104 protein-coding genes (2 of these 104 running past the window's edge) are annotated in these 115,343 nt (G+C 53.2%); 66 read left to right on the forward strand and 38 right to left on the reverse strand.

Translation table 11 applies throughout. From position 1 onward, the window contains the following. On the forward strand, positions 1-1,117 hold the 3' portion of the coding sequence (locus P8H26_RS03150; protein ID WP_289631392.1) for a cystathionine beta-synthase. The gene continues 287 nt to the left of window position 1, outside the view; 1,117 of the gene's 1,404 nt are visible here — the last part of the coding sequence; its start codon lies beyond the left edge, outside the window; the stop codon is at positions 1,115-1,117. Between the two features lie 251 nt (positions 1,118-1,368). Here P8H26_RS03150 and P8H26_RS03155 read toward each other — a convergent pair whose 3' ends face one another. Beyond that, the gene (locus P8H26_RS03155) at positions 1,369-1,536 is read right to left on the reverse strand and encodes a hypothetical protein (protein WP_289631393.1); all 168 of its coding nucleotides are present in this window, start codon (positions 1,534-1,536) and stop codon (positions 1,369-1,371) included. A 921-nt stretch (positions 1,537-2,457) separates the two neighbouring features. On the opposite strand from P8H26_RS03155, the gene P8H26_RS03160 reads away from it, so the two are divergent. Next, positions 2,458-3,129, forward strand: coding sequence for an HAD family hydrolase (locus P8H26_RS03160; protein WP_289631394.1), 672 nt, complete (start codon positions 2,458-2,460; stop codon positions 3,127-3,129). An 11-nt stretch (positions 3,130-3,140) separates the two neighbouring features. On the opposite strand, the gene P8H26_RS03165 is transcribed toward P8H26_RS03160, so the two are convergent. Further along, positions 3,141-4,088, reverse strand: a complete 948-nt coding sequence (locus tag P8H26_RS03165) for an XdhC family protein (protein WP_289631395.1) — start codon at positions 4,086-4,088, stop codon at positions 3,141-3,143. Positions 4,089-4,119: 31 nt separating this feature from the next. Continuing rightward, the gene (locus P8H26_RS03170; protein WP_028233479.1) at positions 4,120-4,557 is read right to left on the reverse strand and encodes an Lrp/AsnC family transcriptional regulator; all 438 of its coding nucleotides are present in this window, start codon (positions 4,555-4,557) and stop codon (positions 4,120-4,122) included. 188 nt (positions 4,558-4,745) lie between these two features. Here P8H26_RS03170 and P8H26_RS03175 point away from each other — a divergent pair, with 188 nt between their 5' ends. Beyond that, positions 4,746-7,787 (forward strand): aminotransferase class III-fold pyridoxal phosphate-dependent enzyme, encoded by a 3,042-nt coding sequence (locus tag P8H26_RS03175; protein ID WP_289631396.1) that lies wholly within the window; start codon positions 4,746-4,748, stop codon positions 7,785-7,787. Between the two features lie 141 nt (positions 7,788-7,928). Here P8H26_RS03175 and P8H26_RS03180 read toward each other — a convergent pair whose 3' ends face one another. Further along, positions 7,929-8,324: a cytochrome c family protein gene (locus P8H26_RS03180; protein ID WP_289631397.1), complete on the reverse strand. Its 396-nt coding sequence runs from the start codon at positions 8,322-8,324 to the stop codon at positions 7,929-7,931. A gap of 124 nt (positions 8,325-8,448) precedes the next feature. Further along, positions 8,449-8,844 carry a VOC family protein gene (locus tag P8H26_RS03185; RefSeq protein ID WP_289631398.1) on the reverse strand — a complete coding sequence of 132 codons (396 nt, stop codon included), beginning with the start codon at positions 8,842-8,844 and terminating at the stop codon, positions 8,449-8,451. Positions 8,845-9,088: 244 nt separating this feature from the next. On the opposite strand from P8H26_RS03185, the gene P8H26_RS03190 reads away from it, so the two are divergent. The 4 genes from P8H26_RS03190 (at position 9,089) to P8H26_RS03205 (ending at position 15,786) form a co-directional block, all read left to right on the forward strand. Beyond that, positions 9,089-12,136 carry an FAD-binding and (Fe-S)-binding domain-containing protein gene (locus P8H26_RS03190; protein ID WP_289631399.1) on the forward strand — a complete coding sequence of 1,016 codons (3,048 nt, stop codon included), beginning with the start codon at positions 9,089-9,091 and terminating at the stop codon, positions 12,134-12,136. Positions 12,137-12,160: 24 nt separating this feature from the next. Next, complete coding sequence (locus tag P8H26_RS03195; RefSeq protein ID WP_289631400.1) at positions 12,161-12,721, forward strand: murein L,D-transpeptidase family protein; 561 nt, start codon at positions 12,161-12,163, stop codon at positions 12,719-12,721. A 424-nt stretch (positions 12,722-13,145) separates the two neighbouring features. After that, positions 13,146-14,234, forward strand: coding sequence for a DUF475 domain-containing protein (locus P8H26_RS03200; RefSeq protein ID WP_289631401.1), 1,089 nt, complete (start codon positions 13,146-13,148; stop codon positions 14,232-14,234). A 157-nt stretch (positions 14,235-14,391) separates the two neighbouring features. Continuing rightward, positions 14,392-15,786, forward strand: a complete 1,395-nt coding sequence (locus P8H26_RS03205) for an MATE family efflux transporter (RefSeq protein ID WP_289631402.1) — start codon at positions 14,392-14,394, stop codon at positions 15,784-15,786. Between the two features lie 131 nt (positions 15,787-15,917). Here P8H26_RS03205 and P8H26_RS03210 read toward each other — a convergent pair whose 3' ends face one another. The 6 genes from P8H26_RS03210 to P8H26_RS03235 form a co-directional block, all read right to left on the reverse strand. Then, complete coding sequence (locus tag P8H26_RS03210) at positions 15,918-16,739, reverse strand: M55 family metallopeptidase (RefSeq protein WP_289631403.1); 822 nt, start codon at positions 16,737-16,739, stop codon at positions 15,918-15,920. A 120-nt stretch (positions 16,740-16,859) separates the two neighbouring features. Then, on the reverse strand, positions 16,860-17,015 hold the full coding sequence (locus P8H26_RS03215) for a hypothetical protein (RefSeq protein ID WP_162994568.1): 156 nt from the start codon (positions 17,013-17,015) through the stop codon (positions 16,860-16,862). Between the two features lie 205 nt (positions 17,016-17,220). Continuing rightward, the gene (locus tag P8H26_RS03220) at positions 17,221-18,738 is read right to left on the reverse strand and encodes a tripartite tricarboxylate transporter permease (RefSeq protein WP_289631404.1); all 1,518 of its coding nucleotides are present in this window, start codon (positions 18,736-18,738) and stop codon (positions 17,221-17,223) included. 77 nt (positions 18,739-18,815) lie between these two features. Continuing rightward, the gene (locus P8H26_RS03225; RefSeq protein WP_289631405.1) at positions 18,816-19,301 is read right to left on the reverse strand and encodes a tripartite tricarboxylate transporter TctB family protein; all 486 of its coding nucleotides are present in this window, start codon (positions 19,299-19,301) and stop codon (positions 18,816-18,818) included. Continuing rightward, positions 19,298-20,242, reverse strand: a complete 945-nt coding sequence (locus P8H26_RS03230; protein ID WP_289631406.1) for a tripartite tricarboxylate transporter substrate binding protein — start codon at positions 20,240-20,242, stop codon at positions 19,298-19,300. Before P8H26_RS03230 ends, P8H26_RS03225 begins: the two co-directional genes overlap by 4 nt. Before the next feature lie 263 nt (positions 20,243-20,505). Continuing rightward, entirely contained in the window at positions 20,506-21,510 is a 1,005-nt protein-coding gene (locus tag P8H26_RS03235; RefSeq protein ID WP_289631549.1) for an ABC transporter substrate-binding protein, read from the reverse strand. Positions 21,511-21,814: 304 nt separating this feature from the next. Here P8H26_RS03235 and P8H26_RS03240 point away from each other — a divergent pair, with 304 nt between their 5' ends. The 6 genes from P8H26_RS03240 (at position 21,815) to P8H26_RS03265 (ending at position 27,981) form a co-directional block, all read left to right on the forward strand. Continuing rightward, positions 21,815-22,549, forward strand: a complete 735-nt coding sequence (locus tag P8H26_RS03240; protein ID WP_289631407.1) for a response regulator transcription factor — start codon at positions 21,815-21,817, stop codon at positions 22,547-22,549. Continuing rightward, the gene (locus P8H26_RS03245) at positions 22,549-23,949 is read left to right on the forward strand and encodes a sensor histidine kinase (RefSeq protein ID WP_289631408.1); all 1,401 of its coding nucleotides are present in this window, start codon (positions 22,549-22,551) and stop codon (positions 23,947-23,949) included. Before P8H26_RS03240 ends, P8H26_RS03245 begins: the two co-directional genes overlap by 1 nt. 168 nt (positions 23,950-24,117) lie before the next feature. Next, positions 24,118-25,851, forward strand: coding sequence for an ABC transporter ATP-binding protein (locus P8H26_RS03250; protein WP_289631409.1), 1,734 nt, complete (start codon positions 24,118-24,120; stop codon positions 25,849-25,851). 122 nt (positions 25,852-25,973) lie between these two features. Then, positions 25,974-26,876: a DMT family transporter gene (locus P8H26_RS03255; RefSeq protein ID WP_289631410.1), complete on the forward strand. Its 903-nt coding sequence runs from the start codon at positions 25,974-25,976 to the stop codon at positions 26,874-26,876. Next, complete coding sequence (locus tag P8H26_RS03260; protein ID WP_289631411.1) at positions 26,873-27,502, forward strand: TetR/AcrR family transcriptional regulator; 630 nt, start codon at positions 26,873-26,875, stop codon at positions 27,500-27,502. Before P8H26_RS03255 ends, P8H26_RS03260 begins: the two co-directional genes overlap by 4 nt. 56 nt (positions 27,503-27,558) lie before the next feature. Continuing rightward, positions 27,559-27,981 carry a DoxX family protein gene (locus P8H26_RS03265; RefSeq protein WP_289631412.1) on the forward strand — a complete coding sequence of 141 codons (423 nt, stop codon included), beginning with the start codon at positions 27,559-27,561 and terminating at the stop codon, positions 27,979-27,981. 9 nt (positions 27,982-27,990) lie between these two features. On the opposite strand, the gene P8H26_RS03270 is transcribed toward P8H26_RS03265, so the two are convergent. Together P8H26_RS03270 and P8H26_RS03275 are read right to left on the reverse strand one after the other, a co-directional pair. Further along, entirely contained in the window at positions 27,991-28,350 is a 360-nt protein-coding gene (locus P8H26_RS03270; protein WP_289631413.1) for a winged helix-turn-helix domain-containing protein, read from the reverse strand. Positions 28,351-28,390: 40 nt separating this feature from the next. Then, a complete protein-coding gene (locus tag P8H26_RS03275) occupies positions 28,391-28,945 on the reverse strand; it encodes a cupin domain-containing protein (RefSeq protein WP_289631414.1) in 555 nt (184 codons plus the stop codon). Positions 28,946-29,092: 147 nt separating this feature from the next. On the opposite strand from P8H26_RS03275, the gene P8H26_RS03280 reads away from it, so the two are divergent. Continuing rightward, positions 29,093-30,424 carry an aspartate aminotransferase family protein gene (locus P8H26_RS03280; RefSeq protein ID WP_289631415.1) on the forward strand — a complete coding sequence of 444 codons (1,332 nt, stop codon included), beginning with the start codon at positions 29,093-29,095 and terminating at the stop codon, positions 30,422-30,424. Between the two features lie 64 nt (positions 30,425-30,488). On the opposite strand, the gene P8H26_RS03285 is transcribed toward P8H26_RS03280, so the two are convergent. The 4 genes from P8H26_RS03285 to P8H26_RS03300 form a co-directional block, all read right to left on the reverse strand. After that, positions 30,489-31,532: a purine nucleoside permease gene (locus P8H26_RS03285; RefSeq protein ID WP_374708209.1), complete on the reverse strand. Its 1,044-nt coding sequence runs from the start codon at positions 31,530-31,532 to the stop codon at positions 30,489-30,491. 211 nt (positions 31,533-31,743) lie between these two features. Further along, complete coding sequence (locus P8H26_RS03290) at positions 31,744-34,530, reverse strand: TonB-dependent receptor (protein ID WP_289631416.1); 2,787 nt, start codon at positions 34,528-34,530, stop codon at positions 31,744-31,746. A gap of 114 nt (positions 34,531-34,644) precedes the next feature. Beyond that, a complete protein-coding gene (locus P8H26_RS03295; protein ID WP_289631417.1) occupies positions 34,645-35,616 on the reverse strand; it encodes a FecR family protein in 972 nt (323 codons plus the stop codon). A 99-nt stretch (positions 35,617-35,715) separates the two neighbouring features. Beyond that, entirely contained in the window at positions 35,716-36,264 is a 549-nt protein-coding gene (locus tag P8H26_RS03300; RefSeq protein WP_289631418.1) for an RNA polymerase sigma factor, read from the reverse strand. A 26-nt stretch (positions 36,265-36,290) separates the two neighbouring features. Here P8H26_RS03300 and P8H26_RS03305 point away from each other — a divergent pair, with 26 nt between their 5' ends. From P8H26_RS03305 to P8H26_RS03335, 7 genes are read left to right on the forward strand one after another with little or no spacing between them, the layout of a single operon-like run. After that, the gene (locus P8H26_RS03305) at positions 36,291-36,461 is read left to right on the forward strand and encodes a hypothetical protein (protein WP_289631419.1); all 171 of its coding nucleotides are present in this window, start codon (positions 36,291-36,293) and stop codon (positions 36,459-36,461) included. A gap of 55 nt (positions 36,462-36,516) precedes the next feature. Next, positions 36,517-37,662, forward strand: coding sequence for a pyridoxamine--pyruvate transaminase (ppaT, locus tag P8H26_RS03310; protein WP_289631420.1), 1,146 nt, complete (start codon positions 36,517-36,519; stop codon positions 37,660-37,662). Positions 37,663-37,686: 24 nt separating this feature from the next. Next, complete coding sequence (locus P8H26_RS03315) at positions 37,687-39,330, forward strand: ABC transporter substrate-binding protein (RefSeq protein ID WP_289631421.1); 1,644 nt, start codon at positions 37,687-37,689, stop codon at positions 39,328-39,330. Positions 39,331-39,336: 6 nt separating this feature from the next. After that, complete coding sequence (locus P8H26_RS03320) at positions 39,337-40,308, forward strand: ABC transporter permease (protein ID WP_289631422.1); 972 nt, start codon at positions 39,337-39,339, stop codon at positions 40,306-40,308. Continuing rightward, a complete protein-coding gene (locus P8H26_RS03325; protein ID WP_289631423.1) occupies positions 40,305-41,135 on the forward strand; it encodes an ABC transporter permease in 831 nt (276 codons plus the stop codon). Before P8H26_RS03320 ends, P8H26_RS03325 begins: the two co-directional genes overlap by 4 nt. Then, a complete protein-coding gene (locus P8H26_RS03330; protein ID WP_289631424.1) occupies positions 41,128-41,922 on the forward strand; it encodes an ABC transporter ATP-binding protein in 795 nt (264 codons plus the stop codon). The genes P8H26_RS03325 and P8H26_RS03330 overlap by 8 nt, the downstream gene beginning before the upstream one ends. Then, positions 41,919-42,692 (forward strand): ABC transporter ATP-binding protein, encoded by a 774-nt coding sequence (locus P8H26_RS03335; protein ID WP_289631425.1) that lies wholly within the window; start codon positions 41,919-41,921, stop codon positions 42,690-42,692. The genes P8H26_RS03330 and P8H26_RS03335 overlap by 4 nt, the downstream gene beginning before the upstream one ends. Here the strand turns inward: P8H26_RS03335 and xylB are convergent. Beyond that, positions 42,681-44,132, reverse strand: coding sequence for a xylulokinase (gene xylB / locus P8H26_RS03340; protein ID WP_289631426.1), 1,452 nt, complete (start codon positions 44,130-44,132; stop codon positions 42,681-42,683). The two genes, P8H26_RS03335 and xylB, sit on opposite strands and share 12 nt — an antisense overlap. Positions 44,133-44,204: 72 nt before the next feature. Further along, on the reverse strand, positions 44,205-44,963 hold the full coding sequence (phnF, locus tag P8H26_RS03345; protein ID WP_289631427.1) for a phosphonate metabolism transcriptional regulator PhnF: 759 nt from the start codon (positions 44,961-44,963) through the stop codon (positions 44,205-44,207). A 111-nt stretch (positions 44,964-45,074) separates the two neighbouring features. Here phnF and phnG point away from each other — a divergent pair, with 111 nt between their 5' ends. The 13 genes from phnG (at position 45,075) to phnN (ending at position 56,546) form a co-directional block, all read left to right on the forward strand. Then, entirely contained in the window at positions 45,075-45,551 is a 477-nt protein-coding gene (gene phnG, locus P8H26_RS03350) for a phosphonate C-P lyase system protein PhnG (protein WP_289631428.1), read from the forward strand. Next, positions 45,551-46,162, forward strand: coding sequence for a phosphonate C-P lyase system protein PhnH (gene phnH, locus P8H26_RS03355; RefSeq protein ID WP_289631429.1), 612 nt, complete (start codon positions 45,551-45,553; stop codon positions 46,160-46,162). Before phnG ends, phnH begins: the two co-directional genes overlap by 1 nt. A gap of 3 nt (positions 46,163-46,165) precedes the next feature. After that, complete coding sequence (locus tag P8H26_RS03360; protein WP_289631430.1) at positions 46,166-47,281, forward strand: carbon-phosphorus lyase complex subunit PhnI; 1,116 nt, start codon at positions 46,166-46,168, stop codon at positions 47,279-47,281. Beyond that, positions 47,278-48,186: an alpha-D-ribose 1-methylphosphonate 5-phosphate C-P-lyase PhnJ gene (locus tag P8H26_RS03365; protein ID WP_289631431.1), complete on the forward strand. Its 909-nt coding sequence runs from the start codon at positions 47,278-47,280 to the stop codon at positions 48,184-48,186. Before P8H26_RS03360 ends, P8H26_RS03365 begins: the two co-directional genes overlap by 4 nt. After that, on the forward strand, positions 48,183-48,971 hold the full coding sequence (gene phnK, locus P8H26_RS03370) for a phosphonate C-P lyase system protein PhnK (protein ID WP_122009038.1): 789 nt from the start codon (positions 48,183-48,185) through the stop codon (positions 48,969-48,971). Before P8H26_RS03365 ends, phnK begins: the two co-directional genes overlap by 4 nt. A 2-nt stretch (positions 48,972-48,973) precedes the next feature. After that, positions 48,974-49,693 (forward strand): phosphonate C-P lyase system protein PhnL, encoded by a 720-nt coding sequence (gene phnL, locus P8H26_RS03375; RefSeq protein ID WP_213596339.1) that lies wholly within the window; start codon positions 48,974-48,976, stop codon positions 49,691-49,693. After that, positions 49,690-50,304, forward strand: a complete 615-nt coding sequence (locus tag P8H26_RS03380; RefSeq protein ID WP_289631432.1) for a DapH/DapD/GlmU-related protein — start codon at positions 49,690-49,692, stop codon at positions 50,302-50,304. Before phnL ends, P8H26_RS03380 begins: the two co-directional genes overlap by 4 nt. Positions 50,305-50,466: 162 nt before the next feature. Next, the gene (gene phnC / locus P8H26_RS03385) at positions 50,467-51,321 is read left to right on the forward strand and encodes a phosphonate ABC transporter ATP-binding protein (protein ID WP_220158965.1); all 855 of its coding nucleotides are present in this window, start codon (positions 50,467-50,469) and stop codon (positions 51,319-51,321) included. Positions 51,322-51,367: 46 nt separating this feature from the next. Further along, positions 51,368-52,285, forward strand: a complete 918-nt coding sequence (gene phnD, locus P8H26_RS03390) for a phosphonate ABC transporter substrate-binding protein (protein WP_289631433.1) — start codon at positions 51,368-51,370, stop codon at positions 52,283-52,285. A gap of 68 nt (positions 52,286-52,353) precedes the next feature. Then, positions 52,354-53,331 carry a phosphonate ABC transporter, permease protein PhnE gene (phnE, locus tag P8H26_RS03395; RefSeq protein ID WP_289631434.1) on the forward strand — a complete coding sequence of 326 codons (978 nt, stop codon included), beginning with the start codon at positions 52,354-52,356 and terminating at the stop codon, positions 53,329-53,331. Positions 53,332-53,334: 3 nt separating this feature from the next. Further along, positions 53,335-54,690: a phosphonate ABC transporter, permease protein PhnE gene (gene phnE, locus P8H26_RS03400; RefSeq protein ID WP_289631435.1), complete on the forward strand. Its 1,356-nt coding sequence runs from the start codon at positions 53,335-53,337 to the stop codon at positions 54,688-54,690. Positions 54,691-54,804: 114 nt separating this feature from the next. Then, positions 54,805-55,959 (forward strand): alpha-D-ribose 1-methylphosphonate 5-triphosphate diphosphatase, encoded by a 1,155-nt coding sequence (locus tag P8H26_RS03405; RefSeq protein WP_289631436.1) that lies wholly within the window; start codon positions 54,805-54,807, stop codon positions 55,957-55,959. 35 nt (positions 55,960-55,994) lie between these two features. Beyond that, a complete protein-coding gene (gene phnN / locus P8H26_RS03410; RefSeq protein WP_289631438.1) occupies positions 55,995-56,546 on the forward strand; it encodes a phosphonate metabolism protein/1,5-bisphosphokinase (PRPP-forming) PhnN in 552 nt (183 codons plus the stop codon). A 66-nt stretch (positions 56,547-56,612) separates the two neighbouring features. On the opposite strand, the gene ccoS is transcribed toward phnN, so the two are convergent. From ccoS to ccoN, 8 genes are all read right to left on the reverse strand, one after another. Then, a complete protein-coding gene (gene ccoS, locus P8H26_RS03415) occupies positions 56,613-56,780 on the reverse strand; it encodes a cbb3-type cytochrome oxidase assembly protein CcoS (protein ID WP_075654168.1) in 168 nt (55 codons plus the stop codon). Positions 56,781-56,784: 4 nt separating this feature from the next. After that, positions 56,785-59,031, reverse strand: a complete 2,247-nt coding sequence (locus P8H26_RS03420; RefSeq protein WP_289631440.1) for a cation-translocating P-type ATPase — start codon at positions 59,029-59,031, stop codon at positions 56,785-56,787. After that, positions 59,028-59,579 (reverse strand): FixH family protein, encoded by a 552-nt coding sequence (locus P8H26_RS03425; RefSeq protein WP_289631441.1) that lies wholly within the window; start codon positions 59,577-59,579, stop codon positions 59,028-59,030. Before P8H26_RS03425 ends, P8H26_RS03420 begins: the two co-directional genes overlap by 4 nt. 16 nt (positions 59,580-59,595) lie before the next feature. Next, positions 59,596-61,152 (reverse strand): cytochrome c oxidase accessory protein CcoG, encoded by a 1,557-nt coding sequence (gene ccoG, locus P8H26_RS03430; protein WP_289631442.1) that lies wholly within the window; start codon positions 61,150-61,152, stop codon positions 59,596-59,598. A 356-nt stretch (positions 61,153-61,508) separates the two neighbouring features. Continuing rightward, a complete protein-coding gene (gene ccoP / locus P8H26_RS03435; RefSeq protein WP_289631443.1) occupies positions 61,509-62,372 on the reverse strand; it encodes a cytochrome-c oxidase, cbb3-type subunit III in 864 nt (287 codons plus the stop codon). Beyond that, positions 62,365-62,523, reverse strand: a complete 159-nt coding sequence (locus P8H26_RS03440; RefSeq protein ID WP_289631444.1) for a CcoQ/FixQ family Cbb3-type cytochrome c oxidase assembly chaperone — start codon at positions 62,521-62,523, stop codon at positions 62,365-62,367. The genes ccoP and P8H26_RS03440 overlap by 8 nt, the downstream gene beginning before the upstream one ends. 11 nt (positions 62,524-62,534) lie before the next feature. Next, positions 62,535-63,266: a cytochrome-c oxidase, cbb3-type subunit II gene (gene ccoO, locus P8H26_RS03445; RefSeq protein WP_289631445.1), complete on the reverse strand. Its 732-nt coding sequence runs from the start codon at positions 63,264-63,266 to the stop codon at positions 62,535-62,537. A gap of 14 nt (positions 63,267-63,280) precedes the next feature. Next, positions 63,281-64,948 carry a cytochrome-c oxidase, cbb3-type subunit I gene (gene ccoN, locus P8H26_RS03450; protein WP_289631446.1) on the reverse strand — a complete coding sequence of 556 codons (1,668 nt, stop codon included), beginning with the start codon at positions 64,946-64,948 and terminating at the stop codon, positions 63,281-63,283. 949 nt (positions 64,949-65,897) lie between these two features. Here ccoN and P8H26_RS03455 point away from each other — a divergent pair. The 7 genes from P8H26_RS03455 (at position 65,898) to P8H26_RS03485 (ending at position 74,696) form a co-directional block, all read left to right on the forward strand. After that, positions 65,898-67,523, forward strand: a complete 1,626-nt coding sequence (locus P8H26_RS03455) for an amidohydrolase (RefSeq protein WP_289631447.1) — start codon at positions 65,898-65,900, stop codon at positions 67,521-67,523. Between the two features lie 59 nt (positions 67,524-67,582). Beyond that, complete coding sequence (locus tag P8H26_RS03460; protein ID WP_121993838.1) at positions 67,583-68,524, forward strand: ABC transporter permease; 942 nt, start codon at positions 67,583-67,585, stop codon at positions 68,522-68,524. Continuing rightward, the gene (locus tag P8H26_RS03465; protein ID WP_289631448.1) at positions 68,521-69,423 is read left to right on the forward strand and encodes an ABC transporter permease; all 903 of its coding nucleotides are present in this window, start codon (positions 68,521-68,523) and stop codon (positions 69,421-69,423) included. The genes P8H26_RS03460 and P8H26_RS03465 overlap by 4 nt, the downstream gene beginning before the upstream one ends. A 57-nt stretch (positions 69,424-69,480) precedes the next feature. Beyond that, complete coding sequence (locus P8H26_RS03470) at positions 69,481-71,073, forward strand: ABC transporter substrate-binding protein (RefSeq protein ID WP_289631449.1); 1,593 nt, start codon at positions 69,481-69,483, stop codon at positions 71,071-71,073. A gap of 72 nt (positions 71,074-71,145) precedes the next feature. After that, entirely contained in the window at positions 71,146-72,582 is a 1,437-nt protein-coding gene (locus P8H26_RS03475; protein ID WP_289631450.1) for an amidohydrolase family protein, read from the forward strand. A 57-nt stretch (positions 72,583-72,639) separates the two neighbouring features. After that, positions 72,640-73,620, forward strand: a complete 981-nt coding sequence (locus P8H26_RS03480) for an ABC transporter ATP-binding protein (protein WP_289631451.1) — start codon at positions 72,640-72,642, stop codon at positions 73,618-73,620. After that, positions 73,617-74,696, forward strand: a complete 1,080-nt coding sequence (locus P8H26_RS03485) for an ABC transporter ATP-binding protein (protein WP_289631452.1) — start codon at positions 73,617-73,619, stop codon at positions 74,694-74,696. The genes P8H26_RS03480 and P8H26_RS03485 overlap by 4 nt, the downstream gene beginning before the upstream one ends. A 66-nt stretch (positions 74,697-74,762) precedes the next feature. On the opposite strand, the gene P8H26_RS03490 is transcribed toward P8H26_RS03485, so the two are convergent. The 8 genes from P8H26_RS03490 to P8H26_RS03525 all read right to left on the reverse strand — a co-directional run bounded on the left by P8H26_RS03490 (position 74,763) and on the right by P8H26_RS03525 (position 83,692). After that, positions 74,763-76,160: a sodium:alanine symporter family protein gene (locus P8H26_RS03490; protein ID WP_289631453.1), complete on the reverse strand. Its 1,398-nt coding sequence runs from the start codon at positions 76,158-76,160 to the stop codon at positions 74,763-74,765. 228 nt (positions 76,161-76,388) lie between these two features. Then, positions 76,389-77,213 (reverse strand): bifunctional allantoicase/(S)-ureidoglycine aminohydrolase, encoded by an 825-nt coding sequence (locus P8H26_RS03495; protein ID WP_289631454.1) that lies wholly within the window; start codon positions 77,211-77,213, stop codon positions 76,389-76,391. Between the two features lie 159 nt (positions 77,214-77,372). Beyond that, entirely contained in the window at positions 77,373-78,089 is a 717-nt protein-coding gene (locus P8H26_RS03500; RefSeq protein WP_289631455.1) for a glycerophosphodiester phosphodiesterase family protein, read from the reverse strand. A 14-nt stretch (positions 78,090-78,103) separates the two neighbouring features. Beyond that, a complete protein-coding gene (locus tag P8H26_RS03505) occupies positions 78,104-78,979 on the reverse strand; it encodes an ABC transporter permease (RefSeq protein WP_289631456.1) in 876 nt (291 codons plus the stop codon). Positions 78,980-78,991: 12 nt separating this feature from the next. Then, positions 78,992-79,921: an ABC transporter permease gene (locus tag P8H26_RS03510; RefSeq protein ID WP_289631457.1), complete on the reverse strand. Its 930-nt coding sequence runs from the start codon at positions 79,919-79,921 to the stop codon at positions 78,992-78,994. A 12-nt stretch (positions 79,922-79,933) separates the two neighbouring features. After that, complete coding sequence (locus tag P8H26_RS03515) at positions 79,934-80,926, reverse strand: ABC transporter ATP-binding protein (protein ID WP_289631458.1); 993 nt, start codon at positions 80,924-80,926, stop codon at positions 79,934-79,936. Then, entirely contained in the window at positions 80,923-81,960 is a 1,038-nt protein-coding gene (locus P8H26_RS03520; protein WP_289631459.1) for an ABC transporter ATP-binding protein, read from the reverse strand. The genes P8H26_RS03515 and P8H26_RS03520 overlap by 4 nt, the downstream gene beginning before the upstream one ends. 97 nt (positions 81,961-82,057) lie before the next feature. Further along, positions 82,058-83,692 (reverse strand): ABC transporter substrate-binding protein, encoded by a 1,635-nt coding sequence (locus tag P8H26_RS03525; RefSeq protein ID WP_289631460.1) that lies wholly within the window; start codon positions 83,690-83,692, stop codon positions 82,058-82,060. Between the two features lie 401 nt (positions 83,693-84,093). On the opposite strand from P8H26_RS03525, the gene P8H26_RS03530 reads away from it, so the two are divergent. From P8H26_RS03530 to P8H26_RS03560, 7 genes are all read left to right on the forward strand, one after another. Continuing rightward, complete coding sequence (locus tag P8H26_RS03530) at positions 84,094-84,912, forward strand: sugar phosphate isomerase/epimerase (RefSeq protein ID WP_289631461.1); 819 nt, start codon at positions 84,094-84,096, stop codon at positions 84,910-84,912. 80 nt (positions 84,913-84,992) lie between these two features. Further along, positions 84,993-85,931, forward strand: coding sequence for a hypothetical protein (locus P8H26_RS03535; protein WP_289631462.1), 939 nt, complete (start codon positions 84,993-84,995; stop codon positions 85,929-85,931). Positions 85,932-86,125: 194 nt separating this feature from the next. Then, complete coding sequence (locus P8H26_RS03540; protein ID WP_289631463.1) at positions 86,126-86,824, forward strand: response regulator transcription factor; 699 nt, start codon at positions 86,126-86,128, stop codon at positions 86,822-86,824. Continuing rightward, a complete protein-coding gene (locus P8H26_RS03545) occupies positions 86,821-88,011 on the forward strand; it encodes an ATP-binding protein (protein ID WP_289631464.1) in 1,191 nt (396 codons plus the stop codon). Before P8H26_RS03540 ends, P8H26_RS03545 begins: the two co-directional genes overlap by 4 nt. 190 nt (positions 88,012-88,201) lie before the next feature. Next, positions 88,202-89,200 (forward strand): DUF535 family protein, encoded by a 999-nt coding sequence (locus P8H26_RS03550; RefSeq protein WP_289631465.1) that lies wholly within the window; start codon positions 88,202-88,204, stop codon positions 89,198-89,200. Between the two features lie 65 nt (positions 89,201-89,265). After that, on the forward strand, positions 89,266-90,054 hold the full coding sequence (locus P8H26_RS03555) for a phosphatase PAP2 family protein (RefSeq protein WP_289631466.1): 789 nt from the start codon (positions 89,266-89,268) through the stop codon (positions 90,052-90,054). A 106-nt stretch (positions 90,055-90,160) separates the two neighbouring features. Continuing rightward, positions 90,161-91,090, forward strand: coding sequence for a GntR family transcriptional regulator (locus P8H26_RS03560; RefSeq protein ID WP_289631468.1), 930 nt, complete (start codon positions 90,161-90,163; stop codon positions 91,088-91,090). Here the strand turns inward: P8H26_RS03560 and P8H26_RS03565 are convergent. Further along, complete coding sequence (locus P8H26_RS03565; RefSeq protein ID WP_289631469.1) at positions 91,057-92,058, reverse strand: AraC family transcriptional regulator; 1,002 nt, start codon at positions 92,056-92,058, stop codon at positions 91,057-91,059. The two genes, P8H26_RS03560 and P8H26_RS03565, sit on opposite strands and share 34 nt — an antisense overlap. 141 nt (positions 92,059-92,199) lie before the next feature. Between P8H26_RS03565 and P8H26_RS03570 the strand changes: the two genes are divergently transcribed. The 17 genes from P8H26_RS03570 to lpdA all read left to right on the forward strand — a co-directional run bounded on the left by P8H26_RS03570 (position 92,200) and on the right by lpdA (position 111,971). Then, positions 92,200-93,384 carry an acetyl-CoA C-acyltransferase gene (locus P8H26_RS03570; protein WP_289631470.1) on the forward strand — a complete coding sequence of 395 codons (1,185 nt, stop codon included), beginning with the start codon at positions 92,200-92,202 and terminating at the stop codon, positions 93,382-93,384. A 60-nt stretch (positions 93,385-93,444) separates the two neighbouring features. Beyond that, positions 93,445-95,196, forward strand: a complete 1,752-nt coding sequence (locus P8H26_RS03575; RefSeq protein WP_289631471.1) for an AMP-binding protein — start codon at positions 93,445-93,447, stop codon at positions 95,194-95,196. A gap of 17 nt (positions 95,197-95,213) precedes the next feature. Beyond that, positions 95,214-96,362 carry an isobutyryl-CoA dehydrogenase gene (locus P8H26_RS03580; protein WP_289631472.1) on the forward strand — a complete coding sequence of 383 codons (1,149 nt, stop codon included), beginning with the start codon at positions 95,214-95,216 and terminating at the stop codon, positions 96,360-96,362. Beyond that, on the forward strand, positions 96,359-97,255 hold the full coding sequence (gene mmsB, locus P8H26_RS03585; protein ID WP_289631473.1) for a 3-hydroxyisobutyrate dehydrogenase: 897 nt from the start codon (positions 96,359-96,361) through the stop codon (positions 97,253-97,255). The genes P8H26_RS03580 and mmsB overlap by 4 nt, the downstream gene beginning before the upstream one ends. Continuing rightward, entirely contained in the window at positions 97,252-98,025 is a 774-nt protein-coding gene (locus P8H26_RS03590) for an enoyl-CoA hydratase (protein ID WP_289631474.1), read from the forward strand. The genes mmsB and P8H26_RS03590 overlap by 4 nt, the downstream gene beginning before the upstream one ends. A gap of 37 nt (positions 98,026-98,062) precedes the next feature. After that, the gene (locus P8H26_RS03595) at positions 98,063-99,502 is read left to right on the forward strand and encodes an aldehyde dehydrogenase family protein (protein ID WP_289631476.1); all 1,440 of its coding nucleotides are present in this window, start codon (positions 98,063-98,065) and stop codon (positions 99,500-99,502) included. A gap of 42 nt (positions 99,503-99,544) precedes the next feature. Beyond that, the gene (locus P8H26_RS03600; protein ID WP_374708217.1) at positions 99,545-100,288 is read left to right on the forward strand and encodes a glucose 1-dehydrogenase; all 744 of its coding nucleotides are present in this window, start codon (positions 99,545-99,547) and stop codon (positions 100,286-100,288) included. A gap of 121 nt (positions 100,289-100,409) precedes the next feature. Continuing rightward, positions 100,410-101,876, forward strand: a complete 1,467-nt coding sequence (locus P8H26_RS03605; protein WP_289631551.1) for an ABC transporter substrate-binding protein — start codon at positions 100,410-100,412, stop codon at positions 101,874-101,876. 39 nt (positions 101,877-101,915) lie between these two features. Beyond that, positions 101,916-102,869 carry an ABC transporter permease gene (locus P8H26_RS03610; RefSeq protein WP_289631478.1) on the forward strand — a complete coding sequence of 318 codons (954 nt, stop codon included), beginning with the start codon at positions 101,916-101,918 and terminating at the stop codon, positions 102,867-102,869. A 53-nt stretch (positions 102,870-102,922) separates the two neighbouring features. Continuing rightward, positions 102,923-103,732 (forward strand): ABC transporter permease, encoded by an 810-nt coding sequence (locus tag P8H26_RS03615; protein WP_289631552.1) that lies wholly within the window; start codon positions 102,923-102,925, stop codon positions 103,730-103,732. Continuing rightward, a complete protein-coding gene (locus P8H26_RS03620) occupies positions 103,729-104,742 on the forward strand; it encodes an ABC transporter ATP-binding protein (RefSeq protein WP_289631480.1) in 1,014 nt (337 codons plus the stop codon). The genes P8H26_RS03615 and P8H26_RS03620 overlap by 4 nt, the downstream gene beginning before the upstream one ends. After that, complete coding sequence (locus tag P8H26_RS03625; RefSeq protein ID WP_289631481.1) at positions 104,739-105,590, forward strand: ATP-binding cassette domain-containing protein; 852 nt, start codon at positions 104,739-104,741, stop codon at positions 105,588-105,590. Before P8H26_RS03620 ends, P8H26_RS03625 begins: the two co-directional genes overlap by 4 nt. 63 nt (positions 105,591-105,653) lie before the next feature. Continuing rightward, the gene (locus P8H26_RS03630) at positions 105,654-107,039 is read left to right on the forward strand and encodes an amidase (protein WP_289631482.1); all 1,386 of its coding nucleotides are present in this window, start codon (positions 105,654-105,656) and stop codon (positions 107,037-107,039) included. Between the two features lie 51 nt (positions 107,040-107,090). Continuing rightward, positions 107,091-108,320 (forward strand): thiamine pyrophosphate-dependent enzyme, encoded by a 1,230-nt coding sequence (locus tag P8H26_RS03635; RefSeq protein ID WP_374708210.1) that lies wholly within the window; start codon positions 107,091-107,093, stop codon positions 108,318-108,320. A 2-nt stretch (positions 108,321-108,322) separates the two neighbouring features. Beyond that, a complete protein-coding gene (locus P8H26_RS03640; protein ID WP_289631483.1) occupies positions 108,323-109,336 on the forward strand; it encodes an alpha-ketoacid dehydrogenase subunit beta in 1,014 nt (337 codons plus the stop codon). Next, on the forward strand, positions 109,337-110,572 hold the full coding sequence (locus P8H26_RS03645; protein ID WP_289631484.1) for a dihydrolipoamide acetyltransferase family protein: 1,236 nt from the start codon (positions 109,337-109,339) through the stop codon (positions 110,570-110,572). It abuts the gene before it with no gap. A 1-nt stretch (position 110,573) separates the two neighbouring features. Then, on the forward strand, positions 110,574-111,971 hold the full coding sequence (gene lpdA / locus P8H26_RS03650) for a dihydrolipoyl dehydrogenase (protein WP_289631485.1): 1,398 nt from the start codon (positions 110,574-110,576) through the stop codon (positions 111,969-111,971). A 45-nt stretch (positions 111,972-112,016) separates the two neighbouring features. On the opposite strand, the gene P8H26_RS03655 is transcribed toward lpdA, so the two are convergent. Continuing rightward, on the reverse strand, positions 112,017-113,672 hold the full coding sequence (locus P8H26_RS03655) for an alpha/beta-hydrolase family protein (RefSeq protein ID WP_289631486.1): 1,656 nt from the start codon (positions 113,670-113,672) through the stop codon (positions 112,017-112,019). A 20-nt stretch (positions 113,673-113,692) separates the two neighbouring features. After that, positions 113,693-114,478, reverse strand: a complete 786-nt coding sequence (locus P8H26_RS03660) for a hypothetical protein (protein WP_289631487.1) — start codon at positions 114,476-114,478, stop codon at positions 113,693-113,695. Between the two features lie 282 nt (positions 114,479-114,760). Between P8H26_RS03660 and bioB the strand changes: the two genes are divergently transcribed. Then, positions 114,761-115,343 carry the 5' portion of a biotin synthase BioB gene (gene bioB / locus P8H26_RS03665; protein WP_289631488.1) on the forward strand. 410 nt of this gene lie beyond the right edge of the window, so only the first 583 of its 993 coding nucleotides appear in the window; it begins with the start codon at positions 114,761-114,763; its stop codon lies beyond the right edge, outside the window.

A 115,343-nucleotide genomic window follows, 5' to 3' on the forward strand; every position in this document is an offset into this window, starting at 1 on the left:
TCCTGATAAAATGGCTAAAGAAAAACTGCGCCATTTACGGGCTCTTGGTGCTGATGTGCGGCTTACGCGCTCGGATGTGGGCAAAGATCATCCGGAACATTATCAAAATCTGGCGCGGCGCATTGCAGAAGAAACTCCGGATGCGTTTTTTGCCGATCAGTTTTCAAATCCTGCCAATCCGCTGACCCATGAAACAACAACGGGACCGGAAATCTGGGAGCAGACAGGTCATCAGGTTGATGCAGTGGTTGTTGGTGTTGGTTCCGGCGGTACTTTGACTGGGTTGGGACGCTATTTCCGTGTTGCTGCACCGGACACACAGATTATTCTCGCCGATCCGGAAGGTTCGGTTCTCGCGCCGTTTATCGGGACGGGGCGGGTGGGTGATGCCGGGCAATGGTCGGTTGAAGGTATTGGCGGCGATCATATTCCTGAGAATGCCGATCTCTCTTTTGTTGCTCGCGCCTATACAATATCCGACCGGCAATCGATGCAGGCCGCGCGCGATTTATTATTGCGTGAAGGCATACTTGCGGGGGCATCATCAGGTACTTTGCTGGCGGCTGCACTGCAATATTGCCGTGAGCAAACGGAACCGAAAATTGTGGTGACGCTGATCTGTGATAGCGGCTCTCAATATTTGTCGAAAATGTTTGATGATAACTGGCTGCGTGACCGGCATCTGAGCGAGCGCATCGTGCATGGCAATCTGGAAGATCTGATCTCGCGGCGTCATCAGGATGGTGCGGTTGAGGTGACAGTGCCGGATGAAAACCTACTGGAGGCCTACGGGCGGATGCGGCGCAATGATGTATCGCAACTGCCGGTGTTGGATGGTGGCCGGCTGGTCGGAATTATTGATGAAAGCGATATTCTGAAAGCAGTGGAGGGGCCGTCTGAGGGGCGCTGGTCGCGCTTTGCAGCGGCGGTATCAACGGCCATGAGCCCGCAACCGCGTGTTTTGCAGGTGAATGCGCCGCTCAGCGCATTGCAGAGCTTTTTTGATCGTGATGAAGTGGCGCTGATTGTCGAGGGTGCTGAATTTATCGGGCTTATCACCCGCATCGATATGATCAATCATTTGCGTTATGCGGATCGTAATGGCGGGGAGGGCTGAAAACACTCTGCAACCGGCGTATCCTATGCAGGTCGTTTGGTGCATATAAAAAAACGGGCATATGCTGCAAGGCGCATATGCCCGTTTCAGTCTTTTCCGTGCAGTCTCAGCTTAAATGCAGGCCGCACAATTGTATCTGAAGGATACACGGGGCACATATAGGCTGGTCTTTATTAGCCGTTATTATGCAGAACTGACTGCCGGAAATGAATATTATGTATTCCCTCTGCTTTGATGTTTTTTAAAGTATATCAGCCGATGACTGCAATCAGACTTGTTGCGATTGCCCAGACGATAAATGCAGCAGGAACAGCCAGACCGGCCAGAAAAATCCCTAAGAAAACAAATGCTGCATCATTCGTGCTGTTTCGCGTGTGATCGGCAGGCTTTTGCCATTGAGCAGGTACACCATCATACATTGCCGGTCTCCTCCGATATGTCTTGATGGGTTTATTATGATCCGAATGAGAAATACTGCAATACTGAATATAAATAGATTTGAATTACACGAAAATGATGGTATTAGCTGTTTCGCTGGCCTTTTATATGTGAATTTTATTGATTTATCCGTGTTTGTAGATCTGCGTTTTGAGAGTTAACTGTATGATTTTAATAAATTTTACTTTTATACTGTAATTTATGAAGTATCTGTAATTTCAATAATTGCTGAATGTTTTGTTAAGTATGTGATTTCAGAACGAATAAACCTTCCGGAACGCGCATATTTTTTAGCAAACAGGTGCTGATTTGAGTCGGGTAAAACGAAGCGCTTTGCGCCTGTACTTCAGAGCATTTCGCATCCAAGGATTTCAGTTGTAGCGCGTGATAATGCAGTCACTCAAACAATCCGGACGGGCATAGCAATTGAATTTTGCGCGCGTGCACTACCTTCAAGAGCGATGCGCGGGGGCAATGCCTTGCAATGCTGCATGACTGTTATGCATTATTGTTTATTGTCGGTTTTTTCTCCTGCCGTTATAAGTGTGTCCATCGGGTTCGTTCTCCTCCTCCCAATTGAGCCCGATGACGGAATGCGGCACTCCTCCTCCCAGCCGCATCCATGATCAGGCCGCGCATCTCCTCCCCCGCGCGGCCTTTTTCTTTTTCCAGATTTATTAAATTCATTTCCGTATTCCGCGTTCGGGCTATATCGTCGGCGCGAAAATCACTATTCGTTATTTTGTTTTGATCGAAACATTATAAATGTTTGTTTTGTAACAATATGGTGTAATAGTGCGTTATCCGCTTTTGCAAAGCATGATTTTTGTAGAGGGCAGGAGTTCTAAGAGCTTTGTCTGTTTGTTTGCCCCGTTTATCCCTTGGCTATAAAGGACCTGAAAGTGAAGCAGCGCGATAATTCTGTATTTCTAAATTCCTATTCCGGTTTTCTGTTTGATATGGACGGAACCTTGGTCAATTCCATTCCTGTCGTTGAGCGGATCTGGTTGGAATGGGCAGCAGAACATGGGATTGACGGGCCGGAATTACTCAAAAAAGTACATGGCATCCGCGTTGTCGATGTAATCAAAATGCTCAATATGCCTCACCTTGATCCTAAAGCGATTGCTGCGGCTTTTCTGGCAGAGGAAATGCGCGATTTTGCCGGTATCCGCGCGATTGCCGGTGCAAAAGATTTTATCGCCAGTCTGCCTGCTGATCGCTGGACAATTGTTACCTCCGCGCCGCGTGAGCTGGCTGAAGCGCGTCTGGCCGTCGCAGGGCTACCGATCCCGAAAACAATCGTGGTGGCTGAGGATGTGACTGCCGGTAAGCCTGATCCGTCCGGTTATCGTCTGGGTGCGCAGCGTCTGGGTTTTGATGCTGCCGATTGTCTGGTCTTTGAAGATGCGCCAGCCGGAATTGCTGCGGGTCAGGCTGCCGACTCCGATGTTGTAGTGATCAGCGAAACCCATAGCCATGTGGTGACAGGCGGCAATGTTGAGTTCCGTGACTTTGCTAATCTCGGCATTATGCAGGACAGCGACGGACGCCTGCGCCTGAGCGTTGGTTAAGCGTGACCTATTCAGGCCTTGCGATAGGCCTGAATAGTCTCTGCCAGAATTGCGGTCGCAATTTCTGCCGGTTCCTGTGCGCTGATCGCAAGACCGATCGGCGCATGGATGCGCTGTAAATTGGTCGCTTCAAAACCTGCTGCTGTTAAGCGATCCAGCCTCTTGGCATGGGTTTTCCGGCTGCCTAATGCACCGATATAAAAACAATCGCTGTTTAAGGCGGCGCTCAAGGCCGGATCATCAAGATGCGGAATATGGCTGAGCGCAACAAGCGCCGTAAAACTGTCCGGCTGATGGGTTTTGAAAAATTCTTCCGGCCATGTTTCATGTAACTTTACAGACGGAAAACGCTCTGCCGTGGCAAAACCACTGCGCGGATCATGTATGCTGAGGTCATAGCCGGTGATCCTCACCATTTGTGCCAGCGCCTGCGCAATATGCACAGCGCCAATCACCACAATATGTGGCTGCGGCCGGTAAGTCTGAATGAAGCCGGTTTCATCCAGTTGCGTGATTTTGGCATTATCGGGTGTGGGAATAAGCGAGATATGTCCGTTTGTGAGAACAGTGTGGCTGGTAACGCGCTGGCGTTGAGTCTGTGCCTGCACGATCTGTGTCACCATCTCATGCATCGCTGCATCATAGGGAGCAATCAGCAGCCGGATCGTACCGCCGCAGGATAATCCTGCGGACCAAGCGGTTTCATCGCTGATACCAAAAGACAGATCACGGGTTTGTCCTGTAGCCAGTACGTCTAAGGCTTGTGCAATCACTTCCGCCTCAATGCAGCCGCCGGAGACCGATCCTTCAAAATTACCCTGATCATCGCAGATCAGATGACTGCCCGCAGGGCGCGGTGCAGAACCCCAGACAGAAAGCACGGTAACCAGAGCCAGCTTGCGCTCCTGTTCAAACCAGTTTTGTGCAAGTTGCAGCGGATTGGCGGTTCGCTTGTTCATGGAACTAATGCCTCCTGTGAGGGCAGAAATTTTATTTATCACGCAGGATTTCGCGGCGCAGCACGATGCTGGTGGTCAGATCTTCCACATTTTCGATTTCAGCAATTTTATTGCGGATTTCGTTCAATGCATTGATGGATGCTACTTCCACTTCCACCACCAAATCAAGCTGACCGCTGACTGAGGAGACTTTGCGCACGGCTGGCAGGCCAGCCAGAATATCGAGAATGGAAATGCTCGGCGTGCGTTTCAGCGTAATCATCAGAAAAGCCTGTAGCGCCGCATCATCCAGCAGGCCGATATCAGCGCGGTAGCCACGGATGACACCGTTCTTTTCAAGACGGGCCACGCGCTCGCTGGTGGCGCTGCGGGACAGGCCGACGCGCCCTGCAAGCGTCTTCATCGGAATGCGGGCTTCCTGAGACAGAATGGTCAGAATTTTCTGATCCGTTGCGTCAATATCCTGCATCATTTCCCCTCTGAAACTGCATGGTTTTTACGATGAAAAACCTCGCCGGCAAAGTGACGGTTACTTGAAACAAAGTGCCGGTGCAACCGGCACTTTGTCTGGTGCGCATCTTTTTGTGCTGTGCAAATCTACAATGATACAGATGCAAAGCCTCTTGCCTTGAAAGAGGCAACTGAAACGGAACAATCATGCTTGATACCGCGCCGCAGTTTTCACTTACCGATGCCGCTTCCCTGCTTAAAACCCATTATGGTCTGAGCGGAGATTTGTCGCCGCTCAACAGCGAGCGCGACCAGAATTACAAGGTCGTGACGGCTGAGGGTAAAGTCTTCATTTTGAAAATCGTCAATGCGTCTGAGCCGGTTGTTGAAAGCCGTTTCCAGACTGCATTGTTGAACCACATCCGTGACCATGCCGGTCATTTGCCAGTGCCGCATATTGTGCCGACGCTGAAAGGCGACAGCCTTGCCGATACGCTTTCCGTCAATGGCGATGTGCATAATATTCGTCTGGTCGGCTGGGTAGATGGTCTGCCGCTGGCAGAATCCGCGCGCTCATTGCATGCTTTGGAAGGTCTTGGCGAATTGCTCGGCCAGTTCGATGCGGCTTTGCAGGGCTTCATGCATGCCGGTGCTTTGCGTGATCTCGACTGGGATATGACAAATGCAGGCCGCTCGAAAGACCGTCTGCATTTTGTGAAAAATGCTGATGACCGCGCTTTGTTGGAACGCTTTATCGCCCGTTTTGAAACACAGGTCGCACCAAAGCTCGGCACACTTCGCTCCGGCGTGATCCATAATGATGCGAATGACTGGAATGTGCTGGTTGGCAATGACAATCATGATGTGATTGCCGGTCTGATTGATTTCGGTGATGCGCTCTATACACCAGTGATTGCGGAGGTCGCGATTGCGGCCGCCTATGCCGGTCTGGATCATGATGCACCGATCAGCGCCGCTGCCGCTATCGCTAAAGGTTTTCACAAATATTACCCGCTGCGCGAAGAAGAACTGAATCTGCTTTATGATCTGATCGCCATGCGTCTGGTGACTTCAGTTACGATTTCCGCATCGCGCCACGCAGAAGCGGAAGACAATCCGTATCTGGCGATCAGTGAAAAACCAGCATGGGATTTCCTGCGCAAGCTCGACCGGATGGAACCGCTTTTTGCAACGGCAATCCTGCGCAAGGCTTGCGGCTTTGATGCGGTTTCCGGTGCCTCTGCAACGGTCAGCTGGCTGAAAAACAACCGCTCAAAATTGCTGCCGCTGCTGGATAAACCGGTGGCTGCCTATCCGGCGGAACTGGTGCCTTATGGCGATCCGACCAATCCGATGACCATCAAATCGGCGGAAGAGCAGCCGGTTATTGCACAGGCAATGTGGGAAGAACATTGCGCTGTTACCGGCACGGAAGTCGGTATCGGCCCTTGGGGTGAAGAACGCACGGTCTATGCGGGCGCGATGTTTGAATCCAAACTTGTGAAGGGCAAGCGCCGTACCTACCACTTAGGCCTTGATCTGTTCATGGCTTCCGGCACGCCGCTTTATACCCCGCTCGATGCGATTGTCCGCAGCGTGGATATTGAGCCGGATCCGCTCGGCTATGGTTGCCTGATTACACTGGAACATCGCCCAGTTGGCTGCGCACCATTCATCTCGCTTTGGGGGCATCTGGCGCATGAGGCAGGCAACCGCCTCAAAGCCGGAGATATCTTGAGCGCTGGTGATCTCGTTGCGTATATGGGTGATGAAACCGAAAACGGCCATTGGGCGCCGCATCTGCACTTGCAGATCTGCACCGATACCCGCCTGACTGCGATGGATATTATCGGCGTGGGTGAAGAAGCCTATCTCGATGTCTGGGCAGAGCTGTTTCCGGATGCCCGCAATTTTGCTGGTATGGCTGAAGAGTTCTACCACCAGTCCGGTCGCAGCAAGGACGAAATCGTGGCTATGCGCCGCGAGATGCTGCTGCCGAACCTGTCGATCTCCTATGAAGATCCGATCAAATTCGTTCGCGGTGACGGCGTTTGGTTGATCGACCATAAAGGCCGCGCCTATCTCGATTGCTTCAACAATGTCTGTCATATCGGCCATGCCCATCCGGCGGTTGTCGAAGCTATGGCGAAGCAGGCTTCAACACTCAATACCAATACCCGCTATCTGCATGATAATATTGTCGCCTATGCGGAGCGTCTGACGGCTACCTTGCCGGATAATCTCACCGTTGCCGGTTTCACCAATAGCGGCTCAGAAGCCAATAGTCTGGCACTGCGCATGATGCGTGTGCATACAGGGCGTGAAAACGCGGTTGTGCTCGACTGGTCCTATCATGGCACCACGCAGGAGCTGATTGATATCAGCCCGTATAAATTCAATCGCAAGGGTGGCAAGGGTGCCAAACCGCATGTTTATGTAGCGAAAGTGCCGGACAGCTATCGTGCGCCGAAAGACTGGGCACCGGAAGACCATGCAAAGCTCTATGCGGAAAGCGTGGCTGAGCAGATTGCACTTATGCAGGCAAAGGGTGAAGGTCCGGGCTTCTTTATTGCTGAATCCATTCCGAGTGTTGCCGGTCAGGTCTTCATGCCGGATGGTTATCTTAAAGAAGTTTACAAGATGATCCGTGATGCCGGTGGTATCTGCATTGCCGATGAAGTGCAGGTCGGTTTTGGCCGCGTGGGCAGCCATTGGTGGGCGTTTGAAACACAGGGCGTGACACCGGATATCGTGACCATGGGCAAGCCGATCGGCGACGGTCATCCGATGGCGGCGATGGTCACTACCCGTGAGATCGCTGACAGTTTCAATAATGGCATGGAATATTTCAACACATTCGGCGGTAATCCGGTGTCCTGTGCTGTTGGCCTTGCTGTTCTGGATGTGATCGAGAGCCAGAACCTGCGCGGTAATGCGCTGACAATCGGCAATTATCTGATGGATTCTTTCCGTGAGATGCAGAACCGTTATGAAGTGATCGGCGATGTGCGCGGCCTTGGCCTGTTCCTTGGCATTGAACTGGTCAATGACCGCTACACCAAAGAACCGGCAACCAACATTGCGCGCGCCGTGTGCAATGTCGCTCGCCGTCGCGGTATTCTGATGGGGACAGAAGGTCCGTTTGATAATGTGCTGAAAATGCGTCCGCCAATGATCTTCAGCAAGGCCAATGCTGATTATCTGCTCAATGTGCTGGACGAGGCTTTCGCCGAAGTGACGAAGAAATAAACCGAGCGTATCCCGAAAAGTGTGAAGCGGTTTTCGGACAAGATACGCGTCAAACAAATAGATAGAGCATTTCCTTCAATATAAGATGGGCTGGAAATGCTCTAGACAAAAGGCCGGTGAAATTCACCGGCCTTTTTGTTGTTATTGCGCTGATTTCGAGCGGATATAGGCAATCAGATTGCTGATATCTTCGGTTTTTTTTAATCCTGCAAAAGCCATTTTATTGCCGGGCATGAATTGTTTCGGCGCGGTGAGATAAGAGGTTAGTGTGGCCTCATCCCAGACCATGCCTTCTTCGCCGGCTTTGGTCATCGCAGGTGAATATTTGAAATCTTCAATGCTCGCTGTTTTGCGATCAAGAATATTCACCAGATGCGGGCCGACGCGGTTCTTTGCCTCTTCTACCGTATGGCAGGCTGTGCATTTTGCGAAAACTTTTTTGCCTTTATCAGCATCACCTTCCGCGAGTGCCGGATAGGTAAAAGCGAGGCCGGAGAGAAGTGAAAGCCCGATAATTGTTTTGACAGAAATGCGCATAACTACACCTTGATTAAATCATTGTATCTGCGCGCTATTTTAGCTGAATTTTGTCGCAGCAAGGCTGGTGTTAGCGTCGCTGCGACAAAGCTATACAGGGAGGTTCATGCCAAGCGTTTCATATTTATTTGAAACGGCCACCGCGTTGCAAAACTTCAATCTTGTAGCCGTCCGGATCGGTAATGAAGAAGAAACGGCCGACCGGCACACCATCCGGTTTGAATTCAATCAGCTTGCCCGGATTGAGGCCGGCTTGTTCAAGGCGGGCATGTTCCGCATCAAGGTCGGAGACCGAAACCGCCAGATGACCATAGGCGTCCCCCAGATTGTAAGGTTCAGTGCGGTCTTTGTTGATGGTCAGTTCAAGTTCAAATTCGCTTTCCGCATTGCTCAGGTAAACAAGCGTGAAAGCCTGAAAATCAAGCCGCTCAGCAATGTCGAGATCGAAAGCAGCTTTGTAGAATGTAAGGGAGCGGGCTTCATCAAGCACGCGGATCATGGAGTGAATGTTTTTTGCCATCGGAGCACCGTTCATAAGAGTTTGGAACAGGCTTTCTTGCAGATTCTGCCCTGTTTGTCCCGTTTGACGGTCAGTTCAATGCCGCAGAATAAAGCTATATAAGATAATTCGCATGACTTCATGCCAATGCGTGACAAAGTAGACGGTTGCGCATGATTGGAAAAAGCGGCTGAAAACGCTATGACATTTGCGAAAGACGGGTTGCTTGCGGCGCGATGCAACCGGCAAATGCGGAGAGAATTGCGTGATACCATTCCTGCAGGCAGACGTTCTGGCAAAACCGGAGCCGTTGGATTTTTACGATGCGTTGCGGCTGAGCAGCTTTGGCGGAGATATTGAGTTCGGCGCGGCGACGACGACCGTCTATGCAACCGACAATTCTGTGTATCAGGTGCAGCCGCAGGGCGTGATCTATCCGCGCGGGTTTGAAGATTTACAGCAGATTGCGCAGCTTCTGCAAAGGCAAGAATTCCGCCATCTGAAAATGGCGATGCGCGGCGGCGGCACCGGCACCAACGGCCAGTCGCTGACCGACGGGATTGTGGTTGATACTTCACGCTATATGAACCGCATTCTCTCGATTGATCCGGAAAAACGCATTGCCCGTGTGCAAAGCGGTGTGGTCAAAGATCAGCTCAACAAAGCGCTGAAGCCTTACGGTCTGTTTTTCGCGCCGGAATTGTCTACGTCTAACCGAGCGACTATCGGCGGTATGATCAATACCGATGCCTGCGGGCAGGGTTCCTGCCTTTATGGCAAGACCTCTAATCATGTTTTGGGCTTACGTGCTGTTTTAATGGATGGCAGCGAACTCAATACCAGACCGATGACAAAGCCGGAGCTGGAAGACCTGCAAAAACCGGACACCCGTAGCGGTGCAATCTATCGCCTGATTGATGAAATCGAGCACGATAACCGCGATCTGATCGACAAGACTTTCCCGAAGCTCAACCGCTTTCTCACCGGCTATGATCTGGCACATTTACGCGAGAAAGACGGCGGGCTTAATCTCAATTCTCTGCTCTGCGGGGCGGAAGGTACGCTGGCGCTTATTGCCGAGGCTGATCTCAATCTGCTACCGATCCCGCGTTTCGCGGCACTGATCAATATCCGCTATGATGATTTCAACACTGCGCTGCGCGATGCCCGTTTCCTCACCGGATTGCAGGTGGCTTCGGTTGAGACGATTGATGCGAAAGTGCTGTCACTGGCGCGTGGCGATATTATCTGGAATCGCATTGCGGATTATTTCCCGTCCGAAGAAGGTAAGCGAACAGACGGTATCAATATTGTTGAGGTGTTGGCCGATAGCACTGAGGAACTGGCCGAGAAAATTCGTTTTGTTAGCCAGTCGCTGGCAGATTCTCCGCAAAGTGGTCGTTATGGCTTCACCACCACAGAAAAACCGGATGATATTGAAGCGATCTGGACAATGCGCAAACGCGCCGTTGGTTTGCTTGGTAATGTCGAAGGGGCGCGCCGTCCGGTGGCATTTGTGGAAGACACGGCAGTGCCGCCGGAAAATCTGGCCGATTATATTCTCGAATTCCGCGCGCTGCTGGATGGTGAAGGGTTGGATTACGGCATGTTCGGCCATGTCGATGCGGGTGTGCTGCATGTGCGTCCCGCGCTTGATCTGTCCGATCCTGCGCAGGAAATAATGATCCGCCGTATCTCTGATGCGGTGGTGGCGCTGACGCTGAAATATGGCGGCGTGCTGTGGGGTGAACACGGCAAAGGTGTGCGTTCGGAATATGTGCCGGAATTTTTCGGTCCGCTTTATCCGCAATTGCAGCGCATCAAAGCAGCTTTCGATCCTTATAATCAGCTCAATGCCGGTAAGATCGCCACGCCGGATGATCAGCCGCTGACAAAGATCGATGAACTGGCCTTCCGTGGTCAGAAAGATCGCATCATCCCTGCAGATGTGCGCAATGCTTATGACAATGCGCCTTATTGCAACGGCAATGGCGCTTGTTTTGATTTCAATACGGATTCCGCCATGTGTCCGTCTTTTAAAGGCAGCGGTGACAGGCGCTATTCTCCGAAAGGCCGTGCTTCGCTGATCCGCGAATGGCTGCGCCTGCTGAGTGAAAAAGGCATTGATCCGCGCCGCTCGGCACAGGCTCTGCGGGATAAGCCGCTATGGAGTGGTTTGCTAGGCCGTATCCGCAATAGTCTCGGCTCTAAAAATCGCGATGACTTTTCCCATCAGGTGCGTGATGCGATGGATACCTGCCTTGCCTGTAAGGCTTGTGCAGGGCAATGTCCGGTTAAGGTCAATGTTCCGGCCTTCCGCTCCAAATTCCTTGAACTTTATTACGGCCGCTATCTGCGTCCGCTGAAAGACCCGCTGATTGCCTCAATTGAACATATGATGCCGCTGGTTGCTAAAACCGGCAGGCTTTATAATGGCGTGATGGGCAGTGGTCTTGGTCGCTGGGGTATGAAACAGGTTGGCCTCACAGCTTTGCCGTCGCTGAGTGATGTGAGCCTGACAAAAGAACTGCGCGCCCGCAATATTCAGATGGCGGATGCAAATGTTCTGAACACCCTGAGCACAGAGCAGAAAGCCAAAGCGGTTATTCTGGTGCAGGACAGTTTCACGAGTTTCTTCGATACACAATTGCTGCTGGATGTGCTGGATCTGCTGAAGGCTCTCGGCTTCACGCCTTATCTGGCTGAGCTGAAACCGAACGGCAAAGCGCAGCATGTGCATGGCTATCTGAAATCCTTCACCCGCACGGCACGCAATACCAGTCTTTATCTCAACAGCCTTGCCAAAAGTGGTGTGCCGCTGGTTGGTCTTGATCCATCGATGACACTGACCTATCGCAGTGAATATCGCTCCGCGCTGCCAAATGAGACGGTGCCGGAAGTGATGTTGCCGCAGGAATGGCTGGCGCAGCATCTGGGGCAAATCGCTTCGCATATTAAGCCATCGCTAGAGCGTGCCGCGCAAAACTATATGTTGCTGCCGCATTGTACTGAGAAGACCAATGCCACGCCGACAATTGCGGCTTGGTCAGCGATCTTCAAACATTTCGGCATCAATATGGTGATTGGCGAAAGCGGTTGTTGTGGTATGGCCGGTACTTTCGGTCATGAATTGCGCAACCGCGCACTATCGGAAAATATCTATGATCTGAGCTGGCGGCAGAAAATGCAGACGCATGGCCGAGAGCAAATTGTGATGGCCACAGGTTTTTCCTGCCGCTCGCAGGTTGAGATCATGGAAAAGACGCAAATTCAGCATCCTTTGCAGGTTCTGAAGCAATTGATTGCTTCCTGATCTTAAAGTTTGCAAACGGGTACAATGAGCTCAAAGCGTACAAAATATCTGGCAGTATTGCTTCTTATAGCCGTAGTTCTGCCCGCCAGTGCTTATGGCTACACCAAAGTGCTGGGACGCGTTGGTTCCGGTACGGCTCCGGCTATGGCCGCCACGGAGCAGCAGGCAGACAAGATTGTGGTGCGCAAAAGCACCCGTGAAATGCAGTTGCTGCGCGGGGATGATGTGTTGCGCACTTACCAGATTGCGCTGGGTGGAGCACCGGAAGGTCATAAATTGCAGGAAGGCGATGAGAAAACGCCAGTTGGCGAGTATGTGATCGACTGGCGCAATCCCCGTTCTATGGCGCATCTCAGCCTGCATATTTCTTACCCCAATGAGCAGGATGCAGCGGCAGCCAAAGAAGCGAATGTGTCTCCCGGCGGTAATATTGTGATCCACGGCTTGCCCAATGGTTGGGGCTTCCTGAGTGCTGTGCATCACCTCTGGGACTGGACGGATGGTTGCGTGGCTGTCACCAACCGCGAGATGCAGGAAATCTGGTCAATGGTGCCGAATGGTACGCCGATTTCGATTTCTGAATAATCACAACTGCACAATCCGGTGAGTTTGAAGCAATCATGTTTTAAATATGCCTTTTTTCTGCTGAAAATCGGATCTCCCCTCTTGAAGCTGACGCAACAATGATTAATTAAGGAGCATCTGTGGTATGAAGGCTGCGGAGGTTTTTGTTGGTGAGAGGCACCGGCATCCGCCTTGCATCTGTTTTTTTAACAGCTGGGCTAACCACTACGGAACGAACACAGTACCGGGCCCCTCTGGCGAGAGTTTTACGGCGCTCTCGTGATGTCGGTACTGCCGCAAATATAGCCGGCGGACATGTGATCATGAAAAATTCTTTCATGTTTTTTGCGGAAGGTCATCAGGCCGATTCCGCTTTTAACTTTTGTTCTTATATTGATAATGCGTATCGTACAGACCGGTCTCCGGCCACTAAGGAGATCGTGAAATGAGCACGCCTGCATCTCAGAAAACTGTTCTCAGCTATTTTACCTGGGCATTTATTGTCACCGTAGTCGGTCTGGCGCTGGGTGCATGGCTCGGCTGGCAGTCCACCGGTACGATCGGTGGTATGGCCTCGATCTTTTTTATCTGCACGGTTCTGGCCGTGCTGGAAATCTCGCTGTCCTTTGATAATGCGGTGGTGAATGCCAATAAGCTGAAAGACATGACGCCGGAATGGCAGCATCGCTTTCTGACATGGGGTATCATCATTGCCGTTTTCGGTATGCGTATAGTTTTCCCGCTGCTGGTTGTGGTGATTGCTGCCGGTATCGGTCCGATTGAAGCAATCGTTCTGGCTGCTGCGAAACCTGAAGAATATGCGCGTATCATGACTGATGCGCATCTGCCGATTGCCGCTTTCGGTGGTACCTTCCTGTTGATGGTGGGACTGACCTATTTCTTCAATTCCGACAAGGATGTGCATTGGTTCGGCCCGTTGGAACGCCCAATGGCGCGTCTGGCTGAAATCAAAGGGGTTGAAGTTGCAATCGTTTTGATCCTGCTTCTGACCTTCTCGTCAATTCTAGGTGAAGTTGAAGGTACGACATTCCTTTATTCCGGCGTTTACGGTCTTCTGACCTTCCTTGCTGTGGAAGTGGTTGGCGGTATTCTTGATGCTTCGCAGAAAACACTGAATGCTGCGGCACAGGGTGGTTTTGGTGCTTTCCTTTATCTTGAAGTGCTGGATGCCAGCTTCTCCTTCGATGGTGTGATCGGTGCTTTTGCTCTGTCGCAGAACCTGTTCGTGATCGCGATCGGTCTGGGTATCGGTGCGATGTATGTGCGTTCCATGACCATCATGCTGGTCGAAAAAGGCACATTGAGCGAATACCGCTATCTGGAACATGGTGCATTCTATGCGATCCTGATCCTCTCGGTGGTGATGTATTTCCAGACACTCGTGCATATTCCGGAAGTGATTACCGGTCTTGGCGGTGCGGTACTGATTGGTATCGCGTTCTGGGCGTCGGTTCGTCATAACCGTCGTGAAGAACATGCAGAAGCAAAAGCTGAAGCTGTAGCAGCCGAGTAAGCTGTTTCATCACCTTCACGTAATTATGAGCCGCCGGATCACTCCGGCGGCTTTATTATTTTGCATGATTGCAAAGCTGCGATTATTGCTCATTGATGAGAAGCAGCATGTACGGATAGCAAGAACGGAAGAGGCAATGGAAACAGGCGGACAGAATATGAGTGACAAACAAGCTGTTTCTGTGAGCATTAATGCTGTTAAGCCGCCGGTACAGCATGGTCTGTGGCGCTCTTATATGCTGATCTTTCTGCCAATGCTGCTGTCCAATATTTTGCAGGCGGCTTCCGGTACGCTGAATGGTATTTTTGTTGGCCGGATGATGGGCGTTGATGCGCTGGCGGCAATGTCCGCCTTTGCTCCGGTGTTCTTTTTGTTTCTGGGATTGATTATCGGTCTTGGTGCCGGTGCCACTGTGCTGATCGGGCAGGCATGGGGTGCCCGCGATATGGTCAAGCTGCATGGCATTGCGGGCAGTGCAGTGGCTATGGTGATGACTGTGTCTGTCACTGTTGCAATAATGGGCGGATTATTCGCCACACAGCTAATGGAGTTTTTGGGCACACCGCAGGCTGTATTATACGAGTCTTCCCATTATGCCCGTATCATGATGATGGGCATGCCGGTGATTTTCCTGCTCTGGTTGATGAGCAATATGAGCCGCGGCGTAGGTGATGCGGTCAGTCCGCTCTGGGCGCTGGTGATTGCCACGGGTGTTGCAATGGTGCTGACACCGGTCTTCATTGAAGGTTGGCTGGGCTTTCCGCAGCTCGGTGTGATGAGTGCAGCCGTTTCCACAGTGATTGCTTCCGCTGTTGCGCTGGTCTGGCTGATCTGGTTCTGGAATCGGCGCAATCATCCTATGGCATTTACACGCAGTTTTCTGGCTCTGATCCGGTTTAACAGCACCTATTGTAAAACCATTTTGCGGGTTGGCCTGCCGACAGCACTGCAGATGCTGACCATCGCTTTTGCGGAAATCGTTTTGCTGGGGCTGGTCAACGGGCATGGTACTCAGGCAACCGCCGCCTATGGCGCAATTGTGCAGACATTGGGCTGGGTGCAGTTTCCGGCTATTTCTATCGGGATCACCGCTTCCATTCTGGCCGCGCAGGCTGTGGGGGCAGGGCGTAATGAGCAGGTGCATAAGATTGTGATTGCGGGATTGCAGCTCAACTGGCTGGTAACGGGCGCTTGCGTGACGTTGGCCTATTTGCTGTCGGGTTATATCACCAGTGCGTTTTTGACCGAGCAGGTTGTGGCCGATCTGGCAGCGCATTTGCTGCATATCGTGCTTTGGACGATTGTCTTGTTTGGCATGAGCAGCGTGTTTATGAGTTCCATGCGGGCAAGCGGAGCAATTTATGCACCAACTGTTCTGACTATGAGCGCTATCTTACTGGTGGAAATTCCGGCAGCCTATTTATTCAATCGCTGGATCGGCATTGACGGGATCTGGTGGGCCTATTCGCTGACCTTCGCCACGATGCTGTGCCTGCAATCGGGCTATTATTATTTCATCTTCAGTAAGCGGAAAATTGTGAAGCTGATTTAGAGCATGTCTCCCAAAAGTGGGAACCGGTTTTGGGATAAAGACATGCGTGAAAACAAAAAAATAGAGTATTTCCGATGATTCAATCAAAACAGGAAATACTCTAGAAAAGCCGGCAGTGCCGGCTTTTTTTGTTATTTCACATTGGCGGCAAGGCCGGAAAGAACGCTCATCCAGCCGACAGCTTCCGCTACATTTGCACAATCAAAGCTGATGGTGGTGGCGTCCGTGCGCTTGGCGCAAGGGATAATTGCCATCTGATCGGCCAGCAGCGGGGAGTTCATAATGAACTCTGCATGGATACGGCTGGTAAATGGTTTCCAGACTTTCAGCTCATTTTTGCGCTCAACGGCCTTTTTCGCCAGATCACGGATCATAGCGCGGGCATTTTGCACGGAAATCTGTCGCGCTGCACGGGTGCCTAATGCTGTTTTGACGGTGGCAAATTCAGCTTGCGGGAAGAACCGACGGTTTTCCAGTTCGGTCTGATCGTCGCCGGTAATCAGTGCCACCGGCACACCAAGCTCACCGGCATAGGCACCATAAAAGCCGGGCTCGCCAACAATCTGACCATTGAGTTTGATGGTGCGGAAGGCGAAGCCATTGGTGGTATGGGCAAGCACGCCATATTGCGCGGCACTGGCGTGATGACCGGTAAAGAACAACAGGTCAAAGTTTTCATCCAGACCGGCAGCCATGTTGAACTTCTTCGGGCGGCCAAGGATCAGTTCTGCTGCCGGATGCAGCATTTCCGGAATGATATTGACCATCGGGCCATGCGAGTCATTGACCAGAATATAGTCTGCTCCGCCTGCCAGTGCGCCTTCAATGGCAGCATTGACTTCTTCTGTCATCAGGCGGCGCGCGCGTTCATATTCCGGATTGCCTGGCTGACCTTGCTGCGATGTTACAACACCGGCCACACCTTCAATATCCGCACAAATATAGACTCTCATATTTCCCCTCCGGCAATCATGATTGATTCCGCAATTCCGAGGCTACATTGACAAAAAAGCCCCGCAGCTTCAACCGAAGCGCGGGGCTTGAATGGCTTAAAATCTTATAGATAAAGCAGATTAGCTGAAATCGGCCGGATTAATACCGAGGGTGCGCAGGTCTCTTTCATGCGGGCGGCGACGGCCTTCAACAGCAGCGGCTGCGGAAGCTGCGGCACCGAAAACAGCCAGTGCGCGGCTGATGAAATTACGGGAATGCTTTGTACGTTCTGTCATCTTGCTTCTCCGTGTTTGGGGCTTTGTCTTTTTGCAAAGCCGTAATCTGATACTCCAAAGATGGGATCACGAAGCCGTTTTCACAACTGACAGAATGACAGAGCTGCCATGCATGAATCGCATGGCCGGTTAAATAATGATGACAAGTAAAGAAAAAGCCCGCCGGTTATGCCGGCGGGCTCGTTACTTTTGGAGGTATAAAGATTTAGTCTTCATTCGCCGCAAGCTGGGAGAGTACCTGACCGCGGCCACGGGCACGCATAATCAGCGGGACGATCAGCGCCAAAGCTGCGATGGTCAGCAGGACGGCTGCAATAGGGGAGGTGAACAACACGGTCACATCACCCTGACTGATCGACAAAGCGCGGCGCAATTGCTGCTCGGCCAGCGGGCCAAGGATCAGGCCAACGACTGCCGGTGCAATCGGATAACCGAATACACGCATACCATAACCCATCAGGCCGAATGCCAGCAGCATGCCGAGTTCAAACACCGACGGATTGGCACCGATTGTACCAAGGGTGGCGAACATCAAAATACCGGCATAAAGCCACGGTTTAGGGATGGTCAGCAATTTGACCCAAAGACCGATCAGCGGCAGGTTCAGCACCAGCAGCATGAAATTGGCGATGAGCAAGCTGGCAATCAGACCCCAGACCAGCTGCGGATTGGTCGCAAACAGCAATGGCCCCGGTTGTAAGCCATATTGCTGGAAACCGGCCAGCATGATTGCAGCGGTTGCTGTTGTCGGTAGGCCGAGCGTGAGAAGAGGGACAAGCGTACCGGCAGCAGACGCATTATTGGCGGCCTCCGGTCCTGCAACACCTTCAATCGCACCGTGGCCGAACTCTTCCGGATGCTTGGTGAGTTTGCGCTCGGCTGCATAAGAAAGAAATGTACCGATTTCCGCGCCGCCCGCAGGCATGGCACCAATCGGAAAGCCGATAAATGTACCGCGCAACCACGGTTTCCATGACCGTGCCCAGTCGGCGGGTGACATCCACAGCGAGCCTTTTACCGCTTCCACTTTGTCTGGTGCCCGTGATCCCTGAGCTGCAATATACAGAGTTTCACCAATTGCAAACATGGCTACGGCCAGCGTGGTCACTTCAATACCGTCAAGCAAATCCGGCACACCGAATGACAAACGTGCCTGACCGGTGAGCTGGTCAATACCGATGGTCGCAAGAGCAAGGCCGATAAACAGCGAGGTCAGCCCGCGCAGAGCACTGTCGCCGAAAGCTGAGGAGACTGTAACGAAAGCCAGCACCATCAATGCAAAATATTCGCGGGGGCCGAAAACCAGCGCGAGCTTAACAATATAAGGCGCAATGAAAGCCAGACCGATCGTGGCAATCAGGCCGGCAACAAAAGAGCCGATCGCCGCAGTGGCAAGAGCAGGGCCGCCGCGTCCTTTGCGCGCCATTTTGTTACCTTCCAGAGCGGTAACAATCGAGGCGCTTTCACCCGGCGTATTCAACAGGATGGAGGTGGTGGAGCCGCCATACATGCCGCCGTAATAAATACCGGCAAACATGATCAGCGAACCTGCCGCATCAAGCTGATAGGTGACAGGCAGCAGCAAAGCGACTGTCAGGGCAGGGCCGATGCCCGGCAGCACACCGACAGCGGTGCCCAGCGTCACGCCGATCAGCGCATAGAGCAGGTTCATTGGCTGCGTTGCAACCATAACCCCCTGCATGAGAAATTCAAATGTAGACATTTAAGCATTTTCCCGTGCTGTGCCGTTTTCGCTGTTTTAAAGACGTTGCGGCAACGAGAAGAAAAGACGGTGCAAGCTCAGAAGAACAACCGTTCTAACGGCCCTGCAGGCAGTGACAATTGCAGCAATTTGGCAAAAACCAGCCAGATCACATAACAGGCAGCAATTCCGACAGGGATCGAGAACCACAATTTGCGTTTACCAAAGCCATAGGCTGTCAGTGCAAACATAATACCTGTGGCAATGGAAAAGCCTGCTGTGTTGAGCAGTAGCATCTGCGCGGTAAGCCCGCCGACAATCCAGAGAACCGGTTTGACTTCCTGTGGCTCGCGCTCAGGAAAATCATGGCGAAAAGCCGCAATAATTGTCCAGATCGCCAGTCCGGCAAGACCAAAGGCAATTGCTTTCGGCACAGTCGCGGGGCCGACCTGCGAGTAGCCGGCAGCCTCGGAAAGCCGCGCCATATCCCAGAACATGATGCCGGAAATAACGAGCAATATGGCAGCGATACAAAGCGCCGCCCGATCGGGGCGACGCTGTGTTGCAGGTTTCAGTTCACTCATTGAACAAGACCGATATCTTTCAGGACACCTTCAGTTGCCTGAATATCTTTGTCGAGCTGTGCATCAAACGCATCGCCTGCCAGATAGGTGTCAGCCCAGCCTTTGGTTTTCAGCGTATCCTGCCAGGATTTGGATTTGGCCAGCTTTTCAATGTCAGCATTGATTGCAGCTTTCTGCTCGGCTGAAATGCCCGGAGCTGCGGCCAGCATACGCCAGTTTTCCACAACCACATCAAGACCGGATTCTTTCAAAGTCGGTGCATCAATGCCTTCAATACGTTCGGCGCTGGAGACAGCGAGCAGACGCAATGTGCCAGATTTGACCTGCGATTCAAATTCGCCGTAACCGGAAATACCGGCGGAAACCTGACTGCCGAGGATAGCGGCGAGTGCTTCACCACCGCCGGAATAGGCAATATAGTTGATTTTCTTAGGGTCAACGCCTGCAGCCTTGGCAATCAGACCAACAGCAATATGGTCAGTGCCGCCTGCAGAGCCACCGCCCCATGAAACTGCGCCCGGATCTTTTTTCAGTGCTTCAACCAGATCGCCCATTGTCTGGAAAGGAGAAGAAGCAGGTACAACGATTGCTTCATATTCACCGGTCAGACGTGCGATCGGGGTAACATCTTTCAGCGTTACAGGCGATTTATTGGTCAGAATTGCGCCGACCATGACATAACCGCCGACGATCAGAGCATCGCTTTTGCCTTTTTGCTGGCTGGCAAACTGAGCGAGACCGATTGTGCCGCCGGCACCCGGTACGTTCTGTACCTGAACTTTACCGGAAATGCCTTCCTGCTGCAGAACTGTCTGCAGGGAACGGGCTGTCTGATCCCAGCCGCCGCCCGGATTAGCCGGTGCAATGATGGTGTAATCTGCTGCATAGGCAGGCAGCGCCAAAGCGCCTGCGAAGAGGGAAGCGAGTAGAATTTTTTTCAAGTCTGATCCTCCGGATGCTGCGTTGAAACGCAGGCTGTGGTTTTTTAATAAAACGCACGGGAAGGATCAGGCATGCGGTGCCCCCGACCAAATGACATTTCCTCCCCGGTGCTGTTGTTAAACCGCCTCCACGGACAACAGCCCTGCCAATCCACCATATCAAGCTGACATGAACCTGACACCTTATGCTTTGCGCACAAATTTAAAAGTTCATATGTTGTTTCAGGATTGTGAGCCTGTTTCGGCTAAAATCAATGTTATTTTTAATGCTGGCGCAGAACATTGTTCCATTTTGCAATTAAACGGCTGCGTTTGACCTGATCAAGATAGACCATCAGTCCGGGGCTGACCGGAACCGGTTTCAACTGGCTGCCATGTATTTCCTGCATGGTCAGCGCGGTATTGTCTCCTGCGACCTCAGGGCTGACTGCGGGGATTTGTAATTGGCGGGCGAGGATTGTCTGGCCTTCTTTCGACATGAAGAATTCAAGATAACGCCGTCCCAGTTCCGGTGATGCAGCAGCTTCCGGCACCAGTCCGATGCGTGACATGACGACCGTATAATCCTTGGGCAAAATGATGCCGACATCCGGATTACGCGCCGCCCAGTCTGCGGCATAGGAGCCAAGAATATTATAGCCGAGCACAAAGCGGCCGTCGGCAACGCGTTCCACAATGGCCTGACTGGTGGAGTAGAGTTTGACGCCTGCCGCCCCCATCGCCTGAATAACAGTCCATATATCATCGAACTGTTCCTGATCGCGTGCCATGAACAGAAAGCCCACACCGGAGCGCTCAATATCATAGGTGCCGATGCGGCCATACACAGCCTCGCCGCGTTCTTTGAGATAGGCAACGAACTCGGCGCGTGTTGACGGCGGTTTGCGGTCTGTAAATTCCGGCTTGTGATAGACAAAGACAGCGGGCTCAAAGGTCAGGGCATAAGCCGTATTGCGCCAGTTTGCCCATGAGGGCCAGCGTTCGCTCATAGGCAAAAGGCTGGCTTGCGCATAGCCGTCATTGGTGAGTTTGACCTGCAAATCCATTGCCGAGGAAAAGGCAAAATCAGCGGTTTTTAATCCGTCATCTGTCTCACGGACAATCCGCTCGTAAATTTCTGTGGTGAGCAGATCTTCATAGCGCACAGCGATATCAGGGTTGTTCTTTTGAAAGCCTTCAATCATCGGGCGGGCAAGCGGCTCATCCAGTGAAGAATAAACCACCAGAACGGAAGCACTCTTGTTACCGTTGACAGCGGGGAACAACATGGGTGTGGCTCGGGTGTCGCTGGTATGAAATTGCAATGTCAGCAAGCTTAAAATCACACTCAGCCAAAAACGGTGCACGCGCTCATTCCCTCCGGATTATGATCAGGCAAAACAAAAATACGCGGCACTTTATGACCCTTTTGCGGGATTATTTATATGTGCGGCGCTGAGATTGCCCGTAGTATCATGAAGCGTAATCATTATATGCTGCAAGCGGGAGAAACAATACGGGCTGTTTCGGGCATTTTCGATGGCTCAAACACATCAGAATAGGCTCTGATAATAGCGGGGAGAGATTTGCTGCGTGCGGATTTTGCTGGTTGAGGATAATAAGGCGCTGTCCGAAGGGCTTGGCGCCTTGCTGCGCGGCAGTGGTTATGCGGTTGATATTGTGGAGGATGGTGCGTCTGCCCATGCTGCCGCCGCTGCCGAAAATTTTGATCTGGTGATCCTTGATCTCAACCTGCCGGAAATGGACGGGCTGGAGGTCTTGCGCGCTATGCGTGCGCGGCAAAATCAGGCGGCAGTGCTTATTCTGACAGCACGTGGCACGCCGGAAGAGCGGGTGCGCGGGCTGGATCTTGGTGCCGATGATTACATGATTAAGCCGTTTGATATCAGCGAATTTGAAGCGCGGGTCCGTGTGCTGTTACGGCGGCAGGCGGGGTTGCGCCATGCGCTGGTGCATTTTGGTGCAGTTACGCTTGATCTGAATACACGCACATTCAGCGCTTCGGGCAGCGCAGCCGGACAATCGATTGATATTCCGGCACGCGAGCTTGGTCTGCTGGAACTGTTATTTGTGCGTGGCGGCAAGGTGGTGGCAAAAGAGGCGATTGTGCAATCGCTCAGCGGTTTCGACCATGATCTGAGTTCCAATGCCATTGAGCAATATGTCAGCCGTCTGCGTAAAAGGCTTGCGCCTTACGGACTGACGGTGAAAACCGCACGCGGGCTTGGTTATTATCTGGATCGTTTATCCGGTGTGCAGCCGGTCGCAGCTGCGGACACGCCTAAGGACTTTTCCAAGGACCTTTAATGAGAGAAACCACCTATTCCCTGCGCAGACGTTTGCTTGGCTGGTTGCTGGTTTCAACCATGCTGATCGGGCTGATTGCGCTGGCGGATACCTATCAGGAAGCGGTTAATACGGCGAATAACGTGGCCGACCGCGTGCTGAGCGGCTCGGCTCTGGCGATTGCCGAACGTGTTGTCGTGTCCGAGCATGGCGATCTGGAGGTGGATATTCCTTATGTGGCGCTGGAAATGCTAACCTCCGCTGCCCAAGACCGTGTATTTTATCGCGTGGACGGCCCGCCGGGGCAGTTTATTACAGGCTATGAAAACCTGCCGCTTTTGAAAAATCCGGACAACAAAAATCTTGAGTTCGGAGACGGTATCTATCGGGGGGAACCGATCCGGCTAGCCTTATTGCGCCGTTCGGCCTCAACCGGCGTGAATTCGGTGCCTTTTACGGTTACGGTTGCTGAAACCACAATGGCACGGCGACAGCTGACGCAAACCATTTTGCTACGCTCAGCACTGCGGCTTTTGTTTATGATTGCGGGCACGGCGCTGGTGGTCTGGGTGGCTGTAACCTATGCTTTGCGCCCGCTTTATCGCCTGAGCGATGCCATTGCCGAGCGCAATCCGCAGGATTTGCACCCGATCAGCGAATATGTGCCCAATGAAGTGCAGGGGTTGGTGGAGACGGTTAATTCTTTCATGGTGCGGTTGCAATCGGCACTGGAGGCTTTGCGCCATTTCACCGGCAATGCCAGCCATCAGCTGCGCACGCCTTTAGCTATAGTGCGCACCCAGCTTGCTCTTGCTCAGCGCAGTGGTGACCGCGAGGCCATGTTGGAAGCGGTGGCGCAAGCCGATCAGGCTGTGGCTCATGCGGAACGTATTTTGGCGCAATTGCTGATGCTGGCAAAAATTGATGCCTCCGGCGACCAGACTGTACAAATGCTCGGATCTGTTGATCTGGCTGAAATGGCACGGGAGATAACCGGCGATTATGTGCGTGAGGCGGCGCAGAATAATATTGATCTGGGCTATGAAGGGGAAGACAGTCTGACAGTGCAGGGTGACAGGCTGTTGCTGGAAGAAGCTTTGAAAAACCTGATTAGCAATGCACTGCTTTATGCCGGTACAGAGGTAGTGGTGACCGTTCGTGCCCGCAGGCAGGGTGAGCTTGTTTTCCTTGAGGTCGAGGATAATGGTAAAGGTGTGCCTGAGGAACAGCTTGCCCTGATCCGCAATCGTTTTGACCGCGGCTCTGTTTCTAAAATCACAGGCCATCCGCCAGCGGGCAGCGGTCTCGGCTTGTCGATTGTTGAGGAAATTGCAGCTTTGCATGGCGGTCATCTGATCCTGCAAAAAGCAATGCAGAGCAACGGGCTGCTCGCAGCCATCCGGTTTTCCGCTTCTTTGTAAAATACTCTGGCCGGTTATCGTCATGGTTGGTTTTTGATAGATCATTCCGGCCGATTTACTGACATGCAGACATTTATCTTGTTGCAAGCGGAAGGTTTTTAGCTAAAACCGCAAGTAAGTTGAATTGAAATATCATATTTATGCGGATGTATGGCGGGAGAGATTGTAATGTCGGATATCGTGAAACGGTTTTTTGCCTATTATCGCCCGCATAAGCTTCTGTTCGCCGTCGATTTTTGCAGTGCAGTGTTGTCAGGCTTGCTGGAATTGGCCTTTCCGGTGGCTGTCACTCTATTCATCGACCGGCTGTTGCCGACCAATGAGTGGGGGCTGATTGCGTTGGCCGCTGCCGGTCTGCTCTGCGTTTATATTTTTAATGCCGGTTTGCAGGTGGTGGTGACCTATTGGGGGCATATGCTCGGGATCAATATTGAAACCGAGATGCGCCGCAAAGCCTTTGATCATTTGCAGAAGCTGTCTTTCGGTTATTTTGACAATCAGAAAACCGGCCATCTTGTAGCGCGTATGACCAAAGATCTTGAAGAAATCGGTGAGGTCGCACATCACGGTCCCGAAGATCTGTTCATAGCGATTATGACCCTGATCGGCGCTTTCATGCTGATGTTCTGGGAACATTCAACACTGGCGCTGATTACCGTGCTGATCGTACCGGTAACCGCATGGGTAACATTGCGCTATGGCGGCCGCATGACGACGACATGGCGCGCGCTTTATGGCCGTGTTGCTGCTTTCAATGCGCGGATTGAGGAGAATGTCGGCGGCATCCGTGTTGTGCAGGCTTTCACCAATGAAGACCATGAGCGGGCGCTGTTTGCAGAAGACAATCAGAATTACCGCAGCACCAAACTTAAAGCCTATAAGGTGATGGCGGCTTCCACATCGTTGAGCTATCTGTCGATGCGCTTCATTCAGGTTGTGGTGATGTTGTGCGGTGCTTATTTCGTTATTCGCGGCGATCTGACCGCCGGTGGTTTTGTCGGTTTCCTGCTGCTGGTCGGGGTGTTTTTCCGCCCGATTGATAAGATCAATTCGGTTATCGAGAGCTACCCGAAAGGGATTGCCGGTTTTCAGCGCTATTTAGAGTTCCTGAATACGCGACCGGATATTGCTGATCGCAGCAATGCCCGTGACGCAGGTAAATTGCAGGGCAATATCCGCTACGATCAGGTGTCCTTCGGCTATCAGGATAATCGTGCGATTGTGCAAAGTCTGAACCTTGATATTCAGGCGGGAGAGACGATCGCTTTCGTCGGTCCTTCGGGAGCAGGCAAGACAACAATCTGTTCGCTGCTGCCGCGTTTTTATGAAGTCACCGGCGGCAGTATCAGCATTGATGATATTGATATCCGCGATATGACGCTGAAATCCCTGCGAGGCAATATCGGTATTGTCAGTCAGGACGTGTTTCTGTTTGCCGGAACAATCCGGGAGAATATTGCCTATGGCCGTCTGGATGCGAGCGATGCAGACATTATGGAGGCGATGGAGCGCGCACGGCTGGGCGATGTTGTTGCAGGTTTGCCTGCGGGGCTTGATACGATTATCGGCGAGCGCGGGGTTAAACTTTCGGGCGGGCAAAAGCAGCGTCTGGCAATTGCGCGTATTTTCCTGAAAAATCCGCCAATCCTTATTCTGGATGAGGCCACCTCCGCGCTGGATACAGAAACCGAGCGCGCCATTCAGCAGTCGCTGGCAGAGTTGTCAGTCGGGCGCACAACACTGGTTATCGCGCATCGCTTAGCAACAATCACCAATGCTGACCGCATTGTGGTGGTGCAAAACGGAAGCGTGGCGGAAGAGGGCAGTCACCAGCAGTTGCTGGAAGCGAAATCCGGCCTCTACCGCCAGTTGCTGGAAGCACAGAGCCGCTCTGCTGTTTAGTATCCCTGTTCTCAATATTGGGATTGGGAGTGCGATAATGAACACTGTGTTTCATAGACACGAATTGATACGATACCGTATGGTATGATATTGATGCGATAAATAATCGGACAGGTCACATCATGAATCCAAAACTTGCAGCCGCGATGGCTACCATTTTGTGGGGTTTTACCTACATTGTTTCATCCAATATGCTGCCGCATAATCCGTTATTTATCGGTGCGGTGCGTGCTTTGGGCGGCGGAATTCCGCTTTTAATATTCGCCGGTGCAATGCTGCCGCGTGACTGGTGGTGGAAAATCACCGTACTCGGAACATTGAATGCCGGTCTGTTTTTCGGACTGATCTTCGTTGCTGCCTTGCGTTTACCGGGCGGGGTGGCTGCCACCATTCAGGCTCTGGGGCCGCTCTTTACAATTCTGCTTGCATGGCCGTTGATGCATGTCATTCCTACCCGCCATAAGATTTTCAGTGTCTTGCTTGGTGCGCTGGGTGTGAGCCTTGTTGTGTTGCGCGGTGGTGTGCAGATGGATATGCTCGGTGTATTGGCAGGTCTTGGAGCAGCACTTGCAGTGGCACTCGGCGGTATTTATGTCCATAAATGGGGTCGCCCGTGTTCCCTGCTGGCTTTCACAGGCTGGCAGCTTGTGATTGGCGGCGTTGAACTGGCAATTCTTGCTGTGATTTTTCAGGATATCCCGTCTTCGGTAAGCCTGCTTAATGTCACGGGTTTTGTTATTCTGGCGCTGTTTCTTACGGCTCTCGCTTTTGCCCTGTGGTTTCGCGGTATTGAGGGTGCAGGGCCTTCGGCTGTTGCACCGTTCTTCCTGTTGGCACCGGTGACAGCTTTTGTGATGGATGCTGTTTTCAACGATATGGTGCCAAGTTGGTTGCAACTCGGTGGTATTTTGCTGGTACTTGGCAGTCTGCTTTATGGTCAGCTGGTTGATCGCAGATCATTTCGTCCTGCCCGCCATCATCATAAAATCAACGCATCTGATAAACAGCCGGAGGCTGCTGAATGATCGAAGAGAAGGCTATCCGCATTACCCGCCGTGGTTTGGAGCGGCGGGAACAGATCAGAAAAATTGCCGGTACATTGTTTCTGGAGCACGGCTATGAAGGTGTCTCCGTTGACGAAATTATGCGGCAGGCGGGTGGCTCCAAGACCAATCTCTACAATCATTTCGGAGATAAAGAAGGCCTGTTTATGGCTGTTATCTCGCAGATGAGTGAAACCTTTACACGAGACATTAAAGATCTCGATGTCTCTGCACTGCCTTTGAAAGAGGGGCTGGAGAGACTGGGGCGCCAGTTGCTGCTCGTACTGATGGAAGAGCACCATGTGGCCTTTCAGCGGCTGGTCATTGCGGAATCCGGACGGTTTCCGGCCATTGCCAAAACATGGTTTGAAAAAGGCCCGCAGATGGCACGGCATTATCTTTCCAAAGCGATTATTCCGCATATTGAGAGCGGGTTTTTGCGGCAGGGTGATCCGGAAATAATGGCGCGCCATTTCCACGATATGATTGTGGAAAATCTGCTTAGTCTAGCACTGCTCGGGCAGGTGATTGATGAGGCGGTGCAGCACAAAGCCGTCGAAGATGCATTGCAGACATTATTGTGCGGCTGGGCTGCACGACCGGACTAAAGCATGAATGCCGGAAACAAGCTTGTTTAACGTGATTGTTTAAACGGAGGAAAATCATGAACCCGTCTTGGATTTATCAAATCTTATCGATGCCTGTTGTTCAGTTGCTGGCACGTATTCTGCTCACCATGACATTCTGGTTGAGCGGCGTTGCCAAACTGTTCGACTTTCCCTCCGCCGTTGCGGAAATGACGGCCAACAATCTGCCCGCACCGGCATTGTTTGCAGCTATAACGATTGCCGTTCAACTGGTTGGCTCTGCTTTGGTGATCTGGGGCGGTTCGCTGGTATGGCTCGGCGCGGGTGCCTTGGGTGTTTTTACCGCCATGACTATTCCGGTCTCTCACGCTTTCTGGCGGGCAGAGGGCATGGAAGCGGTTGCCAAAATGCATGTTGCCGTCGAGCATATGTCGGTTATCGGCGGCTTGATCATTGTTGCAGTTTTGCATGCTGTCGTGCCGCATCTGCGGCGTAAATAGCGGCGTGCATTATTCAGGCTGGTTCGATTGCAGCCAGTTGAGGTCATCGCTCAGCGCTTGTGCAAGGGTGCTTTCCATATGACGAAAGCGGCGGATCAGCTCCTCGCCAAATGGTGTAAGAACCGCACCGCCGCCTTGTTTTCCACCGCGCTGAGAGTTGACCGAAGGCTCAGAAAACATGGAGTTCAGCGCATCGACCAGCTGCCATGCACGGCGATAGGACATATCCATCGCGCGTCCCGCTGCCGAGATGGAGCCGGTATCGCGGATATGTTCAAGAAGCTCTATTTTCCCGCGCCCCAGACGCGCATTTTCCGGAAAATCAATGCGCAGTACCGGCTTCAGCAGTGTGTTTTTATGTGATGCCATTGTTTCCCCCTTGTCTTGAAAATAACGATACGCAGATTTTTTAAAATGTCGGCGGTGTGCAGGCGCTGATCACATCACAGGCAATCGGCCCGACGCAGCGGAACCTATGCGGCCTGCGACTTTCAAAATAATAACCGTCGCCTGGTCCGAGAATGCGCCGCTCGCTGTCCACTGTCACTTCAAGGCGGCCTGCAATGATTATGCCACCTTCTTCGCCTTCATGCACCAAGGGGACTTTGCCTGTATCCGCACCCGGTTCATAGCGCTCTTTCAATATTTGCAAGGCGCGGCCGAACAGATTGTCGCCCAGCTGCCGGTAGGAAATTTTCCCCTTGCCGATCTCAACCAGTTCTTCTGATTGATAAAATGCTTTTTGCGGGGCATCCGGTTGCAAGGCAAAAAACTCAGACATGCCGATGGGAAGACCATCAAGAATACGTTTTAAAGCGCCAACAGAAGGGTTGGTCTGATTGGCTTCGATCAGTGAAATCGTGGCATTGGTGACACCAGTGCGTTTTGCCAGCTCGCGCTGGGACAGTCCGGATTTTTCACGGATAAAGCGCAACCGGCCGCCAATATCAATCTCACTGGTCATCGGGCTGAATTTCCCTGTTATTCTTGTTAAATATATTAAACATTTTATCTCTGTATTCAAATAAATCAATTGGCTGGACGCAAGCAGAAATAGACTTGTTTCGCTCTGCGAAGCATGGCCAACTCATCCTTAATGAGGAGTGAGACAATGGCTGATCTGACCAATACCCCTAAGCTTGATAATTTCTGGATGCCTTTTACAGCGAACCGTCAGTTTAAGACGGCGCCGCGCATGCTGGCTGCTGCTGATGGCATGTATTACACCGATGTTGACGGTAATTCTGTGCTGGATGGCACGGCAGGCCTGTGGTGCGTGAACGCCGGTCATGGCCGCAAGCAGATAGCCAGCGCCGTCGAAAAGCAGCTCTCAACAATGGATTTCGCCCCCACATTCCAGATGGGGCACAATATTGCTTTCGATTTTGCCACCCGCCTTGGTGATATTGCACCACGCGGTGACGGCAAAATTCTCGACCGCGTTTTCTTCACCGGTTCCGGTTCTGAATCCGTTGATACTGCGTTGAAAATCGCGATTGCCTATCAGCGTGCGATTGGTCAGGGCACACGTACTCGTGTGATCGGTCGTGAGCGCGGTTATCATGGTGTGGGCTTTGGCGGTATTTCCGTTGGTGGTCTGGTCAATAACCGCCGCGTATTCCCGCTTCTGCCGGGGGCTGATCACCTGCGTCATACCAATGATCTTGAGAAAAATGCTTTCAGCAAAGGCCAGCCGGAACATGGTGCCGAGCTGGCGGATGATCTGGAGCGTATGGTTGCCCTGCATGGCGCGGAAACCATTGCCGCTGTGATCGTGGAGCCGCTGGCCGGTTCCACCGGTGTGCTGGTGCCGCCAAAAGGCTATCTGGAACGCCTTGCAGCCATTGCCAAAAAACACGGCATTTTGCTGATCTTTGATGAAGTGATCACCGGATTTGGCCGCCTCGGTTCACCATTTGCGTCAGATCATTTTGGTGTAACACCGGATCTGATCACCACCGCAAAAGGCCTGACCAACGGTGCTATTCCGATGGGCGCGGTTTTTGCCAGCCGTCAGGTCTATGACGGGCTGATGCACGGACCGGAAAATGCGATTGAGCTGTTCCACGGCTATACCTATTCCGGTCATCCTGCGGCCTGTGCTGCGGGTATTGCAACGCTGGATATCTATGCGGAAGAGGGATTGCTCACCCGTGCGGCAGAACTGGCGGATGACTGGCAGGAAGCAATGCATTCGCTGAAACCTGCGAAAAATGTCATTGATATCCGCACCCTTGGCTTGGTTGCCGGTATTGAACTGTCCTCCCGAGACGGTGCTGTTGGTGCGCGCGCTTATGATGTGTTCACCGATTGCTTTAAGAAAGGCCTGCTGATCCGCGTGACCGGTGATGTGATTGCATTGTCGCCGCCGCTGATCGTCAGTAAGGAAGAGATTGGCAAGATCGTCTCCATCCTTGGTGATGCGATCAACCGCGCTGCCTGATGCAAAAACTAAAAAGCCCCGCGCAGAGCCTTCTGCGCGGGGCTTTTTCTTTATTCAGAAAGATTTATTTGGCGCTTTCCGTCTGCGGAGCTTCCTGCCATTTGTCCCAGCCGGTCAGAATTGTCTGGGCATAGGTTTTGCCAATGCGATAGGCATTAGTGGTTGCCAGTTTAAAGCCGCCGGATTCTGATTTCAGTGATTCCAGAGCGTCCTGATCTTCACCCTGACGGTCAAAATTAGAGGCGGTGCGCAGCAGGGCAATACGGTCAAAATCAAGCTTGCCTGCTTCAGACGCACGTTTCAGCGCGGTCAGCGTTGCATTGTCTTCCATCTGCGAGGTGCAATAGGTGCCTTTGCCATCGGTCAGCAGTTCAACCCATTTTTCCATGAAGCCGGCGATTTTGGCACCGTGCCAGTAGGTGTCGCTGGACAGCGTATCGCACATGCTGATAATCGGTGCGCCGGTTGCAATATCGCCCTTGTAGTGTTTGCGATAAGCTTTTGCGCCGTCACCATCCAGCAGTTCTACATCCTTGGTCACACTGAAAGCATAATCGGTGAGTTTGGCATTCAGGGCATAAACTTCTGTACCAGCTGACCATTTGGCTTTTTCAGTCGGGTTGCTGGCACCAAGCGCGAAAGAGCCTGTTTCCCATGTATCCGGCACTTCGCTCTGGTCGATGCGGTGGTTCAGGTCTGCATCAACGGCAAATTTTGCCCAATGACCGGAACCGAGTGTGCCGTGTTTCGGATCAACACCGGCAATACCGGCAATCAGAAAATAGGTTTTGGAGAGATCGAATTTTTCGCTGAGAGCAACAGCAGAAACCGAGCTTGCCGCATTGGCAAAGCCCATCGCCGTTGTCATATGGCACAGACCTTCGTCGGTGCAGTCAACATCAGGATATTCAGGGTTCAGTCCGGCAACTTTGATCTTCTGCGTGAATTTTTCACCTTCTGACCAAGGCTTGGCTTCCTGACCGAACATGGTGATGACCATGACTTTCGGTGCAATTTTAGCGGCGTCCTGCGCCAATGCGGGCGCGGTCAGAGCAGTTGAGATTGTAAGGGCAGCGAGAGCAGAGGCAGGGAGAATGAGAGAGCGCAATCTGGAATACCTTTGATGATATGACACGGGTCAGTTTCAACAGGTACAGTACAAAGCATTGCGAGATCATTGGGCGATCAGGCTCTGCCGGTTGCACTGGCTGATTAGAAACTGATCTTGCGCTTTCTACGTCATCTGCGCAGATAAGAAAACAGCAAATTCAAATAAGAGTAAACAGGCCGGAAAGCTGATTATTTCCGGCTTGTTCATTTTAGAATTTGGCTGTCAGGCTGGCGCGGAATGTCCGCCCCGGTGAAGGCATCAGACCGAGCGTCAGCGCATCCATATAATAAACATCGGTGAGGTTATCGATGTTGAAATCGAACGTCGTATCCTCGTTGATTTTGTAACTCGCAAAGATATCCACCAATGTGTATTGGCCCCACTCAATACCGGCAGTATAGCCGCCGCTGGTGGCATTGCCGAGCTCCGTGGCGCGTGTGCCGGTATAGGTCACACGGCTGCCTACTGTCAGAGCTTCATCAAGCCAGCGGATGCCCAAGGTAACAGAGCCGGATTTCTTAGGCGGCAGATGCATTTGTGCATAACCGCTTGGCACGCCGCCACCGAAACATGCCGGACGCAAGGTGCCGCTGGTTTGTTCTGTGGTGCAAAATTCTGTGCCGGTATAATAGATGCCGGAAGCCTCACCGAAGAAGCGGCCATTGTCATAGCGGGCTGAAATTTCATAACCTTTGAACTTGGCATAATCCAGATTACGCATGGTCGTCGAGCCGATATTCTCACCCGGTTTGTTCTCAATGGTGCGGGTCAGATAATGATTAATATGGTTGTTGAAATAAGCGACTTTGAAACGCAACTCATCGCCGCCGTCAAACACGCTGTCCAGTTTCAGGTTGGAGCCGAATTCCCAGTTTTTGGCATGTTCCGGTTTGAGCGTCAGCAGAGGTGAAGCGTCGAACGACCAGCCCGATGTTGTCTCAAACAGGTTCGGTGCGCGGATCGCTTCTGCATAACGGGCGTAGAATTGCAGCCCGTCCAGCGGTTCAATCGTCACCGCAGCAATCGGGGCAAAACCGGAGCTCTTTTCCTCATTGTTCAGATAATAGGCATCTGCCGGATTTTTCGTCGGAATACGGGTCAGGGCATTATCGTAGCTATGGGTTTTCGTATAACGCAGCGTGCCGTCAAATTTCAGCCAGTCGAGCGGTTTCCACTCACCGGAAATAAAACCGCTGGTCTCTTTGCGCCAGCCGTCACGGGCATTGAGTGTACCGCCGTCCGGTGTATTGGGACGATCTTTCGACGGCGCCAGCGTTTCATAAGTGTAAGAGCCACCGTAATTCAGTGTCACATCACCCCAGCGCGTATCGAAGAGCGTCTCATTGGAAAGGTCAAAACCGGTACGCTTGGCCACATCCGAATAGCCCTGCGTGTAGTCATCGCCGAAAAATTCATAAGGCGTGCGGATATCGGTTTCGGTTTTGGTGTGCCAGAGATTTGCGGTGAGATTGATCAGATCATTATTATCCGGCTTCCAGTTATAGCGCGCGGTATAGGTGTCGACATCCACATCACTGAGCGGCGCCTGTACTGCGCCTTCACCGCGAATGATGACAGAGGGCATCAACTCACCGAATTTGCTCTGATATTTCATATAGCCGAGATCAAGCGTGTGCCCGCCCTCAAACATGAACTTACCCTTGAGCAGATAGGAGGTGTTGTCCTGAGAGGTGTTGAGCACTTCTTCACCGGCGCGATAACGGTTCAGCCCGTCAAGAGCAAAGGAAGTCGTTTCCGTCCATGTATCCGGCCGTCCGCCGCGACCGGGGCGCACAACACGTCTGACGGTCTTTTTAATCTCCGGTGTTTCACCGCGTGTTCCTGCATGATAATTGCCGGTCTTGCGACGGGAATAGGCGGCAACGAGTTCAAAATTCTCCCAGCGCTTGGCAAAGGCAACGCTGCCGGAACCGGAACTTGGTTCCAGTAAGGCAGGGCGGTCAAAACCGGTTTTACTGCCATAACTGCTCAGATCCATTTTTGCGATATCATCCGGTATCGGCTGGATCGTGCAGTTTGTATTGCAGCCGGTGATATAGGATTTGCTGACGCCGTAGAGACCGCCGGTTGTGCCTGCCGGCGGCGGGGATGAGGTGTTGCTCATCAGGCTACCGCGCACCCGCCAGCCCATATCCTGACCGTCTTTGATAATGTCATTGGCTGTGAGTGTGCGCATAACGGCGACACCACCGGTAGCGCCAACGCCATATACACCGGCAGAGGGACCTTTGACGATTTCCACGCCGCCGATCATATCGGGATCAACATAGTTGCGCGACGCCACGCCGGAATAGCCGCGATAGACGGTATTTTGCTGCTGGGCGCCGTCAATGACCACCGGAACACGGCCAAAGCCCTGCATGCCGCGAATATTGATATCAATCGCGCCACTGTTGCGGTTGTCACCGGTCATGATACCGGCCTGACCTTTGAGAAAGTCGCCGGTGGATGTACCGCGAAAAAGCTCGATTTTTTCCTGCGACAGATAGGTGGATGAGCTGGGGCTGGAATAGGTGGCATCAGCCGCAGCAACTGTGCTGTTTCCGGCAATGGTGATTGTATTGAGGGCGATTGTACCTTCCGGCACAGCCCCCGTATTCCCTGTTGCTGCCGGTGCATTGAGCGTGACAGATGTCGGCGAGGTGAAATGATAGCTGATGCCGCTGCCTGAAAGCAGCTGGCTGAGGGCAGCTTCCGCAGACATGGTACCTTTGACGCCGCCGGTGGAAAGCCCGCGGGTTATGGAAGCGTCATAGACCAGACGAATGCGTGATGTGTCAGCAAAACGGTTAAGCGCCGCGCTGAGATTACCGGATGCAATTGCATAGCTGAAACTGGCACTTTGCTGCGCTGCAACCGGAGCAAGCCCGTACAGAAGTGTACCGCCGGACAAAGTGGCAATGGCTGCCGAGTTCAGCAGTAAAGCTGTCAGAAAATGTGAAGGGCGCAAACCGGTATTTATCCGCGTAGTCATAGTGTCAAATTCCGCTGTAAATCTGTGCAACAGGCACTTTCATAGCGGTAGACGAGCGAATGCTTTAAAACCGGATATAAATAATCATATTTTTGCAAAAATATTTTATTGCACTCAGCGATGCAGCAAAATCAGATAATTGCTGAGCCGTGTGGAGCTGATATTCAGTGCATTTTCCAGATCATTGATAACCGCTGATGTATTTTTTGTATCAAACACGCCGCTCACACGCTGGTCACGAATTTCCGGATCGGTGATGCGGATCAGCCCCGCATGATAGCGGTTGAGCTCGTCAATCACCTCACCAAGCGGACGATCTGTGACAATCAGTTTGCCGCGCCGCCATGCGGTTGCGCTATCGGCATCAACGGTGTTGATGTCAGAGATTGAACTACGGGTAAAATGTGCTGTCTGGTCCGGATTGAGGACTGTTGCAGGTGCATTCTCTGCACTGCCTTTGATCTCTACCTTGCTTTCAAGCACAGTCACTTCTGTGCTTAACACTTGCTGACGCACGGCATAGATTGTGCCCAGAGCCGTGGCTTCTCCCTCGTTCGTCTCGACGCGAAACGGACGATTTTTATCGGTAGCCACTTTGAACAGCGCTTCGCCTTTCAACAGGCGTATTCTGCGCTCCTGTGGCGTGTAGAGAACTTCGAGTGCGGTCGCAGTGTTCAGTTCGGCGATTGAACCGTCCGGCAATGTGATGCGCTCGCTTTGGCCTTTGGCGGTGTAAATATCCGCCTGCATACGGGTCGGTACATCGTAAATATAAAGGCCTGAAAGCGAGAGCGCTGCGATTAATCCTGCGGCGGCAACCGACTGCCAGCGCATGAAAACAGAACGGGACTGATGTGCAGTTTTTGCAGAGAGCGGAATAACATTATCCTGTAGGGCCGGTTTTGGCAGTCGTGCAGTCTCATACCAGATGCCGGACACCTCATGATAGACAGCACGGTGCCTTGCGCTGGCGGCAAGCCAGTCGTCAAATGCATGCTGATCTGCCTCAGAAAGCGCATTGTCTTCCTGTCGGGCAAACCACAGAGCCGCTTGCTCAAGGATATGATGCTCTGTTTCTGTTGTCATGAAATGCTCTGTCTGGTTCCCTGTATTGGCGGTATCTATATGCTTCCTACTTATTAAGACGAATGAGAGTCGCAAGTTCTCTGCTTTTTTGTAAAATAATTATTCGCGCTCCCGCATCCGCTTGGTGCAATGCACTGTTGCGGCAGCAAGATGTTTCTCAACGGCGCTTTTGGTAATATTCATGCGGGCAGCAATCTCTGCATGAGAAAGATTTTCAAAACGCCGCAAAATGAAGCATTCACGGCAGCGCGACGGCAATTCGTCAATGGCATCCTGCAATATTTGCAGGCGTTGTCTGGCAATCAGCTGTTCTTCTGCGCCGTGATAATCAGCGGCAATATCCGGCGCTTCGTGTTCGCTGAAGCGTTCCCGTGTGCGACGCAGCCTGCGAAAATGATCAGTTACCAGATTGTTGAGTATGTGAAACAAAAAGGCGCGCATATTCCGCAATTCACCAGTGCTGCCGTTGACGGCGCGCAGATATGTTTCCTGCACCAGATCTTCAGCAAGAATAGTATCGCCGGTTTTTGCACGGGCAAAATTATGCAACTCACGATAATGACCGGCGGCTGTTTGTGCCGGTTCACTGTGACCTGAATGATTGTCTGTGCCGTTGCCATGCGGCGCATCGGGATCTGAAAAGTCCATGCCGCCCATAAATACCGGAATGCCTGATGAATACCGCTTATATAAAACATGATTTTTATAATCAAGTTAAATGCCATGTCATGATTCCATTCGGTGGCCTGCTTTATATGCGTTTTGCTGTGATAGTTTATGCTAATAAAAACAATGCAGTATTGCGTTTGCTAATCTGCACGGAAAATGAAATCAGATTTCAATAATTGCGGATCATGGAAAATTATCCCTCTTGGAGAAGCATAAAACCGCTCCTATGATGTGGTTTTTAAACTGGTCAATGATCTCATGCTGCAAGTGCCCGCCTATATGCTCACAACCGGTCCGGTTCCTGCCTATCCGGAAGTTCTTCGGGCATTAGGGCACCCGGTTTTGTATGATTATACCGATGCGTTTCAGGCATTTTATCAAAGCGTGGTAGAGAAGCTGGCGCAGGTCATGCGTACAACCAATAAGCCGGTCATCATGCAGGGCGAGGCTATTCTCGGCATTGAGGCGGCAGCTGCGGGTCTGATTTCCCGACAGGATGTGGTGCTTAATCTTGTCTCCGGTGTTTATGGCAAAGGCTTTGGCCCTTGGGCAGCGCGCTATGGCCGCGAAGTCATTGAACTGGCTGTGGATTATGATGATGTGATTGATCCGCAGGCCATAGAGGCAGTGCTTAAACAACGCCCTGACATCAGCATTATTGCCGTTTGCCATCACGATACACCTTCGGGCACGCTCAACCCGCTGGCAGAAATCGGTGGCATTGCCGCGCGTCACGGCGCTTATCTGATTGTGGATGCGGTCTCATCTTTTGGTGGCATGGATGTGCATCCGGAAGCTGTGCATGCGGATATTTTCATTACCTCTCCGTCCAAATGTCTGGGCAGTACGCCGGGGCTGACGCTCGCAGCAGTGAGTGATCGTGCATGGCAAAAAATGGCAGAGAACCCTGATGCGCCACGGGCATCGTTCCTGAGCCTTTTGGACTGGAAAGGGGCATGGCGTGCAGGCAATGCTTTTCCGGTAACGCCGTCCGTTGCAGAAATTTATGCTCTTAACGCAGCACTTGATCTTTATCTGGCGGAAGGCGCTGCAAATGTCTGGGCGCGTCATGCGCAAACGGCGCAAATTGCCCGTGAAGGTGTCAAAGCACTGGGGCTGGAATTATGGCCGCGTCAGGAAGCTACTGCGGCACCGACTGCGACAGTGTTCAAAGTGCCGGATGGCATCAGCGATGTGGCTTTGCGCGATCTGATGCTGCGTGATTATGATGTGCTGGTGTCGCTGGGTCGCAAGGATACGGCGGGTAAGGTTTTGCGTATCGGTCATATGGGGGCATCAGCGCAATCGGAATTCGCGGCAAAAGCTGTTGAAGCTTTGGCCGGTGCATTGAAGAAGCTTGGGGTTATTGCGGATTAATCCGTGACAGAGGGACAGGGTATTATGACAAGATTAACGCTTAATCGACGCGCTCTGCTGGCGGGAACTGCTGGTGCTGCGGCACTTTCTGTTTTGCCGCGTTTTGCCTTCGCACAGGCAGCTGAAAAGCAGGCCTCCGTTGAGCCTGTGCGCGGTGGGCGTCTGCTGGTCGCGGCAGATAGCGAACCGGCCAATCTCAATCCGGCAATTGTGGCCTCTAATGGTGTGTTTTTTGTTGCCAGCAAAGTTATCGAGACTTTGGCCGAGCAGGCCTATGTCGATGCTCAGCATCCGGACGGCTTGAAGCCGCTGCTGGCCACCAGTTGGGAAGGCGCGGCAGACGGGTTGTCGGCCACGTTCAAACTGCGCGAAGGTGTGACATGGCATGACGGCAAGCCGTTCACCTCTGCTGATGTGGCTTTTTCGGCGCTGGAAGTCTGGAAGAAACTGCAAAATCTCGGCCGCTCGGTTTTCAAAAATCTGGAAAGCGTTGAGACACCGGATGAGCATACAGCTGTCTTCCGCTTCTCAGAACCGACACCGTTTCAGCTGATCCGTAATGCGCTGCCGGTGGTGACTTCAGTGCTGTCGAAACATCTTTATGAAGGCACAGAGATTGCGAAAAACCCTGCTAATGAGAAACTGGTGGGCACGGGGCCGTTTGTCTATGGCGATCACAAACCGGGTGAATATTACCTGCTGAAGCGCAATGAAAATTATTGGGACAAACAAGCACCTGCATTGGATGAGATTATCTATCAGGTGCTGCCGGATCGTGCTTCTGCGGGCAATGCGCTGGAAGCCGATCAGATTCAGCTGGCCGCTTTCTCTGCCGTGCCGCTGGCGGATCTGGAACGAATTTCCAAAGTGCCGGGGCTGAAAGTCTATGCCAATGGTTATGAGGCACTGACCTATCAGCTCAGCGTGGAACTTAATCATCGCCGCAAGGAACTGGCTGACCTTAAAGTGCGCCAAGCTATTGCCCATGCGATTGACAAGGATTTTGTGGTTAAGACGATTTTCCTCGGCTATGCCAAACCGGCGACAGGGCCGGTGCCTGCCTTTGACAAGGTGTTTTATGCGCCGGATACGCAGCAATATGTTTTTGATATTGCCAAGGCTGAAAGCTTGTTGGATGAGGCCGGTTATAAGAAGGGCGCTGACGGTTTTCGCTTTAAGCTGAAGCTGCTGCCTGCACCATTCTTCAATGAGACCAAGCAATTCGGTGATTATCTGCGTCAGGCTCTGGTGAAAATCGGCATTGATGCGGTGATCGTTGCCAATGATTCACCGGCACATCTCAAAGCGGTCTACACCGATCATGATTTTGATATTGCCGTGGCCATGCCGGTTTACCGCTCTGATCCGGCGATCTCGACGACAGTGCTGTTTCAGAGTGGATTACCTGCCGGTGCGCCATTCACCAATCAATATGGCTATAAGAATGATGCGGTCGATGTACTGATCGCTAAAGGTGCGGTGACGCTTGATGATAAGGTGCGTGCAGGCATTTATCAGGATTTGCAGCGTCTGGTTGCGGAAGACCTGCCGCTGATTAATGTTGCGGATTTCTCGTTCATTACGGTTGCCAGTGAGCGCGTGCAGAATGTTTCGGATAATCCGCGCTGGGCGGTTTCCGGCTGGGCGAATACCGGTTTGCAAGAGTAAGTATCAGTGCCGTTTCTCCTCCGCCGTCTTGCCAGTATCCTTCCGGTTCTGGGTATTGTTCTGGTGGGTAGCTTCCTTATTCTGGAAGCTACCCCCGGTGATGCTGTGGATGCTTATGTGGCGCAGATGGGCGGGGCGGATGCGCAGCAGCTTGAAGCTTTGCGCCAGTCATGGGGGCTGGATCAGGGGCCGTTGCAGCGGTTTTTTGCTTATGTCACGGCGCTGTTCTCCGGTGATTTCGGCTGGTCTTCGGCCTTTCAGCGTCCGGTGCTGGATGTCATTCTGGAGCGGCTTCCGGCAACATTATTGCTGATGGGGGTATCGACATTTCTGGCATTTTTTGCCGGTTCTCTGCTCGGTGTCGTGGCCGGGGCCAAACCGCATTCCAAGCGTGACCGGTTCTTGTCGTTGACCTCACTGGCGCTTTATGCCGTGCCGGGTTTCTGGTTGGGCTTGGTGCTGATTGTGGTCTTTGGCGTGTCATTGCGCTGGTTGCCAATCGGCGGGCTGGAAACCATTGCGTCCGGCAAAACAGGGTTGGCAAGAGCGGCGGATATCAGCCGACATCTGATCCTGCCGATTGCTGCTCTTTCCAGCGTCTATCTCACGCTCTATCTGCGGCTGATGCGGGATCGTATGGCCGATCTGCATCAGGAAATGTTTGTGCAGGCGCTTAAAGCACGGGGTATTTCTTCACGCCGGATCATCTGGCGGCACATTGCCCGCAATGCCGTGTTGCCTGTGCTGACAATGTTAGGCTTACAGGCTGGTGTGATGCTCGGCGGCAGTGTGGTGATTGAGAGTGTCTTTGCTATTCCAGGCTTTGGACGTCTCGCGGCAGAGGCCGTTGCCAAGCGCGATACGGCCTTGCTGCTTGGTGTTATTCTGTTTGGTGCTGTTGCAGTGATTATCGCCAATCTGCTGGTTGATCTGGCCTATGCGAGGCTTGATCCGCGGGTGCGGAGCCAGCGCCAATGAAGTTTTTCCAGACTTTAGACAGACAGGGCAAGGCCGGTATTGGCCTTCTTATACTTCTGGGTCTGATGGCGCTGTCTGCACCATTGCTGTTTGCCGGTGATCCGCTGGCGATCGCCGGAGAACCGCTCATCCGGCCATTCACAGATCATGCCCATTGGCTGGGCACAGACCGGCTGGGACGTGATGTGCTGGCGGGACTGTTTCATGGCGCACGGACGACTTTGCTGGTGGCGCTGAGTTCAGCAGCCGCTGCATTGATTGCCGGTAGTCTGATTGGTACATTAGCGGGTTTTCTTGGCGGCTTTGCCGATAATGTTTTGATGCGGATCACTGAAGCGTTTCAAACTGTGCCGGGCTTTTTGCTGGCGCTGGCGATGATCAATGTTCTGGGGCCAAGCATTCCGACACTGATTATTGCAATCAGCATTGGCAGCTGGACACAGGCTGCGCGAGTGACGCGGGCGGAAGTGCTGTCCTTACGTGAGCGCGATTTCGTTGCCGCTGCCCGCACTTTGGGGCAGGGGCCGTTCTCCATTGCTTTTCGGGAAATCCTGCCCAATGCCTTCGGGCCAGCGGCTTCGCTGGCAGCCGTTTCGGTTGCAGCGGCTATTCTGATTGAAGCCTCACTGGCATTCCTGGGCTTTGGCGATCCGAACAGCGTGACATGGGGCACGATGATTGCCGAAGGACGCAGCGTATTGCGCTCAGCGCCTTATCTTTCAATCATTCCGGGGCTGGCATTGGTGGTGACTGTTCTTGCTGTGCATCTCACCGGACAGGCGCTGACGCGCCGCCCATCATCAGTGAGGGAGCGCAGCAATGTCTGAGGTCTTTCTTGTCGTACAGGATTTGACAGTTCGTTATGGTGTGCAGCAGGTGTTGTACCCTGTTAGTTTTGAACTAAGGCAAGGTGAAAGACTGGCACTGATCGGGGAGAGTGGTTCCGGTAAAACCACATTAGCCATGGCAATTGCAGGTCTCTTGCCTGCCAGTGCTAAGATTGCCGGTTCAATCCGCTTTCCGGCTTTAGCGCATGAGCCGCGTGCGGGGCGCGATATTGGTGTGGTGTTTCAGGATTCTGACGGCTCGCTTGATCCGATGATGCGGGTCGGCGACCAAATTGCGGAAGTGATTGTCACGCATCTCAAAACCTCTTGGGACAAGGCGCGTCAAAGAGCGGCGGAATTGATGCAACAGGTGCAGATACCGGATAGTCAGCACCGATTACGTGAGTTTCCGCATGAGTTCTCCGGCGGGCAGAAACAGCGTATTGTCATTGCCGCAGCTTTGGCCGCACAGCCGCAATTACTGATCGCAGACGAGCCGACCAGTGCGCTGGATACGGTGGTGCAAAATCATGTAGCGAAATTACTCGATGGTCTGGTGCGGGCACAAAGGCTGACAATGTTGTTTGTGACCCATGATATCGCGCTGGCCTCACAACTGGCTGATAGGATTGCCGTGCTTTATCGCGGGCAGATAGTGGAAATCGGCACGGCTGAACAAGTGATAACCGCGCCGCAGCATGATTATACCAAAGCCTTGCTGGCAACCCATGTTGGGCTGGATTGGGTGAAACAACCGCGTCTACCTGAGATTGACGGTGTGTTATGAAAGAGGTTTTGCAGATTGCCGGTCTCAACAAGGCCTTTGGCAAAGATCCGTCAAAAGGCTTGAAGAATATCAACTTGACGCTCCGTGCCGGTGAGACATTAGCGCTGGTCGGGCGTTCAGGCTCCGGCAAAAGCACTTTGGCGCGATTGATTATGCGGCTGAATGAGCCGGATAGCGGCAAGGTTATTCTCAACGGTACTGATATTACAATTCTTCACGGCAGTGCGCTGCGGGAAAAACGGGCTGCGTTCCAGATGGTGTTTCAGGACCCTTTAGCGGCTTTCAATCCCCGCCATACGATCAGCCGGATTTTGCAGGTGCCGCTGACTTTGCATGGTAGTCAACAGAACATCAAGCAGCAAATTGCCGAGGTGCTGCAACGGGTTGGGTTAACTGCGGAGATGGCTGATCGCTACCCGCGTGAACTCTCCGGTGGTCAGCGCCAGCGTGTGGCAATTGCCCGTGCGATTTTGTGCAAGCCTGATCTGATTGTGCTGGATGAGCCGGTCTCGGCGCTGGACGTATCCGTGCGTGCGAAAATCCTTAATCTCCTCGCCGATTTACAGCAGGAAAGCGGCATCGCCTATCTGTTTATCTCGCATGATCTGGCGCTGGTGCGGGCTTTTTGTAACCGCATGATCGTGCTGCATGAGGGCGAGATCGTCGAGCAGGGCGTGCCGGATGACGTGCTGCAAAACCCGCAGACAGAACCGACACGGCAACTGGTCGATGCCGTGCCGAAACTGGCGTTTGAGGCTTTACGGTTTTAATGCCTGATACAATGCCGTGTAGTGCTGATAGGCAGCCTCATAAGCCGCATGATGTTTCTTATCAGGCTCAATGGTTTTGATAATCTGCGGTGCGGTGCAAATAGCCAGCGCATCGGCCTTTTCAGCAGCAATTAATCCAAGACGCGCAGCTCCGAAAGCCGCGCCGAAATCACCGTCGGCAGGCAGGTGAACCGGCATATTCAGAGCGGTGGCCAGCGCTTTCAGCCAATAGGTCGAGCGCGAGCCGCCGCCGATAGCCATGACACTTTCAAGTTTCGTACCGGCTTTTGCCAGAGCTTCCAGATTGTCGCGGAAGGCAAAAGCCACGCCTTCAAGCACGGCTTGAGTGAGCGCCACACGATTGTCGCTATGGCTGAGCCCTGTGAAACTGCCGCGGATCAGGCTGTCATTATGCGGAGTACGTTCGCCGGAAAGATAAGGTAGGAAGGTCACTCCTGAAGGCGCCTGCAGGTCATCGCCGAGTTCCTGCGTCAGCGCTGCAGCCTCATGACCGGTGATGGTGCTGTACCAGTTCAGGGCATCGGTTGCCGAGAGGATAACGCCCATCTGGTGCCATGTTTGCGGAAGAGCATGGCAGAACGCATGAACGGCACTGTCAGGACGCGGCAGAAAACTGTCATTTGCGGCAAATAACACACCGGATGTGCCGAGCGAGGCAAAAGCCTGCCCGGCATTCACTGTGCCGATACCACAGGCGGAGGCCGCATTATCTCCGGCACCACCAGCAACTGCTACATTCGGTGCCATGCCCCATTGCCGGTACAGCTCTGCGCGCAATGTGCCGGAGACATCTGTGCCTTCGACAAGGCGCGGCATCCGGCTTTCATCAAGCCCTGTTGCGGCCAGCAGGCTTGGGGACCATTTGCGTTGTGCCACATCCAGCCATGATGTGCCGGAAGCGTCGGACATTTCGCTGACATGTTCGCCGGTCAGCCACAGACGCAGATAATCTTTCGGCAGCAGGATCTTTTTAATGCGGGCAAAAATCTCCGGTTCATTGTCCTTCACCCAGAGCAATTTCGGCGCGGTAAAACCCGGAAAGACAATATTGCCGGTCAGGGCGCGAAATAGCGGATCAGAATCCAGTCGTGCGGCTTGGGCGTGGCTGCGTGTATCATTCCAGAGAATGGCGGGGCGCAGCACTTGATCCTGCGCGTCCAGCAGAACTGCGCCATGCATCTGGCCGGAAAGCCCGATGCCACGCACATTTTTGAATGCAGCTCCATGCTCTGTTTTTAATTGGGTAATGGCTGTTTCTGCAGCCTTTATCCAGTCTTGCGGTTGTTGCTCAGACCAGCTTTGATGCGGGCGCGAAACATGAATCTCTGTATGGGCAGAGGCGATAATCGTTTGGTTTTCATCAATCAGCAGTGCTTTAAGGCCGGACGTGCCGAGGTCGAGACCGAGATAAAATGCCATGCTGTTGATCCTGTGAGTGGAATTATGAACAGGCCGCAGCTAACGACAGAAATTTATCGCAAGCAATAGTTTTTATTCTTCAGTGAGCGACATGCTTTCAATGGAGAATTCCATGCGATCTGCCGCAAAGCGTGTTGCTGAATATTCCACCGGCACGCCATTGGTATCGACATTGACCGACTGTGCCGTGAGTACAATTGCGCCCGGTGTGAGCTTCAGGTGTAACAGATCCTGTCCGTTGGCATGCTGAGCGGAAATCAGTGTGGATTTGCGGAAATAATCCTCAACGCCGGATTGTTTCAACGCCTGTGTAACCGAGCCGCTGGCTTTGTAAAATTCATCAAATTGCGGAAAGCGCTGTTGGTCAAACCAGCTGTCAGACATGGAAACCGGCTGGCCATCGGCAATAGACAGGGTTTCAAAATAATGCACTTGCGCATTCTCATCACTGAGTTGCAAAGCATGGGCGACCTCGGCTGAGGGTTTTTCAATCCTGTGTGAGAGGATGATCCGCTCCTGTTGTGTGATCTGCTCTGCCAGACTGGTGGACATGCGCGTGCGCTTGCTGATGGGATAGGTCAGGCGTTTGGCATTGGCGATAAAAGTTCCGCGCCCTTGCTCTGCCCGTAAAACGCCTTCCTGTGTCAGTGCCGCAATCGCACTGCGCACCGTATGGCGGTTGACGCCAAAGCGGGCAGCCAGTGTCATTTCCGGCGGCAGCTTCTCGCCGCGCTTGAAATGCCCGTGTTTAATTTCCCCGCGAATTTCATCAGCGATCTGCCGCCACACAGCCACACCGCTGTTTCGGGCGATTTTTGTTGTCTCTGCCATTTAATTTGCCGCAGCCTCGCTGATTGTCATGCGCTTGTCACTAAGAGCGTTTAAGACAATAATTAATGTCTAGTTGTATAGATAAATAGACAATTTAGAGCGGTGTGTCAAATGAAGAATGAAACCGAAAAATCACAAGACGAGCGGCGCAAGGTTGCTGCTTTGCTGGCAAAGGCAGAATTGAAGGAGCTGGCTTTCTTCTGGAGTAATCAATCAGATCAGCCACAGGTCGATGTGCTGCGCGGCCCTGAAACCGGACTGGTGATGGTGCGCGGCCGTATCGGTGGCGGCGGAGCACCGTTCAATCTGGGCGAAACGACTGTAACCCGTGCGACTGTGCGTGTATCGTCCGGCACTTCCTCGGAAGGGCTGGTCGGTCACTCCTATGCGCTCGGTCGCGATCATGAAAAAGCACGTCTGGCAGCGATTGCCGATGCTTTGTGGCAAGCACCGCAGAGCCGTGAGACCGTCGAGCGCGATCTGTTGCAGAAAATTGCGCAACGTCTTGATGCACGTAGCACCCAGCGTCGCCGTGAAGCGGCGGCAACGAAAGTGGACTTCTTCACCATGGTTCGGGGAGACGACTAATGGCTTTTGATAATCAGGCTTTTGAAGGTGGTTTCACCGATGCCGTTTATGATGCGCAGACCTGTTTCCGCGCATTGATGGATGCGCTTGCCAATCCGGGCACGATCCAGCCACTGACAGCAGAAACGCAGCCGCCATTGCCGCTAACGCCGGAGCTTGGTGCTATTGCGCAGGCATTGTTTGACCATGATACCAAGGTTTGGCTCGACAGTCGTTTGGCTGCAAGCAGCGCCGTGCGTGAATGGCTCGCATTCCAGACCGGCTTTGAGCTGGTTTCCGAAGTTGGTGAGGCGAATTTTGCGCTGGTCAGCGATGTTACCCACATGCCGCCGCTGGATGTTTTTGCCAAAGGCACGTCGGAATATCCGGATCGCTCGGCCACTATCGTCATGGCAGTTGAAGGTTTCGAGGGCGCACAGACCTTGCAGCTGCAGGGGCCTGGCATTGAGCATGTCCGTGACTTTGCACCAAGTGCTTTGCCGGTACGTTTCAATGAACAATGGGCGGCCAATGCTGCCTTGTTCCCGCGTGGTGTGGATCTGGTTTTTGCAGCGCCTAAAACCGTTGCCGCACTGCCGCGCAGTACCAAACTTATCAAAAACGGAAATTGAACCATGTATGTTGCAGTTAAAGGCGGTGAAGCCGCTATTCAAAATGCACATCAGTTGCTGGGTGATCGCCGTCGTGGTGACCGTACAGTGCCGGCATTGCAGCTTGAGCAGATCGTGGAGCAGCTGGGTCTGGCTGTTGACCGTGCTATGGCCGAGGGTGCGCTTTATGACCGTGAGCTGGCAGCGCTGGCAATTCGTCAGTCGCGCGGTGATCTGATCGAAGCGATTTTTCTGGTGCGCGCCTATCGCACAACCCTGCCACGTTTCGGCTATTCCGAGCCTCTTGATACAGCGCAGATGCTGACCGAGCGTCGTATCTCCGCAACCTTTAAAGACTTGCCGGGTGGCCAGCTTTTGGGGCCGACTTTCGACTATACCCATCGCCTGCTTGATCCTGAAATGGCCGGAGATCATCCGGTGGCGCAAGGTATACAGCGCGATGATGAGACGACTGGTGAGCACATGCCGCGTGTGACCGATATTCTCGGTGCCAATGGCATGATCGAGCCGGATGGCGAAATGCCGGAGGGCCATGTGCCGGGCGATCTGACCCGTGAGCCGTGGACATTCCCGATGGAACGCGATCTGCGTTTGCAGGCTTTGGCGCGTGGCGACGAAGGTTTTCTGCTGGCGCTTGGCTATTCCACACAGCGCGGTTATGGCCGTACACATCCTTTTGTTGGTGAAATTCGTATCGGTGAAGTTGAAGTTGAGCTGGATGTGCCGGAACTCGGCGGGGTGGTATCGCTGGGCGCAGTGCAGGTGACTGAGTGCCAGATGGTCAACCAGTTTGCCGGTTCTGCTACCCGCCCGCCGCAATTCACCCGTGGTTATGGTCTGGTTTTCGGCCAAAGCGAGCGCAAGGCGATGTCGATGTCGCTCTGTGATCGTGCATTGCGCAGCGAAGAATTTGAAGAAGACATTACCGCTCCGGCACAGGATGAGGAATTTGTGATTTCCCATTCCGACAATGTGCAGGCGACCGGTTTCGTCGAACATCTCAAACTGCCGCATTATGTAGATTTTCAGGCCGAGCTTGATCTGATCCGCCGCATGCGTGCCGAATATGCCAGCCACAACACTGTCCAGAAAGATGAACAGAAGGAAGCCGCAGAATGAGTGTTCTGATGCAGTATAATTTTGCTTATCTTGATGAGCAGACCAAGCGGATGATCCGCCGCGCATTGCTTAAAGCGATTGCAGTGCCGGGTTATCAGGTACCTTTTGCAAGCCGCGAAATGCCGATGCCTTATGGCTGGGGAACCGGCGGTGTGCAGGTAACCGCTGCGGTGCTGGGCGCTGATGATACGCTGAAAGTGATCGATCAGGGTGCGGATGATACCACCAATGCCGTGTCGATCCGTGCATTCTTTGAAAAGACGGCGCAGGTTAAAGTGACGACCCGCACTGAAGATGCAACCATCATCCAGACTCGTCACCGTATTCCGGAAGCACCGCTCAAAGAAGGCCAAATCCTTGTCTATCAGGTGCCAATCCCTGAGCCGCTGCGCTTTCTGGAGCCGCGCGAGACCGAAACCCGCAAAATGCATGCGCTGGAAGAATATGGCCTGATGCATGTCAAACTCTACGAGGATATTGCCCGCCACGGCCATATCGCCACGACCTATGCCTATCCTGTGAAAGTCGAAGACCGTTATGTGATGGACCCTTCACCGACGCCGAAATTCGACAATCCTAAAATGCATATGTCACCGGCTTTGCAGCTGTTTGGTGCAGGGCGCGAGAAGCGTATTTACGCTCTGCCGCCTTACACCAAAGTGGTGAGCCTCGATTTTGAAGATCATCCGTTTGAGGTGCAGAAATTCGCCCAGCCTTGCGCTATGTGCGGTGCCAAGGGCGTCTATCTCGACGAAGTGGTGCTGGATGACAAGGGCGGCAGCATGTTTGTCTGCTCCGATACCGATTATTGCGAAACACGACAGGCCGATGGTCATGTCGGACACTTGTCTGCAAATAATAAAGATATCGAACAAGTGTCCTCAAGTCTGGAGGCAGCCCAATGAGCGCTATAAATCATGATACGCCTTTGCTGCGTGTAAACGGACTGTCGAAATTCTATGGCAATCGTCTTGGTTGCAGCAATGTGTCCTTTGAGCTTTATCCGGGTGAAGTGCTGGCGATTGTCGGCGAGAGCGGCTCCGGTAAAACCACCTTGCTCAACTGTCTCGCCACGCGTTTGCAGCCTTCTGTCGGCGCCGTGGAATACCGGATGCGTGACGGCCAGTTCCGTGATCTCTATCGCATGAGTGAGGCCGAGCGTCGCTTCCTGATGCGTACCGACTGGGGCTTTGTGCACCAGAACCCTTCTGACGGTTTGCGTATGACTGTTTCTGCCGGTGCCAATGTCGGCGAGCGTCTGATGGCTGTCGGTGACCGCCATTACGGCAAAATCCGTGAGACAGCGACCGACTGGCTTGGCCGTGTGGAAATTTCCGCCGACCGTATTGATGATCAGCCGCGTGCATTCTCCGGCGGTATGCGCCAGCGTTTGCAGATTGCCCGCAATCTGGTGACTGCACCACGCCTGATTTTCATGGATGAGCCGACCGGTGGTCTGGACGTATCTGTGCAGGCACGTTTGCTCGATCTGTTGCGCGGTCTGGTGGCTGATCTCGGTCTGGCAGCGATTGTCGTAACCCACGATCTGGCTGTGGCTCGTCTGTTGTCGCATCGCATGATGGTGATGAAAGACGGCCATATCATTGAGGCCGGTCTGACTGACCGCGTGCTGGATGATCCGCAGGCACCTTATACGCAGCTGCTCGTTTCCTCGATTTTGCAGGTTTAATCATGACTATGCCCCTTATTGTTTCGGAAGTGGCAAAGAGCTTCACCATGCATTTGCAGGGCGGTATCGCGCTGCCGGTGGTGACGAATGTATTCTTTGCGCTGAAAGCCGGTGAATGTGCTGTGCTCGGTGGCCCGTCCGGTGCCGGTAAAAGCTCGATCCTGAAAATGGTCTATGGCAATTATGCCGTGGACGAAGGCCAGATCATTCTTCGCCATCACGGCAAACAGATTGATATTGCCTCGGCTGATCCGCGCACGGTTATGGCTGTACGCCGCGATACGATTGGTTATGTCAGCCAGTTTTTGCGTACTGTGCCGCGTGTCAGTGCATTAAATGTGGTGGCCGATCCGTTATTTGCCCGTGGTGTTGATCGCGAGCAGGCGCAGGACAAAGCCCGTGAATTGCTGGCAATGCTTAACCTGCCGCAGCGCCTGTGGGATCTGCCGCCTGCCACTTTCTCTGGCGGTGAACAGCAGCGTGTGAATATTGCCCGTGGCTTTATCACTGATCATCCGGTGTTGTTGCTCGATGAGCCGACTGCTTCGCTCGATGCCAAAAACCGTGAAGTTGTTATGGAATTGATCCGTCGCAAAAAAACAGAGGGCGTGGCGATGCTTGGCATTTTCCATGACGAAGATGTGCGCGAAGCCGTGGCTGACCGTATTATCGACGTGACGGAATTTGCTCCGGGTTATGTACGTCAGGGAGCGGACGCATGACCAGATTGTCAGAGCAGCCGTTCATCCATGTAGACACGGAAATTTCCGACAGCACATTCGGCCGCTATACGGAAATTGGTACCCGCTGCCGTATCTCTGAAACGGAAATAGGCGACTATTCCTATATTGAGCGCGACGGCATGGTCTGGTGTGCCAAGATCGGTAAATTTGCGAATATCGCAGCATCAGTGCGTATCAATGCCACCAATCATCCGATGTGGCGCGCAACGCTCCATCACTTCACCTATCGCGCCAATGATTACTGGCCGGATGCCGAGCAGGAGGCAGATTTCTTTGAATGGCGCCGCGCTCATGAAGTGACCATTGGGCATGATACATGGTTGGGACATGGCGTGACTGTTTTGCCCGGTGTTAAAATCGGTAATGGTGCGGTCATCGGTTCCGGTGCGGTCGTTTCCAAAGACGTGGCTCCTTATACGATTGTCGGCGGCGTGCCTGCCAAACTCATTCGTCAGCGTTTTTCAGACAGTATTGTTGAGCGTCTGGAGGCACTCGCATGGTGGGACTGGGATCATCAGCGCCTGCGTGATGCACTGGATGACTTCCGCAAACTTGAAATTGAAGCTTTCCTTGAAAAGTACGGCGGCTGATAGCCAAGCCGCTGAATTCAATAGTAGAACAGAGCCGCCGGAATTTCCGGCGGCTTTTTTGTCAAAAATCTGATTCAGAATTTTCATATAGATGTAATATAACTTACATTTTCGTTTCATATGACGCCCCTAATTTCGCATGGAAATTGATAGAGGGCGCTGATGCTGAAGCTTGAAAATGTAACCCGTCGTTTTGGCGGCAATACTGCGGTTGCAGATGTTAATCTGGAAATTCCGCAGGGCCAGATGGTGGGGATCATTGGCGCATCCGGTGCCGGTAAATCCACTTTGTTGCGTATGATTAATCGTCTGATTGATACATCGGACGGTTCTATCGTTTTCAAAGATCAGGACGTGTCACGTTTGCGTGGTTCCGAGCTGCGCCGCTGGCGCAGTGATTGCGCAATGATCTTCCAGCAGTTCAATCTGGTGCCGCGCCTCGATGTGCTGACCAATGTGCTGCTCGGCCGTCTTAATCAGCGTTCAACGGTCAAAAGCCTGATGGGTATTTTCTCCCGTGAAGAGCGCGCACAGGCTATCGCCAATATCGAGCGTCTGGACATTGTTAAAACCGCTTTGCAGCCAGCGGGCACACTTTCCGGTGGTCAGCAGCAGCGCGTGGCGATTGCCCGTGCGCTGATGCAGAACCCGAAAGTTATCCTCGCAGATGAACCGATTGCCTCGCTGGATCCGCGCAATGCGCAGGTGGTGATGAGCGCTCTGCGCGACATCAATAAGCGCGAAGGCCTGACGGTTATCACCAATCTTCACACGCTGGATACAGCGCGCACCTATTGCGACCGGATCATCGGTATGCAGGGCGGACGCGTTGTGTTCGATGGAACACCGGCTGAACTCACACAACTGGCAGCGCGCCGCATTTATGGTGCCGAAGCCGATGATGAAAGTTTCTCGGAAGCTGTGACTTCAACAGCTCTGGAGCAGCCTGCACCGGAAGCTCCGGTCAGCCCGCAAGTTGCACGACAGGTCGCAAAGCTCGTTGCAGACGCACAATAAACTAATCCCAACCAGAAACGATAATCGTTTAACAGGAGAATGGTTCATGACCTTCAAGAAGCTTTTGCTCGGCGCCGTTGCGCTGTCCGCAGTGGCAACCGCAACTGCAGCGCAGGCAGATAAGCCTGAAGTGTTCCGCGTTGGTATTATCGGCGGTGAAAACGAAGCTGACCGTCTGCGCAATTACCAGTGCATTATCGACCAGCTGCCAAAGGCAATCGGTGTTAAGGAAGTTAAACTGTTTCCTGCTGCTGATTATGACGGCGTTATTCAGGGTCTGCTCGGCGGCACACTGGATTATGCAGAGCTTGGCGCTTCCGGCTATGCCAAAATTTATCTGACCAAAGAAGATGCTGTTGAGCCGATCCTGACCACTGAACAGACCGATGGTTCGACCGGTTATTATTCGATCATGGTTGCCCGCAAAGACAGCGGCATCAAGACTGTTGCTGATATGAAAGGCAAGAAGCTTGGTTTTGCTGATCCGGATTCCACTTCCGGCTATCTCATTCCGGTAACCTCGCTGCCAAAAGACCTGAGCGGCACGACTGTTAAAGATTATTTCAGTGAAACCGGTTTTGGCGGCGGTCATGAAAATCTGGTTCTGGCAGTTAAAGACGGCAAGTTTGATGCCGGTACAACTTTTGGTTCCGGTGTTGGCAGCTTTGATGAAGGTTATACATCCGGTAACCTGCGCAAGATGGTCGATAAAGGCCTGATCGACATGAAAGACTTTACAGAAGTCTGGAAATCCCCGCTGATCCCGAACGGCCCGATTGTTATCCGTACCGCTATTGATGCTGATCTGAAAGCCAAGTTCAAAGCCTATATGCTGGATTTGCCGAAAAACGATCCTGAGTGCTTTGCTTCCACAATGGGCGGCGATTTCAAGTCCTATATCGAAGTGAACAAAGATTTCTACCAGCCGGTTATCGACGCACGTAAGTCGCAGATCGGTCAGTAAGATTAAGTTGCGGCCAGTGTCAAAGAATGATGCTGGCCGCATTTTTGTATCCTTTTTAGGCGGGCCCGATGACCCATTCTGATTTTACACCGTCTGTTACCAGAACCCTGTCCGGTGAAGCGGCCTTGGTTGAAAAACATTGGCAGGAGCTTTCCTCCCGACGCCGTACCTATACGCTGCTGATTATCGGCGGTTTGTTGCTGGCACTTTCCGCATCCTTGTGGTTTGCCAATGAAACCAATGCCGGTAAATTCTGGGAGCGGTTGCCGCATTTCTTCGATTTTGTCGGTGATATGGTGCCGCGTGACGGCTGGGAAGTCTGGCGGGCGCTGTTTGATCTGCCATCGCCTTATTTCGACGGTAGCCAGAAATATGATTATGAGGCAGGCCGTGTCTATCTGTTCGGCAGTGGGTTTTATATTCCTGAATATTTTTACAAGATGCTGGAGACGCTCAATATTGCCATGATGGCAACTTTGATCGGCTTTTTCTTTGGTTTTATCCTGTGCTTCCTCGCGGCTAAAAACCTGACAACCAGCCGTGCGCTGCGTTTCTTCGTACGCCGCTATATGGAAATTCTGCGGGCTTTTCCTGAAATCGTGATTGCCGGTTTCTTTGCTGCCATTCTGTCGCTGGGACCAATTCCTGCGATTTTTGCGGTTGGTATTCATACCATCGGCGCGCTAGGAAAGTTGTTTTTCGAAGTCGTCGAAAATGCCGATATGAAGGCGGAAGAGGGCCTGCGTGCTGTTGGTGCCAACTGGTTTGAGCGTGTCGGCTTCGGTATCGTGCCGCAGGTTATGCCGAATTTCATGTCCTATGCCTTCCTGCGCTTTGAGATCAATGTCCGCGCTTCCACCATTATCGGTGCGGTTGGCGGCGGCGGTATCGGTGAGGCACTGCGTCTGTCGATCGGTCACGGCCATCAGGCTAAAACACTGGCGATTGTGTTTTTGCTGCTCGTAACAATCATTGCGGTGGATCAGATCTCCGCCTGGCTGCGTGGCCGTCTTGTCGGCGCACAGGCCTTTCAGTTCGGAGCATAAACGATGACAGCTTTGACTTTAAATGCTGCACAAGTTGCTGATTATGAAAACCGCTATCCGCATGTGTTCCGTCGTCCGTTTTCCAAACGCTATACGCTGCCGCTGATCGTTCTGGGTGTGCTGGTTTATCTGGCCTATAGCTGGTGGTTCTTTGCCATTGGCACGGTTTTGTCAGAAGGCCAATGGGATCGCGCCGGTATTACTGCCCGCCAGTGGTACTCCTATGAGGTGCGTCCGACCATTCGCATCAATGGCGATGAGGCAAAAGTCACCTATCCGCGCTTTTCGGTGCTGGGAAAAAATCCTGATCCGGAATGGATACAACAGCTCAATGGCCGTACCAGCGTAATCTTTGGTGGCTCAGAAGCGCTGCATCTCAGCGGTAATACAGTGATCGTCGAAAAAGACGGCGAAACGCTGAATGTGCGTATTGATGCCGATGCCGCCCGCCTTGCGGATGACAAGCCGCTGCCGTCATGGGCATTGCTGAAGAATGACGAAGTACAGGTCGATTTCGGTTTTTCCGGCTCGGTCCGCATCATGCCGGAACGCATCACCATTAACCGCCGGTTCCTTGGCTGGCCGAATTTTGTGTTCGATACCAATTCACCTTTCTGGGGTAAATCGGTTGGTGAAGTCACGTCGATGATCACCTCCGGTGAACGTATCAAGCCGGAAATGTCCAATCTGTCATTGGCTTTCAACAATATCTGGAACAATGCGGAATGGCAGCATGGCGATGTCTGGACAAAGATGTTGCAGACGATTGTTATGGCCTTTGTCGGTACGCTTTTTGCCGGTCTGGTGGCACTGCCGCTGGCGTTTATTGCGGCTCGGAATATTACACCGAATTTCTTCGCCAACCAGATTACCAAGCGCTTGTTTGATTTCCTGCGCTCGGTGGATATGTTTATCTGGGCGCTGTTCTTCACCCGTGCTTTCGGCCCGGGCCCTCTGGCTGGTATCTCCGCGATCTTCTTCACTGATACCGGTACGCTGGGTAAGCTCTATTCGGAAACGCTGGAGAATATCGACGATAAGCAGCGCGAAGGTGTGAAGTCGGTTGGTGCATCGCCAGCCAATGTGCAGCGTTACGGGGTTATCCCGCAGGTGATGCCGGTATTCCTTAGCCAGATGCTGTATTTTTGGGAATCCAATACCCGTTCGGCAACGATCATTGGTGCCGTGGGTGCGGGTGGTATCGGTCTGAAACTTTGGGAAGCCATGCGTACCAATTCCAACTGGGCAAATGTTGCCTATATGGTGGTGCTCATTCTGATTGTGGTATTCATTTTCGATGCCATTTCCAATGCGTTGCGCTCACGTTTGACCGGTGATCGCCGCGTCTCACAGAAATGAGATAAAAACTTCAAATCAGCGTTGTCTGATTGTCACAAAACTCCTGTAGGCCACAGCTGTCCTGCATGATCACAGCGATCATGCAGGACAGTTTTGGTTAGCAGGAAAATTCCGATGACACGCGACACGCGCCCTTCCGATATCGTTTTTAAAAATGCCCGCATCATCCTTGAGGATGAAGTTATTACCGGTACAATCCAGATCCGTGACGGAAAAATCGCTGATATCAGTGCAGGTAACGGCATTAGCGGCGAAGATTTCGGCGGCGATTATCTGATGCCGGGTGTTGTGGAACTGCATACCGACCATCTTGAACACCATTATGCACCGCGCCCGAAAGTGCGCTGGAATGCCGATGCGGCACTGATGGCGCATGACGCGCAGATTGCGGCTTCCGGCATCACCACAGTGTTTGATGCGCTGCGCGTTGGTCTGGACGGGGATACGGATATTAACTCCGACGACATGGTGCTTCTTGCCGATGCGATTGCCGATGGCCAGAACAATGGCCGCCTGCGTGCAGATCATTATCTGCATTTGCGCTGCGAAGTATCTTCCCCGAATTGCCTCGATGCATTTGAACTGTTTGAACACAATCCTCAGGTGAAGATTGCTTCCTTAATGGATCACGCGCCGGGACAGCGCCAGTTTGCCAGCCTTGAGGCCTATAAGACCTATTATATGGGCAAGCAGAAAATGACACAGGCCGAGTTTGATGCGTTCTGTGATCGTCGTGTGGCGGAATCTGTGGCCTATGCAGACCGTTTCCGTAAAGAGATTGCTGCCCGTTGTCAGGCGAAGGGCATTTCGCTTGCCAGCCATGATGATGCGACGCTTGCCCATGTGGATGAAGCGATTGAGCAGGGTATTCATGTGGCAGAATTTCCGACAACACTGGAAGCAGCCAAAGCTTCGAAAGAAGCCGGTATGGCTGTGCTGATGGGCGCACCGAATATCGTGCGCGGTTCATCCCATTCCGGCAATGTTTCGGCGCGTGATCTCGCTTCCGCCGGTCATCTCGATATTCTGTCGTCCGATTATATTCCTTTCAGCCTTGTGCAGGCGGTTTATACACTGCCGCAACTGGTGGATGGCTATACGCTGCCGCAGGCGATCAATCTGGTGACCCGCAATCCGGCCAAGGCTGTCGGCTTTAATGATCGCGGCACTCTTGCATCGGGCAAGCGTGCTGATATGGTTCGCGTTCATATGCAAAATGCGATACCGGTGGTACGCTCAGTCTGGCGGGAAGGGCAGCGCGTACTCTAAGTGCGGTTGCAATATTGAGTGACGGAATGAATGGAATGACCGGTATTTTTGTTGCTGTTGTGGGGCCGAGCGGCGCAGGCAAAGACACAATCATTGACTATGCACGCACACGCCTGCCGCAAGATGGTAGCTATCATTTTGTGCGCCGTGTTGTGACCCGTGATGCCCATGGCAATACGGAAGATCATGATACGCTGACAGAAACGGCATTTCTGGAAGCGATCGAGCGGTCAGAATTCTGCATGCACTGGCAGGCACATGGCCTCTATTACGGTCTGCCTGCCTCAGTGCAGCAGGTGATTGAGAATGGCGGCGTGGTGATTGCCAATCTCTCCCGCAAAGTTCTGCCGCAACTGGCCGCGCGTTTCCCGCGTGTGGCGATTGCCCATATTACCGCAAGCCCGGAAGTGCTGGCACAGCGTCTTGCCTCGCGCGGGCGCGAAACACCGGAATCCATTGCCCTGCGCTTGCAGCGTCAGCAACCGGTTGAGGCCGGTGATGTGCCGGTTTGGGTGATTGATAATTCCGGTGATGTAGCCGCAGCGGGTGAAGCTTTTACCAGCCAGCTGAATACCTGTCGTAGCTGAACCTGTGCTAATCGCATGATGAAAACATTTCAGGGCAGTTTCGGGAAAACGAAACTGCCCTGATGTTTATGGTTTTTCCGGTGCCGGTTTGTCATCATCATCCGGCAGGAAAATCCGGTTGGCGGCTCCGTCCATATCCTCATATTGCCCGCTTTTCAGTGACCATAAAAATGCTGCGAGCCACATGCCGCCCAAAAACAGGGCAATGGGTATGAGGAAAATCAATATATTCATAATCTCAGGCCTTTTGTCGCTTCAGCAGGCTTAAAGGAGAGACCGATTTCTGGTCTTGTTTTTTACCTGCCTTCAGGCGAAGGGCGTTGCTGACGACGAGGATCGAAGACAGTGACATGGACAGCGCTGCAATCAGCGGTGTGACATAGCCGAACAGCGCGATTGGCACAGCAATAATATTATAAATCAGCGACAATGCAAAGTTCTGGCGGATCAGTTTTCCGGCTTCGCGGGAGATGGCCACTGCCAGCGGCACGGCGGTCAGGCTGTCATGCAGGAACACGAAATCCGCAGCATTACGGCCAATATCCGCAGCTGTTGCCGGAGCCATCGACACATAGGCAGACATCAGCGCAGGCGCATCATTCAGCCCGTCACCAACCATCAGCACTTTATGGCCTTCATTGGTGCGCTCGGTCACCAGTTCCGATTTATGCGCAGGCAGGATTTCCGCACGATATTTCTCAATGCCCAGCTGACGGGCGAGGGCGCTGACCGCCTGCTCTTTGTCGCCGGAGAGAATTTCCACGCTGAGTTTTTCATTTTTCAGCGCCTGAACAGAGCGTGCAGCATCGTCGCGCGGGCTGTCTTCAAAACGGAATGTTTCCAGCAAAGTGCCGTTAAGAGACAGCACGGTCTCTGTGCCGGAGTGACTATTGTCAGACACGGCTCCCTGATCTGCCCAGTCGCGGCGGCCAAGACGATAAATATCCTTGCCGATACGGGCTTCAATCCCTGCCCCGCTGACCTCTTCAATCAGGTCGAAACGGATATTCTTTGCCGGATTGGTGAAAGCAGTTAATGCACGAGACAGCGGGTGGCGGGAATAGAGCGCCAGTTCGGCGGCCAGTTCCAGTGCATCCTGATTGAGGCTGCCGCGCTCAATGAGCTGTGGTTGACCAAGCGTCAGTGTACCGGTCTTGTCAAACATCACACTGTCAATCTCAGCCATGCGTTCCATCGCGGAACCGTCTTTGACCATGATGCCGTTTTCAAACAGGCGACGTGCGGCCACAACCTGCACAATCGGCACGGCCAGAGCCAAGGCGCAAGGGCAGGTGATGATCAGTGTGGTGATCGCCACATAGGTTGACTGATACCAGTCGCCTGTCAGGTAGAACCAGACCACGAAAGCAAGGAATGCAGTGGTGTGGACAAGCGGCACATAAAGCGCGGAAGCGCGGTCGGCCAACTGGCGGTAACGGGCGCGGCCACCTTCGGCGGCATCCATCAGGCGCACCATTTCTGCAAGGAAAGAGCTGTCGGCTGAGGCGGTGGCTTTAATCGTCAGCGGTGCGGTAAGGTTCATCGTACCGGCGCGGATTTTTGAGCCTTGCGTTACCGGAACCGGCAGACTTTCACCTGTGGCAATCGAGCAATCGAGATCAGAGCGGCCGCTTTCCACAACAGCATCCACCGGCACACGTTCACCGACAGCCAGAATAATGCGCATAGACGGGCGGATATCGGCAATTGGCAGGAAACTGTGCTGATTATCATCACCGATGACCACGGCGCCGCGTGCGGCCAGTTGGGACAGGCCTTTGACGGCGGAGCGGGCGCGCTCACGCATCACATGATCCAGTGTGCGCCCGATCAGCAGGAAAAACAGCAATGTGGCCGAGGCATCAAAATAAGCATGCTGGCCGGAATTCAGCGTTTCATAGACACTCATGCCAAAGGCGAGCGTAATCGCCAGCGAGATCGGCACATCCATATTGCTGCGGCCGTGCTTCAATGCATTCCATGCGGACATATAGAAAATACGACCGGAATAGACCAATGTAGGCAACGCAATCAGGCCGGAAAGCCAGTGGAACATATCGCGCGTTGCAGCATCCGCACCGGACCAGACCGAGACGGAAAACAACATAATATTCATCGAGGCAAAACCGGCAACTGCCAGCGCAATCAGCAGGCGGGAAAGCTGCGGGTCTTTGTCATCACCCAGTTCAAATATATGGGCGGGATATCCGGCTTTTTGCAAAGCATCAATCACATGCGGCGGTTCAATGCCGTCTTTCCAGCGCACAGACACGCGTTTGGACGAAAGATTGACGCGCGCATAGGTTACTTCCGGCAGCGCGTTCAATGCTGTTTCAACAGTCTGAATGCACAAACCGCAGTGAACTGAAGGGACTGACAAGTCAAGCTGACGCTGGCCATCGCCAAGAGTGCGGCTGGCCAGCAACAATTCTTCCGGATGATAGTCGGCGGCAGAAAACTGAATGCCGGAGCCGCAGCAACTCATTGGGCTGCTCCCTTCACATTGAGGTCTGCATCTTTGACCACAAACTTGCCATTGCTGATATTAATGCGGCTGACCTGACGATAAGGCTCGTCCAGCCCTGCATAGGTGTTGATTTCCACAACCCAGTTGCCGTCTTTTAATGATGCTTCTGCGGTGAGAACACCTTCTGCGACCGGCATCATATTCAGGGTCTGATCTTCTTTTTCATTCACCGGCCTGCGGAAGACAGCCGTAGCGCCTACCGCTTTCACTGCTGTGCCATCGGCATTTGTCAGCCGGTAGCTGACAACGCCATTCTCATAGCTCAGATGTTCCTGCCAGTTGAGCGCGGCATGAGCTTTGCCGATGATGGATTTCTCATTGAACTCCTGACTGGCCACATAGGAGTTTTTCACAACAAGGCCGGACCAGCTTCTGATCGCGGATGTTGCCATGATCACGTTGACAATGATGATGACGCCGAAAAACGCAATCATAATGCCGAGCATATGCCAGCCGGTAAACTCGCGACCCTGAGGGGCAGGGGAGGACGTGTTTTGCTTGATCATCAGCATATCTCCGTTATCAGCGCTTTTCAGGGGCAATGAAAGTGGCTTTATAAGTTGCCGATTCCGTTCCGTTAACATCGCGCACTGTCATGGTGAATGGTGTGCTGCCCGGAGGAACGGCGGTTTTTGGCATAACAACAAACACTTTCAATGTTTTCAGGCGGTCTGGCTCAGCATTGAAGATATGTCTGCCGGCGCCGTCTGTTGCCTGATCAGCCACATGCACTTCTGCCTGCGGCAGGCCGCCGACAATCAGCTCAAACTGGCGTGGCTCAGTGACCATGTTCAGCAATTTGACCGTATAGCCGTTGCGGATGGAGCCATCAGACAACAGCACATATTGTGGGTTACGATCCTGCAGCACATTGATACCGATCCGTTCACGCATCAGCAGCGTTGTTATCAGAGCAACGCCGATCAGCGCCCAGACCGAGAAATAGAACAGGCTGCGCGGGCGGAAGATCTTTGAGGACTTCAGCTGCTGAACTTTGTCGTTGAAGGTATTCTTGGCTTCATAAATCCGTGCAGGTTCAATCGGTGCAGTGCCGTTATTGGTGGCGAGTGCCATATTGGCATCGTAGTCCGACAGTGTGGAATAAGAGATCAGCCCGCGTGGTTTGCCGATCTTGTCCATAACGGAGTTACAGGCATCGATGCAGAGCGCACAGGTGATGCATTCCAGCTGCTGGCCATCACGGATATCAATGCCCATCGGGCAAACCGCAACACAGGCATTACAATCCACGCAATCGCCTACGCTCTCACCGGCAGCAATTGCTTTTTTGGAGTTGCGGCTACGTGGTTCACCGCGCCAGTCATTATAAGTAACGGTCAGGGAGTTTTCGTCGAGCATGGCAGCCTGAATACGCGGCCACGGGCACATATAGGTGCAGACCTGCTCACGCATCAACCCGCCGAAAACATAGGTGGTGGCGGTCAGAATTGCTACGGTTATATAGGCAACCATCGCGGCCTGACCGGTCACAAAATCCATCAGCAGTGTCGGGGCATCCGCAAAATAGAAAATCCATGCGCCGCCGGTCAGCACTGCAATTGCCAGCCAGATTGTATGCTTGGAGACACGCTTGACGAGCTTGTCGGCATTCATCGGCGATTTGTCGAGTTTGATGCGGGCGTTGCGGTCGCCTTCAATAGCGCGCTCTACAACCAGAAACAGATCAACCCAGACAGTTTGCGGGCAGGTATAGCCGCACCATGCGCGTCCCGCGACACTGGTGACCAGAAATAGCCCGATACCAGCCATAATCAGCATGCCCGCAACGTAGTAGAATTCCTGCGGCCAGATTTCGATGAAGAAGAAGTAGAAGCGGCGATGCGCAATATCAATCAGGACAGCCTGATCGGGCGCATAAGGCCCGCGATCCCAACGCAGCCACGGGGTGAGATAGTAGATGCCCAGCGTGATGAACATGATGATCCATTTAAAGCGACGGAAATCACCACTCGCTCTTTTTGGAAAAACCTTGACGCGCGCAGCATAAAGAGAGTTGCGTTTTGCAGACGAATTGACCGCCTGTGCATCTATACGTTCAAACTCACCGACATCTGACATTTTATACTCCGGGGGCTAGAGCATTCTGTGATTAAGCATAATCATACAACATGCTCGTATTCTTGTTTTAGAAGCATGTCGTTACCGGAAAACCGCTCCCCACTTTTCCGCGATATGCTGTCGTGCAGATTGGGCAAAAAGCTGAAGCCGGTTTCGTCCGTACTGCGCTGAAATAAAGAACCAGAGCGTTTTCGGTTTATGAAAAGAAAGCCGCACTGGAGTATTTCCGGCCTGATCCATCAGTCTTCAATGAAAAACCTGATTTCAGAGCCTTAAAATTGAGCCGTTTTTATCGTTTGGAGCTGGCCGGAGCGCGGGGCCCCGGCCAGCAGATCTATCCGCTGAAGTTTCAGCGTTTATTCACCGCCACCCAGCGAGTGCACATAGATGGCCAACTGTTTCACTGTTGTGTCGCCAAGACGTGGTTCCCATGCAGGCATGACGCCGTGTTTAGGATTTTTGACCTGCTTGGCGATCTCAGCTTCACCTGAACCGTAGAACCAGATCGCATCTGTGAGATCAGGTGCGCCGAATTCCTTGTTGCCCTTGGCATTTTCGCCATGACAGGCAGCACAGTTTTCTGCGAAGACCTGCTTTCCTGCCGGAATGAGGCTGGCATCATGCGGTGTTGATGTCAGGCTGGTGACATAGGCTGCCACGTCACGGATCTGCTGTGGTTCAAGTATATCACCATATGCAGGCATTTCCGAGATACGTGTATCGTCATCATCTTTTGCGCGCACACCATGACGGATGGTTTGCAGGATTTCATCAATAGATCCGCCCCACAGCCAGTCATCATCATTCAGGTTCGGATAGCCGGGAGCGCCTTGAGCACCGGAGCCGTGACACTGAACGCAGTTCACGCGAAACGCCGCCGCACCGCCTGCAATCGCAAACTGGTTGAGCTGCGGATCAGCCATAATATCCTGAACGGATTTTTCTTTAATGGCTGCCAGAGTTTCCTGACGCTCACCTTGAATTTTGGTGTTTTCTTTCCAGAAATCCCCGCGGCTCGACCATTCCAGAACACCGGATGTGGCGCCGTTGATCAGCGGCCATGCCGGATAGGCAATCGTATAGGCGATAGCCCAGACAATGCTGGCATAATAGGCATAGAGCCACCAGCGTGGCATCGGATTATCAAGCTCTTTGATGCCGTCCCATTCATGGCCGGTTGTTTCAACGCCTGTTACGTCGTCAATTTGCTTATCAGTCATTGTTTTCGTCCTTGAACGGAATGGCTTTCGCAGCATCGGCAGCCTGTTTGCTGCCTGGACGGAAGGCGAATAGGACAACAAAGAGGAAGAAAAGGAACATGCCTAACAGTCCCCAGCTGTCGGCAAAGTGACGCATGGTATTATAATCCATGATGTACCTCCTTAACGCGACTTCGGTGACTGGTCGTAAGTTGAGAAATCAACCAGAGTTCCCAGCATCTGCAGATAGGCGACAAGCGCATCCATTTCACTGACGACCTTCGGATTGCCGTCGAAGTCGCCGGTCTTGGCTTTCGGATAGCGGGCAAGCAGGGCTTCAGTATCTGCATCAGGATCAGCCTGCGCCTTGATGTCAGCCAGCGCATTATCAACCATTTCCTGATTGTAAGGCACGCCGACAGCAATATTGGCTTTCAGGTTACCCGTAACACCCGACATGTTGAGCGGTGTGTTGAGCAGGAACGCATAGCTCGGCATCACCGATTCAGGCACAACATCGCGCGGTTCAATCAGATGCTGTACGTGCCATTCGTTGGAGTAGCGTCCGCCGACACGCGCCAGATCAGGCCCTGTGCGCTTGGAACCCCACTGGAAGGAATGGTCGTACATGCTTTCAGCTGCAAGGCTGTAATGGCCGTAGCGCTCCACTTCATCGCGGAACGGGCGGATCATCTGTGAGTGACAGGTATAGCAGCCTTCACGCACATAAATATCACGCCCTGCCAGTTCCAGAGGAGAGTAGGGGCGCATGCCCTCTACTTTCTCAATGGTGTTTTGCAGATAAAACAGCGGAGCGATTTCCACGATGCCGCCGATGGTGACCACAACAAGCGATCCGATCAGCAGTAAAGTAGCGTTTTTTTCAATAAGCGAGTGTTTTTTGAGAATAGACATAACTCACCTGCTCCTTATTCTGCATGCCTGAGGGCGGAGCCCGATGAAACTTCAGGGCGGAGGTATGGACCGGTATTGCTGTGAATGATCGGAGTGGAGCCCGGAATGATGGCCTCATTTCTCAGATCACCTTTGATCGTCTTGTAGACGTTCCAGGCCATAACCAGACCGCCGGCCAGGTACATCACGCCGCCAAGTGTACGGATGACATAGTAAGGGAACATGGCAAGTACAGTTTCAGCGAAGGAGTAAACCAGGAAGCCCTGATCATCATATTCGCGCCACATCAGACCCTGCTGGATACCGGCAACCCACATGGAAGCGGCGTAAAGCACGATGCCGAGTGTTGCGAGCCAGAAGTGCCAGTTGACCATACGGATCGAGTAGAGACGTTCACGGTTCCACAGGCGCGGTACAAGGAAGTACACGGCAGCAAAGGTAATCATGCCGTTCCAGCCGAGAGCACCCGCATGAACGTGGCCGATGGTCCAGTCTGTATAGTGGGACAGCGAGTTGACGGCCTTAACGGACATCAGCGGACCTTCGAATGTTGCCATACCGTAGAAGGCAATAGCAGCAACCATCAGACGCACAACCGGATCGGTACGGATTTTGTCCCAAGCGCCGGAAAGCGTCATCAGACCGTTGATCATACCACCCCATGACGGCATCCACAGCACGATCGAGAAGACCATACCCAGTGTCTGCGCCCAGTCAGGCAGCGCTGTATAATGCAGGTGGTGAGGACCGGCCCAGATATACAGGAAGATGATCGACCAGAAGTGAACGATCGACAAGCGGTAGGAATAGACCGGACGGTCAACCTGCTTTGGTACGAAATAATACATCATCGCAAGGAAAGGCACGGTCAGGAAGAAGGCCACAGCATTATGGCCGTACCACCACTGGGTCACCGCATCCTGAACACCGGAGAAAGCCGAATAGCTTTTCACGCCGAGGAACGAGACCGGAATTGCCAGATTGTTGATCACATGCAGCATTGCAATAGTGATGATGAAGGAGAGGTAGAACCAGTTCGCCACATAAATATGCGGCTCTTTACGCTTCATGAGCGTGCCCATGAAGATAACCAGATAGACAACCCAGACAATAGTCAGCCAGAGGTCAACATACCATTCAGGCTCTGCATATTCGCGCGACTGGGTAATGCCGAGCAGATAGCCGGTACCTGCCATTACGATAAACAGGTTGTAGCCCCAGAACACGAACCATGCCAGATCGCCGCCGAACAGGCGCGCACGGCAGGTACGCTGCACCACGTAGAAAGAGGTGGCAATCAGGGCGTTACCGCAGAAGGCAAAAATAACGGCTGATGTGTGCAGAGGGCGCACACGGCCAAAATTTAGCCACGGTCCCAGATTCAAATCAGGGAAAGCAAGCTGCGCGGCAATGAAAACACCAACGAGGAAACCGACAACACCCCAGAATACGGTGGCAATAACACCGTAACGGATCGGACCGTCCATATAGACGGACTTGTCTTCTTTTACAGGCTTCAGGCTGTAATCAGCATTACGAAGTAGCAACACTGTGAAAATGACAAGCGTAAAGAACAGAATCCACATATGGCTTCTGAACAAAGGATCATGTGTAAAACCGGCAGCCAGCAGCGCTAAAAAAGCACCCAGCCCCGAGATTACAATTCCCGCAGCGTAATTCATGAAAAATCCCCTCGCGCGCGCAACGAATTCTGCCCGAAAATCGCAGAAATGCCTGCAATTCGAGCAATATAGGGATATTATATGCTACGAAAAAAATTAGTCATTGATTTAAATCAAACAGGGGGCAACGCCACCGCCATGAAAACGAGCCGTTTTTTCAACGCGTTCGTGCTGATAGTGCCGGATTGTTTTTAAAGCAGTTTTAGTAATGTGTTTGATTGCGTGAAAACTTAATTATGAAGTTACGATTTAAGAAATTATTGTTATAATTTATATATTTACATTAAATATACAGTTACTTTAATTGCTGTATTTACAGTAATTTCTGAAATAAATGCATTTGATTGCGCGCATTGCCCACTGAAAACCGCAGTTGAAAATCAAGCATATTTTGGAAAATATTAGGATCAGAAACAGCTCGCCGATATGCGCCGGAAAGGGTGGGGCTGATTGTCGCTGAGCCCTGTTCTGAGAGCTGGAATATGCCCTTTCCGGACCGCTTTGCAGCAGGCTGACCTGTTCTATGCACTCAGTTTGGAATGATTCTCAAAGCTGTAACTTTGTTTCTATGGTCTGAATATGGCGATGCGGACGCTATTTATATCATTTCGACAGGATTTGCCCGTAATTTGCATCATGCAACATTGCTATCAATCTATGCAATTTTCGTCTGACAAATTGTCAACATTTCTGGCGCGGGCTCTTGCCTTGGGACCAGTTTTTTGCAAGCATGAACTAACAAACAAAAAGAACTGCTGACGGACGGGCCGGTTAAAACGGCAAAATCGTATCCGGACAGCACAGGGGAATAAAAAGCCGCCGGATCTCAAATGAGTGAGGCTTTTCCTCAGCTCAATGATTAACCTTCCCGATATTGATCATCGGTAGGGGTGGCTGAATTACGTCTTGTATTCTGAATGGAGCAAGGCGTCTGGGAGATAAACAGAATATGAAATATGCAGATCTCGTCCTTTCGGGCGGGCGGATTTTTTGCGGCCTTAACGAAGGTTTTGTTGAGGCTCTGGCGATTGCAGATGGTAAGGTTCTGGCAGCAGGTACCGCAGTTGAAATTGAAGCGCGCGCTGGTGAAAAGACGCGACGGGTGGATTTAGGCGGCCGTGTTGCAGTTCCGGGACTGAATGATGCGCATATGCATCTGCTGATGCTCGGTGTCGGCATGAACGAGATCAATCTGCGCCCTGAATCCGGTGTGCGCAGTCTCGAAGAAATTTTCAAACGTATCTCCAAAGACGTTGCGCAAAAGCCTGCGGGTGAATGGATCCGCGGTGGCGGCTACGATCATTATGAGCTGTCTGAGCAGCGCCATCCGACGATTGAGGAACTGGATGTCATCGCGCCCGATCATCCGGTTTATATCACCCGTACCTGCGGTCATGTCGGCATTGCCAACAGCGCGGCAATGCGTCTGGCAAATATTACCCATGACACGCCAAGTCCGTCCGGTGGCCTGATTGAAAAGCGCAACGGCAAATTATCCGGCCTGCTGGCAGAATCCGGTATGCGCGTAGTCACGGATAAAATCCCGCCACTAAGCCGTGATGAGTTGAAAGCCGCGATTACCCGTGCAGCAGAGTTTATGCTGAGCCAAGGTTTCACTTCCGTGATGGATGCCGCTGTCGGCATGAGCTATGGTATGGAAGAACTTCATGCCTATGAGGAACTGGCATCCGCCGGTGAGTTGCCGATCCGCACATGGGTTTGCATCTATGGCAATCATGACGGTATTGGCGATCAGGCGCATGCACAGGGTTTCCGTGCCAAGCGCCAGACAGGCAATTTGCGCTACGGCGCGATGAAAGTCTTCTCGGATGGTAGTGCCGGTGGCCTGACGGCCGCGATGAGCGAGCCATATGTGGCAGGCGATCCGAATAATTTTGGTATTTTCTGCTACAGCCAAGAGGAGATGCACAAGTCCCTCAAGCATTATCACGAGCTTGGCTATCAGTTGGCCATTCATGCGATTGGTGATGCGGCGATTGAACAGGTGCTGTCCGGTATTGAAAATGCTGATAGCGCAGAACATCCGATTAACTCCCGTCGTCACCGTATTGAACATTGCGGCTTTCTGAGCGACGGGCAGATTGAGCGTATGGCAAAGGCCGGTATTGATCCGGTGCCGCAGCCGATGTTCATCTATGAATTTGGTGATCTTTATGTAGCTAATCTGGGTGAAAAGCGCGCCCATGCATCCTATCCGATGCGCAAATGGGTGGATGCAGGTCTGCATCCGGCAGCATCTTCCGATGCGCCTGTCACCTCTACCAATCCGTTCCAGAATATCTACACGCTCGTCACCCGCAAGACCAAAGTCGGCTCGGTGATCGGCGGCGACCAGTGCCTGACACGGGAAGAGGCCATTCACGCTTATACACATTTCGGTGCCTATACGCAGTTTGCGGAACAGGACATCGGACGTCTGGTAGCGGGCATGGCGGCAGATGTTGCGGTGCTGTCGAAGGATATTTTCACCTGTGATGTGGAAGAAATCCGCAGTGATGTGGTCTGCGATATGACCGTTTTGGCCGGTAAAGTCGTATTTGAGCGGCAGGTGTAACTGTTGTTGTTTGAGGTGCTCAAAGCACCTCGGGCAGACAGCCAGAGAAAGGCGAATTTATGCTTCGGCACACGTTACAACGTCTGCTCCTCGCATTACCGGTCATGTTCGGCGTTTTGCTGCTCGGCTTTTTGCTGATGCAGGTCGTGCCGACCGATCCGGCGCAGGTGCGTGCAGGGCCTACCGCGACACAGGAACTGGTCGAGGCTATCCGCCGCGATCTTGGCCTTGATCAACCCTTGTGGAAACAGTTTTTCTATTATGTCGGCCGCCTGATGCAGGGCGATCTCGGCGTTTCCATCATCAATAATGTGCCGGTTTCGCAGGAACTCGGTGCTACTATCGGCCCGACACTGGAGCTGATGGTTGCATCTCTGATCTGGGCAATTCCTCTGGGCATTCTGCTTGGCACAGTTGGTGCATATTATCGCGGTTCGCTGCTGGATCGCTCGATTATGGCGGTGTCCGTTGCCGGTGTGTCGATCCCTGTGTTCTTTCTAGGTCTGGTGCTGGTCTGGCTGTTCGGCTTCAAATATCCGATCCTGCCGTTTACCGGTCGCCTCGGGCCATTATGGACATGGGAAGGTTTCACCAGCATCATTCTGCCTGCGATCACGCTGGGCGGTGTGTTTGTCGGCCCTGTTGCCCGTATGACGCGTACATCTGTTCTGGATGTGCTGGGCGCAGATCATATTCGCACCGCACGCGCCAAAGGTCTGAAAGAGCGCAAAGTTGTCACCCGTCACGCGCTACGCAATGCGCTGGTGCCGGTGGTGACACTGATCGGTTTGCAGATCGGCTTCCTGCTGGGTGGCGCTGTGGTGGTTGAGACTGTGTTCTCATGGCCGGGTATTGGTCGTCTGGCAGTCGGTGCGATTTTGTCCAGTGATCTGCCAATGGCGCAGGGCACGATTATCGTGATGTCTCTCGGCTTTATTCTCGTCAATCTGGGCGTTGATATTCTCTACGCTGTGCTCGATCCGCGTGTGAGAGGTGCATGATGACCAGTCTTGCAAAAACAACTGTTGCGAATGCAGCACAACCGGCAGAGCAGGAAATTGCCTTCAAGCGCGTCAGCGTGTTGCGCATGCTGCTCTCCGATACCGGCTCGGTGATTGCTCTGTCTTTGGTGGTGCTGACCCTGTTCTGTGGCCTGTTCGCGCCGTGGCTGGCACCGGAAGATCCCTATGGCGGTAATCTCGGCATGATGCTGAAGCCAATCGGTGAAGCGGGCTATCTGCTCGGCACCGACGGGCAGGGGCGCGGCATGGTCACACGTTTGCTCTATGGCATCCGCACCACTTTGTTCATGGGCTTTGTTTCGGTCTTCTTCGGCTGCTTGGTTGGCGGGCTGATCGGTTTTGTGGCCGCTTATTACACCCGCTGGAGCGGCGTGCTGATGCGCTTCATGGATGTGTTGCTGTCCTTTCCGGCCATTCTGTTCGGTTTGGCAATCGCTGCAATCTTCGGTCCGGGTCTCACTGCCGTTATCATTGCGCTGTCGATTGCAACCGTGCCTTTGATGGCGCGTGTGGTGCGCGGCGGTGCAATTGTCGTGTTGCAGCAGGATTATATCGAGAGCGCGCATTCGCTCGGCATGTCCGACAGCCGCATCATTTTCAAATATGTGCTGCCGAACTGCCTGTCGTCGATCTTCGTGTTCGTAACACTTCGTTTCGGGCAGGTGATCTTGCTCGGTGCTGCCCTGTCATTCATTGGCCTTGGTGCACAGCCGCCGACAGCGGAGCTCGGTGCTATGGCATCGGAAGGACGTAACTTTCTGTTCTTCGCACCGCATGTCTCGGTGCTGCCGAGCCTTATGATCTTCATTATCGTTCTGGCGTTTAACGTATTAGGGGATTCCCTGCGTGACGCGCTCGATCCGAAATTACGTAAATAATCATTTTTGGCGGCGGATCACTGCACAGAACAGTGGGCGCCTCATCAGGAGGACTAAATGAGAAAATATCTGACTTCCACGCTCATAGCCGGTGTTGCTGCCAGTGCCGTTTTGTCCGGTGCAGCCTATGCCCAAACCAAGGCGCCATTGTCGATCCTGCGCGTGATCGATGCGGATAATTACGATCCGATCCGCTCCACCGCAACCGCTATGGTTGAAGTGATGGCGATGCTTGGTGATACGCTCGTCTCGCTTGATTTCGACATGAAAACCGTCAAGCCGGGTCTGGCTGAGACATGGACTGTTTCCGATGACGGTAAGACGTATACCTTCAACCTGCGCAAAGACGTCAAATTCTGCGACGGCCGCCCGATGACTGCTGCCGATGTGGTCTATACGATTGAGCGCTGGCAAAACCCAGAAAAACGCTCCCCGACTGCCTTCCGTGGCGGTAAGGTAAAAAGCATCACGGCTAAAGATGATTACACTGTGATCTATGAACTGGAAGAGCCTTATTCCGATCTTCTGCCGCAGCTGACCATGCCGTTCTCGTCCATTGTGGATAAAGCAACGGTTGAAAAGCTGGGCGAGAATTTCGGTGTGCAGGGCTTCAACGGCACCGGCCCTTATTGCTGGGTCAGCTGGCAGCCGCGTCAGGAACTGAAGCTCAAGAAAAACCCGCATTACACATGGGGGCCTTCCTTCTATAAGAATCCAAGCCCGCAGGTTGATGAGATCGTCTGGCGCGTGATCCCTGAAGCCAATACGCTGATGGCCGCTATTCAGGCACGTCAGGCGGATATGACCTATTATATGCCGCCGATTGCGCTGACCACGATGGAAAGCATGCCGGGTCTCAGCGTTTCCAAGCAGGAAAACTATATCTATGACATGTTCATGGGCTTCAAGATCGACAAGCCTGTGGTGTCTGATCCGGTGATCCGTAAAGCCGTGAATATGGCAACCAATAAAGCGGCAATCACTCAGGCGGTTTATTTCGGCCATGGTAAGGAAATGAAGTCGCTTGTTAATCCGGCGATTATTGATTTCGATCCTGAATCCGCCAAACTGATGCCTGCTTTTGATCAGGATGCAGCGAATAAAATGCTGGATGAAGCCGGCTGGAAAATGGGCGGCGACGGCATCCGTGAAAAAGACGGCCAGAAAGCCACTTTCCTTGTTTATGGTCTGCGCAATGCCACCAACCCGACTGTGAGTGAAGCCATGCAGGCTGATCTGCGCAAGATCGGTATCGACATGAAAATCCAGCTCTGGGATGCGACTGTCGGCTGGGGCAAGATGGCAACGCAGGAATTTGATGCGTTCTATATGAACTATCCGGCGCTGACCGCCCTTGAAGCGATTGGTCTCTATTTCCCGAGCCGTCAGGCACCGACACCAAACCGCATGAACTGGAAAGATCCGGCAACGGATGAGCTGATCCGCAAGGCAGCAACCACCACCAGCAAGGAAGAACGTCACGAAGCGCTGGCAACTCTGCAGCGTAACCTGACCGAGGCCAATGTCTGGGTCACTCTGTCGTCCGAGCCAATGTGGCTGATCGCCGGTGACCGCGTGGAAGGTGCCAAGGCACACGGTATCTATGGTGCCGGTATCTATAAAGGTCTGGATATTTCTCTGAAACGCTAAAGACAAAAACAGGCGCGGTTTTATCAGCCGCGCCTGCAAGCATTCGGAATTCAGGCGCAGGGGAGTGATGCGGTGAGTGTAACAGTTATCAGGAATGCGGATATTGTCGTTGCATGGGATAAGGACAGCCAAAGCCATATCTATGTGAAAAATGCCGATGTCGCTTTTGAAAACGGTAAGCTGACTTTTGTTGGTACGGGCTATGCCGGTGCCGTTGATGCAGAGCAGGATGGCCGTGGTTTCATGGTCATGCCGGGTCTGGTCAATATTCATTCCCATCCTGCAAGCGAGCCGCTGAATAAGAGTATCCTTGATGAGCTCGGTTCTCCGGGCCTCTTTAATTCCGCGCTTTATGAATTTATGCCGATCATCCGTCCTGATGCGGAAGGTGCTGAAGCTGCGTGGAAAGTCGCCTATGCGGAACTGCTGAAATCCGGTGTCACAACACTGGCTGATCTCTCCGTTGCCCATCCGTCATGGATTGATCTGGCAGGACAGAGCGGTTTGCGTGTCTGCATTACGCCAATGTTCCGCACGGCTCGCTGGTACACCAAAAACGGTCATGTGGTTGAATATGAATGGGACGAGGCCGTTGGCGAAAAAGCCATGGCGCAGGCATTGGAAATGGTGGATGCCGCTGAAGCGCATTCGTCAGGTCGCCTGTTCTCGATGTTGTGTCCGGCACAGATTGATACGTGCAGCGAAGGCCTGATCAAAGAGAGCTATGCGGAAGCACAACGTCGCAAAATTCCGTGGCAGATTCATGCCGCACAATCGACTGTAGAGTTTCATGAGATTACCCGCCGTCACGGTGTATCGCCGGTGCAATGGCTGGAGCAGCTTGATGTGCTGGGCGAGACTAGCATTGTCAGTCACGGGATTTTCCTCGACGATTATCCGCGCAATAGCTGGCATACGCGCCGCGACCTTGATCTGCTGGTGGAAACACGCACAGCGGTTGCCCATTGCCCGACTGTTTTCATGCGCCGCGGCATAGCCATGCGTGATTTCGGCCGTTACCTGCGCGCCGGTGTGCGCCTTGGCATCGGCACCGATACCTATCCGCATAACATGCTCGAAGAGATGCGCCATGTCGGTTATGTGGCGCGGATGATGGCTGAAAATCCGCGCACAGTTACATCCGGCGAGATTTTCACCGCAGCAACGGTGGGCGGTGCCGATCTTCTCGGGCGTGATGATATCGGGCGTCTGGAGGTAGGCTGTAACGCCGATCTGGTGCTGGTCAATCTCGCGCATCCGATGATGCGGCCGGGCTATGATCCGATCCGCAGCATGATCTATGCCGCAGCCGAGCGTGCGGTGGATACGGTCTATGTCGGCGGTGAGAAAGTGGTCGAGAAGGGCCAATGCCTGACGATTGATTTTGAGCAGGCCGCAGAAGACCTCCACGCCGCACAACAACGCACAGTTCAACGGGCACCGCAGGAAGACTGGGCGAAGCGCCCTGTTACTGCTTACGCCCCGCATTCATTTTCCGGCCTCGATTAATCAGGCCAAAGCAATATTCCGGTCATATGGAAATATGACCGGCTTGGAGAAGACCATATGACAGAACCGGTACTCGAAATCCGCAATCTCGTCACAGAGTTTAAAACCCCGAACGGTGTCATCCGTGCGGTGGACGGTATTTCGCTGAAAGTCGAGCGCGGCAAGACACTGGGTATTGTGGGGGAGAGCGGCTGCGGCAAATCCATGCTGTCACTGTCTGTCATGGGGCTGGTGCCGCCGCCGGGCAAAAATGCCGGCGGTGAGGTGATTTTTGAAGGGCAGGATCTGCTGAAGCTCTCGCCGGATGATATGCGCAGGCTGCGCGGCAACCGCATTGCGATGATCTTTCAGGAGCCGATGACCTCGCTCAATCCGGTGCATACGATCGGCTATCAGCTGGTTGAAGCGATACAGGCGCATCATAAAAAGCCTTACAAGGAAATGCGCGAGGAAGCGATTGAAGCGCTGCGTAAAGTACGTATTCCTGCGCCGGAGCGCCGTTTTGATGAATATCCGCACCAGCTCTCCGGCGGTATGCGTCAGCGTGTGATGATTGCGATGGCGTTGGTCTGCAAGCCGGTTCTGCTGATCGCTGATGAACCAACAACGGCGCTCGATGTGACTATTCAGGCGCAGATTCTCAATCTGCTGCGCGAGTTGCAGCAAGAAACCAATATGGCCATCATCCTCATTACCCATGATCTGGGTGTGGTGGCGCAGGTCGCTGATGATGTGGCGGTAATGTATGCCGGTAAAGTGGCGGAACGCGCTTCCGTCAATGCAATTTTCAAAGACCCGCAGCATCCCTATACCATTGGTCTGATGGGCTCGATGCCGCGTATGGATGAGGATGTTGACCGGCTGGTAGCAATCAGCGGTGTAGTGCCGCCGCCGTTTAGGCTGCCCTCCGGCTGCCGGTTTAATCCGCGCTGCCCGTTTTCTGATGAGGAATGCACAGCAACTCTGCCTGCTCTGCATGAACTCCAAGCCAATCACCTTGTTGCCTGCCATAAAGCTCCGGTGGAGGATTTCGTATGACACAACCACTTCTGGAGCTGCAGGGCATTTCCAAACATTTCCCTGTCAAAAAAGGCCTGATCCGTCAAAAAGTGGTCGGCACAGTCCGCGCCGTGGATGAAGTTTCTTTCAAGCTGATGGCCGGAGAAACACTGGCCATTGTGGGCGAAAGCGGTTGCGGTAAGTCAACCACTGCCCGTCTGGCATTACGACTGCTGGAACCAACCGCCGGTCGGGTGCTGTTTGAAGGTGAAGATGTAACCCATGCCAGTGGCGCGAAGTTGCGTGATTTGCGCCGCCAGATGCAGGTGGTGTTTCAGGATCCTTATGCCAGCCTTAATCCGCGTATGACTGTGGGTGAACTGATTGCCGAGCCGATGCTGGTGCATGGTGTCGGCACTGATGCTTCGCGTCGTGAGCGGGGGATTGAACTGTTGCGCCGTGTCGATCTGGCGCCTTACCATGCCGCACGCTATCCACATGAATTTTCCGGTGGTCAGCGTCAGCGTATTGGTATTGCCCGCGCGCTCTCATTGTCCCCGAAACTGATTGTCTGCGATGAGCCTGTCTCGGCGCTCGACGTGTCCATTCAGGCGCAGGTCGTCAATTTGCTCAAAGATTTGCAGAAAGAGATGGGGCTGTCTTACCTGTTTATTTCGCACGGATTGCCGGTGGTCAAACATATGGCTGACCGTGTGGCGGTGATGTATCTCGGACAAGTTGTGGAGATTGCCGATAAGCATCAGCTTTATAACAATCCGCGTCATCCCTATACGCAGGCCTTGCTGTCTGCTGCCCCGCAGCCTGATCCGGCCTCACGCGGCTCGTGGAATGTGCTGGGCGGTGATGTGCCAAGCCCGCTCAATCCGCCGTCCGGTTGCCGTTTCCATACCCGTTGTCCGCTGGCGCAGGATTTGTGCAAGCAGCAGGTGCCTGAGTTGAAAGATTTAGGTACAGGTCAGCAGGTCGCCTGCCATTTTGAAGCTCAGGTGCCTGTCTTCAAACATGCCGCGCATTTCGCTTCCGGTGCGGAGAAGTTACAGCAGCGTCTGGGATTGTTCGCTAAGAAGCGGGCAGAAAAAGAACAGGCTGCTTAAAAAGAGTTGAGTTTAAAACAAAACAGGCCGCTTCATTTCTGAAGCGGCCTGTTTTTTGTTTGGTGGTTATTTCCAGATTTCGCCGTCGACTTTGCCTTTCAGCTCCGGATAATCCTTGAGCGTGAAATGCGGTGTACCAAGCTTCTGTTGATCAAAGTAATCCTTGGTCACTTTGACAACTGTGCCGGAGAGCAGCGCAATGGCGATCAGATTGATGGTGGCCATCAGACCCATAGCGGCATCGGCTGCGTTGAACACGGTGAGAATGCTTTCATAGGCACCCCAGACCACCATCGCCAACGTGCCGCAGCGCAGCATTGTAAGCCAGTAATGTTTGCCTGCACCCAGATAAATCATGGCATTTTCCGCATAAGCGTAATTGCCGATGATGGAAGTGAAGGCGAAGAAGAAGATCGCAATACTGATGAAATAGCGCCCGAACCAGCCGATATGCACAGTCATGGCTTCCTGTGTCAGCATCGTGCCGGTGAGGCCGGAGCCCGGAACCAGCTTATGAGACAGCAGGATCATGATTGCGGTCGCCGAGCAGATCAGAATTGTGTCGATGAAAACGCCCAGAGCCTGCACAAAACCCTGTGAGGACGGATGGTGCGGATTGGGTGTGGCGGAAGCTGCAATATTCGGGGCGGAGCCCATACCGGCTTCATTGGAGAACAGCCCGCGTTTCACGCCGTTCATCAGCGCGCCGATAATACCACCGGCAGCGGCTTCAATGCCGAAAGCGCTTTTGACAATCAGAGCAAACAATGCCGGCACTTCAGTGATATTGGCGAGCAGCACATAGATGGCAACGCTGAGATAGATCACTGCCATAAACGGCACCACCAGTTCAGCCACGCGCGCAATCTGTCGGATACCACCGAAAATCACGATACCTGCCAGCAGCGCAATAACTACACCGACACCAATTTTGGAAAAGCCGAAGGAGCCATTCATGGCATCGGCAATGGCATTGGCCTGCACAGCATTAAACACCAGCCCGAATGCGATAATCAGGCAGACAGAGAAAATTGCAGCCGCCCACGGGGCTTTCAGACCATTGGAAATATAATAGGCAGGACCACCACGAAACTGGCCGTCATTATCGCGGGTTTTATAAAGCTGCGCCAATGTGCTCTCGGCATAGGCGGTTGCCATACCAACAAAAGCGACAACCCACATCCAGAAAATCGCTCCGGCACCGCCGAGATAAAGCGCGACTGCTACACCGGCAATATTACCGGTGCCGACGCGTGAGGCGAGACTGGTGCACAGCGCCTGAAACGGTGTGATGCCGCTTGCATCGCGCTTCGGCGCACGCATGACGGATCGGAAAAACTCCGGAAAATGGAAAATCTGCAGAAAGCCGAGGCGGACGGAGAAAAAAATCCCGACAGCGAGCAATCCGTAAACCAGAACATATTCCCATAGGATCATGTTCACAAATGCAATGAGTGTATTCATTTGTATTGCGGCTCCAAAGCACCTGGCGCAGAGGTGAATATGCAGTTTTGTGAAAAATATGAATTTATAGAGCGCTTTTAGCTGATATTACCCGTCATTGCATAGTTTTTCGTCAATATTTGCAAATCTATGTTTTAGGGAGATTAAAATTAGAGTTTTCAAAAAGATACAGCCACACGGTCTGTGTAAAACCGGCGGCTGTTATAAAAATTGTCGGGTGCGCTGTCGTCAGAGCTTCAGTTTTACGTGGCGGTTTACGTCCTTATAGAGCAGATAGCGGAATTTCCCGGGGCCACCGGCATAGCAAGCCTGCGGGCAGAAAGCGCGCAGCCACATATAATCACCGGCTTCTACTTCCACCCAGTCCTGATTGAGACGATAGACTGCCTTGCCTTCCAGCACATAGAGGCCGTGTTCCATCACATGGGTTTCGGCAAACGGAATAATTGCACCCGGCTCAAAGGTAACGATATTGACGTGCATATCATGGCGCAGATCATTCGGATCAACAAAGCGGGTGGTTGCCCATTTGCCGTCCGTGTCCGGCATAGCAACAGGCTCGACTTCGGATTCATGCTTGAAAAAGGCTTCCGGTACATCCAGCCCGTTTACATATTCAAAGCTCTTTCTGATCCAGTGAAAACGTGCCGGTGCATCAGTTTGATTGCGTACAGTCCAGAGGCTTTTCGGCGGCAGAAAAGCGTAACTGCCCGCGCGCATGGCATGGTCTTTGCCGTCAAGCGTAATGACAATATTGCCCTCAACCACGAAAATACCGGCTTCGGCATCCGGATCTGGTTCAGGTTTGTCACTGCCGCCCTGCGGCTCCAGCTCCACAATATATTGCGCAAAACTCTCGGCAAAACCGGAGAGCGGACGGGAGAGTATCCAGACGCGGGTTTTATCCCAGAATGGCAGACAGGATGTAACAATATCCATCATCACGCCTTTTGGGATAACCGCATAGGCTTCGGTGAATACGGCACGGTCGCTCAGCAATTGCGTCTGCATCGGTGCGCCGCCCTTTGGGGCGTAATAAGTGCGCTCAGTCATAATCTCTCCCGTTACTTTTACCCTCAGTCCGCAGTCAGGCCGGTTTTCGGCGTTTCTGCAAGAGGGATAACGGGATTATCATTAAAAAAGATAAATTGTCGACAATATTGTATATAATATCCCGTTTACCTTTTCGATAAACGGGATACAGAACATCAATTATGCAAGATCAGGCCGGTCTGTGGTGATCTGACGGATTGCTGTGTTCTTCCAGAATTCCAGTTCAGGCTCGGTATTGGGCACCCAAACGCCCAGACGTTCCGGTGCAATGCGGTTGGTAATTGCATCCCAGCTATGGGCGAGCAGAGCTTTTTCAACGGCCAGAATGTCGGCATACGTGTCGAAATAGTCGAGCGCTTCCTGCAAACCACCGAGAATAGTGGCACTGAAAGCATTGAGCGAGGCGAGACGACGCATTTCCGGTGCAACGTCTTTCACTTGCTGTAAGACCTGACGGGTAAAGCCGGTGAGTATGCACTGGTCTTCCATACCCTGCGCACGGATAATCTGCACAGCCACATCAGTCAGACCGTCATAGAGATCGCCATTGACGCGGTTCTTCAGTTCCACATGCAATTCCATGCCGGTCGGTTTGAAGATTTCCAGAACCTCTTCAAACAACGGAATATGCTCATCCATGCTTTCGCGCAGAAACGTATTCACACGCGCTGTTTTGGAGAGCTCCGCGACATCGCCGATGCCGTTGGTGGTGCGCTCCAAAGTCGGATCATGCAGCACAACCACTTCACCGGCATTGGTCAGATGCAGATCGAATTCCACACCGGCAATATTGAGCTCAGCGGTTTTGCGAAAACCGGAGAGGGAGTTTTCAGGCCAGAGATTACGCGCACCGCGATGGCCGATAATACGTGTCATTACAGATATTCCTTTTAGCGAATAGTCGGGTCGAGCTTGTCGCGCAGCCAGTCACCAAGGATGGAAATCGACAGGGTGGTGAACATGATGACAAAGGCCGGTGCCAGCATGATCCACGGCGCGGTGGTCAGATATTCACGACCATAGCCGACCATATTGCCGAGGCTGGATTTTGGTGGCTGCACGCCAAGACCCAAGAAAGACAGGCTGCTTTCCAGCAAAATGATTTCAGGAAAAGTCAGGGTCATGGAGACGATCAGTGTCGAGGCAATATTCGGCAGGATATGGCGCAGATAAACCCATGATTGCTTGGCACCAAGTTGCGTGACTGCGGCGGCATAGCCCTGTGAACTGGCGGAAATCGCCAAACCACGGGCGATACGCGCATAGCGCTCCCAGCCATAAAGCCCCATCAGGCAGACAAGCAGCATCATGGAGTTGCCGAAGAAGGCCAGCACGGAAAGGGCTAGGATCAGGAATGGCAGTGCCGCCTGAAAGTCGGCCAGTGTCAGCACCACCTGTTCTACGGTCTTGCGGAAATTCGCTGCAAGAAAGCCGACGGTGGTGCCGAGCAGGGTGGAGATAATTGTGGCACCAAAGGCGATCAGAAGAGAGACGCGGATGGATTCAATCAGGCGGGATAACACATCACGCCCCACCTCATCTGTGCCGAGCCAATGCAACGGATGGCCGGGCATAACGAGGCGGCTTTTGAGATCCATCGCGGTAATGCTGTAAGGGCGGATCCAGTCGGCAGCAATAGCGATGATGATCATCGCGGCAAACCAGATCAGCGACAGCATGACCAACAGGGGTATGCGTTTCTTTTTGCGCTTCTGGACGTTTACCACTGGAACGGCGGCACTGTCACTAATTGAGAGTTCAGACATCAGCCGGTTCCTTTACGCTTTGGCCTGATTATCGCGCAGGCGCGGATCGAGAAAACCATAGAGCAGGTCAACAACGAGATTGGACAGCACCATAGTCGAGGCAATCAGCAGCAGGATGCATTGCACCACCGCGAGATCGCGGTTGGAGACGGCAACCACCAGCAAACGTCCGACACCCGGCCATGAGAACAGGGATTCAATGACGACTGCACCGGCCACCAGTGAGCCGACCATGAAGCCGACCAGTGTTACAATCGGGATAGCTGCATTGGGCAGCGCATGATTGCGGATGACATCGCCCCAGCGTACACCCTTGGCACTGGCGGTGCGAATATAGGGTTGGCCGAGAATTTCGATCATGGCGCTGCGGGCAAAACGGGCGAGAATAGCCGCACCGGCAATGCTCATGGTCAGCACCGGCAGAATGGCATGCATCCAAGTATCACTACCGCCCGATGGCAGCCATTTCAGCGTCACAGAAAAGATCAGTACCAGCACCAGACCCAGTACAAAATTCGGCAGGGTAAAGCCGATAATGGCGGTCATCATCACCAGCCGGTCGATGATACTGTCGCGGTGCAGAGCCGCATAGACACCGGCGGGAATGCCGATTGCCAGATTGAGCAGCAATGTCGGAATGGTCAGCATCAGCGTGGCAGGAATGCGCTCGGCAACAAGATCAATGGCTTTTTGCCCGTCGCGCATGGAGACACCGAGATCACCCTGAAAAATAGCACCGAAATAGCTGAAATATTGCACAAGGATCGGCTGATCCAGCCCCCATGCCTTACGGAACGCTTCCACAGCTTGCGGCGGGGCATCGGGGCCGAGAATAATCTGGGCCGGATCACCGGACATGCGCAGCACGATAAAGGCAAAGCTCACGACCAGAACGATGGTAATGAACGCCCGCAACAGACGGGTAAGGAAAAAGGAAATCATCTGTCTGTCCTGTTATCCGGCTAATGCTATCGGTTGTGTCTGAGCGTCGTACAAATGGCAGGCAACACTATGCTCTTTGCCGGATTGCAGGGTTTCCGGCACATCGGTGCGGCAGCGCTCCGAGGCAAAACGGCAACGCGGATGAAAGGCGCAACCGTTTGGTCTTGCTGCCGGATTTGGCGGTTCGCCCTGCAGGATAATACGGTTGCTCAACACGGTGCCGGGCACCGGAATACTGGAAACCAGTGCCTGCGTATAAGGATGCTGGGGTGCCTGAAAAATCACATCGGACGGTGCTTCTTCGACAATCCGTCCCAGATACATCACGGCCACGCGGTCGCTGATATTGCGCACCACTTTCAAGTCATGACTGATAAACACCATGGCAATGCCTTGCTGCTCCTGCAGGTCGCGCAGCAGATTGACCACCTGTGCCTGAATGGAAACATCCAGTGCAGAAACGGCTTCGTCACAGACCAGCAGTTCAGGATTGCAGGCAATGGCGCGGGCAATCACCACACGCTGACGCTGCCCGCCGGAAAGCTCATGCGGATAGCGTGCTGCATGATGCGGCATCAGACCAACCGATTGCATCAGCTCTTTCACCCGTGCCGCACGACTTTCTTTGTCGCCGATATTGTGGATCAGCAGTGGTTCTTCAATTTGCGTGGCGATGGTCAGGCGGCGGTCGAGGGCAGCCAGCGGATCCTGATAAACCAGCTGCATGCGCTTGCGTAAAGCGCGCCATTCATTGGTGCGCGCAGGCGGTAGAGTTTCTCCGTCGAAACGCACTTCGCCGGTGCTGGCCGGTTCTAATCCAAGCAGCAACCGGCCGGTGGTGGATTTACCGGAACCGGATTCTCCGACAATGCCCAGCGTCTTGCCTTTTTGTAAGGAGAGGCTCACCGCATCAACGGCTTTCACCTCTGTCGGCTTGGCAAATAAACCGCTTTTAGAGGTGTAGATTTTACTTAGATTTTTGGCTTCGAGCAGCGGCTTGTTCATGACAGCACCTGCTGGTGCTGGGTTGCAAGCGCAGGGGCAATGAATGCGGCGGGCACAACCGGTGCCGCAGGAATAGTTGTGTCACGTATATCGACAGGGCGGAAACAGGCGACGTACCGGTCATTCTGATTGCCGGTCAAAGGCGGCAGATCACTTTTGCAGCGGTTTTCTGCACGGTTGCAGCGCGGAGAAAAAGCACAGCCTTTCGGCAATTTACCCGGTTCCGGCACTGTGCCTTCAATGGGAATAAGACGCTCACGGCCACCGTCAATGCGCGGGATCGCATCAAACAATCCGCGTGTATAGGGATGGCGCGGCTGGGCAAACAATGCCTCAGTTGAGCTTTTCTCGATCATACGACCGGCATACATCACGCAGACCCGCTCGCAGATTTGCGATACTGCGCCGAGATCATGGCTGATAAACACAATCGCCATGCCGGTTTCCTGACGGATACGGGCGAGCAAGTCGAGCACCTGCGCCTGAATAGTGGCGTCCAGCGCCGTGGTTGGTTCATCGGCAATCAGCAGATCCGGCTCGCCGGCCAAGGCCATGGCGATCATCAGACGCTGGTTCTGACCGCCGGAAAATTCATGAGGAAAATTATCAAGGCGGCGGGCAGCATCGGGAATACCGACCAGTTCCAGCAAGCGCAGCGCTTCTTTACGCGCAGCCGCACCGGAAATACCGCGATGCAGCCTGACAGATTCTTCAATCTGCTTGCCGACGCGGATCACCGGATTGAGCGAAGAGGACGGGTCCTGAAAAATCATGGCAATGCGTGATCCGCGCACCGATTCCAGTTTACGCCGTGGTGCGCCGACCAGATTGGTATCATCAATCATAACCGAACCGGAGACTGTGGCTTTCTTCGGCAACAGCCCAAGTGCCGCGAGCCATGTTACGGATTTACCGCAACCGGATTCTCCAACCAGCCCGACGGCTTCACCTTTTTCGATTTTCAGATTGATACCGTGCAAAACCTGCACGCCGTCAAAAGCCACTTTCAGATCGGCGATCTCGACCAAAGTCATCGATGCGCTCCTGTCATATTAGGCGGCACTCTGTGCCGAAGCAGAAAATAAAAAAGAAAAGCCATGCGGATGCTGACACCCGCATGGCTCACAGGCCTTAGCCCCAGTTGTTTTTGCGGAATTCCATAGCGAAAGCCGGTGCGGCTTTCCATTTCACGGATTTACGCTTGGCGGTGAAGGTCGCGTTCTGATGCAGAACTGTATAGGCCGGATCTTCACGCTCGCAGATTTCCAGCATGCGCTTGAAAGCTTCACGGCGCTTGCCCTGATCCATGCTGGTTTCAAGGAAGCCAGAGAGTTCATTCACTTCTTTGTTTGTCCACTCGCCGACCTGCTGCTGCTGACCGTTCGGACCGTGCTGGCTGACGATAGAGGAAACCGGATCATTAAACGGAGCAGAGTTCGACCAGTCGCGCACCGCGCGGGTCGGGGTCTGTTCCAGCACCTGCTGCCAGTTTTCCTTCATCTCGATCTCAACATTGAGACCGGCCTGCTGCCACATCTCCACCAGAATCTGACCGGTTGCGGTCTGGTTGGTGTAGTAATTGTTGAGCAGACGATAAGGGATCGGATCGCCCTTATAACCGGCTTCTTTGAGCAACTGGCGGGCGAGGTCCGGATTATATTCCGGCACAGTCCAGTCACTGATGAACATATCCGCATAATAAGGCCATTGCAGACCGGCCGGAACTTGCGTGCGGCCTGCCCACAGGCTTTCAACGATGGCCTGACGGTCAATCGCATGGGTGAAGGCGCGGCGGATCAGCGGGCTGGCAAGCTGCGGATGATTTTTGTCGAACACGGTCAGACGATGGTTCAGAACCGCGCCACCGAGAACTTCAAATTCCGGATTTTTCTCGATGTTTTCGATCTGATCCGGCGGGATATCGCAGGCGAAATCATATTCACCGGACAGAAGACCATTCACGCGGGAAGCCACTTCCGGCACTTCGACAAAGCGAATGCTTTTCAGCGGCGGGCGACCGCCCCAATAGTCGTCATGGGCTTCGAGTTGCAGGTAATTGTCCGGCTTGAATTCCACAATTTTATAAGGGCCGCTGGTCACAGGCTTGCGTGCCCAGTCCAGATAGCTGCTGGCTTCTTCATAGGCGCGGCGGTTCATAATCTGGCTACCGTAACGCGAAATACGGCCTTCCAGTGTGATATCCGGCGTACCGTTTTTAAAACGCACGGTATATTTATCAACGATCTCAACGCCGAGCAGCGACGGAAAATTGCGGCGCGCAGTGGCGGGCACTTCCGGTGGCAGTTCTTTGCTCTCGCGGTTGGTCGGGTTGACCTCTGTCACACGCAGGGTTTCACCGGTATTCGGCTTGGTGTCTCCAAACATGCGGTCGGCGCTGAATGTGAAGGCCACATCTTCGGCGGTCATTTCATCGCCATTGTGGAACTTCACGCCCTGACGCAGTTTCAGTTCAACAGTCTGATCGTCAATGCGCTTCCACTCGGTGGCAAGACCCGGAATACGGCCGAGATTGTTGATCCAGTCAATCTCGATCAGTGCTTCCCATAATTGCGAGAAGAACACGCGCTCGCCCACATTGGACTGCTCGCGCAACACATCAAGTGTATTGGAGTTGGATACTTTCTGCACCGCAATGGTGATGGAAGGACGGTCATTGCTCTGCGCAATGGCAAAGCGTGGCAGGGTCAAAGAGGCTGCGCCGAAGCCGATCAGGCCAAGTGCATTGCGCCGGTTAATCGAAACCATCAAAGGTCTCCCGTTGTTGACAGAAATGTCACGCCGTCCGGCCATTAAGAATAGGGAGGTAAAACCGGTGTCAGCATGGGCTGGCAGCGGAATAGGCGCCCTGTGTGACAGAGGTATAAATTTGATTTTATCGTTTCGTGACATTCTGCTGACAGCGGGTTTGTTCCGTGCAACCGTATGAATTATTTATGAATTTTTTGTATTTAAGGAGTTTTGCATGCAACTTTGCACAAGCCTGTAAAACGCCTGACACATAGTGCAGGCAAGAGCGCGCCATGCGGTTGCTGGCAGAGTTGCAGCGCCGTTATATCGGTGCATATGATAGGACTGTTCTGTGCATCGCATTTTGGCGCCATTCTTCAAAAAGTGTGGCTATCTGATTATTACCCGAGGACGAAACAATGTCTGAATTGCCGATTATTGGTGCTGCTCTTTTGGTTGAGGAAATGCCGGTTCATCGCGACTGGTATCTGGAAAAGCCGCGTGATCTTGAGATCCAGAGCTTTATTGATGCAGACATTCTGCGCGGCGACTGGAAGCCTATGGCTGAAGAAGTCAAAAAACAGTTGGACGGTCATCAGGGACGTTTGGGCATTCACGGCCCGTTCTGGGGTTTTACTATTGATACGCCGGATCCGGATGTACGCACCGTTGTGCAGAAGCGTCTCAATCAGGCGCTGGATGTCTGTGAATTCCTCGGTGCAGATCAGATCGTGATCCATAGCCCGTTCACCACATGGGCGCACAATCATCTGGATGATGGTTTTAAAGGACGTGAAGAAATCACTGAAAATACTCATCTTGCACTGACACCGGCTTTGCGCCGTGCAGAAAATATGGGCGTGACTTTTGTTATCGAGAATATTGAAGACATCAATCCGTTTGAACGTCTGAAACTGGCGGACAGCTTTAACTCGTCTTCCGTGGCTGTGTCGATTGATACCGGTCATGCCCATTATGCGCATGGCAATACCGGTGCGGCGCCTGTTGATCATTTTGTTCATGCGGCAGCGAACCGTCTTCAGCATGTGCATTTGCAGGATGCAGACGGCTATGCAGACCGCCATTGGGCAACCGGTGACGGCACAGTGAACTGGAAAGCCGTTTTTGCAGCACTCAAGCAATATGACAGCAATCCGCGTCTGATTTTGGAAATGCGTGACCATAACGACATCAAAAAATCGATGAAATATCTGGAAGTTATCGGTCTCGGACAGTAAGCCGTTTGCGGTTGAAAAGAATTGTTGTTGCGTCCTGCCAGTGTTACACCGGCGGGACGTTGCATTTTAAGGAGCCTGTTATGTCTGTTTTGCGTCCGGTTTTGTCTGCCTGTCTTCTGTCTGCTTTATGGACAGGTACAGTGCTTGCACAACAAAATCCGGCAGAACCGCAGAAGCAGGAACAGGTTAAGGCGGAAGGCCCTTGCGCGGCTATTTTCGCTGAGGCGGATTTGTCTTCACTGCTGAATGGTGCAGAAATTGCCTATCGCGCAGATGGCTGCACACTCAGCAATGTCACCATCGATGCCGGAACCTATCAGAGCTGGTCAGCCGAAACCGTTGAAATCCGTAGTGCTCCGCTGGAAAAAGACGCTGAATACTGGCCGGAATGGGGTGAAATCTCGATCAAGTCTGTCGGATACTGGCCGACCAGTTTTCCTGGGATGCGGTATTTGAGCAAAATTCAGCAGAATGGTTTTGATCTGAAACTGGCTTATCAATGGGATGAGAGCAGCAAAACCTTTCGCGTGAATGAAGCGCGCTTCTCCGGAAAATATATTGGTGAAGTGCTGTCATCTGCAACTGTCGAATTGTCTGAACTGCCGCGTTTCGATATTCTCGGAGCGCAGACCTCCTCTCTGGAAACTATGAAAATTCGCGAGATTTCGACCAAACTCGACGATCAGGGCTTCTTTGCAAATTATGTTATGGCGACAGTTGTGGCGATGATTGGCCATAACGACGATCCGGAGCCGGAAGTTGAAAAATACCGTGCAATGGCGCTGGCCTTTGTCGCAGGCCTGTCTGCGAAAATGATTGATGCTGAGAGCAAACAGGCACTTAGCCGTCTGATCTCTGATCTGCCGCATCCGAAAGCCGAGGCAGATATCAATCTCAAATTTGATCCGGCTTTCTCACCACAGAGCTCGGTTGATACGCCGCTGGCTATGCTGGGTGCGTTGCAAAAAACACTGACAATGACCACGCGATATGCCCCCGTATCCGAAGCGGGAAACTGACGAAAAGCGGCCGTCTGATACATAATTCAGTCTTTCAGGCGCGGAGAGTTTTGTATTGCTATCTGATCACTCAGCATTTGCAGACACAATCTTGACAATCGTCTTATAATTGCAACTGTTTTTCCGGACAGGATGACACTGAAACCGGAAACACAGAGCTTTAGAGAAGTGAGATCAGGGTATGAAGGTGCGCAATGCTTGATAAAGGCCTGATACTGATTGTTGAGGATGAACCGGCTATTGCCGGTATTCTGGAAGCTTATCTGATCCGTGACGGGTTTCGCACGGTCTGTGCGGCCGACGGAGAAATCGCGCTGCGTCATCATACGATGCTGACACCGGATCTGGTTTTGCTGGATGTCCGCATGCCTAAACATGATGGTTTTGAGGTGCTGGCACGTTTGCGGCGCGAGAGCAATATTCCGGTGATTATGGTCAGTGCGCTGGCTGAGGATCTTGACCGCCTTTCCGGTCTGCGTCTGGGTGCGGATGATTATGTGATCAAGCCGTTTAACCCGCAGGAAGTGGTGGCGCGTGTTAATGCAGTGCTGCGGCGCACGCGGAATAATGCCGGCAGCAGCACAATCCGGTTTGAGAATATCCTTGTTGATTTTGACGCCCATGCAGCGTTTACAGATACGGAGACAGAGCGGCAGCTTCTGCCTTTGACCCTGAGTGAGTTTCGTATTCTTGCGCATATGATCCGCAGGCCTACGCATGCGTTCCCCCGTAATGATCTTCTGGATGCCTGCCTGCCACAGAGTGATGCGCTGGTTCGCACGATTGATACGCATATCGCCAATCTGCGCCGGAAAATTGAACTTGCGGGCGGGCCGTCAGATTTGTTCCCTGCTGTACGCGGCATTGGCTATCGTCTGGCGGAGCCCCGATGAAAATATCACGCCTGTCTCTGAGCACAGTTTCCGCGCTTGTCACAGCAGCTATGCTGCTTCTAAGTCTGGGGATCATCTTTTTCGGCATCATGTGGGTGCAGGAGCTGAAAGAGCAGGAATATCTGGGTATGCTGACCGAGAATGCCCGGCAGGCATATTATAAGCTGGAAAAAGGCGAGCTGCCGAAAGAGGCGGACTTTCTTGCGCTTGTCCAGCAATTAGAACCGCTTCATGAGGAAGGCGAGGCACAGCTTTATCTGCTGGTACTTAAATTCGGATTATTGGCCGCTTTTATTTGCAGTCTGATCGGCTTCTGGCTTGCCCGCAAGATCAGCCGCCCGCTGGAGAAATTAACACGGATTGTGAATAATCTGCGCGAGGGGGATTTTTCGGTTCGTGTTCCTGAGACCGTCAAGGGAACAGGAGAGGTGGTCTTACTCATCAACCGTTTTAACGCGTTGGCCGAAGAGCTGGAAAATATGGAGCGCCGGTTGCGGTTTAATACAATGGCTGTCGCGCATGAGTTGCGCACACCGCTGACAATCGTTCAGGGTACGCTTCAGGGAATGGCGGATAAAATTTTCCCCCGCGATGACGGTCGCATCGAAGATTTGCTGACGCAGGTTGAAGGCTTGTCACGGCTGATTAATGATCTGCGTACATTATCGCTGGCTGCGAGCCAGAAGCTGGTGACGGAACGCTGTGATGTGGATATTGCGCAGGCTGCCGAACAGGTTCTGCAGGCATCCCGCCCGTTATTGTCTGAGGCAGGGATGGTGCTGGAAACCAATCTGAAAAAAGCAATCATACCGGCGGACAGTCAGCGTTTACGACAGGCTTTACTGGCCGTGGTTGAAAACACCTGCCGCTATGCTGCATCAGGAAAATATTTGCGTTGTGAGTGTGGTTATCTGAATAAGGATGAGGCGTTTTTGCGGGTGGTTGACCGCGGCCCCGGATTTGCTCAGGAATTTGCAGGTCATGCTATTGATGTGTTCTGGCGTGGTGAGCCGTCGCGCTCCAGAGCAACCGGCGGTTCAGGGTTGGGTCTGTCTATCGTGCAGGCTATCGTTACAGCTCATGGTGGCCGGATGGAGCAGGCTACATTTGCAGCAGGCGGTGCATCCGTCACAATGATTTTTCCGCGCCATATGCCTGAGAGTAAAATTACGGGCGAAACAGCCTGAGAAAACCCCTCTCTGTTAATACAAAACAAGTTCATGCAACTGGCAGATTTGTCGGTTGCAAACATGGCAAAACATAAAAAATCCAAAAGCATATTGTTCTGCAATATGCCTTAAAACGGCTCACATAATTTGCCGGTTAAATCTTGACAGTCCTGCTGCACATCACGTTTGTGAAACGTGAGATTGTGCTGTGTCCTATCATACCGAATGTCATAAAACTGAAAACCGGTTGCCCGTTGCACAGCAACGCCCGCAATGGACGGCACCGGTGTCAGCTTTGTCTCCTGTGCGCTACGGGCGTGTACTGAGGCAGGTGCTTGGTCTGTGCTCACGGATGCGCTTCAGAAAGGCCGCAGCACTCACCCTGAGGCTGACAGCAAACCCGCTATTATCACTGCGCTGGTTCCGGTTCCTGAATGATTTTGCAATACGGTATCAATTGAGCCAGCCGCATGATGATCTGATGCGCAAAGCAATTCCGAATTTTTTCCATTACAGGGCGTCGCCCCGCGAACGGCTGAACTTGCTGCAAAACCATTTTATTCTCGCCGGACAAGTGATGGCGGTTGATGATTTGCATCAACTCTGGAAGGGCGGGCAGATCAATTGCGCTACAGTGCAGGGCAAGCGCGAGACTTATGAAATTTTGCTCCATCTCTCTGATCATGCCGGTGCGCGCCATGAAGGTGCTTTTACGATCAGCCTGAGCCGTTGCAGAGATCAGGCATTGTTGTGCATGCTCAGTTTCATTTTTGTATCCGGTCATGATGCCAGCCATGAGAGTTGCGTGACGGTGGCAATCGGTGGCTTGCAGGGTGCAAGCGGTGACGGTGCCAAGCGCGCGATGATTGATGCTACGCGCGATCTGCATGGCCTTCGTCCTAAAGATGCAATGTTGCTGATTGCCGAAGGCATAGCCCGGGAAAGAGGTGCTGAGCACTTTCTGGCCGTCGGCAATGCTAATCACGTTATCAATTTCCGCAGCAATATGCGCCGCAGAAGAATGGTGTCCGATCTTGATCGCTACTGGATAGAACGCGGCGGGCAACCCTGCACTCGCTTTGGCTTTGCTTTGCAGTTGCGCAATCAGGAGTTTCCTCAGGAGGCGACGCAACGCGATCTTTGTAAATCAGCGTTTTTGCTGACCGGAAAACGAATGGTCATTGCAGTTCGAGCCGCAGTAACATGAGAGAATTACCTCGTGATCTATATTTATGTTTTGTTTTTATTATATTTTTTTGTGCGTGAGTTTTTATGGCTATGAATCATAATTTACCGGCAGCTGTTAGGGAAACAGTGTCCTATGCATCAGATCAGAAAGCTGTCCGCGAGGGTGGCAACCTCTGGTGCAACTATTTAATACGGACGACAATCCTCGTCAGCTTTGCATTCATGATCGTACCACTGACGGATATTACCGTCTCCGGCTGGTTTGTTGATGCAACCGGTAATTTTAATCTTCATGATAACCAGTATCTATTGGCATTGCGTGATCTGCATCGCACGTTGCCAGCGATCATTGTTCCCGCTTTATTGTTCGCGCTGGTTATGCAGGCACTGTTCAACAGGCGTTATTTGCCCGCGCCGCATAAGCTGCTTTATATTCTTTCAGTCTATGCCATCGGGGCAGCGGCAATTGTTCATGGTCTGAAATATCTGGTTGGCCGTGCCCGTCCGAATGAGATTATGGAGTTTGGCGGCAATTTGCTTTTTAGTCCGGCATGGCAAATTGCCAATAGCTGTCAGCGTAGTTGTTCATTCCCGTCAGGGGAATCCGCAAGTGCTATGGCTATGCTGACTATTCCGCTTGTTCTAAGCGGGTTTTATCGTCTGCCGCTATTGGTGCTGACGATGGTTGCGGTACTGATTTTCTCGCTGAACCGGATTGTTATGGGCGCGCATTTTCTATCGGATGTTATTTTGTCATGGTTGTTTGTAGCTATCGTGATGGCTTGGTTATGGCCGGTTTTTCAGCGACATGCTCTACAGATTGACCGCTCAGTTGTGCGTATCGGAAAACGCATACGCTCCTCCCGTTTTTGATTTTGGCGGACTATAATCCTCTCTCTTGCGGATGAGCTGATGCTCGTGCATAGCTGTGCAAAATACGATGTCTGGATTATGTTTTAACAAAAAACAGAAATGGCTCATGAGCGCACGGCAGGAATCCAAAGAAAATACAGCTGAAGCAGCCGGTTTTGACTGGGAGCTGAGTGGCTTGCAGGCGGATGTCGCGCGCAAAATACTGGCGCTGATCGGCTCAGGTAAGTGGCAGATACAGGAGCGCATGTCTGATGCGGCCTTGTCGCGGGAACTGAATGTTTCCCGCTCGCCTGTGCGCTATGTACTGAACCTGCTCACAGAATACGGCCTTGTCGCACATGTGGCGGGCAAGGGGTATCATCTGATCCGTATGCTGTCCGAGAGAGAGCTGATTGACCAGCTGATCCCTGAATCAGAAAATACCAATCTCTATAATGATCTGATGACAGCACGGGCAAACGGCACAATTGGTGCTGAAGTTTCGGAAACGGAGCTCGTTGAGCAGTTCAAGGCAACACGGGGTGCCGTGCGGCGGGCTTTGATGCGGTTTTCAGCGGAGGGGCTGGCAGAGCGTCTGCCCGGGCATGGCTGGCGTTTTACAGAGTCGCTGGACAATGAACGCGCGGTTCAGGAGAGCTATACATTCCGCCTTGTGGTGGAGTGCGGTGCACTGATGCAGCCGGATTATGCCCCGCAGGAGGATCAGTTACAGGCTTTGTTGCGGCAGCAGCAGGCATTGCTTGACCTGCCGGTCGGGCAGTTGACCAAGGATGCATGGTTCCATGCCAATGCGGCTTTTCATGAGACCATTGTTTCATGGGCGAATAACCGGTTTTTCACCCAGTCCGTGCGCTGGCAAAGCAGCCTGCGCCGCATGACAGAGTATGCGGATTTCAGTAAGCTGAGTGAGAAGCGCCTGCATGATGCCTGCCATGATCATATCGCCATTTTGCGGGCTATTCAGGACGGGGATATTAATTTTGCGGCGGCTTTATTGCGCCGTCATATCTCCCGTTCCAGCCGTGATGATCTGTAAAGTGCAGGGCTGGTGCCGGTCCATTTTTTGAAAGCACGGTGGAAAGCACTCGGCTCCGCATAACCGAGTTCCGCTGCAATCACTCCTACAGATTTGTCGCTCTCCTGCAACCAGCTCAGCGCATATTGGCGGCGCAATTCTTCTTTGAGGCTGCTGTAGCTCATGCCGTCTGCCTGCAAATGGCGGCGTAAAGTCGGCTCGGATATGTGCAGGATTTTTGCTGCTCCGGCAAAATCCGGCCAGTCGGCAGGCGGGGTTTCGCGCAGCATTTTATGGATCGCTGAGGCACTACCGCGATCATAACGGTAGCGCAGCAGAATATTGGCTGGTGCCTGTGCCAGAAACTGCCGCAATGCCGCTTTGCTGCGATGAATTTTGAGGGACAGCAGAGCGGGGTCAAAAGCAAGGCTGGTTTCCTGACTGAAGAAACGCACTCTGGTGCCGAAAAAATCAAGATAGTCGGGGCGTTCTGCCGGTGGTGTCCCGCGAAAGCCAATATCGTGGATAGGCAGACGGCGTTTTACCAGCCAGCACAACACGCCGTAAAGAATGAGAAAAAAGGTGCGGTATGCAAAGGCCGGACGCGCGGGGCTAACCTCGCGCAAGACAATAACGGCAAGCCCGTCCCGCAGGATAAGTTCTCCCTTCGGCTCCCCGATGAGCAGAGTGAAAAACCGTAAAGAGCGGCGGATGGCATGTTCGAGATTGTCGCTGGAAAGAGCGGCATGGCACAGCATGGCGAAACTTCCGGGCGGCATCGGACGCTGGCCGAAGCGGAAGAACTCGCACTGAATTTCATCAGCAATCGCCAGCCAGAGGCGGGCATAATGCGCGGCATCCAGTTTAAAATCCGGTTGCAGCAAGGCGTTTGCATTAATACCTGCAGCAGCCAGCGCAGAGTCAGTTTTCGCAGGCGCATACTGCTGCAACGCTGCCAGCGCATCATCAACAAAACCGCTGCCGATCATTGTCTTCTCCTGCCGCCCCTCAACAGCAGTATGGCAAAACCGATCAAAAAATAAAGTATAAACTGTCATCCCTTACCATAGACCTTGGGGCTAGGCTGATCGCTTCTTCATCCGAATTTGCAGTTTTGGAAGGAAGCACAGATGGCCGATCCGGTGGTTATTGTTGGCATGGCACGCACGCCTCTGGGTGCTTTTCAGGGCGCTTTCAGCGCATTGCCGGCGGCAGATCTCGGCGCAACGGCAATCAAAGCCGCGATTGAACGGGCAGGAATAACGCTGCACGATATTGAGGAGACCTTGCTGGGCTGTGTGCTATCTGCCGGTCAGGGGCAGGCACCCGCACGGCAAGCCGCAATCGCTGCCGGTATTCCCGTGGCATCGGGTGCGACAACCATCAATAAAATGTGCGGCTCCGGCATGAAAGCAGTGATGCTGGCGCATGATATGCTGGCAGGCGATAGTGCGGATATTATCGTGGCCGGTGGCATGGAGAGCATGACCAATGCACCTTATTTGCTGGATAAAGCCCGTGGCGGCTACCGCATGGGACATGGCAAAATTACCGATCACATGTTTTTCGACGGGCTGGAAGATGCCTATGAAAAAGGCCGTCTGATGGGAAGTTTTGCCGAGGATTACGCAGAAGCTTTTCAGTTCAGCCGCACAGCGCAGGATGAATTTGCTCTGCGCTCGTTAAAGCGTGCACAGACCGCGTTGGAGCGCGGTTATTTTGCGTGGGAGATTGCGCCGGTGATTGCGGGAAGTGGCAATTCTGCACATCTGATTGATATGGATGAACAACCGGCTAAAGCACGGCCGGAAAAAATTCCGTTTCTGCGCCCTGCTTTTCGGGAAAATGGCACGGTCACGGCAGCCAATTCCAGTTCAATTTCCGATGGTGCGGCGGCACTGGTGCTGATGCGTTTATCGCAGGCGGAACAGCGCGGGCTGACCCCGCTGGCACGGATTGTTGCACAGACCAGCTATGCCCATGAACCGCGTTTGTTTGTGACCGCGCCCGTTGGCGCTATCGGTAAGCTTTTCGACAAAACCGGTTGGACTGCGAATGATGTTGATCTGTTTGAGATCAATGAGGCTTTTGCCGTGGTGACGATGGCTGCGATGCAGGAGCTGAACCTGCCTGCAGAGAAAGTAAATATTCATGGCGGTGCCTGCGCGCTTGGTCATCCGATTGGTGCATCCGGCGCGCGTATTCTGGTGACATTGCTGGCAGCCTTGCAGACCCATGATCTGAGGCGCGGCGTTGCCGGTATCTGCATCGGCGGCGGTGAAGCAACAGCCATAGCGGTAGAGCGTTTCACCTGAAAATCAGCGCGGCTTTATATGGTCGCAGACACAGTGATTTATGCATTTTGGGAGGATTGCATGAGGAGACTGAGTACAGAAAATTTTAAAAATGCACGTGATTTCCTGTTGCAGCACCGCGAGGATTATACTGTCGCAAAGGCCGGTTTTGTCTGGCCGGAGGCGCTGCCTTTCAACTGGGCGCTGGATTGGTTTGATGTGGAACTTGCAAGCAATCCGCAAAGCCGCGACCAGACGGCACTGTGGATTGTTGATACGGCAACAGGAACCGAGATCAGACAGAGTTTCGCCGGTCTGAGCAGGCGTTCAAATCAGGTTGCCAATTATCTGCGCAGTCTAGGGCTTAAACGCGGCGATCATCTTCTGGTACTGCTTGGCAATGTGCCTGCATTATGGGAGGTGATGTTGTCAGCGATGAAACTTGGTATCATTGTTATTCCTGCGACCACATTGCTGACAGCGGACGAATTGTCAGACAGGCTTGAGCGTGGCTGTGCCCGTGCTGTGCTGGCAACCGGCGATCAACTGCTGAAATGCGAAGGACTGGCAGGGGGGAATGTGCTGCGCATTCAGGTGCCAAACGGTCACGCGGCAGAGAGCAGCAACTGGCACGATTATAACGAGGCATTTACCCAATCGTCTGATTTTACACCGGATGGTGAAACACAGCCGCATGATCCGCTACTGCTCTATTTTACCTCCGGCACCACTGCCAAGCCAAAACTGGTGCGCCACAGTCACCGCAGCTATCCGGTTGGTTCTCTTTCGACCATGTATTGGGTGGGGTTGCAGCCGGCTGATATCCATCTCAATGTCTCATCCCCCGGCTGGGCGAAACATGCGTGGAGCTCGTTTTTTGCACCGTGGAATGCCGGAGCCACAGTGCTGGTTATCAACCAGCCTGCTTTCAGCGCCAAGGTCTTGCTGGCGCAAATGCAGCACTGTGCCGTGACCACGCTTTGTGCTCCGCCGACCGTGTGGCGCATGCTGATACAGGAAGACCTCAAAGCCTGCAAAATGAGCCTGCGTGAAGTGGTGGGCGCCGGTGAACCGCTCAATCCTGAGGTTATTGATCAGGTGCGCGAAGCATGGGGGCTGACCATTCGTGACGGCTATGGCCAGACGGAAACGACTGCACAGGTCGCCAACAGCCCTGCACAAATGGTCAAGAGTGGCGCTATGGGCAGACCATTGCCGGGTTATGAGGTGGTGATCCTTGATGGCGATGGTCATGCTGCGCAGGAAGGGGAGGTTTGTCTGATGTTGGGTGACAAACATCCGGCAGGTTTGATGCAGGGCTATCAGGGGCAGGATGGTGCATTAACCGGCACAGATGGCACAGTCTACCGCACCGGCGATGTCGCCTATCAGGATGAGGACGGATATTTGCATTTTGTCGGTCGCGCCGATGATGTGTTTAAATGTTCGGACTATCGCATTAGCCCTTTTGAACTGGAAAGTGTGCTGCTGGAGCATGATGCAGTAACCGAAGCGGCGGTTATTCCGGTGGATGATCCGATCCGTTTATCTGTACCTAAAGCCTATATTTTGTTGCGCGCCGGTGAGGAGCCCACGCGTGAGACTGCACTGTCTGTGTTGCAATATACCAATGAGCGTCTGGCACCCTTCAAGCGTATTCGCTCGGTGGAATTTGTGCGCGAATTACCCAAGACAATCTCCGGAAAAATCCGCCGTGTGCAGCTGCGCCGTTTTGAGCGGGAGGGCGTGCAGGACGATGTTTTTCGCGGTGTTGCCTTCTGCGAAACTGAATTTCCGGAACTGAGCGTTGGCCGTAACAGAGCAAGAGCATGACGGGAGAGGAGAGAACCATGTCCGGTGAACTTAGCGAGGAGCAGCGTAGTATTTTTGCTATGGCTGCGGATTTTGCCGCGCAGGAGCTGGTGCCTCATGCTCTGGAATGGGATGAGCATAAGCATTTTCCCGTCGATGTATTGCGCAAGGCAGCAGCACTCGGCATGGGCGGTATTTATATCCGTGATGATGTCGGCGGTTCCGGCCTGACCCGTATGGATGCCGCGCTGATTTTTGAGGCGCTGTCGCAGGGCTGTCCGGTCATCGCTTCGTTCCTTTCGATCCATAATATGTGCGCATGGATTGTGGATTCTTACGGGTCGGATGAACAACGTGAGCAATGGCTTCCACGAATGAACCCAATGGAACTGATTGCCAGCTATTGTCTGACCGAACCGGCCTGTGGTTCAGATGCGGCCAATCTTAGCACCAAAGCTGTTCGTGACGGCGATGATTATCTGATCACAGGGCAGAAGCAATTCATCTCCGGTGCCGGTGTAAGTGATATTTATATCGTGATGGCGCGTACCGGCGTGGCAGGAGCAAAGGGCATTTCGGCCTTTATTGTGCCGAAAGATTCAGCAGGTCTTTCCTTCGGAGCCAATGAGAGGAAGATGGGCTGGAAAGCCCAGCCAACGCGCACGGTGATGCTGGATAATGTGCGCGTGCCCGCAAAGAACCTGATCGGCACCGAAGGGCTGGGCTTTAAAATAGCCATGTCTGCGCTTGATGGCGGGCGGTTGAATATTGCAGCCTGCTCGCTTGGCGGGGCGCAGGCCGCTTTTGACAAAGCGCTGACCTATATGGATGAGCGTAAAGCGTTCGGCTCAAAACTGCATCAGTTTCAGGCATTGCAATTCCGTCTTGCCGATATGGCCACGGAACTTGAAGTGGCGCGCACATTTTTGCACCGTGCCGCCCGTGCCCTTGATCGGCGCGATGCCGATGCGGTGAAACTCTGCGCTATGGCCAAGCGTTTTGTCACCGACGCCGGATTTAACGTCGCCGATCAGGCGCTGCAACTGCATGGCGGCTATGGTTATTTGAGCGAGTATGGCGTGGAAAAGCTGGTGCGCGACCTTCGCGTGCATCAAATTCTGGAAGGCACCAATGAGATCATGCGGGTGATTATCGCTCGTGAGCTACTAAACGGGAGAGGCAAATGAGCAGCAAGACTATTGGTTTTATCGGCCTCGGTCATATGGGCGGGCCAATGGCGGCCAATCTCGTCAAGGCAGGATTCGCCGTGCGTGGCTTTGATCTGGTCGAAGCATCAAAACAAGCAGCTAAAGAAAACGGTGTTCAGATTGCGGAGAATGTAGCGCAAGTTGTGCAAGGCGCAGGTGCCATTATCACCATGTTGCCTGCGGGTTCTCATGTGCTGAATGTCTGGCGCGAATTGCTGGTGCTGGTTTCGCCGAATACACTGTTGATTGATTGCTCGACCATTGATGTCGATAGCGCCCGAAAAGCCCATCAATTGGCCGCAGAGCATAGGTTGCCAAGCATTGATGCACCGGTTTCCGGTGGTGTGGTTGGTGCAACAGCGGCAACGCTTACCTTTATGGCTGGTGGCGAAAAATCCGCTTTTGACAGGGCGGAGATTATTCTCAGCACAATGGGAAAACGCATCGTGCATTGTGGTGATGCGGGCGCAGGGCAGGCGGCGAAAATCTGCAACAATATGATCCTCGGCATATCCATGATCGGGGTGTGCGAGGCTTTTGTGCTGGGTGAAAAGCTGGGTCTGTCCCAGCAGGCTTTATTTGATGTGGCATCCGTATCTTCCGGACAGTGCTGGGCGCTGACCACCAATTGTCCGGTGGCAGGGCCGGTGCCAACTTCGCCTGCCAACAGGAATTATCAACCCGGATTTGCCGCAAGTCTGATGCTGAAAGATTTGAAACTGGCGCAGGAGGCTGCCGCTTCCGTGGGCGCAACTACGCCGCTGGGGGCGGAGGCTGCGCAACTCTATAATCTGTTCAACGCGCTTGGTTCTGGCGGAGAGGATTTCTCCGGTATTATCCGTCTATTGCGCGGCAAGGAGGATGCATCATGAGTTATGAAACGATCCTTACTGAAATGCATGGCCGTGTGTTGCTGATAACGCTCAACCGCCCGCAAGCGCTGAATGCGCTGAACCGGCAATTGGCGGCAGAGCTGATCGTAGCAGCAGAGGCGGCGGATAAAGATGAGCATGTGGGTTGTATTGTACTGACCGGCTCTGCCAAAGCCTTTGCCGCCGGTGCGGATATTAAGGAAATGCAGGTGCAGGATTTCAGCACCATGTTCGCGGCAGACTGGTTCGGCGAGTGGGAGCGTTTTACCGCATGCCGGAAGCCGGTTATCGCGGCCGTTGCGGGCTATGCGCTGGGCGGCGGCTGCGAACTGGCGATGATGTGTGATTTTATTCTGGCGGCAGATAATGCCCGATTTGGCCAGCCGGAAATTCGTCTTGGCGTTATTCCGGGCATGGGCGGCTCTCAGCGGCTTACTCGTTTTGTCGGCAAGTCCAAGGCGATGGAAATGTGCCTGACGGGACGGATGATGGAGGCGGATGAGGCCGAGCGCTGCGGCCTTGTTTCCCGTATCATTCCGGCAGGCCAGTTGCTTGAAGAAGCTTTAAGCGTGGCATCCTCCATTGCAGAAAAATCCTTGCCGGTTGTGATGATGGCGAAAGAAGCTGTTAACACTGCCTATGAGACAACATTGGCAGAAGGCATCAGGTTTGAGCGCCGTCTGTTTCATTCCGGTTTTGCAAATCATGATCAGAAAGAAGGGATGAGTGCTTTTATTGAAAAACGGGATCCGTTTTTTCTGCATAGATAAGAGCTGACAGGTAATGTTAGTCGGGGGAGAGGTGCACATGCGGCGATACGGAAATTTCATCAATAATGTGAGGCAGGATGCCGTTCAGGGCGGAGTTTTAATCCTGCAAAATCCGTCAGACGGCAGTGATCTTGCTGTGATCGCGCGCGGTACTGAGGCCGATATTGATCTGGCTGTGAATGCCGCCCGCAATGCCTTGTCCGGCACATGGGGACAACTGACGGCAACGGAACGCGGCCGTATCTTGCATAAAATATCAGGTGCAGTATTGCGCGAGATTGATACTCTCAGCGAGCTTGAAGCGCACGATGTCGGCAAGCCTTTAGTGCAGGCGCGCGCTGATGTGGTGGCGCTGGCACGCTATCTGGAGTTTTACGCAGGAGCGGCCGACAAGGTGCACGGCGATACGCTGCCCTATCAAAACGGTTTTACGGTATTGACCGTTTTTGAACCGCATGGTGTGACGGGGCATATTATTCCCTGGAATTATCCCATGCAGATTCTTGGCCGCAGTCTTGGTGCGGCGCTGGCAATGGGCAATGCGGCCGTGGTGAAACCGGCGGAGGAAGCCTGCCTGAGCATTCTTGAATTCGCACGTATTGCCTTTGAGGCAGGGTTGCCTGCCGGTGCGCTGAATGTGGTGACGGGGCTGGGCGCAGAGGCTGGCGCTGCTTTGTCTTCCCATGCGCATGTCAATCATATTTCCTTCACCGGCTCGCTTCAAACCGGTGCCGCAGTGCAGACCGCCGCGGCAAAAAATGCTGTGCCGGTAACGCTGGAACTCGGCGGAAAATCTCCGCAAATCGTGTTTGCGGATGCAGATATTGAGCGGGCGCTGCCGTTTCTCGTTAATGCAGGTATTCAGAATGCGGGGCAGACCTGCTCGGCATCTTCGCGCATATTGGTGCAGCGTGAAATCTATGAGCAGGTTATTGCCGGTATGAGTGAACGGTATCGCCGTTTACAGGCAGGCGCGGCGCTGAATGATTATGATCTGGGGCCTGTGGTATCGCGGCGGCAGAAGATGATTATTGAGGGCTATCTGCAACTGGCCGAGCAGGATGGTTTGCAGATCGCGGCACAGGGCGCGATTGCGGAAGATGCACCGCAGGGTGGTTGCTATGTACGCCCCACACTGATCCGCGATGTGCCGCCGCAGCACAGATTGGCACAGGAAGAGATTTTCGGCCCCGTGCAGGTGATCATGCCCTTTGATACGGAAGAAGAGGCGGTGGCACTTGCCAACAGCACACCGTACGGGCTGGTTTGCGGGGTGTGGACGGGAGATGGTGCGCGTCAGCTGCGCATGGCTCATGCGGTGCAGGCGGGGCAGGTTTTTATCAATAATTACGGGGCAGGCGGCGGTATCGAACTGCCCTTTGGCGGGGTAAAACGCTCTGGTCACGGGCGCGAAAAGGGTTTTGAAGCGCTGTATGGTTTTGCCACGATGAAAACCATTTCTGTGTTTCACGGATGAGTGCGCGGGTAAGCGGGTAAAAAGGGTATTGTGATGAGCGGTATGCTTGAAAATAAAACAGCTGTAATCACCGGCGCGGGGTCAGGCTTCGGCGAGGCTATGGCGCGTAAATTTGCCCGTGAGGGGGCAGCCGTGGTGATTGTTGATCGTGATATGGCAGGTGCCAAACGCGTTGCGGCTGAAATCGGTGAAAAAGCACTGGCCGTTGAAGCGGATATTGCATCGGAAAATGATGTCGCGGAAGCCGTGCGGCAGGCACAGATGAAGTTTGGCAGGATTGATATTCTGATCAACAACGCGGGTATCGGCCATAAGCCGCAACCGGCGGAAGATATCAATCCGGATCAGTTTGATCGGATTGTCGGAGTTAATATTCGCGGGATTTATCTGATGACCCGTGCCCTGATCCCACATTTTAAAGGCAATGGCGGCGGCGTCATTCTCAATGTTGCATCCACCGGCGCGGCGCGTCCGCGTCCCAATCTGACCTGGTATAATGCGACAAAAGGCTGGGTGGTTTCAGCCACAAAGGCGCTGGCCATAGAGCTTGCAGCCCATAATATCCGTGTGAACGCGCTTAATCCTGTGGCTGGTGAAACACCATTACTCACAACCTTTATGGGGGAGGATAGTGAGGAAATGCGGGCGAAATTTCGCGCATCAATTCCGCTTGGTCGTCTGCTGCAACCGGAAGATTTGGCAGAAAGCGCCCTGTTTCTCTGCTCATCCGCAGCCAATATGATTACCGGCGTTGCATTGGATGTGGACGGAGGTAGATCAATTTAAAACTATTATGTCTGAATGTGATAAGCATTTGAACTCTCAAGAGTTCGCGATAAAGTTGGCAGGCAATAATCATCAACAAGGGGGACAGGCAATGCGGTTTAAATTTTTGTCCGGACAGATAATGCTGGCAGCAATGACGGGGATTGCTGTTGTGGCTGCGTCCGGTGCAGGCTTTGCAAAAGACAAGCTGGTCGTTGGTGAAGTTCTGGAACCGCCTGTGCTGGATCCAACGGCCAATGCTGCCGCCTCCATCCGCAGACTGACGCTGAATAATCTTTACGAAGGTTTGGTGAGAATTGATGAGAACGGCATGGTGCAGCCGGGTCTTGCGGAGAGCTGGACAATCTCACCGGATAACCTGACCTATAGTTTCAAATTGCGTGAAGGGGTGAAGTTCCACAACGGTACGGCTTTTGACTGTTCTGTGGTTCAGTTTACCTATGACCGTGCGGCGGCACCGGATTCAACCAATGCGCAAAAGGCGCTGTTTGCGCCGATTGCGAAAACCGAATGTCCTGATCCGGCGACAGCCGTGATAACATTGAAGCGTCCGTCTTCAACCTTCCTGTTTGGGATGGGCTGGGGAGATGCGGTGATGATGGCACCCGATAGTATTGCCGGTAATAAAACCAATCCGGTTGGTACCGGCCCTTTTAAATTCAAACGCTGGGTGCAGGGCGACCGGATCGAATTCGAGCGCAACCCTGATTATTGGGGTGAGCAGGCCAAACTCTCCGCTGTCACCTTCCGCTTTATCAGTGATCCGTCCGCAGCCGCAGCTGCAGTGATGGCCGGTGACATCGATGCATTTCCGGAATTTCCGGCACCGGAGCTGATCAGCCGTCTGCGCGATGATGCGCGGCTTGCGGTTGAGATTGGTTCAACGGCTGGCAAAGTCATCATGTCGCTGAACAATGCCCGCAAACCCTTCGATGATGTGCGCGTGCGCCGCGCTTTGGCACATGCGATTGACCGCAATGTAGTGCAGGAAGCCATTACAACCGGTCTGGCGAAAATCATTGGTGCGCATTACACACCGGCTGAACCCGGTTATGTGGATTTGAGCAATACCTATCCTTATGATGTGGCAAAAGCCAAGGCATTGCTGGCCGAGGCTGGTGTGCCGGCGGGTACATCCGTCACGATTATGCTGCCGCCGCCTGCCTATGCGCGCCGTGGTGGTGAAGTGATTGCCGCCATGCTGGCTGAAGTCGGGATTGAAACAAAGCTGGTGCCGGTTGAATTCGCGCAATGGCTGGATCAGGTTTTTGCCCGCAGCGATTTTGACGCGACAATTATCGCCCATGTGGAAACCCGCGATCTCGATATCTACGCGCGGGATAAATATTATTTCAACTATAACAGCGCTGACTATAAGGCACTTTATAAGCAGTTCTCTGAGGCCGCAGATGAGAAACAGCAGCTTGATCTTTTGGGGCAGTTGCAGCGCAAACTGGCGGAGGATGAGCCGAATGTATTTCTCTATGCTCTGCCAAAGATCGGTGTCTGGGATAAAAAGCTCATTGGTATGTGGAAAAACCAGACCATACCAGCCAATGATCTGACCCGTGTTTACTGGTCTGAATAACCACGTTTTTTGTATTTTGCATTTTAAAGGAGGCCGCATTTGTTGCGTTATTTTACAGGGCGTCTGATCGCGCTGATCCTGACAACGCTTGCGGCCTCTGTGGTGGTGTTTCTGCTGATGCAGGTTTTGCCGGGTGATCCGGCGGCGGTGATGCTGGGGATTAATGCGCAGCCCGACACTCTGGCGGCTTTGCAAAAACAGCTTGGTCTTGATGCGCCGTTGATGCTGCGTTATTTCAACTGGATTTCCGGATTTTTCACCGGAGATTTCGGCACCAGCTACACATATTCTGTGCCTGTGAGCGAGCTGGTCGCACCACGGGTGCTGGTGACATTGCCGCTGGCTGTGCTGGCTATGATCCTCTCATTGGTTATTGCCATACCGCTTGGTGTCATGGCAGCTGCAAAACGTGGTCAGGCCGCGGATGTGGTTGGCATGAGTGTGGCGCAGATCGGTGTCGCTGTTCCTAATTTCTGGCTTGGTCTTTTGCTGATCCTGTTTTTTGCGCTCTATCTTGGCTGGTTTCCCGCTTCGGGTTTTGCAGGTTGGGAAGATGGTTTATGGACGGGAACCCGTTCATTGATCCTGCCTGCGGTGGCACTGGCCTTGCCGTTGGGGGCAATTCTGGCACGGGTGACCCGTTCGGCTGTGCTGGAAAGTTTAAACGAAGATTTTGTGCGCACTGCACGCGCCAAAGGCTTGAGCCGTCAGGCTGCCTTGTGGAAACACGCAACCCCGAATGCGCTGATACCGGTTGTGACCATTCTGGGTCTGCAATTTTCCTTTCTTCTGGCAGGTACGATCATTATAGAAAACGTATTTAATCTGCCCGGACTGGGGCGTTTGATTTTCCAGTCCATCGCTCAGCGTGATCTGATCGTGGTGCAGTCGCTGGTCACATTGCTGGCGGCAAGTGTCATCGCAGTGAATTTTCTGGTGGATCTGGCCTATGGTTTTCTTGATCCGCGCCTGAGGGCAGGAGGGCGCGCTTGAGCATTGTCACGGAAAGCCGAAAACCCGTAAGAGGTCTGTTATCATCATTGCTGATGAGCCGCAGCCTGCTAATCGGCGCGGCGGTTACACTCTTGCTGATCGGTCTGGCGGTGCTTTCGCTGATCTGGACACCTTATGTGCCAACAGCGATGAATATCTTGCGCAAATTACAGGGACCTTCAGCTTTGCATTGGCTGGGAACCGATGCGCTGGGGCGCGATGTTTTGTCGATGCTGATGGTGGGCGCGCGCAACTCTTTGTCTGTTGCGCTGATTGCTGTTGCTGTGGGTATGGGGATCGGGGTGCCGCTGGGCAGCTATGCGGCCGCGCGGGGCGGCATGATTGACGGTTTTGTCATGCGCATGACCGATCTGGCTTTCGCCTTTCCTGCATTGCTGACGGCAGTGATTATCACAGCCGTTTTCGGCCCCGGCGCGGTCAATGCCATGATTGCCATCGGTATTTTCAATATTCCGGTTTTTGCCCGCATTACGCGCGGTTCTTCTCTGGGGTTGTGGCAGCGCGATTATGTGCTGGCAGCGCGCTGCGCAGGGCGGGGGGATGTGGCAATCACGCTGGATCACATTCTGCCGAATATCGGCCATGTGCTGATTGTGCAGGCAACCATTCAGTTTGCACTGGCGATTGTTGCCGAAGCGGGGCTGTCCTATGTCGGGCTTGGTACGCAGCCGCCGATGCCCAGCTGGGGCAAAATGCTCAATGATGCACAAACCTATATTTATGATGCGCCGCATCTGGCAATTTTTCCGGGGCTGGCGATTACGCTCGCGGTCTTAGGGCTGAATATGCTGGGCGATGGCCTGCGTGATATGCTTGATCCGCGTATCAGGAGGGAAAGATGACCGCACCGCTTCTGGAATTGCGTGATCTCTCCGTGCTGTTGTCTGCGGGTAAAAACACAGCGGAAATTCTGTCAAGCATCAGCCTCACGCTGGCGCGCGGCGAGCGGCTGGGTATCGTCGGTGAATCCGGCTCGGGTAAATCAATTACGGCGCTGGCGGTGATGGGTTTGCTGCCGCAGCATATGGATATGCGCGGCGGGCTTTCTTTCAACGGGCAGGATCTGGCATCGCTGAGCGAGAAAGACCGCTGCAAAATGCGTGGCCGTCAGATGGCGATGATTTTTCAGGAGCCGATGACAGCACTGAACCCGATTAAAAGCATCGGTTCGCAAATTAGTGAGGGGCGCCGTCTGCATCTGGGTGAAAATCGTACGGATGCGGAACATATGGCACGCCGCCTGCTGGATCGGGTGGGGCTGAGTGCTCCGCGTTTTGACCTTGGGCTCTATCCGCACCAACTTTCCGGCGGTCAACGCCAGCGGGTGATGATTGCTATGGCGCTTGCCTGTGAGCCGGAGTTGCTGATTGCCGATGAGCCGACCACGGCGCTTGATGTGACAGTGCAGGCACAGATTCTCGATTTGCTGGATGAGCTGATTGAAGAGAGCGGTACAGCTTTGCTGCTGATTACCCATGACCTTGGCGTGGTTTCTGAAATGACGGACCGGCTTGCGGTGATGTATGCAGGCCGTGTGATTGAGACAGGGCCAACGCAGGACGTATTTCGTCATATGGCGCATCCCTATACGCGTGGTTTGTTTGCTGCTTCTCCGCATAGTCTGCCGTTTGGTCAGTTGCCGCGAAGTGGCAAACGGCAGCGCCTTTCTGCTATCGCAGGTGTGGTGCCGGATCCGTTCAGCCGTTTGCCGCAATGCGGTTTTGCCGATCGTTGCCGTTTTGTGGAAAATGATTGCCGCGCATCTGTGCCGCCATTGCTGGGGGCGGATTTCTTACCTGCCGGACAGAAGATTGCCTGTTTGCACCCGTTTGTAGATGAGGTGGTACGATGACCGTTCAATCAACCACACCTCTGCTTGAAGTGCGTGATCTGGTGCGCGAATACCGCTTGCCGCAGCAATCCTTACTGGCAAAGCCGCAAGTTCTGCGGGTGTTGCATGGCGTGAGCATCAGTCTGAAAGCGGGGGAGAGCTTGGGTATTGTGGGAGAATCCGGTTCCGGAAAATCCACACTTGCCCGCTCCGTTATGGCACTGGAAAAGCCGCAATCAGGAACGGTGAAGCTCAACGGCAGAGACATTTATCAGCTTGGCCGCAAAGAGCTGAAAACGGCGCGAAAAGAGTTTCAGGCGATTTTTCAGGATCCTTATGGCTCGCTCGATCCGCGCCATACGGTGCGCCGTATTATTGCAGAGCCTGTCGCCTCGCTGGAAAAAGGCGTAAGCGCAGACATGCGAGAAACACGGATCGCGCAGGTGCTGGAAGCTGTGGGATTGTCTGCTTCTGCTGCGGACAAGTATCCGCATGAATTTTCCGGCGGGCAACGACAGCGCATCGCTATCGCGCGGGCGTTGATTACCCGTCCGTCTTTGATTGTCGCCGATGAGCCGGTGTCGGCGCTCGATGTTTCGATACAAGCGCAGGTGCTTAATCTGATGATGGATTTGCAGGAGCAGTTTAATCTGTCTTATCTGTTTATCAGCCATGATCTGGGCGTGGTGCGGGTGATGACAGATCGCGTGGCGGTGATGCATCAGGGGAAGATTGTGGAAGAAGGACTGACGGCGGAGGTATTCGATAATCCGCAGCATCCTTATACGCAGGCGCTGGTGAAGGCTGTGCCGAAGCCTTTTTCCGGACGCCGCAACAGAGCCGCAAAGAGAGCGTTAATGAACAACTGAATGTCTGTCTGACAGCACAAAACCCGTCAAGAGGTTGCATCAGACAGAGAAATGGGAGTTGATATGCCAGACCTTGCTGATTTGAGTGCCACTGAAATGGTTGCCGGTTATAAAAACGGCAGCCTGTCACCGATTGAAGTGACCGAGGCGGTAATTGACCGTATTGCAGCCTCAGAGCCGCATCTTCATGCGCTCTGGGCTTTTGAGCCGGAAGCGGCAATGGCGGCAGCCACATTATCGGATGCCCGCTGGAAGCGCAGGGAAGAGCGCGGGCCGATTGACGGCGTTCCTCTGACGATTAAAGAAAATATAGCAACCAAAGGTTTGCCTGTGCCGCTTGGCTGTGCCGCAATCCCGCTCACACCCGCGCCGCGCGATGCACCGGCGGCAGCACGTTCGCGCGAGGCAGGCGGCATTTTGCTAGCAAAAACCACAATGCCTGATCTTGGCATGCTCTCCTCCGGTCTTTCCAGTTTTCATGAACTGGCACGTAATCCGTGGGACATTTCTGCTAATCCCGGCGGGTCAAGTGCTGGAGCGGGTGCCGCCGCTGCTGCCGGCTACGGGCCGTTGCATATCGGTACGGATATTGGTGGTTCTATCCGTCTGCCTGCGGGCTGGTGCGGGGTGGTGGGGCTCAAACCGTCTTTCGGACGTATTCCGATTGATCCGCCTTTTATCGGTCGTGTTGCGGGGCCGATGACCCGCACGGTCAGGGATGCCGCGCTTTATATGTCGGTGCTTTCCAAGCCGGACAGGCGTGATGCAATGAGTCTGCCCTACAGCCACATTGACTGGCTAGATCTGCAGCGTGATGTGAAAGGCCTGCGCATCGGCTTGTGGCTTGATGCCGGTTTTGGTGCGCCGGTAGAGCGGGAGGTTAAAGACGCGGTGCAAGCTGCGGCCAATGCTTTTGGCGATGCCGGTGCTCATGTGGAAGAGGTGCCAGGCTATCTGACCCGTGAGATGATTGACGGGCTGGATCATTTCTGGCGTGTGCGTTCATGGGGCGATATTTCTAAAATGACGCCGGATAATCAGGCGAAAATCCTGCCTTATATTTATCAGTGGGCGGAAGGCGGCAAAGCACTTGCCGGTGCGCAGGTCTATCAGGGGTTTGCGCAGATTGAGGCCATGCGCAATGCAGCGCTGGCAGCCATCTCACCTTATGATTTTATCATTTCCCCGACAGCGCCGATGCCCGCTTATGCGGCGGATAAGGCCTCGCCGCTGAATGATCCGCAGCAGCCTTTTGAGCATATCGCTTTTACGGTGGCCATGAATATGTCGGAGCAACCCGCGATCTCGGTGAATTGCGGTTATACAGCCAAAGGCATGCCGATCGGCTTACAGATCATTGGGCAGCGTTTTGATGATATCGGCGTTTTACGCGTAGCCCATGCCTATGAGCAGCTTCGCCCGCAGCAAAGGCCCTGGCCGGAATTTTAACCGGCAGAGACAGGTTACAGCATAGATTACAAGTTATGGAGAAGTGCAGTTATGTCGTATCCATCCTTATCATTGCATATGCCTCGAATGACGCGGGAAGAGGCCGCACCGCCAAAAAACAATCATTTGCGTTTTGCGGGTGCAGGCGAAATGCGCCGCCCGCCGGTTGATGCCGAACCCTATGATATGCATGATCTGGCCTATAGCCTGATCCGTGTGTTGGATGATAACGGCGAGGCGCAGGGCGAGTGGGTGCCGGATCTTTCGCCTGAACAGTTGCGAGAGGGCTTGCGTGCTATGCTGCGCACCCGCGCTTATGACCGGCGTATGATGCGCATGCAGCGTCAGGGGCAAACCTCTTTTTATATGCAATGCACCGGTGAAGAAGCGATTGCCTGTGCTTTTCAGATGGTCATGAAAAAGGGGGATATGAATTTCCCGACCTATCGCCAGCAGGGGCTGTTGATCGCGCAGGGCTGGCCGCTGACGGATATGATATGTCAGGTGCTCTCCAATGAGAAAGATCACCTGAAGGGGCGGCAATTGCCGGTCATGTATTCCGTGCCTGATGCCGGTTTTTTCTCAATTTCAGGCAATCTCGGCACACAATATGTACAGGCGGTGGGTTGGGCGATGGCCTCTGCCCTGCGTGGAGATACAAAAATTGCTGCCGGTTGGATCGGTGACGGCTCCACAGCCGAGAGCGATTTTCATGCGGCGCTGGTTTTTGCTTCTGTTTACCGCCCGCCGGTCATTCTCAATATCGTCAATAATCAATGGGCGATTTCCTCGCCGCAAAGTGTGGCAGGCGGCGAGAATATCAGCTTCGCAGCCCGCGGGCATGGTTTCGCCATTCCGTCTTTGCGGGTGGACGGCAATGATTATCTGGCTGTCTATGCGGCATCCAGCTGGGCGGCAGAACGGGCCAGGCGCAATCTGGGGCCAACCCTGATTGAATGGGTAACCTATCGTGTGGCACCGCATTCCACATCGGATGATCCGGGCAAATACCGCTCAAAAGAAGAAGAGGAAAACTGGCCGCTCGGTGATCCTGTGGAGCGGCTGAAACACCATCTGATCCGCAAAGGGGAATGGAGCGAGGAGCGCAATGTGCAGCTGCTTGCGGGCATTGATGCAGAGATCAATGATGCAGCGCGTGAAGCGTTAAAATCCGGCACATTGCATGAAGGGCCGAAAGCCAGTCCTGCGACCATGTTTGAAGATGTTTATAAAGATATGCCGCAGCATTTGCGCGAACAGCGCCAGCAGAAGGGGTATTGATCATGCCAAAACGGACTATGATTGAAGCCATTCGTGAAGCGATGGATGTGATGATGGAGCGCGATGATAAGGTTGTCGTGTTTGGTCAGGATGTCGGCTTTTTCGGCGGCGTATTCCGCTGCACTGAAGGGTTACAGCGCAAATATGGCGAGGCGCGCTGCTTCGATACACCGATTTCCGAAACCGGTATTGTCGGTGTGGCGGTCGGCATGGGCGCCTATGGCTTGCGACCTGTGGCGGAAATCCAGTTCGCCGATTATGTCTATCCGGCCTATGACCAGATCGTGTCGGAAGCAGCACGCCTGCGCTTTCGTTCTGCCGGTGATTATACCGCGCCGATGGTGATCCGTATGCCATGCGGCGGTGGTATTTTTGGTGCGCAGACCCATAGCCAGAGCCCTGAGGCGCTGTTTACCCATGTGGCGGGGTTGCAGACCATTATCCCGTCCAATCCTTATGATGCCAAAGGCCTGTTGATTTCGGCGATTGAGAATGACGATCCGGTGATTTTTCTGGAGCCGAAACGGCTTTATAACGGGCCGTTCAACGGTCACTACGATCAGCCGGTCGTACCTTGGTCAAAGCACGAATTAAGCGAGACACCGGAGGGATATTACGCTGTGCCGATTGGCAAAGCGGCAATCCGGCGGGAGGGGACGGCAGTGACCGTGCTGGCCTATGGCACGATGGTGCATGTGGCGCTGGCAGCGGTTGCCGAGACAGGCGTTGATGCTGAAGTGATTGATCTGCGCTCACTTGTGCCGCTGGACATTGAGACGATTACAGCCTCTGTCGCCAAGACCGGTCGTTGTGTGATCGTGCATGAAGCCACGCGGCTTTCCGGTTTTGGTACACAACTGGCGGCAGAAGTGCAGGAGCGTTGTTTCTATCAGTTGGAAGCGCCGATCCTGCGCGTGACCGGCTGGGATACGCCTTATCCTCATGCTCATGAGTGGGATTATTTCCCCGGGCCGGAGCGGGTTGGTCGGGCACTTATTCAGGTGATGGAGGCATAAATGGTGAAAAAGATCATTAAAATGCCGGATATCGGCGAAGGTGTTGCTGAGGTTGAAATTGTTGAATGGCATGTTCAGGCTGGTGATGTTGTCGCGGAAGATCAGCTCCTTGCCGCTGTTATGACCGACAAGGCAACAGTGGAAGTGCCGTCACCTGTGGCGGGAACGGTGCTGCAAATCGGTGCGGAAGCCGGAACGGTGATGGCCGTTGGTGCAATGCTGGTTGAGATTGAAATTGAGGGGACAGGTGCGGATGATGCACTGCCGCATCATGCTGCCAAAGCGCCGCCGCCGGTTCCTGAGCATGTGCCGGTTTTGCCTGAGCAGACGGCTTCCTCAGTCGCGCAACATTCTTTGAGTATGCCGCATGACAAGCCGCTTGCATCGCCTGCCGTGCGGGCGCTGGCGCGGGAGCTGGGTATTGATCTGGCACAGGTAAAAGGCAGCGGGTCTGCGGGGCGTATCACCCGCGATGACCTGGATCATTTCACAGCCAGCGGCGGCGGCGCACAGAGTGCGGCCTATCAACGCCGTGATGGTACGGAGGTGATCAGGATTACCGGACTGCGTCGTAAAATCGCTGAGCGCATGGCTAAATCTTCCCGCGAGGTAGCACATTTTACTTATGTGGAGGAGGTGGATGTGACCGAGCTGGAAACTCTGCGTAGCTCGCTGAATGTGAGCCATGCAGAGCGGCGCGGTAAACTGACGGTATTACCATTTATTCTCCGTGCGCTGGTTGTGGCATTGCGTGATTTTCCGCAGATGAATGCGCTTTATGATGAAGAAGCGCAGGTGCTGACCCGCCATCAGGCGGCGCATATCGGTATGGCAACACAAACACCATCCGGCCTGATGGTGCCGGTGCTGCATCATGCAGAAGCAATGGATCTTTGGGGCTTGGCGGCAGAGATCACGCGGCTTGCCGGTGCCGCGCGCGAAGGCGTGGCGAAACGCGGAGAACTCTCCGGCTCAACCATTACCGTCACCAGTCTCGGTGATCTCGGCGGGCTGGTGACAACACCGGTGATTAACCAGCCGGAGGTGGCGATTATCGGCATCAACCGCATTGCTGTGCGTCCGCAATGGCAGAATAACCAGTTTGTGCCGCGCAAGATGATGAACCTGTCCTCGTCCTTTGATCACCGGATGATTGATGGTTATGAGGCCGCTGCCTTTATCCGCCGCATCAGGCAATTGCTTGAAGTTCCCGCAACACTTTTTATCGAGGTGTGAGATGGAAGATATTGCAACACATGTGCTGATTATCGGCGGCGGACCTGCCGGTTATGTCGCAGCCATTCGTGCCGGACAATTAGGACTGCCGGTGATCTTAGTTGAAAAGGAGCAGCTGGGCGGCACTTGTCTTAATATTGGCTGCATACCGTCCAAAGCATTGATTCAGGCGTCAGATGCCTATCACCGTGCATTGACCCAGCAGGCTGGTTCTGCCCTCGGTTTGCGTGTTGGAGACGTGTCGCTGGATTGGGGCAAAACACTCAGCTGGAAAGGTGCCATTGTGCGGCGGCTGACCGGCGGTGTTGAAGGGCTTTTGAAAAAGCATAAGGTCACGGTGCTGAAAGGCACTGCAGAGATCATTGACGGCAAAACTGTCGTGGTTCATAGCAGTGCAGGCACAACGCGTATCCGCACGCGGCATCTGGTGCTCGCAACCGGTTCTGTACCGATGCAAATCGGGGCTTTACCTTTTGGCGGTAAAACAATCTCCTCAACCGATGCTCTGGCGCTGGAGCAGATACCAAAGCGGCTCGCGGTTATCGGCGCAGGCTATATCGGCATGGAGCTGAGTACAGCTTTTGCCAAACTTGGCACGCAGGTGACAATCATTGAGGCAGCAGACCGTATCCTGCCTTTGTGGGATGCTGATCTGACCATGCCGGTGCGCAAGCGCCTGACGGCTTTGGGGGTCTCGGTCATGACGCGCAGTGAAGCGCGGGGATTGAGTGCAGACGGTGATGCATTGCTGGTGCATCAGCATGGCAACAGCGCGCCTGTTGTCGTTGAAGCTGACAAGTTTCTGGTCGCTGTCGGACGGCGGGCAAATCTCGGCGGCTTCGGGCTGGAGCGGCTTGATCTGGCGATGAACGGCGCTTTCATCCGCATTGACAGGCATTGCGCAACGTCCATGCTCAATGTCTGGGCAATTGGCGATGTGACCGGTGAGCCGATGCTGGCACATCGTGCTATGGCGCAGGGTACCATGCTGGCTGAACATCTTGCGGGCAGAAAAACGGCCTTTGATGATCCGGTTATTCCGTCTGTTTGTTTTACCGATCCTGAGGTGGTGAGTGTCGGTCTGTTGCCGGATCAGGCGAAGCAAATGGGTTATGATATTATCACCGGCAGTTTTCCGTTCGCGGCCAATGGTCGTGCCATGACACAGCAGGATGAGACGGGTTTTGTGCGCATCGTTGCGCGTGCGGATAATCATCTGGTGTTAGGCATACAAGCAGTTGGCCATGAAGTGTCCGAACTGTCTGCCGGTTTTGCACTGGCTTTGGAAATGGGTGCTGTTCTGGAAGATGTGGCGCAGACAATTCATGCGCATCCGACACGCGGCGAGGCCTTTCAGGAGGCCGCTTTTACGGCGCTTGGCCGTAATCTGCATAGCTGAGATTTATGGATGGCGCTGCTATAACAGCGCCATCCATATTATACGTTATGGCTTTGGCAGCTTGGCGATGAAATGCTGTTTCAACCGGTCAATATCGGCCTGTGGCCAGCTGACATTGGTCACTTCCACCCATGCATCAATATAATGCTGCGGTGCATAGACATGCCCGTGCCCAATCGGCGTAGTGGTGGCCAACATCAGATCAATGGCCAGCTGCAACATGCTGACAACCGGATACCATTTCAGCTGCGGTGACACATCAGGGCCACGCGGTGTCTTCATCCAGTCCGGCTCGCGGTAGAAGTCTTTCGGGTCGAAAAACACAATCGGATCGCTGGCATATTGCAGATAGACAATCCGCATCGGGCCCCAATGGCTGTTTGGCAGTTTCAGAGCATTGTTCTGGTTGGTGAAGCGCGCATAGGAACCATCACGGAATTCCGGCAGCCATTCCGGCGTGCCTTCATTGCGGTTATTGGTGATGGAGCGCCATAACCGGCTGGTGAAAGGCGGGCCGCTCCACAAGGCACCCTGATAAGGATCGCCAAGCACCTGAAACAGTTCCGAGGACAGCTGCGAATTCATTGCACCGAGGCTCAGACCATAGAGATAGAGCTTCGGACGACTGTCTTTCGGCAGTTTCGTCCAATAATTATAGACTTCATCGAACAGAGCTGTCGCAGTCTCACTGCCATAACCCGGTTCAACCAGCAGAGAGAGCCAGCTGGCGAGGTAGGAATATTGCACGGCAACGCTGGCAATATCGCCGTCATGGAGATACTCCACCGGATCAATGCCCATTTCATCGACCCAGCCGGTGCCGGTCGGAATGGTAACGAGCAGCAGTGAGCGGTCAAACGCGCCGACCCGGATCATTTCCTGCAAGGCAAGTTGCGCGCGTTCTTTTGCCGTTTCAGCGGAGCGTAAGCCGACATAGACACGCAACGGAGCTTGCGCCGAACGACCGGTGAAATCGCTGATCTGCTTCGCATCGGGGCCGGAGCTGACATAGCTGCGTCCCATGCGGCCTAGCTCATCCCATTTGACCAGTGAGGCAGCGCTGCCGCTTTTCAGCGGGTCTTGCGGCTGCGGAACTTCCGCTTCCATCAGCGCATCATATTGCCGGTAGGACGAGTCCATGACATGCAGGCCAAAACGGAACAGCACACCATTGATTGCCATGCTGAAAATAATGGCCGCAACCAGAAAACCGGTGAAGCGCGACAAGCGTGGCGGGATATAGCGGTCGAGCCAGCGGCTGGAGTTGCGATAGATCATCTGGAACAGGCGGGCGAGCGCGATCAGAATAACGAAAGTGATCAGTGCAATCAGACCGGTTTTGAATGGATGCGCGCTCTCAACCTTTTCCAGCCCCATAAGGCTGCGTATGGAGTTTTGTCCGTCCGCCGCATGCCACAAAAACACCATAGCGGTGATAATGGTCACGGCCATAGCCGCAATTTTAATGGCGTGAGAAATCCTGCCTTTCAGTTTAGGCAGTTCCAGATAGTTCCATAGCCAGAACAAAAACACGCCGATGCCATAGCCGATGGCAAAGCAGGCGCCTGACAGCACGCCTTGTATCAGATAGGGACGTGGCACCAGTGAAGGGGTGAGTGAGGCAGCAAAGAAAAGCGTGCCGAGCAATAGCCCGATCAGAGACAGGGAGCTCCAGAATTTTTCCAGCCATAGGGGCTTCATCTGTTATTTTCCTTTCAGCCTCAGTGAAGAGCACAAAGACCGGTGCAGTCTTTATTTTCAAGCGCAGTGATAAAACGATCTGCGGAAGTGCGGGCAGTGTCGCGCAGCACAGGCTGCGCGCCTTTAACCACATTGATCAGCATCGTGCGGTCTTGCAGTGATATGGCTTTTGTAATGGCCGCTGCATTGTCTGCCAGTGCAAGTGCCAGCCGTTCCTGATTATGCGCATTGAGCTCAGGGTTGCGAAGCATCAAAGCTGTGCCATTGATAACCTGTTGTAAGCTGAGCCGTAGCTTGATGATGCTGTCGGAGCGCGTTTTGTCGCTGTCGTCTGTTTTCAGGGTCGCAGCATAATCTCCGGCTGCTTCTAAGGCGGCGGCAATAAAGCTGATCATGGCTGCGGATGATCGGCTGATCTCATCTTGAAATGCGGTGCTGTTTCTCTCCGTATCTGCCTGCTTTTGCGGATCGGGTGAGAACATCACATAGGCTTTTGAGACCTGTGCCTGTTGCTGAATAATGTCCATCAAGACCGGCAGATCGCTCGCTCGATAGGGTGTGCTGCCGATAATCGCCGGTACATCCCACAAGGCTTCCAGCACGGGGGCATCCTGACTGTTGGAGAGACGCGGCGGCATTTTCGTCTTTTTGCTCTCATCCAGACGGATGATGAAGTCCTGAACCGCTTTGTTTAAATGATCAAGGCCGCTGAGTTGGACTGCCGCCTGTGCGGGCAGGCTGAAAGCGGTCGCAGCCGCTAACACGAGGACTGATAGTGTGTGACGTATGAAATGTGCTGATATCATAAGGTTTTACCCGCGGCTCTGATCGGATCATACGCATAATACAAAAAATATATCAAAAGGCACTGATTTCATGCGTCTGACAAAATTTTGATTGCAGCAGCGGCAGAATTTTCCACGACCTTAATATTATAGATAAAAATTTATCAATCTCTGATAGCTTCGTTAAAATTATAGATATTTTTATATAGACTTAAGTGCTTCTCTATTTTATCGGTGTTAAAAATTACGATTCTTATAAAATTATCTATAATTTATTGTGGGCCTATATTGCAAGGAAATCTCATGCCGGAAATTGGTTTAAAACAGAATGTCATGGGCTATCGCTGGACTGCGGAAGACGCCCGCCACATTTACGACCAGCCGTTTAATGATCTGATGTTTGAAGCGCATGTAATCCACCGGCAGAACTTTGACCCGAACCGCCTGCAAATGAGCAAATTGCTGAGCATTAAGACCGGTGGCTGTCCGGAAGATTGCTTTTACTGCAATCAGTCAGTGCATAATCCGACGGGCTTGAAGGCGTCCAAATTGATGGAAGTCGAGCGTGTGTTGGCCGAGGCACGGCAGGCAAAAGCTGCTGGTGCAACGCGCTATTGCATGGGCGCAGCATGGCGCAGTCCGAAAGAACGCGACATGGATATGGTTGTCGCGATGGTTCAGGGTGTCAAGGCAATGGGCATGGAAACCTGCATGACGCTCGGCATGCTGTCACTGCCACAGGCACAAAAGCTCAGTGCGGCGGGCTTGGATTATTATAATCACAATGTTGATACGTCTGAGGAGTTTTACCCGCAAATTATTACCACCCGCACTTTCGCCGACCGGCTGGATACGCTGGATAATGTGCGTATGGCCGGTATCAATG

Origin of the sequence: Pseudochrobactrum sp. sp1633, assembly GCF_030376605.1 — a bacterium.
Classification (GTDB): Bacteria; Pseudomonadota; Alphaproteobacteria; order Rhizobiales; family Rhizobiaceae; genus Pseudochrobactrum.

Excerpts from the sequence above, each read along its gene's own strand:
- P8H26_RS03155 (WP_289631393.1), bottom strand. The coding sequence starts at position 1,536 with ATGTATGATGGTGTACCTGCTCAATGGCAAAAGCCTGCCGATCACACG.
- P8H26_RS03165 (WP_289631395.1), bottom strand. The coding sequence starts at position 4,088 with ATGAACAAGCGAACCGCCAATCCGCTGCAACTTGCACAAAACTGGTTT.
- P8H26_RS03170 (WP_028233479.1), bottom strand. The coding sequence starts at position 4,557 with ATGCAGGATATTGACGCAACGGATCAGAAAATTCTGACCATTCTGTCT.
- P8H26_RS03175 (WP_289631396.1), top strand. The coding sequence starts at position 4,746 with ATGCTTGATACCGCGCCGCAGTTTTCACTTACCGATGCCGCTTCCCTG.
- P8H26_RS03180 (WP_289631397.1), bottom strand. The coding sequence starts at position 8,324 with ATGCGCATTTCTGTCAAAACAATTATCGGGCTTTCACTTCTCTCCGGC.
- P8H26_RS03185 (WP_289631398.1), bottom strand. The coding sequence starts at position 8,844 with ATGGCAAAAAACATTCACTCCATGATCCGCGTGCTTGATGAAGCCCGC.
- P8H26_RS03195 (WP_289631400.1), top strand. The coding sequence starts at position 12,161 with ATGAGCTCAAAGCGTACAAAATATCTGGCAGTATTGCTTCTTATAGCC.
- P8H26_RS03200 (WP_289631401.1), top strand. The coding sequence starts at position 13,146 with ATGAGCACGCCTGCATCTCAGAAAACTGTTCTCAGCTATTTTACCTGG.
- P8H26_RS03205 (WP_289631402.1), top strand. The coding sequence starts at position 14,392 with ATGAGTGACAAACAAGCTGTTTCTGTGAGCATTAATGCTGTTAAGCCG.
- P8H26_RS03210 (WP_289631403.1), bottom strand. The coding sequence starts at position 16,739 with ATGAGAGTCTATATTTGTGCGGATATTGAAGGTGTGGCCGGTGTTGTA.
- P8H26_RS03215 (WP_162994568.1), bottom strand. The coding sequence starts at position 17,015 with ATGACAGAACGTACAAAGCATTCCCGTAATTTCATCAGCCGCGCACTG.
- P8H26_RS03220 (WP_289631404.1), bottom strand. The coding sequence starts at position 18,738 with ATGTCTACATTTGAATTTCTCATGCAGGGGGTTATGGTTGCAACGCAG.
- P8H26_RS03225 (WP_289631405.1), bottom strand. The coding sequence starts at position 19,301 with ATGAGTGAACTGAAACCTGCAACACAGCGTCGCCCCGATCGGGCGGCG.
- P8H26_RS03235 (WP_289631549.1), bottom strand. The coding sequence starts at position 21,510 with ATGTTGTTCCCCGCTGTCAACGGTAACAAGAGTGCTTCCGTTCTGGTG.
- P8H26_RS03245 (WP_289631408.1), top strand. The coding sequence starts at position 22,549 with ATGAGAGAAACCACCTATTCCCTGCGCAGACGTTTGCTTGGCTGGTTG.
- P8H26_RS03250 (WP_289631409.1), top strand. The coding sequence starts at position 24,118 with ATGTCGGATATCGTGAAACGGTTTTTTGCCTATTATCGCCCGCATAAG.
- P8H26_RS03255 (WP_289631410.1), top strand. The coding sequence starts at position 25,974 with ATGAATCCAAAACTTGCAGCCGCGATGGCTACCATTTTGTGGGGTTTT.
- P8H26_RS03260 (WP_289631411.1), top strand. The coding sequence starts at position 26,873 with ATGATCGAAGAGAAGGCTATCCGCATTACCCGCCGTGGTTTGGAGCGG.
- P8H26_RS03265 (WP_289631412.1), top strand. The coding sequence starts at position 27,559 with ATGAACCCGTCTTGGATTTATCAAATCTTATCGATGCCTGTTGTTCAG.
- P8H26_RS03270 (WP_289631413.1), bottom strand. The coding sequence starts at position 28,350 with ATGGCATCACATAAAAACACACTGCTGAAGCCGGTACTGCGCATTGAT.
- P8H26_RS03275 (WP_289631414.1), bottom strand. The coding sequence starts at position 28,945 with ATGACCAGTGAGATTGATATTGGCGGCCGGTTGCGCTTTATCCGTGAA.
- P8H26_RS03280 (WP_289631415.1), top strand. The coding sequence starts at position 29,093 with ATGGCTGATCTGACCAATACCCCTAAGCTTGATAATTTCTGGATGCCT.
- P8H26_RS03290 (WP_289631416.1), bottom strand. The coding sequence starts at position 34,530 with ATGACTACGCGGATAAATACCGGTTTGCGCCCTTCACATTTTCTGACA.
- P8H26_RS03295 (WP_289631417.1), bottom strand. The coding sequence starts at position 35,616 with ATGACAACAGAAACAGAGCATCATATCCTTGAGCAAGCGGCTCTGTGG.
- P8H26_RS03300 (WP_289631418.1), bottom strand. The coding sequence starts at position 36,264 with ATGGACTTTTCAGATCCCGATGCGCCGCATGGCAACGGCACAGACAAT.
- P8H26_RS03305 (WP_289631419.1), top strand. The coding sequence starts at position 36,291 with ATGAATACCGCTTATATAAAACATGATTTTTATAATCAAGTTAAATGC.
- P8H26_RS03315 (WP_289631421.1), top strand. The coding sequence starts at position 37,687 with ATGACAAGATTAACGCTTAATCGACGCGCTCTGCTGGCGGGAACTGCT.
- P8H26_RS03325 (WP_289631423.1), top strand. The coding sequence starts at position 40,305 with ATGAAGTTTTTCCAGACTTTAGACAGACAGGGCAAGGCCGGTATTGGC.
- P8H26_RS03330 (WP_289631424.1), top strand. The coding sequence starts at position 41,128 with ATGTCTGAGGTCTTTCTTGTCGTACAGGATTTGACAGTTCGTTATGGT.
- P8H26_RS03335 (WP_289631425.1), top strand. The coding sequence starts at position 41,919 with ATGAAAGAGGTTTTGCAGATTGCCGGTCTCAACAAGGCCTTTGGCAAA.
- xylB (WP_289631426.1), bottom strand. The coding sequence starts at position 44,132 with ATGGCATTTTATCTCGGTCTCGACCTCGGCACGTCCGGCCTTAAAGCA.
- phnF (WP_289631427.1), bottom strand. The coding sequence starts at position 44,963 with ATGGCAGAGACAACAAAAATCGCCCGAAACAGCGGTGTGGCTGTGTGG.
- phnG (WP_289631428.1), top strand. The coding sequence starts at position 45,075 with ATGAAGAATGAAACCGAAAAATCACAAGACGAGCGGCGCAAGGTTGCT.
- phnH (WP_289631429.1), top strand. The coding sequence starts at position 45,551 with ATGGCTTTTGATAATCAGGCTTTTGAAGGTGGTTTCACCGATGCCGTT.
- P8H26_RS03360 (WP_289631430.1), top strand. The coding sequence starts at position 46,166 with ATGTATGTTGCAGTTAAAGGCGGTGAAGCCGCTATTCAAAATGCACAT.
- P8H26_RS03365 (WP_289631431.1), top strand. The coding sequence starts at position 47,278 with ATGAGTGTTCTGATGCAGTATAATTTTGCTTATCTTGATGAGCAGACC.
- phnK (WP_122009038.1), top strand. The coding sequence starts at position 48,183 with ATGAGCGCTATAAATCATGATACGCCTTTGCTGCGTGTAAACGGACTG.
- phnL (WP_213596339.1), top strand. The coding sequence starts at position 48,974 with ATGACTATGCCCCTTATTGTTTCGGAAGTGGCAAAGAGCTTCACCATG.
- P8H26_RS03380 (WP_289631432.1), top strand. The coding sequence starts at position 49,690 with ATGACCAGATTGTCAGAGCAGCCGTTCATCCATGTAGACACGGAAATT.
- phnC (WP_220158965.1), top strand. The coding sequence starts at position 50,467 with ATGCTGAAGCTTGAAAATGTAACCCGTCGTTTTGGCGGCAATACTGCG.
- phnD (WP_289631433.1), top strand. The coding sequence starts at position 51,368 with ATGACCTTCAAGAAGCTTTTGCTCGGCGCCGTTGCGCTGTCCGCAGTG.
- phnE (WP_289631434.1), top strand. The coding sequence starts at position 52,354 with ATGACCCATTCTGATTTTACACCGTCTGTTACCAGAACCCTGTCCGGT.
- phnE (WP_289631435.1), top strand. The coding sequence starts at position 53,335 with ATGACAGCTTTGACTTTAAATGCTGCACAAGTTGCTGATTATGAAAAC.
- P8H26_RS03405 (WP_289631436.1), top strand. The coding sequence starts at position 54,805 with ATGACACGCGACACGCGCCCTTCCGATATCGTTTTTAAAAATGCCCGC.
- phnN (WP_289631438.1), top strand. The coding sequence starts at position 55,995 with ATGACCGGTATTTTTGTTGCTGTTGTGGGGCCGAGCGGCGCAGGCAAA.
- ccoS (WP_075654168.1), bottom strand. The coding sequence starts at position 56,780 with ATGAATATATTGATTTTCCTCATACCCATTGCCCTGTTTTTGGGCGGC.
- P8H26_RS03420 (WP_289631440.1), bottom strand. The coding sequence starts at position 59,031 with ATGAGTTGCTGCGGCTCCGGCATTCAGTTTTCTGCCGCCGACTATCAT.
- P8H26_RS03425 (WP_289631441.1), bottom strand. The coding sequence starts at position 59,579 with ATGATCAAGCAAAACACGTCCTCCCCTGCCCCTCAGGGTCGCGAGTTT.
- ccoG (WP_289631442.1), bottom strand. The coding sequence starts at position 61,152 with ATGTCAGATGTCGGTGAGTTTGAACGTATAGATGCACAGGCGGTCAAT.
- ccoP (WP_289631443.1), bottom strand. The coding sequence starts at position 62,372 with ATGACTGATAAGCAAATTGACGACGTAACAGGCGTTGAAACAACCGGC.
- P8H26_RS03440 (WP_289631444.1), bottom strand. The coding sequence starts at position 62,523 with ATGGATTATAATACCATGCGTCACTTTGCCGACAGCTGGGGACTGTTA.
- ccoO (WP_289631445.1), bottom strand. The coding sequence starts at position 63,266 with ATGTCTATTCTCAAAAAACACTCGCTTATTGAAAAAAACGCTACTTTA.
- ccoN (WP_289631446.1), bottom strand. The coding sequence starts at position 64,948 with ATGAATTACGCTGCGGGAATTGTAATCTCGGGGCTGGGTGCTTTTTTA.
- P8H26_RS03455 (WP_289631447.1), top strand. The coding sequence starts at position 65,898 with ATGAAATATGCAGATCTCGTCCTTTCGGGCGGGCGGATTTTTTGCGGC.
- P8H26_RS03460 (WP_121993838.1), top strand. The coding sequence starts at position 67,583 with ATGCTTCGGCACACGTTACAACGTCTGCTCCTCGCATTACCGGTCATG.
- P8H26_RS03465 (WP_289631448.1), top strand. The coding sequence starts at position 68,521 with ATGATGACCAGTCTTGCAAAAACAACTGTTGCGAATGCAGCACAACCG.
- P8H26_RS03470 (WP_289631449.1), top strand. The coding sequence starts at position 69,481 with ATGAGAAAATATCTGACTTCCACGCTCATAGCCGGTGTTGCTGCCAGT.
- P8H26_RS03480 (WP_289631451.1), top strand. The coding sequence starts at position 72,640 with ATGACAGAACCGGTACTCGAAATCCGCAATCTCGTCACAGAGTTTAAA.
- P8H26_RS03485 (WP_289631452.1), top strand. The coding sequence starts at position 73,617 with ATGACACAACCACTTCTGGAGCTGCAGGGCATTTCCAAACATTTCCCT.
- P8H26_RS03490 (WP_289631453.1), bottom strand. The coding sequence starts at position 76,160 with ATGAATACACTCATTGCATTTGTGAACATGATCCTATGGGAATATGTT.
- P8H26_RS03495 (WP_289631454.1), bottom strand. The coding sequence starts at position 77,213 with ATGACTGAGCGCACTTATTACGCCCCAAAGGGCGGCGCACCGATGCAG.
- P8H26_RS03500 (WP_289631455.1), bottom strand. The coding sequence starts at position 78,089 with ATGACACGTATTATCGGCCATCGCGGTGCGCGTAATCTCTGGCCTGAA.
- P8H26_RS03505 (WP_289631456.1), bottom strand. The coding sequence starts at position 78,979 with ATGTCTGAACTCTCAATTAGTGACAGTGCCGCCGTTCCAGTGGTAAAC.
- P8H26_RS03510 (WP_289631457.1), bottom strand. The coding sequence starts at position 79,921 with ATGATTTCCTTTTTCCTTACCCGTCTGTTGCGGGCGTTCATTACCATC.
- P8H26_RS03515 (WP_289631458.1), bottom strand. The coding sequence starts at position 80,926 with ATGAACAAGCCGCTGCTCGAAGCCAAAAATCTAAGTAAAATCTACACC.
- P8H26_RS03520 (WP_289631459.1), bottom strand. The coding sequence starts at position 81,960 with ATGACTTTGGTCGAGATCGCCGATCTGAAAGTGGCTTTTGACGGCGTG.
- P8H26_RS03525 (WP_289631460.1), bottom strand. The coding sequence starts at position 83,692 with ATGGTTTCGATTAACCGGCGCAATGCACTTGGCCTGATCGGCTTCGGC.
- P8H26_RS03530 (WP_289631461.1), top strand. The coding sequence starts at position 84,094 with ATGTCTGAATTGCCGATTATTGGTGCTGCTCTTTTGGTTGAGGAAATG.
- P8H26_RS03535 (WP_289631462.1), top strand. The coding sequence starts at position 84,993 with ATGTCTGTTTTGCGTCCGGTTTTGTCTGCCTGTCTTCTGTCTGCTTTA.
- P8H26_RS03540 (WP_289631463.1), top strand. The coding sequence starts at position 86,126 with ATGCTTGATAAAGGCCTGATACTGATTGTTGAGGATGAACCGGCTATT.
- P8H26_RS03545 (WP_289631464.1), top strand. The coding sequence starts at position 86,821 with ATGAAAATATCACGCCTGTCTCTGAGCACAGTTTCCGCGCTTGTCACA.
- P8H26_RS03555 (WP_289631466.1), top strand. The coding sequence starts at position 89,266 with ATGGCTATGAATCATAATTTACCGGCAGCTGTTAGGGAAACAGTGTCC.
- P8H26_RS03560 (WP_289631468.1), top strand. The coding sequence starts at position 90,161 with ATGAGCGCACGGCAGGAATCCAAAGAAAATACAGCTGAAGCAGCCGGT.
- P8H26_RS03565 (WP_289631469.1), bottom strand. The coding sequence starts at position 92,058 with ATGATCGGCAGCGGTTTTGTTGATGATGCGCTGGCAGCGTTGCAGCAG.
- P8H26_RS03570 (WP_289631470.1), top strand. The coding sequence starts at position 92,200 with ATGGCCGATCCGGTGGTTATTGTTGGCATGGCACGCACGCCTCTGGGT.
- P8H26_RS03575 (WP_289631471.1), top strand. The coding sequence starts at position 93,445 with ATGAGGAGACTGAGTACAGAAAATTTTAAAAATGCACGTGATTTCCTG.
- P8H26_RS03580 (WP_289631472.1), top strand. The coding sequence starts at position 95,214 with ATGTCCGGTGAACTTAGCGAGGAGCAGCGTAGTATTTTTGCTATGGCT.
- mmsB (WP_289631473.1), top strand. The coding sequence starts at position 96,359 with ATGAGCAGCAAGACTATTGGTTTTATCGGCCTCGGTCATATGGGCGGG.
- P8H26_RS03590 (WP_289631474.1), top strand. The coding sequence starts at position 97,252 with ATGAGTTATGAAACGATCCTTACTGAAATGCATGGCCGTGTGTTGCTG.
- P8H26_RS03595 (WP_289631476.1), top strand. The coding sequence starts at position 98,063 with ATGCGGCGATACGGAAATTTCATCAATAATGTGAGGCAGGATGCCGTT.
- P8H26_RS03600 (WP_374708217.1), top strand. The coding sequence starts at position 99,545 with ATGCTTGAAAATAAAACAGCTGTAATCACCGGCGCGGGGTCAGGCTTC.
- P8H26_RS03605 (WP_289631551.1), top strand. The coding sequence starts at position 100,410 with ATGCTGGCAGCAATGACGGGGATTGCTGTTGTGGCTGCGTCCGGTGCA.
- P8H26_RS03615 (WP_289631552.1), top strand. The coding sequence starts at position 102,923 with ATGAGCCGCAGCCTGCTAATCGGCGCGGCGGTTACACTCTTGCTGATC.
- P8H26_RS03620 (WP_289631480.1), top strand. The coding sequence starts at position 103,729 with ATGACCGCACCGCTTCTGGAATTGCGTGATCTCTCCGTGCTGTTGTCT.
- P8H26_RS03625 (WP_289631481.1), top strand. The coding sequence starts at position 104,739 with ATGACCGTTCAATCAACCACACCTCTGCTTGAAGTGCGTGATCTGGTG.
- P8H26_RS03630 (WP_289631482.1), top strand. The coding sequence starts at position 105,654 with ATGCCAGACCTTGCTGATTTGAGTGCCACTGAAATGGTTGCCGGTTAT.
- P8H26_RS03635 (WP_374708210.1), top strand. The coding sequence starts at position 107,091 with ATGTCGTATCCATCCTTATCATTGCATATGCCTCGAATGACGCGGGAA.
- P8H26_RS03640 (WP_289631483.1), top strand. The coding sequence starts at position 108,323 with ATGCCAAAACGGACTATGATTGAAGCCATTCGTGAAGCGATGGATGTG.
- P8H26_RS03645 (WP_289631484.1), top strand. The coding sequence starts at position 109,337 with ATGGTGAAAAAGATCATTAAAATGCCGGATATCGGCGAAGGTGTTGCT.
- lpdA (WP_289631485.1), top strand. The coding sequence starts at position 110,574 with ATGGAAGATATTGCAACACATGTGCTGATTATCGGCGGCGGACCTGCC.
- P8H26_RS03655 (WP_289631486.1), bottom strand. The coding sequence starts at position 113,672 with ATGAAGCCCCTATGGCTGGAAAAATTCTGGAGCTCCCTGTCTCTGATC.
- P8H26_RS03660 (WP_289631487.1), bottom strand. The coding sequence starts at position 114,478 with ATGATATCAGCACATTTCATACGTCACACACTATCAGTCCTCGTGTTA.